This is a genomic window from Synechococcus sp. YX-04-1 (assembly GCF_030546365.1).
Classification (GTDB): domain Bacteria; phylum Cyanobacteriota; class Cyanobacteriia; order PCC-6307; family Cyanobiaceae; genus Parasynechococcus.
This window is the reverse complement of record NZ_JAUONZ010000004.1, coordinates 1-110642: the sequence shown is the minus strand read 5'-3', so window position 1 is coordinate 110642 and position 110642 is coordinate 1. Positions and strand designations below refer to the sequence as shown.

The 110642-nt window shown below is 61.5% G+C and carries 113 protein-coding genes, 2 tRNA genes and 2 pseudogenes; 58 read left to right on the top strand and 59 right to left on the bottom strand.

Features of this window, described 5'->3' with window-relative positions; all coding sequences use genetic code 11:
* Window positions 1-54: 54 nt before the first annotated feature.
* A complete protein-coding gene (locus Q3Y53_RS08420; RefSeq protein ID WP_226425197.1) occupies window positions 55-207 on the bottom strand; it encodes a hypothetical protein in 153 nt (50 codons plus the stop codon).
* 230 nt (window positions 208-437) lie between these two features.
* Between Q3Y53_RS08420 and Q3Y53_RS08415 the strand changes: the two genes are divergently transcribed.
* From Q3Y53_RS08415 to Q3Y53_RS08400, 4 genes are all read left to right on the top strand, one after another.
* Window positions 438-728, top strand: coding sequence for a DUF3104 domain-containing protein (locus Q3Y53_RS08415; protein WP_303535011.1), 291 nt, complete (start codon window positions 438-440; stop codon window positions 726-728).
* A 154-nt stretch (window positions 729-882) separates the two neighbouring features.
* The gene (locus Q3Y53_RS08410; protein ID WP_226425199.1) at window positions 883-1050 is read left to right on the top strand and encodes a DUF4278 domain-containing protein; all 168 of its coding nucleotides are present in this window, start codon (window positions 883-885) and stop codon (window positions 1048-1050) included.
* Between the two features lie 104 nt (window positions 1051-1154).
* Entirely contained in the window at window positions 1155-1331 is a 177-nt protein-coding gene (locus Q3Y53_RS08405) for a hypothetical protein (RefSeq protein ID WP_303535008.1), read from the top strand.
* 620 nt (window positions 1332-1951) lie between these two features.
* Entirely contained in the window at window positions 1952-2134 is a 183-nt protein-coding gene (locus Q3Y53_RS08400; RefSeq protein WP_115010059.1) for a hypothetical protein, read from the top strand.
* Between the two features lie 15 nt (window positions 2135-2149).
* Here Q3Y53_RS08400 and Q3Y53_RS08395 read toward each other — a convergent pair whose 3' ends face one another.
* Genes Q3Y53_RS08395 through Q3Y53_RS08370 form a run of 6 tightly spaced genes read right to left on the bottom strand, consistent with a single transcriptional unit; the run spans window position 2150 to window position 6157 of the window.
* Complete coding sequence (locus Q3Y53_RS08395) at window positions 2150-2386, bottom strand: hypothetical protein (RefSeq protein WP_226425201.1); 237 nt, start codon at window positions 2384-2386, stop codon at window positions 2150-2152.
* Window positions 2383-3852, bottom strand: coding sequence for a leucyl aminopeptidase (locus tag Q3Y53_RS08390; protein WP_303535335.1), 1470 nt, complete (start codon window positions 3850-3852; stop codon window positions 2383-2385). The genes Q3Y53_RS08395 and Q3Y53_RS08390 overlap by 4 nt, the downstream gene beginning before the upstream one ends.
* Before the next feature lie 55 nt (window positions 3853-3907).
* Window positions 3908-4480, bottom strand: coding sequence for a GIY-YIG nuclease family protein (locus Q3Y53_RS08385; RefSeq protein ID WP_303535004.1), 573 nt, complete (start codon window positions 4478-4480; stop codon window positions 3908-3910).
* Window positions 4480-5049: a hypothetical protein gene (locus tag Q3Y53_RS08380; protein ID WP_303535002.1), complete on the bottom strand. Its 570-nt coding sequence runs from the start codon at window positions 5047-5049 to the stop codon at window positions 4480-4482. Before Q3Y53_RS08380 ends, Q3Y53_RS08385 begins: the two co-directional genes overlap by 1 nt.
* Window positions 5050-5097: 48 nt before the next feature.
* Entirely contained in the window at window positions 5098-5412 is a 315-nt protein-coding gene (locus tag Q3Y53_RS08375) for a hypothetical protein (protein ID WP_303535000.1), read from the bottom strand.
* A gap of 37 nt (window positions 5413-5449) precedes the next feature.
* Window positions 5450-6157: a response regulator transcription factor gene (locus Q3Y53_RS08370; RefSeq protein ID WP_303535333.1), complete on the bottom strand. Its 708-nt coding sequence runs from the start codon at window positions 6155-6157 to the stop codon at window positions 5450-5452.
* Window positions 6158-6358: 201 nt separating this feature from the next.
* Here Q3Y53_RS08370 and Q3Y53_RS08365 point away from each other — a divergent pair, with 201 nt between their 5' ends.
* The 3 genes from Q3Y53_RS08365 to pyrF all read left to right on the top strand — a co-directional run bounded on the left by Q3Y53_RS08365 (window position 6359) and on the right by pyrF (window position 8719).
* Entirely contained in the window at window positions 6359-6688 is a 330-nt protein-coding gene (locus Q3Y53_RS08365) for a DUF1825 family protein (protein ID WP_303534999.1), read from the top strand.
* A gap of 61 nt (window positions 6689-6749) precedes the next feature.
* Window positions 6750-7997, top strand: coding sequence for a tyrosine--tRNA ligase (gene tyrS, locus Q3Y53_RS08360; protein WP_226425208.1), 1248 nt, complete (start codon window positions 6750-6752; stop codon window positions 7995-7997).
* Window positions 7997-8719, top strand: coding sequence for an orotidine-5'-phosphate decarboxylase (gene pyrF / locus Q3Y53_RS08355; protein ID WP_303534996.1), 723 nt, complete (start codon window positions 7997-7999; stop codon window positions 8717-8719). The genes tyrS and pyrF overlap by 1 nt, the downstream gene beginning before the upstream one ends.
* Here pyrF and Q3Y53_RS08350 read toward each other — a convergent pair.
* The 6 genes from Q3Y53_RS08350 to Q3Y53_RS08325 form a co-directional block, all read right to left on the bottom strand.
* On the bottom strand, window positions 8709-10133 hold the full coding sequence (locus Q3Y53_RS08350) for an autotransporter outer membrane beta-barrel domain-containing protein (RefSeq protein WP_303534994.1): 1425 nt from the start codon (window positions 10131-10133) through the stop codon (window positions 8709-8711). The two genes, pyrF and Q3Y53_RS08350, sit on opposite strands and share 11 nt — an antisense overlap.
* Window positions 10134-10315: 182 nt before the next feature.
* Window positions 10316-10918 carry a glycerol-3-phosphate 1-O-acyltransferase PlsY gene (plsY, locus tag Q3Y53_RS08345; RefSeq protein ID WP_303534992.1) on the bottom strand — a complete coding sequence of 201 codons (603 nt, stop codon included), beginning with the start codon at window positions 10916-10918 and terminating at the stop codon, window positions 10316-10318.
* Window positions 10915-11910 (bottom strand): DUF3086 domain-containing protein, encoded by a 996-nt coding sequence (locus Q3Y53_RS08340; protein WP_303534990.1) that lies wholly within the window; start codon window positions 11908-11910, stop codon window positions 10915-10917. The genes plsY and Q3Y53_RS08340 overlap by 4 nt, the downstream gene beginning before the upstream one ends.
* A gap of 107 nt (window positions 11911-12017) precedes the next feature.
* A complete protein-coding gene (locus tag Q3Y53_RS08335) occupies window positions 12018-12443 on the bottom strand; it encodes a DUF3119 family protein (protein ID WP_303534989.1) in 426 nt (141 codons plus the stop codon).
* The gene (locus tag Q3Y53_RS08330; RefSeq protein ID WP_303534988.1) at window positions 12440-13189 is read right to left on the bottom strand and encodes an ABC transporter permease; all 750 of its coding nucleotides are present in this window, start codon (window positions 13187-13189) and stop codon (window positions 12440-12442) included. Before Q3Y53_RS08330 ends, Q3Y53_RS08335 begins: the two co-directional genes overlap by 4 nt.
* Window positions 13186-14514 (bottom strand): MFS transporter, encoded by a 1329-nt coding sequence (locus Q3Y53_RS08325; protein ID WP_303535332.1) that lies wholly within the window; start codon window positions 14512-14514, stop codon window positions 13186-13188. Before Q3Y53_RS08325 ends, Q3Y53_RS08330 begins: the two co-directional genes overlap by 4 nt.
* Before the next feature lie 131 nt (window positions 14515-14645).
* Between Q3Y53_RS08325 and Q3Y53_RS08320 the strand changes: the two genes are divergently transcribed.
* Window positions 14646-14716, top strand: a tRNA-Gly gene (locus Q3Y53_RS08320).
* Window positions 14717-14720: 4 nt separating this feature from the next.
* Here Q3Y53_RS08320 and Q3Y53_RS08315 read toward each other — a convergent pair.
* Complete coding sequence (locus Q3Y53_RS08315) at window positions 14721-16826, bottom strand: glycogen-debranching protein (RefSeq protein ID WP_303534986.1); 2106 nt, start codon at window positions 16824-16826, stop codon at window positions 14721-14723.
* Window positions 16827-16867: 41 nt separating this feature from the next.
* Here Q3Y53_RS08315 and Q3Y53_RS08310 point away from each other — a divergent pair, with 41 nt between their 5' ends.
* The 5 genes from Q3Y53_RS08310 (at window position 16868) to Q3Y53_RS08290 (ending at window position 19630) form a co-directional block, all read left to right on the top strand.
* Window positions 16868-17527 carry an MBL fold metallo-hydrolase gene (locus Q3Y53_RS08310; protein ID WP_303534984.1) on the top strand — a complete coding sequence of 220 codons (660 nt, stop codon included), beginning with the start codon at window positions 16868-16870 and terminating at the stop codon, window positions 17525-17527.
* Between the two features lie 133 nt (window positions 17528-17660).
* Window positions 17661-17936 (top strand): HU family DNA-binding protein, encoded by a 276-nt coding sequence (locus Q3Y53_RS08305; protein ID WP_006850925.1) that lies wholly within the window; start codon window positions 17661-17663, stop codon window positions 17934-17936.
* A gap of 66 nt (window positions 17937-18002) precedes the next feature.
* On the top strand, window positions 18003-18884 hold the full coding sequence (gene gluQRS, locus Q3Y53_RS08300; RefSeq protein WP_303535330.1) for a tRNA glutamyl-Q(34) synthetase GluQRS: 882 nt from the start codon (window positions 18003-18005) through the stop codon (window positions 18882-18884).
* A gap of 66 nt (window positions 18885-18950) precedes the next feature.
* Window positions 18951-19139: a hypothetical protein gene (locus tag Q3Y53_RS08295; protein ID WP_303534962.1), complete on the top strand. Its 189-nt coding sequence runs from the start codon at window positions 18951-18953 to the stop codon at window positions 19137-19139.
* A 233-nt stretch (window positions 19140-19372) separates the two neighbouring features.
* Window positions 19373-19630 carry a hypothetical protein gene (locus Q3Y53_RS08290; RefSeq protein ID WP_303534960.1) on the top strand — a complete coding sequence of 86 codons (258 nt, stop codon included), beginning with the start codon at window positions 19373-19375 and terminating at the stop codon, window positions 19628-19630.
* A 9-nt stretch (window positions 19631-19639) separates the two neighbouring features.
* Here Q3Y53_RS08290 and Q3Y53_RS08285 read toward each other — a convergent pair whose 3' ends face one another.
* From Q3Y53_RS08285 to Q3Y53_RS08265, 5 genes are all read right to left on the bottom strand, one after another.
* Window positions 19640-20419, bottom strand: a complete 780-nt coding sequence (locus Q3Y53_RS08285; RefSeq protein WP_226425227.1) for a prohibitin family protein — start codon at window positions 20417-20419, stop codon at window positions 19640-19642.
* A 113-nt stretch (window positions 20420-20532) separates the two neighbouring features.
* Window positions 20533-21261, bottom strand: coding sequence for a succinate dehydrogenase/fumarate reductase iron-sulfur subunit (locus Q3Y53_RS08280; protein WP_303534957.1), 729 nt, complete (start codon window positions 21259-21261; stop codon window positions 20533-20535).
* Complete coding sequence (locus Q3Y53_RS08275) at window positions 21258-23177, bottom strand: fumarate reductase/succinate dehydrogenase flavoprotein subunit (RefSeq protein WP_303534956.1); 1920 nt, start codon at window positions 23175-23177, stop codon at window positions 21258-21260. The genes Q3Y53_RS08280 and Q3Y53_RS08275 overlap by 4 nt, the downstream gene beginning before the upstream one ends.
* A complete protein-coding gene (locus Q3Y53_RS08270; protein WP_303534954.1) occupies window positions 23174-23800 on the bottom strand; it encodes a succinate dehydrogenase cytochrome b subunit in 627 nt (208 codons plus the stop codon). Before Q3Y53_RS08270 ends, Q3Y53_RS08275 begins: the two co-directional genes overlap by 4 nt.
* Window positions 23800-24726: a bestrophin family ion channel gene (locus tag Q3Y53_RS08265; protein ID WP_303534952.1), complete on the bottom strand. Its 927-nt coding sequence runs from the start codon at window positions 24724-24726 to the stop codon at window positions 23800-23802. Before Q3Y53_RS08265 ends, Q3Y53_RS08270 begins: the two co-directional genes overlap by 1 nt.
* Window positions 24727-24837: 111 nt before the next feature.
* Here Q3Y53_RS08265 and Q3Y53_RS08260 point away from each other — a divergent pair, with 111 nt between their 5' ends.
* Window positions 24838-25890, top strand: a complete 1053-nt coding sequence (locus Q3Y53_RS08260; RefSeq protein WP_303534951.1) for a hypothetical protein — start codon at window positions 24838-24840, stop codon at window positions 25888-25890.
* Window positions 25890-26948, top strand: a complete 1059-nt coding sequence (locus Q3Y53_RS08255; RefSeq protein WP_303534949.1) for a hypothetical protein — start codon at window positions 25890-25892, stop codon at window positions 26946-26948. The genes Q3Y53_RS08260 and Q3Y53_RS08255 overlap by 1 nt, the downstream gene beginning before the upstream one ends.
* Window positions 26949-27058: 110 nt before the next feature.
* Here the strand turns inward: Q3Y53_RS08255 and Q3Y53_RS08250 are convergent.
* Window positions 27059-27131, bottom strand: a tRNA-Thr gene (locus Q3Y53_RS08250).
* A 43-nt stretch (window positions 27132-27174) separates the two neighbouring features.
* Here Q3Y53_RS08250 and Q3Y53_RS08245 point away from each other — a divergent pair.
* Window positions 27175-27447, top strand: coding sequence for a DUF3493 domain-containing protein (locus tag Q3Y53_RS08245; RefSeq protein WP_303534947.1), 273 nt, complete (start codon window positions 27175-27177; stop codon window positions 27445-27447).
* Window positions 27448-27807: 360 nt separating this feature from the next.
* On the opposite strand, the pseudogene Q3Y53_RS08240 reads toward Q3Y53_RS08245, so the two are convergent.
* The 10 genes and pseudogenes from Q3Y53_RS08240 to grrP form a co-directional block, all read right to left on the bottom strand.
* Window positions 27808-28368 (bottom strand): annotated as a pseudogene (locus tag Q3Y53_RS08240) (low-complexity tail membrane protein); the annotation flags it as partial.
* Window positions 28369-28382: 14 nt separating this feature from the next.
* Entirely contained in the window at window positions 28383-31721 is a 3339-nt protein-coding gene (gene infB / locus Q3Y53_RS08235; RefSeq protein WP_303534946.1) for a translation initiation factor IF-2, read from the bottom strand.
* Between the two features lie 69 nt (window positions 31722-31790).
* Window positions 31791-32069, bottom strand: a complete 279-nt coding sequence (locus Q3Y53_RS08230; RefSeq protein WP_303534944.1) for a YlxR family protein — start codon at window positions 32067-32069, stop codon at window positions 31791-31793.
* Complete coding sequence (nusA, locus tag Q3Y53_RS08225) at window positions 32066-33517, bottom strand: transcription termination factor NusA (protein ID WP_303534942.1); 1452 nt, start codon at window positions 33515-33517, stop codon at window positions 32066-32068. Before nusA ends, Q3Y53_RS08230 begins: the two co-directional genes overlap by 4 nt.
* Before the next feature lie 54 nt (window positions 33518-33571).
* Window positions 33572-34039: a ribosome maturation factor RimP gene (rimP, locus tag Q3Y53_RS08220; RefSeq protein WP_303534941.1), complete on the bottom strand. Its 468-nt coding sequence runs from the start codon at window positions 34037-34039 to the stop codon at window positions 33572-33574.
* A 110-nt stretch (window positions 34040-34149) separates the two neighbouring features.
* Window positions 34150-34407: a hypothetical protein gene (locus Q3Y53_RS08215; RefSeq protein WP_226425239.1), complete on the bottom strand. Its 258-nt coding sequence runs from the start codon at window positions 34405-34407 to the stop codon at window positions 34150-34152.
* Window positions 34408-34465: 58 nt separating this feature from the next.
* Window positions 34466-34927: a hypothetical protein gene (locus Q3Y53_RS08210; protein ID WP_226425240.1), complete on the bottom strand. Its 462-nt coding sequence runs from the start codon at window positions 34925-34927 to the stop codon at window positions 34466-34468.
* 11 nt (window positions 34928-34938) lie between these two features.
* Window positions 34939-36126 (bottom strand): cyclophane-forming radical SAM/SPASM peptide maturase GrrM/OscB, encoded by a 1188-nt coding sequence (gene grrM, locus Q3Y53_RS08205; protein ID WP_303534940.1) that lies wholly within the window; start codon window positions 36124-36126, stop codon window positions 34939-34941.
* Window positions 36123-36524, bottom strand: coding sequence for a GrrA/OscA1 family cyclophane-containing rSAM-modified RiPP (grrA, locus tag Q3Y53_RS08200; RefSeq protein ID WP_226425242.1), 402 nt, complete (start codon window positions 36522-36524; stop codon window positions 36123-36125). The genes grrM and grrA overlap by 4 nt, the downstream gene beginning before the upstream one ends.
* 40 nt (window positions 36525-36564) lie before the next feature.
* Window positions 36565-37425, bottom strand: coding sequence for an extracellular substrate binding-like orphan protein GrrP (grrP, locus tag Q3Y53_RS08195; RefSeq protein WP_303534936.1), 861 nt, complete (start codon window positions 37423-37425; stop codon window positions 36565-36567).
* Window positions 37426-37606: 181 nt separating this feature from the next.
* On the opposite strand from grrP, the gene Q3Y53_RS08190 reads away from it, so the two are divergent.
* Window positions 37607-38674, top strand: a complete 1068-nt coding sequence (locus Q3Y53_RS08190) for a trypsin-like peptidase domain-containing protein (RefSeq protein ID WP_303535328.1) — start codon at window positions 37607-37609, stop codon at window positions 38672-38674.
* 37 nt (window positions 38675-38711) lie between these two features.
* On the top strand, window positions 38712-39431 hold the full coding sequence (gene rpiA / locus Q3Y53_RS08185; protein ID WP_303534934.1) for a ribose-5-phosphate isomerase RpiA: 720 nt from the start codon (window positions 38712-38714) through the stop codon (window positions 39429-39431).
* Here the strand turns inward: rpiA and hisD are convergent.
* Window positions 39424-40731 carry a histidinol dehydrogenase gene (hisD, locus tag Q3Y53_RS08180; RefSeq protein ID WP_303534932.1) on the bottom strand — a complete coding sequence of 436 codons (1308 nt, stop codon included), beginning with the start codon at window positions 40729-40731 and terminating at the stop codon, window positions 39424-39426. The two genes, rpiA and hisD, sit on opposite strands and share 8 nt — an antisense overlap.
* 108 nt (window positions 40732-40839) lie before the next feature.
* On the opposite strand from hisD, the gene rpsT reads away from it, so the two are divergent.
* The 14 genes from rpsT (at window position 40840) to Q3Y53_RS08110 (ending at window position 57910) form a co-directional block, all read left to right on the top strand.
* Window positions 40840-41136 carry a 30S ribosomal protein S20 gene (gene rpsT / locus Q3Y53_RS08175; protein WP_226425246.1) on the top strand — a complete coding sequence of 99 codons (297 nt, stop codon included), beginning with the start codon at window positions 40840-40842 and terminating at the stop codon, window positions 41134-41136.
* Window positions 41137-41184: 48 nt separating this feature from the next.
* Window positions 41185-41973 carry a TatD family hydrolase gene (locus Q3Y53_RS08170; RefSeq protein WP_303534929.1) on the top strand — a complete coding sequence of 263 codons (789 nt, stop codon included), beginning with the start codon at window positions 41185-41187 and terminating at the stop codon, window positions 41971-41973.
* Between the two features lie 281 nt (window positions 41974-42254).
* Window positions 42255-45548, top strand: a complete 3294-nt coding sequence (gene rpoB, locus Q3Y53_RS08165; RefSeq protein WP_226425248.1) for a DNA-directed RNA polymerase subunit beta — start codon at window positions 42255-42257, stop codon at window positions 45546-45548.
* A 48-nt stretch (window positions 45549-45596) separates the two neighbouring features.
* Entirely contained in the window at window positions 45597-47501 is a 1905-nt protein-coding gene (locus Q3Y53_RS08160) for a DNA-directed RNA polymerase subunit gamma (RefSeq protein ID WP_226425249.1), read from the top strand.
* Between the two features lie 46 nt (window positions 47502-47547).
* Complete coding sequence (locus tag Q3Y53_RS08155; RefSeq protein ID WP_303534926.1) at window positions 47548-51636, top strand: DNA-directed RNA polymerase subunit beta'; 4089 nt, start codon at window positions 47548-47550, stop codon at window positions 51634-51636.
* 35 nt (window positions 51637-51671) lie between these two features.
* Entirely contained in the window at window positions 51672-51824 is a 153-nt protein-coding gene (locus tag Q3Y53_RS08150) for a hypothetical protein (protein WP_006850847.1), read from the top strand.
* A complete protein-coding gene (rlmN, locus tag Q3Y53_RS08145) occupies window positions 51821-52879 on the top strand; it encodes a 23S rRNA (adenine(2503)-C(2))-methyltransferase RlmN (protein WP_303534925.1) in 1059 nt (352 codons plus the stop codon). The genes Q3Y53_RS08150 and rlmN overlap by 4 nt, the downstream gene beginning before the upstream one ends.
* A gap of 54 nt (window positions 52880-52933) precedes the next feature.
* Entirely contained in the window at window positions 52934-54688 is a 1755-nt protein-coding gene (locus Q3Y53_RS08140; RefSeq protein ID WP_303534923.1) for a sodium:solute symporter family protein, read from the top strand.
* A gap of 30 nt (window positions 54689-54718) precedes the next feature.
* Window positions 54719-54844, top strand: coding sequence for a hypothetical protein (locus tag Q3Y53_RS08135; RefSeq protein ID WP_255444647.1), 126 nt, complete (start codon window positions 54719-54721; stop codon window positions 54842-54844).
* 30 nt (window positions 54845-54874) lie between these two features.
* Entirely contained in the window at window positions 54875-55687 is an 813-nt protein-coding gene (locus Q3Y53_RS08130) for a HEAT repeat domain-containing protein (RefSeq protein WP_226425253.1), read from the top strand.
* Window positions 55688-55761: 74 nt separating this feature from the next.
* Complete coding sequence (locus tag Q3Y53_RS08125; RefSeq protein WP_303534918.1) at window positions 55762-55965, top strand: DUF2997 domain-containing protein; 204 nt, start codon at window positions 55762-55764, stop codon at window positions 55963-55965.
* A complete protein-coding gene (locus Q3Y53_RS08120; RefSeq protein ID WP_303534917.1) occupies window positions 55965-56357 on the top strand; it encodes a DUF1257 domain-containing protein in 393 nt (130 codons plus the stop codon). The genes Q3Y53_RS08125 and Q3Y53_RS08120 overlap by 1 nt, the downstream gene beginning before the upstream one ends.
* A gap of 3 nt (window positions 56358-56360) precedes the next feature.
* Window positions 56361-56711: a ferredoxin gene (locus Q3Y53_RS08115; protein ID WP_303535326.1), complete on the top strand. Its 351-nt coding sequence runs from the start codon at window positions 56361-56363 to the stop codon at window positions 56709-56711.
* Window positions 56711-57910 carry an aldo/keto reductase gene (locus tag Q3Y53_RS08110; RefSeq protein WP_303534916.1) on the top strand — a complete coding sequence of 400 codons (1200 nt, stop codon included), beginning with the start codon at window positions 56711-56713 and terminating at the stop codon, window positions 57908-57910. Before Q3Y53_RS08115 ends, Q3Y53_RS08110 begins: the two co-directional genes overlap by 1 nt.
* 9 nt (window positions 57911-57919) lie before the next feature.
* On the opposite strand, the gene rsmG is transcribed toward Q3Y53_RS08110, so the two are convergent.
* Window positions 57920-58651 carry a 16S rRNA (guanine(527)-N(7))-methyltransferase RsmG gene (rsmG, locus tag Q3Y53_RS08105; protein WP_303534915.1) on the bottom strand — a complete coding sequence of 244 codons (732 nt, stop codon included), beginning with the start codon at window positions 58649-58651 and terminating at the stop codon, window positions 57920-57922.
* A 25-nt stretch (window positions 58652-58676) separates the two neighbouring features.
* Here rsmG and Q3Y53_RS08100 point away from each other — a divergent pair, with 25 nt between their 5' ends.
* Window positions 58677-59216 carry a J domain-containing protein gene (locus Q3Y53_RS08100; RefSeq protein WP_303534914.1) on the top strand — a complete coding sequence of 180 codons (540 nt, stop codon included), beginning with the start codon at window positions 58677-58679 and terminating at the stop codon, window positions 59214-59216.
* Window positions 59158-59430, top strand: a complete 273-nt coding sequence (locus Q3Y53_RS08095) for a DUF3143 domain-containing protein (RefSeq protein ID WP_303534912.1) — start codon at window positions 59158-59160, stop codon at window positions 59428-59430. Before Q3Y53_RS08100 ends, Q3Y53_RS08095 begins: the two co-directional genes overlap by 59 nt.
* 11 nt (window positions 59431-59441) lie before the next feature.
* Here Q3Y53_RS08095 and bioA read toward each other — a convergent pair whose 3' ends face one another.
* Window positions 59442-60740 (bottom strand): adenosylmethionine--8-amino-7-oxononanoate transaminase, encoded by a 1299-nt coding sequence (bioA, locus tag Q3Y53_RS08090; protein ID WP_303534910.1) that lies wholly within the window; start codon window positions 60738-60740, stop codon window positions 59442-59444.
* A gap of 31 nt (window positions 60741-60771) precedes the next feature.
* On the opposite strand from bioA, the gene Q3Y53_RS08085 reads away from it, so the two are divergent.
* Window positions 60772-61032: a hypothetical protein gene (locus tag Q3Y53_RS08085; protein ID WP_303534908.1), complete on the top strand. Its 261-nt coding sequence runs from the start codon at window positions 60772-60774 to the stop codon at window positions 61030-61032.
* 4 nt (window positions 61033-61036) lie between these two features.
* On the opposite strand, the gene Q3Y53_RS08080 is transcribed toward Q3Y53_RS08085, so the two are convergent.
* From Q3Y53_RS08080 to Q3Y53_RS08060, 5 genes are read right to left on the bottom strand one after another with little or no spacing between them, the layout of a single operon-like run.
* Window positions 61037-61192 carry a hypothetical protein gene (locus Q3Y53_RS08080; protein WP_226425262.1) on the bottom strand — a complete coding sequence of 52 codons (156 nt, stop codon included), beginning with the start codon at window positions 61190-61192 and terminating at the stop codon, window positions 61037-61039.
* The gene (gene bioD / locus Q3Y53_RS08075; protein WP_303535324.1) at window positions 61189-61848 is read right to left on the bottom strand and encodes a dethiobiotin synthase; all 660 of its coding nucleotides are present in this window, start codon (window positions 61846-61848) and stop codon (window positions 61189-61191) included. Before bioD ends, Q3Y53_RS08080 begins: the two co-directional genes overlap by 4 nt.
* Window positions 61845-62624 carry a methyltransferase gene (locus tag Q3Y53_RS08070; RefSeq protein ID WP_303534905.1) on the bottom strand — a complete coding sequence of 260 codons (780 nt, stop codon included), beginning with the start codon at window positions 62622-62624 and terminating at the stop codon, window positions 61845-61847. Before Q3Y53_RS08070 ends, bioD begins: the two co-directional genes overlap by 4 nt.
* Entirely contained in the window at window positions 62606-63295 is a 690-nt protein-coding gene (locus tag Q3Y53_RS08065) for a S9 family peptidase (protein WP_303534904.1), read from the bottom strand. The genes Q3Y53_RS08070 and Q3Y53_RS08065 overlap by 19 nt, the downstream gene beginning before the upstream one ends.
* Window positions 63292-64431, bottom strand: a complete 1140-nt coding sequence (locus Q3Y53_RS08060) for an 8-amino-7-oxononanoate synthase (protein ID WP_226425265.1) — start codon at window positions 64429-64431, stop codon at window positions 63292-63294. Before Q3Y53_RS08060 ends, Q3Y53_RS08065 begins: the two co-directional genes overlap by 4 nt.
* 54 nt (window positions 64432-64485) lie before the next feature.
* On the opposite strand from Q3Y53_RS08060, the gene Q3Y53_RS08055 reads away from it, so the two are divergent.
* Entirely contained in the window at window positions 64486-65406 is a 921-nt protein-coding gene (locus Q3Y53_RS08055) for a bile acid:sodium symporter family protein (protein ID WP_226425266.1), read from the top strand.
* A 9-nt stretch (window positions 65407-65415) separates the two neighbouring features.
* Here the strand turns inward: Q3Y53_RS08055 and Q3Y53_RS08050 are convergent, their stop codons facing one another.
* Window positions 65416-65646, bottom strand: a complete 231-nt coding sequence (locus tag Q3Y53_RS08050; RefSeq protein WP_226425267.1) for a hypothetical protein — start codon at window positions 65644-65646, stop codon at window positions 65416-65418.
* Window positions 65647-65897: 251 nt separating this feature from the next.
* On the opposite strand from Q3Y53_RS08050, the gene Q3Y53_RS08045 reads away from it, so the two are divergent.
* Window positions 65898-68672 carry an RNA helicase gene (locus Q3Y53_RS08045; RefSeq protein WP_226425268.1) on the top strand — a complete coding sequence of 925 codons (2775 nt, stop codon included), beginning with the start codon at window positions 65898-65900 and terminating at the stop codon, window positions 68670-68672.
* Window positions 68673-68674: 2 nt separating this feature from the next.
* On the opposite strand, the gene Q3Y53_RS08040 is transcribed toward Q3Y53_RS08045, so the two are convergent.
* Window positions 68675-70108 (bottom strand): class II fumarate hydratase, encoded by a 1434-nt coding sequence (locus Q3Y53_RS08040; RefSeq protein WP_226425269.1) that lies wholly within the window; start codon window positions 70106-70108, stop codon window positions 68675-68677.
* Between the two features lie 60 nt (window positions 70109-70168).
* Here Q3Y53_RS08040 and Q3Y53_RS08035 point away from each other — a divergent pair, with 60 nt between their 5' ends.
* The 4 genes from Q3Y53_RS08035 to Q3Y53_RS08020 all read left to right on the top strand — a co-directional run bounded on the left by Q3Y53_RS08035 (window position 70169) and on the right by Q3Y53_RS08020 (window position 73637).
* Window positions 70169-70684 (top strand): DUF1997 domain-containing protein, encoded by a 516-nt coding sequence (locus Q3Y53_RS08035; RefSeq protein WP_226425270.1) that lies wholly within the window; start codon window positions 70169-70171, stop codon window positions 70682-70684.
* A 91-nt stretch (window positions 70685-70775) separates the two neighbouring features.
* Window positions 70776-71534, top strand: a complete 759-nt coding sequence (locus Q3Y53_RS08030; protein WP_303534898.1) for a hypothetical protein — start codon at window positions 70776-70778, stop codon at window positions 71532-71534.
* Between the two features lie 14 nt (window positions 71535-71548).
* The gene (locus tag Q3Y53_RS08025) at window positions 71549-72382 is read left to right on the top strand and encodes an ABC transporter permease (protein ID WP_303534896.1); all 834 of its coding nucleotides are present in this window, start codon (window positions 71549-71551) and stop codon (window positions 72380-72382) included.
* Between the two features lie 46 nt (window positions 72383-72428).
* Window positions 72429-73637: a sugar ABC transporter gene (locus Q3Y53_RS08020; protein WP_303534894.1), complete on the top strand. Its 1209-nt coding sequence runs from the start codon at window positions 72429-72431 to the stop codon at window positions 73635-73637.
* Between the two features lie 31 nt (window positions 73638-73668).
* Here Q3Y53_RS08020 and Q3Y53_RS08015 read toward each other — a convergent pair whose 3' ends face one another.
* From Q3Y53_RS08015 to dusB, 7 genes are read right to left on the bottom strand one after another with little or no spacing between them, the layout of a single operon-like run.
* A complete protein-coding gene (locus tag Q3Y53_RS08015; protein ID WP_303534892.1) occupies window positions 73669-77157 on the bottom strand; it encodes a rhamnan synthesis F family protein in 3489 nt (1162 codons plus the stop codon).
* A gap of 33 nt (window positions 77158-77190) precedes the next feature.
* Window positions 77191-78327, bottom strand: coding sequence for a dTDP-glucose 4,6-dehydratase (gene rfbB, locus Q3Y53_RS08010; protein WP_303534890.1), 1137 nt, complete (start codon window positions 78325-78327; stop codon window positions 77191-77193).
* A gap of 58 nt (window positions 78328-78385) precedes the next feature.
* On the bottom strand, window positions 78386-79270 hold the full coding sequence (gene rfbD / locus Q3Y53_RS08005; RefSeq protein ID WP_303534888.1) for a dTDP-4-dehydrorhamnose reductase: 885 nt from the start codon (window positions 79268-79270) through the stop codon (window positions 78386-78388).
* Entirely contained in the window at window positions 79267-79857 is a 591-nt protein-coding gene (gene rfbC, locus Q3Y53_RS08000; RefSeq protein WP_303534887.1) for a dTDP-4-dehydrorhamnose 3,5-epimerase, read from the bottom strand. Before rfbC ends, rfbD begins: the two co-directional genes overlap by 4 nt.
* Window positions 79847-80785 (bottom strand): glucose-1-phosphate thymidylyltransferase RfbA, encoded by a 939-nt coding sequence (gene rfbA, locus Q3Y53_RS07995; RefSeq protein ID WP_303534886.1) that lies wholly within the window; start codon window positions 80783-80785, stop codon window positions 79847-79849. Before rfbA ends, rfbC begins: the two co-directional genes overlap by 11 nt.
* A gap of 8 nt (window positions 80786-80793) precedes the next feature.
* Complete coding sequence (locus tag Q3Y53_RS07990) at window positions 80794-83805, bottom strand: rhamnan synthesis F family protein (RefSeq protein ID WP_303534884.1); 3012 nt, start codon at window positions 83803-83805, stop codon at window positions 80794-80796.
* Entirely contained in the window at window positions 83802-84803 is a 1002-nt protein-coding gene (gene dusB / locus Q3Y53_RS07985) for a tRNA dihydrouridine synthase DusB (RefSeq protein WP_303534882.1), read from the bottom strand. The genes Q3Y53_RS07990 and dusB overlap by 4 nt, the downstream gene beginning before the upstream one ends.
* A 6-nt stretch (window positions 84804-84809) precedes the next feature.
* Between dusB and Q3Y53_RS07980 the strand changes: the two genes are divergently transcribed.
* Entirely contained in the window at window positions 84810-85277 is a 468-nt protein-coding gene (locus Q3Y53_RS07980; protein ID WP_303534880.1) for a DUF1823 family protein, read from the top strand.
* Between the two features lies 1 nt (window position 85278).
* Here Q3Y53_RS07980 and Q3Y53_RS07975 read toward each other — a convergent pair whose 3' ends face one another.
* The gene (locus Q3Y53_RS07975) at window positions 85279-85662 is read right to left on the bottom strand and encodes a L,D-transpeptidase (protein ID WP_303534878.1); all 384 of its coding nucleotides are present in this window, start codon (window positions 85660-85662) and stop codon (window positions 85279-85281) included.
* A 129-nt stretch (window positions 85663-85791) separates the two neighbouring features.
* Here Q3Y53_RS07975 and der point away from each other — a divergent pair, with 129 nt between their 5' ends.
* From der to proC, 6 genes are all read left to right on the top strand, one after another.
* Window positions 85792-87159: a ribosome biogenesis GTPase Der gene (der, locus tag Q3Y53_RS07970; protein ID WP_226425283.1), complete on the top strand. Its 1368-nt coding sequence runs from the start codon at window positions 85792-85794 to the stop codon at window positions 87157-87159.
* A 3-nt stretch (window positions 87160-87162) separates the two neighbouring features.
* The gene (locus Q3Y53_RS07965; RefSeq protein ID WP_303534875.1) at window positions 87163-88071 is read left to right on the top strand and encodes an energy-coupling factor transporter transmembrane protein EcfT; all 909 of its coding nucleotides are present in this window, start codon (window positions 87163-87165) and stop codon (window positions 88069-88071) included.
* A 14-nt stretch (window positions 88072-88085) separates the two neighbouring features.
* Entirely contained in the window at window positions 88086-88352 is a 267-nt protein-coding gene (locus Q3Y53_RS07960; RefSeq protein WP_186493710.1) for a PipX family protein, read from the top strand.
* Window positions 88353-88356: 4 nt separating this feature from the next.
* Window positions 88357-89019 (top strand): YggS family pyridoxal phosphate-dependent enzyme, encoded by a 663-nt coding sequence (locus Q3Y53_RS07955; protein ID WP_226425285.1) that lies wholly within the window; start codon window positions 88357-88359, stop codon window positions 89017-89019.
* A gap of 75 nt (window positions 89020-89094) precedes the next feature.
* Window positions 89095-89661 carry a cell division protein SepF gene (locus tag Q3Y53_RS07950; RefSeq protein WP_226425286.1) on the top strand — a complete coding sequence of 189 codons (567 nt, stop codon included), beginning with the start codon at window positions 89095-89097 and terminating at the stop codon, window positions 89659-89661.
* An 8-nt stretch (window positions 89662-89669) separates the two neighbouring features.
* Window positions 89670-90482, top strand: coding sequence for a pyrroline-5-carboxylate reductase (gene proC / locus Q3Y53_RS07945; RefSeq protein WP_303534870.1), 813 nt, complete (start codon window positions 89670-89672; stop codon window positions 90480-90482).
* Here the strand turns inward: proC and cobI are convergent.
* Window positions 90479-91189: a precorrin-2 C(20)-methyltransferase gene (cobI, locus tag Q3Y53_RS07940; RefSeq protein WP_303534868.1), complete on the bottom strand. Its 711-nt coding sequence runs from the start codon at window positions 91187-91189 to the stop codon at window positions 90479-90481. The two genes, proC and cobI, sit on opposite strands and share 4 nt — an antisense overlap.
* Window positions 91190-91257: 68 nt before the next feature.
* Between cobI and Q3Y53_RS07935 the strand changes: the two genes are divergently transcribed.
* The 5 genes from Q3Y53_RS07935 to Q3Y53_RS07915 all read left to right on the top strand — a co-directional run bounded on the left by Q3Y53_RS07935 (window position 91258) and on the right by Q3Y53_RS07915 (window position 94788).
* Window positions 91258-91818, top strand: coding sequence for an acireductone dioxygenase (locus Q3Y53_RS07935; RefSeq protein ID WP_303534867.1), 561 nt, complete (start codon window positions 91258-91260; stop codon window positions 91816-91818).
* Between the two features lie 21 nt (window positions 91819-91839).
* On the top strand, window positions 91840-92223 hold the full coding sequence (locus Q3Y53_RS07930; RefSeq protein WP_303534865.1) for a hypothetical protein: 384 nt from the start codon (window positions 91840-91842) through the stop codon (window positions 92221-92223).
* 105 nt (window positions 92224-92328) lie between these two features.
* Window positions 92329-92895, top strand: coding sequence for a L,D-transpeptidase (locus tag Q3Y53_RS07925; protein WP_303534862.1), 567 nt, complete (start codon window positions 92329-92331; stop codon window positions 92893-92895).
* Entirely contained in the window at window positions 92896-93414 is a 519-nt protein-coding gene (locus tag Q3Y53_RS07920) for an isoprenylcysteine carboxylmethyltransferase family protein (RefSeq protein WP_303534860.1), read from the top strand. It begins immediately after the preceding gene.
* Window positions 93415-93894: 480 nt separating this feature from the next.
* Window positions 93895-94788, top strand: a complete 894-nt coding sequence (locus Q3Y53_RS07915) for a hypothetical protein (RefSeq protein WP_303534858.1) — start codon at window positions 93895-93897, stop codon at window positions 94786-94788.
* Between the two features lie 176 nt (window positions 94789-94964).
* Here the strand turns inward: Q3Y53_RS07915 and Q3Y53_RS07910 are convergent, their stop codons facing one another.
* Genes Q3Y53_RS07910 through raiA form a run of 5 tightly spaced genes read right to left on the bottom strand, consistent with a single transcriptional unit; the run spans window position 94965 to window position 99631 of the window.
* A complete protein-coding gene (locus tag Q3Y53_RS07910; protein WP_303534856.1) occupies window positions 94965-96134 on the bottom strand; it encodes a glycosyltransferase family 4 protein in 1170 nt (389 codons plus the stop codon).
* Window positions 96135-96166: 32 nt separating this feature from the next.
* The gene (locus Q3Y53_RS07905; RefSeq protein WP_303534854.1) at window positions 96167-97546 is read right to left on the bottom strand and encodes an MFS transporter; all 1380 of its coding nucleotides are present in this window, start codon (window positions 97544-97546) and stop codon (window positions 96167-96169) included.
* A 28-nt stretch (window positions 97547-97574) separates the two neighbouring features.
* The gene (gene recO / locus Q3Y53_RS07900; RefSeq protein WP_303534852.1) at window positions 97575-98348 is read right to left on the bottom strand and encodes a DNA repair protein RecO; all 774 of its coding nucleotides are present in this window, start codon (window positions 98346-98348) and stop codon (window positions 97575-97577) included.
* Window positions 98349-99029 carry a 2-deoxyribose-5-phosphate aldolase gene (locus Q3Y53_RS07895; protein WP_303534850.1) on the bottom strand — a complete coding sequence of 227 codons (681 nt, stop codon included), beginning with the start codon at window positions 99027-99029 and terminating at the stop codon, window positions 98349-98351.
* Between the two features lie 14 nt (window positions 99030-99043).
* The gene (raiA, locus tag Q3Y53_RS07890) at window positions 99044-99631 is read right to left on the bottom strand and encodes a ribosome-associated translation inhibitor RaiA (RefSeq protein WP_226425297.1); all 588 of its coding nucleotides are present in this window, start codon (window positions 99629-99631) and stop codon (window positions 99044-99046) included.
* An 11-nt stretch (window positions 99632-99642) separates the two neighbouring features.
* On the opposite strand from raiA, the gene lipB reads away from it, so the two are divergent.
* The 5 genes from lipB (at window position 99643) to queA (ending at window position 105319) form a co-directional block, all read left to right on the top strand.
* Window positions 99643-100341 carry a lipoyl(octanoyl) transferase LipB gene (lipB, locus tag Q3Y53_RS07885; protein WP_303534847.1) on the top strand — a complete coding sequence of 233 codons (699 nt, stop codon included), beginning with the start codon at window positions 99643-99645 and terminating at the stop codon, window positions 100339-100341.
* 28 nt (window positions 100342-100369) lie between these two features.
* Window positions 100370-102283, top strand: coding sequence for an AMP-binding protein (locus Q3Y53_RS07880; protein WP_303534845.1), 1914 nt, complete (start codon window positions 100370-100372; stop codon window positions 102281-102283).
* 97 nt (window positions 102284-102380) lie between these two features.
* Entirely contained in the window at window positions 102381-102824 is a 444-nt protein-coding gene (locus tag Q3Y53_RS07875; RefSeq protein ID WP_114989554.1) for a YlqD family protein, read from the top strand.
* Between the two features lie 56 nt (window positions 102825-102880).
* The gene (locus Q3Y53_RS07870) at window positions 102881-104206 is read left to right on the top strand and encodes a dihydrolipoamide acetyltransferase family protein (RefSeq protein WP_303534841.1); all 1326 of its coding nucleotides are present in this window, start codon (window positions 102881-102883) and stop codon (window positions 104204-104206) included.
* Window positions 104207-104218: 12 nt separating this feature from the next.
* Entirely contained in the window at window positions 104219-105319 is a 1101-nt protein-coding gene (queA, locus tag Q3Y53_RS07865; RefSeq protein ID WP_303534840.1) for a tRNA preQ1(34) S-adenosylmethionine ribosyltransferase-isomerase QueA, read from the top strand.
* Window positions 105320-105388: 69 nt separating this feature from the next.
* Here the strand turns inward: queA and cysK are convergent, their stop codons facing one another.
* The 5 genes and pseudogenes from cysK to Q3Y53_RS13120 all read right to left on the bottom strand — a co-directional run.
* Entirely contained in the window at window positions 105389-106375 is a 987-nt protein-coding gene (cysK, locus tag Q3Y53_RS07860) for a cysteine synthase A (protein WP_226410996.1), read from the bottom strand.
* 96 nt (window positions 106376-106471) lie between these two features.
* Window positions 106472-107926: a PLP-dependent transferase gene (locus Q3Y53_RS07855; protein ID WP_303534838.1), complete on the bottom strand. Its 1455-nt coding sequence runs from the start codon at window positions 107924-107926 to the stop codon at window positions 106472-106474.
* The gene (locus Q3Y53_RS07850; RefSeq protein WP_303534836.1) at window positions 107923-109065 is read right to left on the bottom strand and encodes a PLP-dependent aspartate aminotransferase family protein; all 1143 of its coding nucleotides are present in this window, start codon (window positions 109063-109065) and stop codon (window positions 107923-107925) included. Before Q3Y53_RS07850 ends, Q3Y53_RS07855 begins: the two co-directional genes overlap by 4 nt.
* Before the next feature lie 112 nt (window positions 109066-109177).
* Window positions 109178-110566, bottom strand: coding sequence for a photosystem II reaction center protein CP43 (gene psbC, locus Q3Y53_RS07845; RefSeq protein WP_011364942.1), 1389 nt, complete (start codon window positions 110564-110566; stop codon window positions 109178-109180).
* Window positions 110550-110642, bottom strand: a pseudogene (locus Q3Y53_RS13120) (photosystem II protein D2); the annotation flags it as partial. The gene psbC and the pseudogene Q3Y53_RS13120, both read right to left, overlap by 17 nt.

The following is a 110642-nucleotide window of genomic DNA, read 5'->3' as shown; positions in this document are numbered from 1 at the left end:
CGGATGCCCCTCAATATGCCGATCTGATCAAGGAATGCGTGAGGACTGTTGCGATCAGTCGCTTGCTTTGGCGTCCTTGTCGTTGTCTTTGGCTGGCTGTGTTGTGGCCTGAGGCTTGGATGCCGTCTTGCAGGCCAAGGAGGCTTCCAGGCGCTGCAGCTGCGCTTCGCGCAGTGCATCGGAAATGCTGAGAGTGCGGTCAGTCATCGATTGGCGTTCTCGACAGCGGCAGGCTCAAGGCCTAGTGCGATCGAAAGTGGACCTACAGATCTGAAGACTGACGAAACCTAGACGCCCATGGGCCCACGTCCAGGGAGCAAAAGTGCTTACGTCAGTGTCTGGCAACACACCCGCACCAAGACGCCAGCGCGATCCACGGGTTGCCAAACCTGGGCCGCTATGGCTATGAGTACAGGAGTACTATTCATGGGCGGCGTATGTCTGTTGATCACAGCGATCTCGCGGTGAAGGCGGAAGCTCCATTCCTCCATGTCCGCCCAGGCCACTTTGTGATCGTTGGTGGAGACCAGCTCGATCAAGGGGATTGGTGGATGGGGCAGGTGATCTTCTGTGAGGGGAGTGCGCGTCACCCCAGGCTCCCGTCTCTGTTTCAGGTGGCTGATGTGGACACGGGCGTCATCACGTGGATCAATGCCGATGCGATTTCTGATGTGATCTGGTCGATGGATGGATGGCCGGCCAGTGCGCTCGTCCGTGAGGAGTGTTGATTAAGGGGCGGTGTGTGTCCGCGTCAATAACGCGGGGTTGACGGTTGTTCTATAAAGGCTGTGTAGCAGTTGCTACAGAACGTTCACCCCTTTAGAGGGGCGCAGTCGCTCCAAGCCACGGAACGGGGACTTGGATTTCTTCGAGGAACTTCCAATGACGGCACTTCTTTATCGAGGTCACGCCTACGCAGCAGCGGTATCAGCACCCAAAGCCTGTGTTGAGCTGACCTACCGACGCGAGCACTACAACACCTGCCGGGAGGAGGTCGCGCGCGACGTGCACCCCACCCTTACCTATCGAGGCGTCTCCTACACCAAGTAGGCCGAAGCTTCTTTCAGGTCTTGCCCCTGCCATTGGCGGGGGTTTTTTATTGAGCCGCTTGGTGGATGGCCGACCACGATCCAAGCGGGATTTCGTCATTGTGTGTGCGAGACAGTCAAAGCCCGCCAGTGGGAACGGACCTCACCGCCATCGTGATCTCCTCGGTGTTTCTTGGGGTGGGATTTGTGATTGCCAAGTTCTTCCCGGAAGCCGCGTTGTTGGCGGCGGTGTTCTTGGTGGGGCTGGCGATTCTCAACGTCGCCCTTGTGCTTGTGGCCTGATGCCCAAAAAAAGGGGGGGTGTTCCCTAGGCACCCCCGCGTTCGACGCGTTGCCCCTTCACCGAAAGAAGCCTCCGAAGGATGACCTGGACTCTCGTGGCTGGTCGTCGCCATCACGACAAAACGTTTTTGGTGTGAGGGACCCAAGAAAAAGGAGTCGTTCTCTGCGGACGCTCTCGTTGCGTTGACAAGGGTTGCACCATAAACATGTTCACCGTGAACTTTCTCCATGGCAAATGTCCGCGAGATGGTTAACACCCATCTGCCTGTAGCGCTCAAGTTGATCAACAGCGCCGCCCTGGTCGCGATCGCGCTCTCGACCCTCTGTGCTGCTGGTTCTCTGCGCGAGATGTCAGGCAGGTCTGCTGCTCCAGCGGCTGTGACTGACGTCAACTGAGCCCAATACCCCTGGAGTGATACGAGGTCTCGCTCCAGGGGGTCGAGCCGGCCGTTACCTGATCAAATCCGGTCGAATTCCTTAAGAAACCAACACTCAACCTGTTGAAAAGATTAAGCGCGGCAACCTGAATGATTCGGCAAGTTCTCAGTGAACAGACGGGTTTCCAGCCATCGACCAAGGTGGAAGCCATGCTTACGATCTGGCGGTGAGAGGAGGGTTGTATGTATTTGCTGACCATTAAGGATGGTCTTGGCACCCGTCATATCGGTCCCTACGCGTCGCCGAAGCATGCGTCGGATGATCTCGATCGGGTGTTGGAAACTTGCTCCGAGCGAGCAAGGTGGCAGATCCATGCGCTTGAAACACCCGACCGTTCCCTTGAACTGCAAGCGGTTGCATCCTGATTGGGCGCGTCCCGATCAGCCCTGACGTCGCCCTGGAAAACCACGGGTCAGCCCGCTATCGATCATCAGGCCGATTCCGGCGTTGATGCAGATCAGGCTGAGGGTGCCGTACCAGAACCAGGGGCCTCCATCCTTGCCCAGCATCTGAACCACCTTGCGGCTCACCGCTTCGCCGAACAGGCAAAGCCCTACCGGGAGCAGAAGTACCCCCAATTGGGCCTTGATGTACCAGCGCACCGGGGAGCGGCTCATGACTGGGCCAGCACCCAGTTCACCAGGGTGCGCACGCCGTAGCCGGTGGCTCCAGCGGGATTGACCCCTTTGCCCTTGTCACTCCAGACCGGTCCGGCGATGTCGATGTGGGCCCAGGCGGTGTCTTTGGCCACGAACTCCTTGAGGAATAGGGCGGCTGTGATCGAACCGCCTGGCCGCGGGCCGGTGTTCTTCATATCGGCCAGCAACGACTTCAATCCATCCCTGTAGGACTGCCGCAGTGGCATGCGCCAGAGGCCTTCACCACCCGTCTGAGCAGCGGCATCGAGGGCCTCCGCTAGGTCGTCATTGTTGGACCACAGCCCGGCCATCTCATCACCCAGGGCAATGACGCAGGCTCCGGTGAGGGTGGCCAGATCCACCACGGCATCGGGTTTCTGCTCGCAGGCGTAGAGCAGCGCATCGGCGAGGGTGAGGCGGCCTTCGGCGTCGGTGTTGTTGATCTCAATCGTCATGCCGTTGGCGGCCGTGACGATGTCGCCGGGGTGGACGGCGGAGCCGTTCACCATGTTTTCGCAGGAGGCAACCACCATGTGCACCTCAACGCCGGCAGGCTTCAGTTCAGCGATGCTGCGCATGGCACCGAGAACAGCGGCACTGCCGCCCATGTCGAACTTCATCATGTCGATCTGGGCTGCCCCCACCTTGAGGTTGTAACCGCCGGAATCGAAGGTGAGGCCTTTGCCCACCAGGGCAACGCGGCGTTTCACCTCGCCCTCGGGGCGATAGATCAGGTGGATGAATTTGGGGGGCAGATCGGAGCCCTGGCTGACGGCCAGGAAGGCGCCCATACCCTTGGCTTCACAGTCGCTGCGCTCGAGCACCTTGAGCTCAAGGCCATGGTCTCGAGCCACGCCAGCGGCCGTGTCTGCGAGGGCTGCTGGGGTGACCACGTTCGGGGGGGCAGCCACCAGCTCCCGGGCCAGTTCCACACCGGCGCATGTGGCATTGACTGCCGTAAAGCCGCTGGCGGCGGCGGGGTCGAGGTCGATCAGTTCCAGGGCATCGGGGATCCGGCGCGGGTCCGGTTCCTTGCGGAAGCGCTGGTCTTTGTAGAGGCAGAGCCGCACCGCTTCAGCGCAAATGCGGGCTGCTTCTGTTGCATCGGTTCCTGTCCAAGGCAAGTGCAGGCCGAGGTTGCCCTCACAGCCAATGGCGGCTTTGGCCGCCCGGGCGGCGGCGGCGCGCAGGCGGTCGGTATCGATTCCATCGCTCTCGCCCAGGCCCAGCACCACCAGGCGCTGCGGGCCCCCGCCCAGGGGCGTGATCACCAGCTGGTCCCCGGGCTTGCCTTTGAACTCCTGCTGCTTCAGGGCATCGGTGATGCCGGTAAAGCGTTGTTCCAGGGCTGTTGCCGTGGCATCGACATCGCCCTGGGGCAGCCCCACCGCCAGCACATCGCCGTTCCACTCCTGCAGGCCGTTGGAGGACAGGGAGAAGCGCATGGGTGGACGCATCAACAAAGGACGAGCGTAGCGATCCCGCGTGTTGGCTTCGGCCTTAGAGCTCTGCGGTGAAGGGGGTGGCCCAGCGTTGGCGGGTTTCCTTGTTGAACGGCGGCCACCAGCGTTGAATCAGCTGTTGTTCCAAGGCTCGCCGGGCCTTGGTGGCCCGGGGCACATCGCAGCTGAAGCGGATGCTCAGCTGAGCGCTGAGCTCACAGCGCTGCAGGGCTTCGCCGTAGGCGGCGAGGTAGGCCTTGCAGTCGTGATCGCCTTTCCAGCGGCGCTCGGCGGCCAGGGTTTCGCCCACATAAAGCAGAAGCGGGTGCTCCAGCTGTGTTGGCCTGTCCATCACCAGGTAGATCGCTGCTCCGCAGTGGGAGGGTTCCGGCCAGCGCCAGAAACTCATCGCCAGGGGTGTGAGGGCCAGCGGATCGATGGCCGCAGCAGCGTCATCGGGGTCGGAACCGAACAGATCCCCCTGGGTTGCTCCGGCGCTCTCCCCGCGGAACAGCGGCGCCTGATGGGCATGCAGACGCTCCTGCCAGGCGAGCAGCTGCTCCCGTTGCAGGGGCAGGTCAGGCCCGTTGCTGAAGGCCAGTGCACCGGTGGAGAACAGATCCCCCTGCATCAGGGCAGCGGCAGGCTGGGCCCGGCGCGTCGGCTGCCGAAACTCACCCGGCCGATCAGGGCTTCCACGCTGCTGGCGGGCAGGCAGAGCCGCTCCTGCAGATCAGCCAGGTTCTTGAAACCGGCGCGTCGGCGTTCCCGCATCAGGTTGTTTAGCCGTTGTTCCGTCCAGCCAAGCAGCGCCAGCTGATCGGCGCTGGCGTTGTTGATGTCGAGGGGAGCGGCCTGGGGCTGCAGTGGGGCATCGCCGTGCCACTGGAAGAGGAGATGGGGTGTCCAGAGCCTGGCCAGATCGCTCGGCAGCTCCAGCAGCCGGAACAGATCATCGGCACTGGCGAATTGCACCCCACCCAGCTGCAGCCGCACCAGCAGATCGGCTGTGTCCTCGCTGCACCCGGGTAGCTGCAGCCACTGATCGCGGCTGGCCCGGTTCACATCCATCACCCAAGCCGGCGGCTCAGCCACGGTTGGTAAAGGCTTCGCCGGGGTCGTTTGGGGTGGTGCTGGCAGCTGCCCGGTGGCCTGCAGCACCCGCCTGGCTAGGGGATCCAACCAGTGGCTGCGGGGCATGCGGCTCAGCAGAGTTGGGCCGACATTAACGAGGGTCCTGGGGCTGCGTCAGCGCAGCTTTCGGACGAGATCCTTGCAACCCCCCTGTTGGTCGATGTAGCTGCGCATTAGATCGTCGTAGCCAGGAGTGGTTTTCACCTCGTCCCGGTCGGTGTCGCTCACCCCCTTGCTGAGCAAGAAGCGGTTGGCGATGTCTTGGGCTTGGGCGGGTCTCATCTGCTTGGTTTCGATCAGGCAGCGGGCATTGGCTTCGGCGATGGTGACCAAAGCTGTGGTGCGCTCGCTGGCGGCGAAGCCTGCCTGTTGAACGAGGCTGCTGACGCTGAGAACCACCAGGGCTGCGGTGGCGGCGCGTTGGACCATGGCGTCAGGATCCTTTAACTCTCCTCAGGATGCTCATTCAGGCCGAGGGGGTCCAGCGGGGAATCGGCAGCGGTGGATCCACCAGGTTGCGCTGAAATGCGATCAGCACAGCCTGGGTGCGGCTTTTGGCATTGAGTTTGCGCAGCAGTGCTGTGACGCAGTGCTTGGTGGTTTCAATCGAGAGGTGCAGCTGATCGGCAATCTCCTGATTGCTGAGGCCCTTGCAAAGACCGCGCAGCACGTCTTCTTCCCGCAGGCTCAGCACGTCGCTGAGGGGATGGTCGATGTTTCCTGAACCGCGGCCGTGGTTGGCCACCCCGGCAATCACAGGATCCATGTGACTGCCATCGCTCTCCATGGCGCGTAGAACGCTGAGCAGGCCGCCGTTGCCGATCCGCTCATGGCTGCAGAGCCCCTCGCATTGCGCCTTGGCTGCGGCGTGAATTGTGCTCAGCAACGGGCGCTGAATCAACATCAGGCACCGCAGGGAGGGCTGGCGTGCCTTGGCGGCTGCTACCAGGGAGGGGCCATGACCGCGCTCGAGCTGGTCGCTGCAGATCAGTAGATCAGCGGCCGTGCTGCTGAGGCAGGCGAGGGCTTCAGCTTCGGTGCTAGCGGCCCCCACCAGGGAGCCGATGCCAGCGAGGCTATGAACCAGGCCGCTGATCAAAACGCGATCGTCGGAGGCGACCACGATGCGACGCCCCTCCAACAAGGGCCGGTGGCGTTGAGGAAGCTCACGCATCGCGGCCAGCTGAGGGGTGAAGTCCACATCCTGAAGGCAGCCCGAATCTCACCATGAAGTCGGATGCCGCAGGAGGGCGGTGCTGGTCAGCAAGACCGTACAAAAGTCTTCAGTGCAGGCCAACGCAAGGTGCGGCGATCACCCCCGTTGCCACTTGCGAATCCTTGGCAAACTTTGCCGAAGCAGCGATTAACGCCGACGATGGCTTTCTTCGATTCCGACATTGTTCAGGACGAAGCCAAGCGCCTGTTCAGCGACTACCAGCAGCTGATGCAGCTGGGCAGTGAGTACGGAAAGTTCGATCGAGAGGGCAAGAAGAAATTCATCGAGACGATGGAGGAGCTGATGGGCCGCTACCGCGTGTTCATGAAGCGCTTCGAGCTCTCGGAGGATTTCCAGGCCAAGTTGACTGTGGAGCAGCTGCGCACCCAGCTCAGCCAGTTCGGCATCACCCCCGAGCAGATGTTCGAGCAGATGAACTCCACCCTCGAGCGGATGAAAGCTCAGATCGAGGAGCCCCCCTCCAGCTGAAACAGCCCCAGCCGAACTAGCACTCGTACGATCGCCAGCGCCCGCTTGATGCGCCTCCCCCATGTCGGACTCCACCCCGTCGTTGCCGGATTGGCTGTCCCGGGGCATGGCCGACCTGTTCCCGGCCGGGGATCCCAGTGATGCGGATCAGGCCCTGGCGGCCCGGTTGGCCCAGGCCGAAAAGGAGGGTCGGCCGCTGCGGGTGAAGCTGGGCATCGACCCCACTGGCAGCAACATTCATCTGGGCCACAGCATCCTGTTCCGCAAGTTGCGGGCCTTCCAGGACGCGGGCCACACGGCGGTGCTGATCATCGGTGACTTCACGGCGCGGATCGGGGATCCCACCGGCAAGAGCGCCACGCGGGTGCAGCTCAGCAAAGAGCAGGTGGCCGCTAACGCCTCCACCTACCTGCGCCAGTTGGGGCAGGACCAGCCCAAGGAAACGGCGCTGCTCGATTTCGAGACCCCTGGCCGGTTGGAGGTGCGTTACAACTCCGAGTGGTTGGAGGGTATGGACCTGCCGGCAGTGATCGGCTTGCTCGGCACCGGCACTGTGGGCCAGATGCTGGCCAAGGACGACTTCTCCAAGCGCTACGGCAGCGGCACTCCGATTGCCCTGCATGAATTCCTCTATCCGCTGCTGCAGGGCTACGACTCGGTGGCGGTGAACGCTGATGTGGAGCTGGGCGGCACGGATCAGAAGTTCAACGTCGCCATGGGCCGTGATCTGCAGCGCCATTTCGATAAGGGCACCCAGTTCGGCCTACTGCTGCCGATCCTGGTGGGTCTCGACGGGGTGCAGAAGATGAGCAAGAGCCTCGGCAACGTGGTGGGCCTGGAGGAAGACCCGCTTTCGATGTACTCCAAGCTGGAGAAGGTTGGCGATGGGGCGATCGATGACTACGTCACGTTGCTGACCAACCTTGATCTGTCCTCATTACCGGAAAATCCGCGCGAAAAGCAGAAGGCCATGGCCCTGGCGGTGACCGCCAGCCGTCATGGTCCGGAGGCTGCCTCCAAGGCCCAGAGCGATGCCGCCACCCTGGTGGGAGGAAGCGGTGATGCCGGCGCGGATGTGCCCGAGGCCTCCCTGGCAGAGGTGAACTTTCCGGCCAAGGCGTTCTATCTGCTTAGTGCCGTGGGGATTTGCGCCAGCAGCAGTGAGGCCCGCCGCCAGATCAAAGGCGGTGCGGCTCGTTTGGAAGGTGAAAAGATCACCGACCCCAACCATGAGTTCGCCTCAGCGGCGGAACTGGAGGGCAAGGTGCTGCAGCTGGGTAAGAAAACTTTTCGGAGGCTTGTTGCTTGATGGAGAACCTGCATCCTGCCGATCGGATCATCATGGCGCTCGATGGCATGGCACCTGAGCAGGCACTGCGCTTTGCCGCTCAGGTGAAGGGGCTGCGCTGGGTGAAGGTGGGCCTAGAGCTGTTTGTGCAGGCTGGGCCGGTGGTGGTGGAGCAACTGCGCGCGCAGGGGCTGCGGGTGTTCCTTGATCTCAAATTTCACGACATCCCCGCCACCATGGCTGGAGCCTGCCGGCGGGCAGCGGCGCTGGGGGCGGAGTTGATCACGGTGCATGCCTGCGCTGGCAGCGAAGCACTCAAGGCAGCCGAGGCTGCGGCGGTGGAAGGGGCGCAGAGTGCCGGTCAACCCGCCCCCACCTTGCTGGCGGTGACGGTGCTCACCAGCTGGGAGGAGCAACGGCTGCAACGGGAACTCGCCATCACCCAGGCCATCACCGAACGGGTGCCGGCGTTGGCGCAGTTGTCGGCGACTGCCGGCATCGGTGGTTGCGTTTGCTCACCCCTGGAGGCCGCGGCGTTGCGGGCGCAGCACCCCGAGCCGTTTGCCTTGGTGACTCCTGGCATTCGCCCCAAAGGCACTGCCTTGGGTGATCAGGCCCGGGTGATGGGTCCCGCCGAGGCGATTGCAGCGGGCGCCAGCCAGCTGGTGATCGGCCGGCCGATCACCAAAGCCGACAACCCCAGCGAAGCTTTTGCCCAGTGCTGCGCTGAGCTCAGAACTTGAAGCTGAAGCCGCCCCGCACCTGCCAGCTGGTGCCGCGGTCACCACCCCAAACCAGCGAACCGCCGCGGGCATAAACGCCCACCGATGTGCCGTTGACGTTGTACGTGGTGTAGTCGAGGCCGAGTTCGATCAGGGCGGCATGGTCATCGCCGCCGTTCACGTCCCAGCGCTTGGACTTGCCGGAGTCGCGGTAGGTCACCTTCTGATCGCCGCCGCTGGTGCCCCAGTCAGCGGCCCAGCCCAGGCGCAAGGACGGTAGGAACAGTGAGCGTTCGCCATCCCGGATCGGACGACCGAATTTCAGTGAGATCTCACTGCCCATCTGATCCACCTCCATGGCGTGGTACTTGAGCCGATCCTCACGGTCGGCACCGTGCTCGCTGAACTTGTCGAGGCTGGTGTTGGTGTAGCTGATCTGGGCCTGCGGCTCGATCAACCAGTCGCCGCTCTCCAGAGGGGTCGCCACACTGACGACGCCGGTCCAGGAGTTGCCGCTGCGGTTGCCCTTGGCAGTTTCACCGTTGATGGAGCGGCGATGTTCACCGTCGTAGCCACCGGCGCTGATCATGCCTCGCAGCACCAAGGATTGGCTCAAGTACTCGGCATAGGCACCACCACCCCAGCCATCGGCATCCCATCTGCCGCGACCACCATCACGGCCGTTCATCACGGCATAGGTGCCGAACAGGCCGATTCGGGTTGTGTCGCTCAAGGGGATGTCGGCACCGAGTTGGGCACCGCCGTTGTCGAAGTCTGCGTAGCGATGGCCCGCAGCACCGTTGCTGTTCACGCCACCGAAACCGCGCACCCAGGCGTTCACGGCGGGTTTGTTCACTTCATTGGTGAACAACAGGCTGTGGGGATTGATGATTTCGCGATAGCGAACCCCTTCCACCTCGATGAAGACCGTGTCGGCGTCGGCATCGAGAACCACAGCATTGGCCTGTGCCTGAAGCGTTCGTTCCAGATAGACCTCACCAACACCGGGATCGAGTGCATCGCTCTTCATCCAGAGCGGACGGATCGGTTCTGCCGGTGCCGGTTCCACGGCGGGTTCCGGCATTGGCATGGGGGTGGATTCGGCTTCCGGTTCTTCCGCGAATTGGCGATAGGGCGGAGCTGGCGGGAACTGGGTGCAGGGACCGAAGCACAGGGGAAGAATCACTACAGGGCTTTGTTCCCTGGTGCCCTTGGATTTCTTGGAGACGTCACGTTCGTCGTCCTCATCCATCTCTTCTTCGTTCTCATTGTCGTCGGGATCTTCCTCGGGAAGACAAACCTCACCGCCTAGCGGGTCAAGGGTGCAGCTCTCGGCCTGGGCTTCAACTGGCCGCAGCAACTCAAAGACCAGAAGCCCAAGACTGCTTATCAGCAAGGCTTGAAAAGCGCGGCTGGCATGAATGCCGGTCGTCATATCGCTGATGGCATTAATTGACCCATTCTGAGGATATTTGCCTACGCCTCGATTAATCCCGCTCAGTTCGGTGAGCGCCCCTTTGACCCGAGCAAAGGCGGTTGGGATTACGACTACTTCACCAGCTATGCCCTGCCGGACTTCGTTGGCTGAGTGGGTGGGTTAGCAAGAGCCGAGGGCGATCAGCCCTTGGCTTTCTGTCCGATCTTGGGTTCGCTGCCCGCCAGCAGCCGCTCGATGTTGCTGCGATGGCGCCAGAGCACCATCAGGCTGGCCACCAACGCCACCACCACGTAGGCGTTGCTGCCGCCGGAGAGCAGCATCAACAGTGGTAGGCCGATGGCGGCCACCACGCTGGAGAGCGACACGATCCGGAAGATCGAGATCACGGCCATGAACAACCCGAAGCAGGCCAGCCCCACCGGCCAAGCCAGACCCAGAAACATGCCCAGGCCGGTGGCGACAGCCTTGCCGCCCTTCCAGCCCAGCCACACCGGCCAGATGTGACCAGCCAGCGCCGCCAAGCCTGCCAGCACCTGCAGCCAGTCATTGAGCCCGAAGGTTTTGGCCAGCAGCACCGCCAGGGCACCTTTGCCCACATCGATCAGAAACACCACCAGGGCCGGGCCCTTGCCCACGTTGCGCAACACGTTGGTGGCACCGGTGCTGCCGGAGCCGCAATCACGCAGGTCGATGCCCTTGAGCCAGCGGCCGGCGAGGTAGCCGCTGGGAATGGCTCCCAGTAGGTAGCCGATGGCCAGGAGCAGCAGGGCAGTGAGGATCACAGCAGATCGTCGTCGTCTAGGCGTTCACCCGGTCCGGCCGCGTAGGCCAGCCAGAGGGGGAACTGAAGCACAGGAATGGCGACGCTGCGCTCGGCCGCATCGATCAGGATCAACGGCACCTCGCCCCGCTCCTCCAGCCGGTCGGCGCGTTCCACCAGGGCTTCCGGGCGTTCGAACAGCACGATGCCGCTGCTGGGGCCGAAGTCTTCCCGGCCCAGGCCGAGAGCATCCTGGAGGCCGCGCCGCCATTCGCCAAGCCGTTCGGGGCCGCCGGCCAGCACCAGGCACTGGAATTGATCGCCGTAGAGCTCGCCGATCACCGCGATCAGGGCGGCACTCACCAGGATGTTGCGCGGCCTCGTGCCGCGGCTGGGCTGGGCGCCGCGTCCGCCTTGATTGAAGAACCAGTCCTCCAGTAGGGCCGTGTCGCGGGCGTCGATGCTGCGCCGCAGGTTCCAGGGGTCGGCGTAGACGTCGGGCTGTTTGAGGAAGCGCTCCAGGGTCTGGCGGATCAGCGTTTCATCGGGGCTGAAGGTGTCTGCCACCGCTGGCGGTGGGGTGCTCTCACCGCTCTTTTCCGGTGCCGCTGAATTGTCTGCCGCCTGATCGAGTGGGGAGGGCTGCACCACCATCGGCTGCACCACCAGTTCCAGGTTTTCCACGCTCTGGACCAAGTCCTGCAGGGCGCCACCCAGGTACTCCTGGAAGCCCTTCACGCGGCGGGCGATGGCGTCGGATTGGCCGGCGAAGTTGGCCTTGAGCTCGGTCTCGAGTTGCTCTTTGCGGGAGGCCAGGGCGGTGATTTCCACCTGCAGTGCATCACGGCGGTCTTGCAGATCCTTGAGGGCCAGCTCCAACACCGGGTTGGGTTCTGCTGCTGCGGGTTCCGTGCTGGTTTCGCCGTTGGATTCGGCCGGGGCCTGTTCCGGTTCAGGCGCCTGCGGGGTCAGGTCGGTGTCGTCGGGCATTGCGTCAGCTGCCGTGCTCTCCATTCCTCCATTCCAGCCGACCAGACCGCAGAAAAAAAGGTGGCATCACAACTGAGACGTTGGTGCACGAAATTGCGTTCAAATGTGCACGTATTCGTTGCGAAAACGTGCTACGGCTCGTTTGTTTTCGTGTTGCCTTTCGGGTCCTCTTTCGGTACTTCCAGTGCTCCAACCCGCAGTTCCAGCTGTTCTCGCAGCTCCTTCGGGCTGAACAGGATCGGCAGGAAGTGAATGCTCTGGGTCTCGCGGAAATAGAAAAGGCCTGGCAGCCCAGGGGCGAACAGCCGCCAGCTCAACCATTGGTCGTAGGGGAAACGCCTTAGCTCGCGGCCGTTCTGCCACACGATCAGAGCGTCTTCTTTGAATTCCAAGCGAAGGCTTGCGCTCTGGATCAGCAGGAACAGGCCGAACAGTGCCACCACCAGCGTGGGCCAGGGGGACAACGGCAGCGGCAACAGCGCCAGGCCAAGGGCCACCACCAGCAGTGGCAGCCGAACGTCCGGCTTAAGGGTGACGGGGGCGGGGGTTGAACTCATGCTCCGAACAGCACCTGGGTAAGAACGACATCCATCAGGGCCACCAGGATCAGGATCATCACCACCGCGCCGGTGGTGCTGGTGCCCACTTCCTTGGGGCCGCCGCGGGTGGTCAGTCCCCAGCCGCAGGCCACCGTCGCGATGATCAGTCCGAACACCAGGGCCTTCACCAGCATGAACGGAAGGTCCAGTGGGGCCATCCAGGTGCGCACCGAGGTCCAGAACACCGCTGGAGGGATGTTGTAGAGGGCCGTGCTGGTGAGTTGGCCCGACCACACCGCTACGAGGAAAAAGAAGAAGCACTGCACGGGTGCCATCACCACCATCGCGATCATCCGGGGCACCACCAGGTACTCCACCGGATCGGTGCGCAGCATCGTGATCGCGTCGATCTGTTCAGTCACCTTCATTGTGCCCAGCTGGGCGGCGTAGGCGGTGGCAACCTTGCCCGCTAGCAGGCAGGAGGTGAGCAGGGGGGCGATCTCCCGCGCTAGGCCGATCGCCAGGATGCCGCCCACCGTTGATCCCGCCCCCTGGCGTGTGAGTTCCGCGGCCACCTGAATGTTGAACACCGAGCCGGCTGCCACCGAGATGATCAGCACGATCAGCACGCTGCCCGGGCCAGCGTCGAGCATTTGCTCAAACAGCTCCCCCCGATCAATGCGGCCGCGCAGGGTGGCGGCCACGGCCTGGCCTCCGATCAGCAGGCTGGCGCCCAGGCGTTTGATCGAACGGGGCGTGTTCATCCGGCGGCCTTCTGCAGGTGGGCTCCACGGTCGGGCCAGCCTCGCATCACCACAAGACCAAGCAGCACAAGGATGGCGGGAATCAGGCCCATGCAGAGCCGGATTGCTAGCAGGGCTGAATCCGGCTGTTCGATGAAACTCAGCGCCCCGCTGCAGTTGCCTCCCTTGGCGGAGATATAGCCCGTGAGCGAGAGCAGGCTGCCGAACACCGACATGGTGAGGCCGATGATCAGCTTCTGGCCGAACACCATCCAGGCGGTGTAGAGCCCGGCGGGTTTGCTCGGGTCAGCGTCGATCGCATCGGGCAGCAGCGACCAAGGGATCAGATAGGCGGTGGCGGCCCCTACCCCCACCAGGGCAATCAGCCCCACCAGCGGCAACAGCTGCAGCAGGCTGGGATCTGTCGCCAGTGGCGGGAATAACATCGAGAGCAGGCAGGCGCTGATCCACAGCCCTGCGCCCCAGCGCAGGGTGGCCACCCGTCCGATGCGGTTGCAGAGGTTGCTCCAGAGCTGAAGGCCCAGCAGGGCAGCGATCTGAAAAGGCAACAAGATCCAGGTGGAAAGGTTGTTGGGCACATGCACCACCTGCACCAGCCAGATCAAGGCCACCACCTGCATCAGTTGCAGGCCGAACCAGAGCAGCAGGTACAGCCCCAGCACCTGGCGGAAGCGGGGGTTGGCCATCACTCGTTTGAGCTGCTGCATCGGCGGCTCGTTGTTGGGCACTGGCCTTTGGGCCCGCTTGGCGTACGGGGCCAGCCCCCAGCAGCAGAGCAGTGTTGTGGTGGCAGCGATGCTGCCGGTGATCCGGCCCATCGCCAGGTAGCCCCCGCCCCCATCGGTGAGCACCACCGAGGCCACAATCAGTCCGCTCAGGCCGGCCAGGATGGAGCCGGTGAACCGTGCCGCATTGAGGCGGGTGCGAATGGCGGTGTCGGGCGTGAGCTCGGTGCCCAGGGCGGCGTAGGGCAGGTTGACGCTGGTGTAGGCGGTCATCAGTAAGACCGCCATCACGGCGTAGTAGATCGTGCGCTGCACCGTGTTGCCCGGTGGCACCCACCACATCGCCGCCAGGCTGATGCCCAGCGGTAGGGCTGCTGTCAGAATCCAGGGCAGGCGCGGGCCCCAGCGGCTGCGGGTGTGATCGCTGAGCCAGCCGATCAACGGGTCATTCAGGGCATCCCAGACCTTGCTCACCGTGAGCAGGGAACCGGCGATGAAGGCCGGCAGGCCGGCGGCGCAGATGAAAAAGGGGAAGAGATAGAAGCCCAGCTGGGTGGCGGCAAGTCCGGTGCCGGCGTCGCCCAGGCCGTAAGCAAGCATCAGCCTGCGGCGGGATCCCTGCAGGGATGCGTCGGTCGGTGTCACGCGGAGGCTTCAGGCAGGCGGATTGCCATAATGAATGCGTGCATACGTCACCACCACCCCCTTGGGCAGTGGTGTGTTTGTACTACGCGGGTGTTGTGTAATGGTAAGACCTCAGCCTTCCAAGCTGATGACACGGGTTCGATTCCCGTCACCCGCTCTGATCACAACCGAAGGTCAGTCGTTACCTCTTCGGCAAGCAGCAGCACGAAACTGCGGCTCTGCAGCGGAATTTCCACCCCGCTGAAATTGGCCGGCTCTGCTGGGAAATCCTTGGGGCTGGGCAAGGAGGTGTCGATCACCCGTTTCCAAGGGGAGGCCGGAACTGGCAACTCAAAGCTCAGGCTTTCTTTGTAGGCGTTGAAGCCCATCCACAGCAGTGCACCGTGGCTGCCGCGGTGGAGGCTGGTGGCCGTGGTGCGGCTCCAGGCCGCCCAATCGGGCTTGGCCAGGCTCACCCCGTGCCATTGACGCCAGAGATCGCTGCGCTGCTCCGAAGGCTGCTCCGCTGATTTGCGGTTGCTTTCCCGTGGCGGCACCAGTGGATTGAACAGTTGCGGCAGGGCCTGGCGCAGCCGCAGCAGGCGTTGCAGAAACTGCTTGAGTTCCAGGTCGCAGTGGTCTTTATCCCAGACCATCCAGCCCAGGGGGCTGTTCTGGCACCAACTGTTGTTGTTGCCTCCTTGGCTGCGGCCCACTTCGTCTCCCATGAGCAGCATTGGCACGCCACGGGCCAGCAGCAGCGAGCTGAGCAGGTTGCGTTGCTGACGCCGCCGCAGGCTTTGCACCAGAGGATTGCTGCTGGGGCCTTCGATGCCGTGGTTCCAGCTGTTGTTGTGGTTTTCGCCGTCGCGGTTGTCTTCGCCGTTGGCCAGGTTGTGCTTGCGGTTGTAGCTCACCAGATCCGCCAGGGTGAAGCCGTCATGGGCGGTGATGAAGTTCACCGAACGCCCCAGGGCCACGGGCTTGCCGTCATAGAGATCGGGGCTGCCCTTGAACCGCTGGGCCAGGGTCCAGGTGCTGTGGTCGTCACCCTTCCAGAAGCGCCGCACTCCGTCGCGGAAATGGCCGTTCCAGGTGCCGATCCGCTTGGCGGGAAAATCCTCCAGCCGATACAGGCCGCCGCAGTCCCAAGGTTCACTCACCAGCTTGAGGTCGCTCAGCTGCGGGTCGGCCTCCATCGCTATGAATAGTGGCGGTTCGTCCAGGGGTTTGAGTTGATCGCCGCGGCTCAGGGCGATGCCCAGGTCGAAGCGGAAGCCATCCACCCCCAGCTCCAAGGCCCAGCAGCGCATCGACTCGAGGATCAGCTGGGTGCTGATCGGAGCATTGGCAGCGATTGAGTTGCCGCAGCCGCTCACGTCCTGATAATCGCCGACGTCGTTTTGGTGGTAATAGACGTTGTCAGCACAGCCGCGCCAGCTCAGCGTTGGGCCATGACGGTTGCCCTCGGTGGTGTGGTTGTAGACCACATCCAGCAGCACCTCGATGCCGGCGTCATGGCAGGCGGCCACCAGTTGGCGCACCTCATGGCGGGCCTGCAGCGGATCGCCGCTGCTGCAGTAGCCGTGGTGGGGTGCGAACCAGCTCAGGGGGCTGTACCCCCACACGTTGTCGCGCCCCGGGGGGGCATCGGCCGGGTCGAAGCAGAACACCGGTAACAGCTCCACAGCCGTGATGCCCAGCTCCTTGAGGTAGGGCAGCTTCTCGATCAAGCCGAGGTAGGTGCCGCGGTGCTCTACGGCGACTCCTGCATCCTCGCGGCGGGTGAAGCCTCCCACGTGCAGCTCGTAGATCACCGTGCGTTGCCAGCTGTGGCGTGGGCGGGGATGGGCCTGAAAATCGAACAGGTCCCGTTCGCACACCACCGCCTTTAGGCAGGCATGGGCGTTGGGTGAGGGCCCGGTGGCCAGCACCCGGTCGTAGACGTCCCAGCCACTGATGGCTCGGGCGGCGGGGTCCAGCAGCACCTTGGAGGGCTGGAAGCCATGGCCCCCCGGCGCCAGCGGCCCGAAGACCCGGTAGCCGTAGCAGCAGCCTTCGTTGAGCCCTTCGACCTCGACGTGCCAGTAGTCGCCTGAGCGGTGACGTCGACCATCCAGTTCGATCACCCGCTCTGGGCTGCGTTCGTTGCTGTTGCTGTAAAGCAACAGCTCAATGCGGTCGGCCCCGGGAGCCGCCAATACAAAGTTCACCCCTCTGTTGGTGAGGCTGCTGCCCAAAGGCCAGGGAGAACCGGGGTGAATGCCACTCAAGGCCTGTTGGGGCATCTCGACTTCAAACTAGTGGTTAGGTCCGTTGTTTTGAACCAATGGCGATGACCACCACACTTGAGGCTGGTCGGCCGCCGCAGCAGCTGCGCGACGACCTCTGGTTGTTTCCACCCAACCGCGACAGCCAAGGCGGCAGTTCCTGGTGGCTCGATCTCGATCCCGAGCCCGTGCTGGTGGACTGTCCGCCGTTGACGGAGGCCAGCCTCACTTCCCTGCGCCAGCTGGCGGGAACCCGCAGGCCAAGGATTCTGCTCACCAGTCGTGAAGGGCATGGGCGCCTGCGTCGCGTTCAGGAGCGCTTGGGATGGCCGGTGCTGGTGCAGGAACAGGAGGCCTATCTCTTGCCCAATGTTGAGCCGTTGGAGACCTTTGCCGAGGAACACACCACGGCGAGTGGATTGCGGCTGTTGTGGACGCCAGGACCGACGCCGGGGAGCTGTGTGGTGTTCGCTCCGGCACCAAATGAGCTGTTGTTCTGCGGGCGTTTGCTGACGCCATGGGCTCCAGGGCAGCTCGCACCGATGCGCCATGCCCGCACATTTCATTGGCCCAGACAGCTGAATAGTCTGGCCAAACTCAGGGATTGGATTCCCCCAGATGCGAGTCCCCAACTGCTGTCTGGGGCTGCGCTTGGTGCCTTGCGTGGGGAGCGGCTCGTGCCCTTCAGCGGTTGGAGCGATGTTGCGGAGAACTGCTAAAGCGTTGCGGCACAGCACGTTTCGCTTGCAGCAACCGGTTGCCCTCCATACGATTGGGCCGCTTGGGGAAGGCAGCGGCGAGCCCACGACGCCGTATCTGAGCCGTCTCCCGCCCCCCGACTCTCTCTAACCAATGAACAAAGCTGATCTGGTGAATCTGGTGGCTGCTCGCACCGAGCTCACCAAGACCGACGTCTCCATGGTTGTCGACGCCGCTATCGACACGATCATCGACTCCGTGGTGGAAGGCAAGAAGGTGTCCATCCTGGGTTTCGGTTCCTTTGAACCCCGTGAGCGCTCCGCCCGTCAGGGTCTGAACCCCAAGACCGGCGAGAAGATTGCGATTCCCGCTAAGCGTGTTCCCGCCTTCACCGCCGGCAAGATGTTCAAAGATCGCGTTCAGGGCTGATCAAGGCCTCAACCTCGTTCTCCAGGCGGCCCAGTGGGTCGCCTTTTTTGATGGCTGTTCGAGATGATGGTTGTTCCGGAGCATCTGCAGCAACATCTGGCGGCGGGGCGAGCCTTGGCTGCCGCAGGTGACTACCGCGGACGTTTCGCCCCATCTCCCACGGGAGTGCTCCATCTGGGCAACCTGCAGACCGCCCTGCTCTCGTGGTTGGCGGCGCGTCAGGCCGGTGGTGCCTGGTTGCTCCGCATCGATGACCTCGACACACCGCGCAATCGCCCTGGTGCCATCGAGGCGATCCAAAGCGATTTGCTCTGGCTGGGCCTGGAGTGGGATGGCCCGGTGGTGCTGCAGAGCGAACGGCGTGGCACTTACCACTCCTGGTTGTCGTGGTTGCGCCGCTCCGGAAAGTTGTTCGCTTGTCGCTGCTCCCGGCGGGAGCTTGCCGATCAGCCGATCTACCCCGGCTTCTGCCGGACGGCTGGGCACAGCTGGGGCTGGCAGCAACAGCGGCTTCCCAGTTGGCGCCTGCGGGTTGCCGATCACGATCCCCACGGCAGTGGCGATGTGGTGCTACGGCGAGCCGATGGCTTCATCGCTTACCAACTCGCCACCGTGATCGACGAACTCAGTTTCGGCATCACCGATGTGGTGCGCGGTGGTGATCTGCGCGAGGCCCTGCCAGCTCAGCGCAGCCTGTTCGCGGCCCTTGGTGAATCTCCTCCCCAGTTCCGCCATGGGCCGCTGTTGCGCGATGCCAAAGGTCAAAAATTATCCAAGCGTGAGGCCAGTTCAGGCCTGGAACCGCTCCGCATCGCTGGGTTGGATGCGGCCGCTGTGATCGGGCGCTTGGCTTCAGGTCTTCAGCTACTTGAACCCGGTGCACGCCTAACTGCAACAGAGTTGCTTGAACACTTGACGCAGCAGAAGATCAATGCAGTGATTTCTTAAGGAACACTTCGGGATCAGTGTCGGGTTTTCGCCCCACACTGAACCCATCGTCTGATCCTTGGGATCATGTGCACGTGCACCGTCTGTGGTGGCAGTGGAATGCAGAGGGTTTCGGGAGATCGCTTCCGAACCTGCATCGTCTGTCTTGGAACCGGTCAGCTCAGTTCCGCGGTGCAATCCGCACCGTTGAACCACCAACCCCTCAACACCCCAGGCCTGGCCAGACTCACCTGTCCGACCCGTCCCCTGGCTTGATTCTCAGCCCAGGGGAGTTTTCTGATCGTTCTGGATGACGAAGTAGGCGGCCGTCGCCACAACGATCAACAGCGGCACCGCAGTGAACAGCAGCAGGGCAATGGCGGTCCAGTCGGTGTACACGGCGGTGCGATAAGTCGAAGTTGAGGCATCATCTCAGCAAATCGCCCCCCTGAGACCTGCTCGCGCGCTCCGTCACAGTCCTGCTGGTTCTTGGCATAGCAGCCCCTGTGGTGCGGGCTTCGCCTTTGGCAGCCTTTCAGGCCCGAGCAAGGCTCTGCCTAGAGCAGGGCCATCCTCAGCTGTGCGAACAAGCCTTGATTGAAGCGGAGGCGCTGCAGCGACAGGCGTCGGCTCGCAGTGCCTATCCGTGCCAGACCCTTTTGCTTGGGGTCCAGGCGGATTTGGTGATGCAGCAGCTGCAGGCGGGCCGCGGCGCCCAGGCCGTTGCCGACCTGCAGGCTGCGACCCGCGGATGCGCTGGGCTCTGACGCATCCCGTTATTGCCCGACAATCACCGGCGGCGTGCTCCCCCCGCGAATGGGCGGCACCACCTTTGTTTTTCCGTCCCACTTGTCAAGGAACAACTTGTAGAGAACGCTGTCATTGAGCGAGCGGGTCAAGGTCTGAAACTTCAGGGCCTCTTGCTCGGCGATCTGAACCTCTGTTTTGGCGCGCAGAAGTTGCTGTTGAGCGATTTGCTTCTGCTCGATTGCTGCTCGGTATTCCTCAGCAATCTTGAGGCCAGTGATGTCCAAACCTTTAACCGCTACATAGTCGAATTTGCTTAGTTCATTGGAGACGCTTTCTTGTACAAGGGTGGAAATGTTGTTCCAGTCGGTGGCGATAGTGTCGAGTTCATACTTTGAGAACACTGACTTCAGGGATTTCAGCAGTGATGGCTGAATTACCCTTGCGTAAATCGCAGAGTCATCGGTGGCAATCGTGCTGTAGATCCTGGGGGCTTCCCCGGGCTTGACCGCATATTTCACCGTGGCTGTGGCTTCGATTACCTGTAGGTCTTTGGTGAGTGTTGAGAATTTTTCGGGGATGACCTGCGTTCTGACGCTGAAATTATGGGTCGACTGAATGAACGGAAGTTTGAGGTTCAAACCCGGCTCTCTTGGGGTGTCGGAGACTTTTCCAAGGGTGGTGACAACGCCAACCTCACCGGCGGGAACAACGAACACGCTGGAGAGCAGGGCAATGCCGCCAATGAAGATGGTGGTCATGCCAACCACCGTTTTGGTGATTTGCTCCGGCTGGGGGTTGGATTGCATGTTGCTGGTTTGGGTCGATATTTAAAACAGTAGTGATTTATTGTTGATCATCAGGAAAAAGTTTCTGATGATGACTGGGCTGTTGCACCAGCGATTGTGGTGTTCTTGCGCAGTCAGCTCCTGCGTTCGCGGTGCATCCAGCTGATCCAGTCTGCGGAAATCTCCTGGGGACAGACCGCCTCGCATTCGAGGTTGCTGCTGCAGCTGCCGAAGCCCTCTGCCTCCATCTGACGTTGCATGGCGTCGGCGCGGCCGGCCCGTTCCGGTTGTCCCTGCGGAAGCTGGCCCAGGTGCGCCAGCTTGGCGGCCACGAACAGGCTTGCTGAGGCATTACGGCAGCTGGCGACGCAGGCGCCACAACCGATGCAGGTTGCTGTGCTGAAGGCGCTGGCGGCTTGCTCCCGGCCCACGGGCATCGCATTGCCGTCCGGGGCCTGGCCGGTGCCGGTTGAGCAGTAGCCGCCGGCGGCGATCAGCCGGTCAAAGGCGGAGCGGTCCACCATCAGATCCTGGATCGGAGGAAAGGCCTTGGCTCGCCATGGATCCAGGGTCAGCACCTCGCCATCGCTGAACTCCCGCAGGTAGAGCTGACACACCGATGTGGCGGCCCGAGGGCCATGGGCCTGGCCATTCACCAGGAAGCCGCAGCTGCCGCAGATGCCTTCGCGGCAGTCGTGTTCGAAGCTCACCGGCCGTTCTCCGGAGCTGATCAGTTGTTCGTTGAGCTGATCGAGGGCCTCCAGCAGGGAGAGGTCGGGGGAGACGTTCTCCAGCCGATGGCTCTGGTAACCACCGGGTTGATCGGCGCTGCTCTGCCGCCAGATGCGCAGGGTGAGTTTCATTTGTAGCTCCGGGTGCTGGGTTGCAGCGCGGTGAACTGCAGCGGTTCGCTGTGGCGGATCGGTTCACCGTCTGCCCTGTGTTCCCAGGCCGCGATGTGGGCGAAGTTCACGTCATCGCGTCGGGCTTCGCCCTCGTCACTTTGGTGTTCCTCGCGGAAGTGGGCACCGCACGACTCCTCCCGGGCCAGGGCATCCCGCAGCATCAGCTGGGCTAGCCCGAAGAAGTCCTTCACCCGCAGGGCTTTCTCCAGCTCGGCATTGGGGCCGCTGGCCTCGCCAGGCACCCGAACCTCGGCCTCGAATCGCTGTTCCAGCGCCCTCACCTGCTCCAGTCCCTCCCGCAGATCATCGGCATGGCGGCTAATTCCGCAGCGGTCGATCATCACGCTGCCTAGCTGGCGATGGAAGCTGTCCACCGGGGTGTTGCCTTCGCTGTTGATCAATTGGCTGATGCGGCGGCGGGTGCTTTCCAATGCCTCGCGGCAAGCAGGGTGATCGCTGGGTACATCCTGCGCCGGGGTGCCAGCCAGCCAAGCCGTAACCGTGGACGGCGCGATGAAGTAGCCATCGGCGAGCCCTTGCATCAGAGCGCTGGCGCCGAGGCGGTTGGCACCATGTTCGGAGTAGTTCGCTTCCCCCAGCACAAACAGGCCGGGGATCGAACTCATCAAGTGGTAATCGACCCAGAGGCCTCCCATCGTGTAGTGGGGTGCGGGGTAGATCCGCATCGGCTTTTTGTACGGGTCGTCGCCGCTGATGCGCTCATACATCGTCATTAGGTTGCCGTAGCGGGCCGCAATGGCACCTTTGCCTTCGGCTTTGATCGCATCGGTGAGGTCGAGGTACACCGACCGGCCCCCTGGGCCAACGCCCCGCCCCGCGTTGCAGAGTTCTCTGGCCCGCCTCGAGGCAACATCCCGTGGTGTCATGTTGCCGTAGGTGGGATACAGCCTTTCAAGGAAGTAGTCGCGTTCCGCTTCGGGAATCGCATCGGGTTGGCGTGTCTCTCCAGGGTTCTTGGGCAGCCAGACCCGTCCGTCGTTGCGCAGGCTTTCGCTCATCAGCGTCAGCTTGCTCTGGAAGACATCACCACTGGGAATGCAGGTGGGATGGATCTGGGTGAAGCAGGGATTCGCGAACAGCGCCCCTTTGCGGTGGGCCCTCCAGATCGCACTGGTGTTCGACTTCAGGGCATTGGTGGAGAGGAAGTAGACGTTGCTGTACCCACCGCTGCAGAGCAGAACCGTGCGGGCGGTGTGCACCTCCAGTTCACCGCTCAGCAGATGGCGCGCCACCACACCGCGGGCAACCCCTTCCACGGTGATCACCTCGAGAACGTCCCGGCGGGTGAGCAGTTGAACGCGGCCCAGCTCCACCTGGCGCATCAAGGCCTGGTAGGCGCCATAGAGCAATTGCTGGCCCGTCTGCCCGCGGGCATAGAAGGTGCGGCTCACAAGGGCTCCGCCAAAACTGCGGGTGGCCAGGCTGCCGCCGTATTCGCGCGCGAACGGCACCCCCTGGGCCACGCATTGATCGATGATGCCGCTGCTGATTTCCGCCAGCCGCTGGCAGCCCGCTTCCCGGGCGCGGAAGTCGCCCCCTTTGAGGGTGTCGGCGAACAGGCGGCTGATGCTGTCGCCATCCACCGCCACAGAACGTGCGGCATTGATGCCCCCCTGGGCCGCCACCGAGTGAGCGCGGCGCGGGCTGTCGTGGAAGCTGAGCACCGTCACCCGGTAGCCCTGTTGGGCCAGAGTCGCAGCTGCGGAAGCGCCCGCCAGGCCGGTGCCCACCACGAGCACATCCATCTGCCCTTTGCGGAGGGGGCTGATCAGCGGCAGTCCTTCGCGGGTCCTTCGCCAGGCATCGGCGATCGGACCAGCGGGAATCCTGGGATCAGGCAGTCCGTTCGTCATGCCAACCCTCCGATGGCCAGTCCCAGACTGATCAGCAGGAAGCCTCCACCGATCCCTGACGCCAAGAGCCGCCCCCCCCAACGGATGCTTGAGCCGTTGGCCGGGGTCAGTAGACCCAGGTTGCGGTGTCCTGCTTCAGTGCCATGCAGCAGGTGCAGGCCGATGGCCAGGCTTCCTGCGGCATAGATCACCAGGCTGATCGGTTGCTGCAGCACCCGTTGCAGCACCTCTCGTTCCAATCCATCGGCCGGGCGTGGCCAGCGCAGTTGCTGCAGGTGCAGGGCCAGAAATCCCAATGTGACCACACCGGCAGCAACCTTGCTGCGGCTGGCAAGCGCCTGGAGCGGTTGACCGCGACGGCTGTTCAGAGCAGCTGTGTTTCCAGCACCCCGATTCCGTAGCGTTTTGGCGACGGTGAAACTCAGATGCACGGCTGTGGTGGCGGCCAAACTGACTTCCAGCACGGGCAGCCATGGTTGGTGATGCAGGGCCGTGGCGTAATGCTCGAACTGCACCGGTGCGATCAGGGCGGGCAACAAACCGGCCAGATGAACCACAAGAAAAAGCGCCAGCAGCAACCCGCTGATGGCCGATCCAATGCGCATCACGGTTGGCACCTGCATCAATCCCAGAAAACAGGATTCCTGCTGGGACGATATCTGCCGTAGTTGAGTTCTCTCGGCATCAGGTCTTCACTGATTCCCACGCAGATCGTATTCAGGGGCATTGAAAAGCTGCTGCCGTCTTGATCGAAAGGCCCTTCCACATAGGCCCCGATGCGCTCAGCAATCAGGAACCCGAAGAACAGCAGAATTCCCGTAAGCGCTGAACCCTGGCTTTCAAACGACAGAAGCAATTGAGTTCCGAACACCCAATTGATGACGCGAACGAAGAGGTCATAGGGCGGTGGAATCGGGGTGTTGCGGATCCGTTCGAGACCACCAACGGCATCTGTCATGGCATCACTGATCTCCAGCAAATGCTTGCGGCCCCACTCGTGGATCCATTGATCTTCGGCCAGTTTCTGAATGCCCATCATTCGTTGAACCGAAAGGCTCCGAACTGTGCTGTCGTCTGGCAGTGCGAGCTGATCCAGCAGTTGTTGTCGCATCAGCTGTAGGTCTGGATGCCAGAAGTTGCGCAACTGAAAGTTCAATTGCCAAACGATGGCCACCTGAAGCTGCACCAACTGCTGTGTTCGTTCACTGCGCCATTGCTGCTCGCTGAGCAACCCGCGCAGGCCGTCAGCCCAGACACGGCTTTTGTTCACAACTGTTCCCCACAGTGTTCGCGCTTCCCACCAACGGCTAATGGCTTGGGTGTTGCGGAAACCGATGAAGATCGACATGGCGATGCCCAGTACCGCCACCGCCCTCGTGCTGAGCAACCAATCTTTGAGGTGAATGTCGAGCGGGATCAGCACGGCACTCATCAGCACCAGCATCGCCAGGTCCACTTTCGCCCGTTTCACCAGTTGCAACGTCACACGCCAGTAGTCGCGTTGGTTCGTGGCCGCTGGGTTCCCATAGCTGCCTGTTTCGAACGCCACACCTCTTGATGGAAGGATCACAGAACGTGCACGGCGGTGGCCTTCAAGTATTGCCGTTGTCATCGTGCGGGAAGTTCTTTGAAGCCGGACTTGCGCGTTTCGTCCCGTCGCATGCGTTGGCTGATCACGCTTGTGGCGACAGTGCTTGTCATGAGCTTGTCGTTGCAACCGTTTCTGAAAAAGGCTCCACCCCTTCCTGCAACAACATCTTCTCCAGTTTTTGACTGGGACAGACTCTCTGAAACGCTGATTGATGTTCCTGAAGATCAGGTTGACTCCCCAGGGGTTTTGCAGGTTGGCTCATACATCACCAATCTGAGTGATCTTGACCTTCTTGAAAATCGCTTTTCAATACAGTTTTTTTTGTGGTCGATTTGGTCCGGTCCTGCTGATCAAAATCCCAGTGATTCTCTCACCGTCCTGAATGGTATTTATGACGGTGACATACAGCGTTTTGAGAAAGTTCGCCAAGAGTCCCGTGCCGATGGACGCATCTGGAGTCTTTACCGAGTCCGTACGCAGGTAGTGCAACGCTGGCAGTTGAGTCGCTATCCCTTTGATATGCAGCACTTGCAGATTGAGGTGGGTTTTCTGGACCCGCTGAATCAGATTGCTTTGCAGATGGTGCCATCCAATAGCTTCTCTCTGAGTCCAGGCTTATTCCTTCCCGGTTGGTTGCTGCATGATTCAGAGGCCTTCCCTTCCAAGATGGCTTTCATGAGTGATCTTGGCTCTGGGGCCACGCCAGGCTTGCCTTTGATTCGTCAGAAAACATTGGTATTCCAAATCCATCTGGAACGGGTGAGTTTGCTGTGGTTTACCCCTGATTTTCTTGGATATATTTTGGCTGTTGGTCTTTGCTGCATGGCTCTTCTGATAAGTCGTAGTCGTGACGATTTGATTCTAGCTGCGGTTGTTTCTGCAGGCGGTAATTATGTATTTATTGCGGGTAAGTTGCCTGTAACTGCCATGAGTGGATTCATTGGTAATCTTCAGATTATTATTTTTCTTGGAATACTTTATGTGGTTGGTGCGGATGAGTTGATTGATAACCATTTGGCTCAGTATTCCAAGCAGGTTTCTGGCATTCTGCGGCGCTGCCTGTTGCCCAGTTATTTGGCCTTTACGTTGTTTGGCGTTTACTTGATTATCCCCTCAGGTTGATGCCCTTGTCTCGCTTTGGCTCGCAAACCCTCGCTTCCGTTGGCCTGAGCCTCTTGGTGGTTGTTGGGGCGTTTCTGGCGATCCGACCAAGGTTTTCGGAAGGTCGACTCCGTCTGGACAACAAGCATCTGCTTACACCTGTGGAGGTGCAGGCCATTCCCGATGGCGTGGTCCCCGTTGTGCTGGGTCGTGATCTTGGTGATACGGAGCGGGAGTTCAAGACTCAACTACTGCGCTTGATCATGGAGCGCAGTGGTGTGGATTTTGCCTTTGGGCTCACCGCTGAAGATCTCTCGCAGGATGCCGCCGTTGATGCTTTGGCATCAGGTCAGCGGGTCGGAGAAAAGAACCCCCACGCCATCACCATCGGGGTCTATGGCGCAGGTCGAGCCTTGAATGATCGACTTCGGGTGATTCCGATTCCCATCACAGGAGGTGTTTTAGGGCTTCGGGTCGGTTGGACTCACGACAATCGCCTGTTGAGGCTGGAGGCCGTCGACAACTTGCAGGATCTGCGTGCTTTGACGTTGTTGCAGGGGCATGGTTGGAGTGAGTTGGATATTTTCGACGCGGCTGGGTTGAAAACGTTTGAAACGGCCGGGGATAATTTATTTCGGCTCGTTGATCAGCAGAGGGTGGATCTGCTGTTGCGTGGTGTTGCTGAAATTGAGGGTGAACAGGTGGTGGCTCGTCGTTTTTCTGATCAACTTGTTCTTGACCCCCATCTTCTTGTGGCTTATCCGTTCGCCGGTTTCTTTTATGTAAGCCCCGACAACAAAAGACTGGCTGATGCTGTGAAAGCCGGGTTTGAGGAAATTAGGCGGGATGGCTCTTATCAGCAGCTCCTTGAATCTCAGCTCTACACCTCTTGGCTACGTGATCGCCTGAAGTTGAAGCAAAGACGAGTGATTTTTATTCCCAACCCAGAAGCACGTGGCGTTCTCGACGACGTTGACCCACAGGATTGGATTGTTCCCTGGGGATTGCTTGCCGACGGAAAAATTCAGACGGGTGAACAGCTGTGTGCCGTTCCTCGACTTGCCGCACTTTGCAATTAGAACAAGGCTTTTTCCTCTGATGTGTCGTTGCCAGAGGGATCGTTCAAGCTCTTGACACTGACCAAGAAATGCGTTCAACGCGTGCTGAAACGACGGTAATCATGATGTGAAGCCGATGACCTGACTTGAACAGGCGACCCACGCTTTACGAAAGCGTTGCTCTACCGGCTGAGCTACATCGGCGGCAGTTTCAATTTAACATTTGCTCTGAATCCAACTTGGACGATTGTCCGATAAATCCCGCCCAAAATCTGGCCTGGATCCTGCCTTGAGGGAACGCTTGCTCAAGGAGTCACAGACCCCCTGGCGTGGGCTCAGACGGTTGGTCTGGTTCGCTCTCTTCGCCTCCGCTGGACTCGGCCTGTTCACGATGGTTTTTCGTGCTTCCGCCGGCGGCACTGTCGACCTGTCTGATTTCGGGATCCAGGGCGGTGCTCTCCTGCTCTTCTCCGGGCTGCTCTGGTTCGACCGGAATAGAGGCAGCAGCAGCGACGGTTGATTCCGAGGGGGCTGGGGGCATTGCGTTTTGTTCTTCATCTCTATCGGCATCATCCGCACCGATGTCTTCAGATGCGTCGTTTTGGGCCTCTGCATCGACGGGGGCCGGTGCTTCGGCCTCAGCCTCCTTAGATACGTCAGCTGGCACCTGATTGATGGTTGAGCGCTCTTCGTCTGTATCTTCGTTTTTAGAAATGTCGTCGTCGCTGACATTTTCAGTGCTGGTCTCTTCAGTGCTTGCTTGACCAGTGCTGTCGTCCGTTTCCGGCTCGGCGACTTCCACATTCATGGCCTCCTCGGCCCCTTGCTTGCTCGGCATTACTGCAGGCTCCGGCCATTCCAGGGCTGGGAGGTTGAGCAATTGCAGGCCAAGGCTGGTGCGTTGCGTTGCAACAGCGTCAGCATGAAAAGCCGAATCGGCAGGGGCAGCCGTTGCGCCCGAAGCCAACAACTGTGTTGCAGCTTGAACCAGCTGCTGCACTTGCCAGACCATCAAGGCCAGCAATGGACTTACCAGCAGCAGGGTGACCAGGCGGGATTGCCCCGAAACCGGGGAAAACTCACTCGCCAGCACGGCTGAATCATCCAACCACCAGAGCACGGGCAGCAGGATGACTGCGGTGATCACCACGGCGACGCGGCTGCTCAGGCCGCCGTGAGATGCACTGATGCGGAGTTGATCGCCCTTGCGGCTGGCCAGCGGCTGACGCACCAATAGCAGTGACCCCCAGTCGGCGGGGCGTCGCCACAACGCTACGGCTGGGGCCAATACCCCGACGCCCCAGATCAGAAATCGCTCCACACCAGGCACGGGGCCTGGGTCCGCACCGGCCAGGACCAGGCGGATCAGCAGCAGCTCCAGGGGGATGGCTCCAAGAGCCAGGCACTGAAGCCAGAGCAGGGGCTCGCTGCGGGGCTGCACGATCGCTTGCGGGGTCAGGTGGTGAGTTTGCGGCGTTGGGTGACCATCTTGAAGGCTTCAATGCGATCGCCTTCTTCCCAGTTGGCGAACCGATCGGTGCCGACACCGCATTCGAAGCCCGTGGCCACTTCTTTGACATCGTCCTTGTTGCGACGCAGGGAGTCGAGGTCGCCCTCGTAAACCACCTGTTTTCCGCGGTGAACCCGCACCCGGCAGTTGCGATGCAGCTTGCCGGTGGTGACGTAGCAGCCAGCCACAGCGCTCTTGCCGATGGTGAAGACGGCGCGCACCTCGGCTTCGCCCAGGGCTTCCTCCACCAATTCCGGTTCGAGCAGACCTTCCATCGCCATCTGGATGTCTTCCAGAAGCTTGTAGATCACGTCGTAGTCGCGAACATCCACCCCGGTGGCATCCGCCGCTTTCTTGGCGCCGGAGGCCATGGAAGTGTTGAAGCCCACGATCACTGCGCCGGAGGCGGCTGCCAGGTCGACGTCGGTTTCGGTGATCTCGCCAGGTGCCGACAGCAGCACCCGAACCTGCACCTCATCCTTCGGCAGCTGTTCGAGCGATCCCAGGATGGCTTCCACAAAGCCCTGAACGTCGGCTTTGAGAATCAGGTTGAGTTCCTTCAGCTCACCATCATTCGCCTGGCCGGACATGGCCGTGAGCGAGACGCGTCGTGACGCCATCTGCTGAGCGAGACGGGTGGCACGCGCATCGGAGGCGCGATCGCCGACGACCGCCCGGGCTGATTTCTCGTCGGGGTACACCTCGAACTCATCACCGGCGGTGGGCACCTCGCTGAAGCCCAAAGCCTCCACAGCGAAGGAGGGACCAGCTTCCTTGAGGCGTTGGCGGTTGTCGTCCACCATGGCGCGCACCTTGCCCAGCACAGGACCAGCGGCGACAACGTCGCCGGTCTTGAGGGTGCCGTTCTGCACCAGCAGCGTGGCCACGGGGCCTTTGGCCTTGTCGAGGTGAGCCTCGATCACTGTGCCGCGGGCCAGACGATCCGGGTTGGCCTGCAGGTCTTCCACTTCGGTGACCAGCAGCAGCATCTCCAGCAGCTTGTCGATGTTTTCGCCCTTGATGGCGCTCACCGGCACCATCACCACGTCGCCGCCCCAGTCTTCCGCCAGCAGGTTTTGTTCCGACAACTCCTGCTTCACCCGTTCGGGCGATGAACCTTCTTTGTCGATCTTGTTGATCGCCACCACGATCGGCACTTCCGCAGCCCGGGCGTGGCTGATGGCTTCCAGGGTCTGAGGCCGGACGCCGTCATCGGCGGCCACCACCAGCACAGCCACGTCGGTCACCTTGGTGCCGCGAGCTCGCATGGCGGTGAACGCTTCGTGGCCCGGAGTGTCTAGGAAGGTGAGCTTGCGCTGTTCGTTGTTGTGTTCGATCTCAACCTGATACGCACCAATGTGCTGGGTGATGCCTCCGGCCTCACCCGCAGCGACGCGGGCCTGACGGATGGCATCCAGCAGGCTGGTTTTGCCGTGGTCGACGTGGCCCATGACGGTCACCACGGGAGGACGCCGGATCAGGTGAGCCTTGTCGGTCTCTTCGATCATTTCGACGGTCTTCTTGGCCGCCTCTTCCACGTCGTCCTGCAGCACAGGCACGCCGAATTCGTCGGCGACGGCCTCGATCGTGGGCATGTCCAGGGTCTGGGTGACCGTGGCGATGATCCCTTTGAAGAACAGGGATTTGATGATTTCTGAGCTTTCGACGCTCAGCATGTCTGCCAGTTCCTGCACCGTGAGGTTGTCCTCCGGCACCACGATCATTTCGGGCCGTACCTGTTTGGCTTCCCGGGCTGCCCGCAGTTCCATGGCACGCCGGCGCTGACGCTGACGGGCAGTTTCCTTCTTGCGCTTGCGCATCGCCGCCACCGGTTTTGGTGCGGTGCGCTGCTTCGATTTGGGCTTGGCGGGACGAGCCAGGCTCGCCGAGAGAACCATGTTCTCCTGTTCGCCGGCGAAGCCGCCGGTCTGTGCCGCCAGGGAATCATCGTTCTCGCCAATGATGTGTACCTTCTGGCGCTGCTTCTGCGGCGAGCGGCTGCGCAGAGCATCGAGCCGGGCGCTGTCATCCCAGTCGGGCCGACCAGGGCGCCGCTGTCCTCCGGGACCGCCGGGACGGAAGCCGGGACGGCGGGGTGCTGAGGGGGCATTCGGACGTGCCACAGGTGGGGTGGCGGTTCCTGCCCCTGCAGCGGCTTTGGTGGGCGCATCGGGACGGCGGGGTGCCGGTGCCGCCGGCCTGCCGACAGGCTTCTGCAGCTGCATTAGCTCACCGGGAGCCACCGGTTTGCGCATTCCAGCGGGCATGCCGGGACGTCCAGGAGCTCCCGGACGGGTTGGCGCGCCAGGACGACCGCTGCCGGTGCTGCTGCCGTCGCGACGAATCGGCTTGCCGACCAGTTCAAGGGTGTTGCCGCTGCGGGGGGGCATCCCCGGGCGACCCTGTCGGGTGGGGGCTCCTGGACGGCTTGGACCACCCTGGCGTTGAGGCACGCCTGTGCCAGCAGGACGGCGGGGCACAGGTTTGCCCACCAGTTCAGGCCTGGGGGTTGGCCGTGAGGGTGCTCCGGGCTTTGCAGGAGCGCCGGCACGGGTTGGAGTGCCGGGCCGAGATGGGGCGCCAGCGCGGATGATCTGCGGCTTGGGCTGACCTTGGCCAGGGGTGGGCCGTGCTGGACTTCCAGCCCCTGCGGGACGCGGCGCCGGGCGAGCGGGTGTAGGCCGCGGCGTGGGTGCCGTGGGTTTGGCAGCAGTCTTGGGCTTGCTCACCAGTTCCGGTTTGCCCTCAGCCTGCTTGCTGACGACCTGCGGCTTGGCCGCGGCAGGCCGTGGCATGGGCTTTGCTGCCGTTGGTCGCGCTGGGACTGCAGGTGGTTTCTGAGGCGCGGCGGGCCGCGCAGGGGCTGCCGACGATTTCGCCGGGGCAGGGGCCGGCTTGCTGATCACCGGTTTGGGCGTGGCCGCTGCAGGAGGCTTCGGGGCCGCTTGTGGCTTGGCTGCCACTTGGGGCTTGGCGGCAACAGGCTTGGCGACCGGTTCTCTCACCGCTGGGGTGGGTTTGCTCGGGGCGGCAGGGGCTGCTTTCTGCACCGAGAGGATGGCCTTCCCCGGTGCGGGCTTGGCAGGGGCCGCGGCAGCGGGCGTCGCACCATTCCCGCCTTTCCCAAGCAGCGAACGGATCTTCCCGGCTTCAGCGTCACTGATCGAGCTGCTGTGGCTCTTCGCAGCGATCGAGAGCTTTTCAGCCGCATCCAGCACGTCCTTGTTCTCAAGGCCGAGGTCCTTGGACAGCTCGTAAATTCTGACTTTGCCGCTGCTGGTCATTCAGTTCGGGTCTCCGATCGGTCCGGGCATGGAATGCCGCGGTGGCCACTCACAACGTGGGGCCAATGTTCAGTCTGCCTCAGCGGATTCACCAACGCTTTGGTTAAGCCGCTGTTTCAACACCGCAAGCACTGTTTCGGGCACCTGACAACGCAGGGCTTTCTGCAGACGTTTGCGACGGGTCGCCTCCTCCAGGCAGTTTTCCTCGCGGCAGAGATAGGCCGAACGGCCCATCCCCTCATCGAGGAGAACTCCGTCCTGATGGTCGCGGATCACCCTCCAGAGTTGGCGGCGATCCAAGAGTTGGCGGCAGGCCACGCAGCGACGCAGGACGGGACGGTCACTCACCGGACCTGCTCCTGATCGGCATCGGCATCGGTATCGGTATCGGCTTCAACCGCTGCGTCCGTGGTTTCAGTTTCGGTTTCGGTGCCGGCTTCCAACTCAGCGGGCTCCTCCTCCGAGAATTCCTGCTCGGGCTGCTCCTCGCCGTACTCCTCCTCGTCTTCGGGCAGCGGATACAGCTCCCTCAGGCGTGCATCCTCTTCCGCCCGAGCGGCCTGTTCGACGGCCAGCCGTTCTTCGGCTTGCTGCTGGAGGGCTTCCTCTTCCTCACGCTGGGAGATCAGCTCCGCAACCACGGCATCCTCTGCCTCTTGGTCGTATTCGGTGGAGTTCTTGATGTCGATCTTCCAGCCGGTAAGTCGGGCGGCCAAGCGCACGTTCTGGCCTTCGCGGCCAATGGCCAGGCTCAGCTGATCGGGGGGCACCAGCACATGGGCGTGCTGGCCCACGGGATCCACCAGGCGCACCATTTCCACTCGAGCGGGGCTGAGGGAGTTAGCGATGTACTGACCCGGATCGTGGGACCAGCGAATCACGTCGATTTTTTCTCCACGCAGTTCGTTCACCACCTGCTGGATGCGAGAGCCGCGGGCGCCAATGCAGGCGCCGACAGGGTCCACCTCGCGTTCGATGCTGTCGACGGCCACTTTGGTGCGAGGGCCCACCGAACGTGAGGGGGGATTGGCTTCACGGGCAACGGCCACGATCCGAACGGATCCTTCCTGGATTTCGGGAACTTCGTTCTCGAACAGGTAAACCACCAAACCGGCGTTGGAGCGGCTGACGAACAGCTGCGGTCCCCGGCGGGGAACTTCGCTCACTTCTTTCAAGAAGACTTTGAAGGTGGCGTTGGCGCGGTAGTTGTCGTTGGGCAGCTGATCGCGCCGGGGGAGTTCTGCCTCCACTTCCGGACGGCCCAGGCCTGAGCTGACCGCCATGATCACCGACTGGCGCTCGAAGCGGATCACTCGGGCCGTCAGCACCGGATCCTCCAGATCAGCGAATTCCTCTTGGATCATGCGGCGCTGCTGATCCCGCAGCTTTTGGGCCAGCACCTGCTTGGTGGTGGCGGCGGCCATGCGGCCGAAATCTTCTTTCTCCGGCGTGACATCCAGCACCACCGTGTCGCCCACCTGGGCGTCATCGGCCACCTGCATCACCTCGGCGATCGCGATCTGGTGGTCTTCACTCTCGACCTCATCAACAATGATCTTACTGGCGAGAACCCTGTAGCCCTCTTCCTCAAGGTCGAGGCCAACGTCAAAGTTGCTGAAGTACTCCTCATCAAAGGGGTCTTCGCTGATCCCGAGATACAGGGTGCGCCTGTAGCGCTCGTAGCCCTTCAGCAGGGCCTCGCGCAGGGCCGCTTCCACCACCTGGGGAGGCAGCTTCTTCTCTTCACTGATGTCGTCGATCAGGTTGGTGAGACCGGGAAGCAGGACGAGAGCCATCGCGTTGGGTTAGGGGGAAAGAAGGGAGCGGTTACAGGGGTGTGAACGCTGGGTTCAGCTGCCTGGACTCGTGAGGCGGACACCGATCACGCAATCCCGAGGAATCCGTTTGATTCGCCCGCGAATGTTGATCTGCAGCGTGTCGACGTCGCGTTCGAGCAAGAGGCCCTCCAGACGTTGCTCGCTGTCGTCCTTGTCGCGGTGATGAACCTCCACGGGGAAACCGCGGAAGGTTTCAAAGTCGCGATCGCTGGACAGCTGGTCGCCGATGCCGGGACTGCTGATCTCCAGAACATACGCGTCAGTGAGCAGGGAAGAGGCCTCAAGGGCATCCCCCAACACGCCGCTGAAACCCGCGCAGTCATCGAGGCTCACATCCGCTCCATTGCTGTGGCGGATCTGTACTTCCAGGGTCATCGGGCTCATGTGAGTGAGCAGCTGAATACCGCAAAGGGAAAAGCCTTTGCTCGCGGCCACCTCGGTGGCCAGCGTTTCCAGATCTGGAAGCAGAGGGTGAGGCAACGCAAACTGAGGGAGGACGTCGGTCCGACGTGCATTTCAGTTGTGACCGATCTCCCGCAGGGAGATGCCCGTCGGACACACCTTCAATGTACGGGACTGTCTACCCGCCGTCAGGTGTTGCCCAGGTCGATGGCTGGTGCATCAGGGAAGGCATCGCCAGGCTGCTCGGAGCCGCGCCCGTCGGAATCCTGATTGATGCACAGGCGTCGACGCTCCGGATCGGTCACGTACTGACAGACGCGACTCCAGAGTTTGCTGCGGCTGCCTTGGGGGCCATTGCTGAATGTCACCACACCGGGAAGGCCAGGCCGGTCTTCGATCACGACCTGGCAGAGCTCACAGCGTTGTGAAGCGGCGGATTCGCTCAAGAGTGAAGCTCACAAGACGGATTGACCCTAAGCAGTGGACTGAAGACCCGCTGTGCGATCAGTGGCAGCCCTGAACGGAGATCCGGTAGCTGAATCCAGTGGCTGCCGGATCGTTGTTGGCGCCGATCCTGAAATTCACCTGGCTGATGCTCTTGCCTGGCACCTGCTGGAAGGGACCGAACATCCGGCCGGTCCCCACGGGCGGCTGCAGTTGTTCATCGGCCACCTTGCTGTTGCTGCCGTCGCTGAACTTGAGGAAGGCCTGGATGGGATAGCTGCTGGGATCGTTGGAATCGGCGGTGAAAAAGAGCTTGAAACTGCGGTAGGGCTGATCCACCACGAAATCGGTGTTCCAGTTGGTGCGGCCGACGGCTTTGCCAAGCAGCCCTTTGGGTCGCTCCACCTTCTTTTTCACGATGGGATCGCCACCTCCCACAGGAGGCAGGAAACTGCAGGCGGCCTGGGCCTGCAGTGGCATGAGCAGCAGGCCCAGCACGGGCAGAACAGTGAAGGATCGCATGGAGAATTGGATCAATTGGGCGTGAGTGCCGTCAGGGGAGGACCCTCTTCAAATCGCTCCAACAGCACCTGAACAGGAATCTGGGTGCCGAAGCGGCAGGCGTTGGTTTCACTGGAGGCGAGGGTGCCGTGCTCCCAGAACTTGTTGCTGCCGTTGCCACCGCCACAGAGGCCGAAGTATTCGCAGCTCTTGTGGCAGGTCTCCACACCACTGCTCATATCGGCCATGAGTCGCCGGAACTGATCGGTGTAGGTGGATTCCACCAGCGACAAATCCTTGAGATTGCCGAGGTTGAAGCTGCCGTAGCGGTCACTTGCCACCGACAAAAGCTCGGGGTCGAAAGTGGAGAAATTTCCCTCCCAGTCAACGCTGAGGATCGAGAACGGGCGATTGAGCTCGTTCTGGGTCATCCGCTCGTTGCCTTGGATCAGGCTGATGACCTGCTCGAATTCGCGCAGCACCACGGGATAACCGTCCTGCTCGCTCAGCCGCCAGAAGGCCCGCAGGAAGTCGCGATACTTCCCCTCCATCTCTGAGCCTTGCATCGAGGAACTGGTGTTGATCCCCTCCTGCTCCTCAACGTTGAAGCCCACTTCGCTGATGCCGTTGTCGCGGAAGAAGCGATACATCCGCTCCGGTTGCTCCATGGCATCGGCGGTCACCACCGAGATGCAGTGGAAGGGCACATCATTGCGGTGCAGGGCTTCAATCCCTTTCATCGCCATAGCATGGGAGCCGCGCCCGTTGCGGAAGCGCCGGTGGGCGTCGTGGATGTCTTCAGGGCCATCCACACTGATGCCCACCACGATGCGGTTGCGCCGGAAGCAGTCGCACCAGGCGTCGTTGATCAACGTGGCATTGGTCTGCACGTGCTGGGTGAAGTCCAGCCCCTGGGCATTGAACTGATCGAGGCTGCGATACAGGATCGCTGTCGCCTCGTCATACCAACTGGTGGGCAAGGTGAGCGGTTCACCGGCGTGCCAAACCAGGGAAAATTCAGGCCCGGCATAGGGGCTTTCCAGGATCCGCTGCATCAGCAAGGGCAGCAGATCGAGGTCAAAGACTCGTTTCTTCTGCCGATCCGGCAGATAGCAATACGAACAATCGAGGTTGCACAGCGAGGTGGACTGCACAACCACGAGACCGATGGGCCCGAACCGGTTGAGGTCGGGCCTGACGTTGGGAGAAGAAACGATCACCAGTTCACGAATCCGCCGCCACCGTTGCCCCAGGCCCCGCCACCGTTGCGCCAGCCGCCGTAGTAGTTGCCGTTGCCCCAGGTGTTGCGGCTATTGCCCCACTTGTTGCCGCTCTTGCCGTTGCCCCACTTGCCCTTGCCGCGGCTGTTGCCGAATTTCTTGCCCTTGCCGTTGCCCCACTTGCTCTTGGCAACCAGCTCGTCATCCATGTCGGAGACCTGGAGCAGGCTGCCCCAGTCGGTGTTCCGCACCGCTTCGATTCGGGCTTCGATGCTGTTGGTCTTGGCCTGGCCGGTCAGTTGCTCTGGAGCGGTGTAGGTGGAGCTGGCTTCGGCGGTCTGGCAGAGCACGGCGCTGGAGGCCAGCAGTGCTTGAAAGGCAATCAGAGAACGCTTCATGACTGTTGATGGATAGAGAACAAAAGCAAGCGAGGAGTCGTCAGATTCCCGGTGTCGCTGGGGTGTTGATTTCTGCGGTGATGCTGAGGATCAGGCCGTAAAGGGAGCGGATCACGTCCTGGCTCAGGCCCACGTCGCTACCCGGACCAATCCAACGGTTGATCATGCGGCGCGTTCCCGCATCGCCATCCATGTAGGCCTGCATCATCTGGCCCAAGGCGATGTTGGTGGAGGAGAGCAGCTTTCCGTTGTCCTGCTTGACGATGCAGCTAATGCCGGAGCGGCCGTAGGGGCGGAAGGGCAGCAGCGCCGTCTTGTCGATGCGGCTGTTTGCGGCCAGCCACAGGGTGCCGCCCCCAAGTATTGGAACGTCACCTTCGTAGAAAGCGTTCAACGCTTCGATCGGGGTGTCGTAGCTCTTCAGCGTGGCGCCGGGCACCACACTCTTCAGCACCTTGGCGGAGGCGGTGTCCTTCACCACCCCGATGGTTTGGCCCTCGAGTGAGTCAGGGGTTCCATCGATGGTGGTGTCGTTGGCGGTCAGCAGACGGGTGCCGCCAACGCCGAAGGGAAGGCTGTAGCTCACCTGGGTGGAGCGCCCCCAGGTGAAGGCCACGCCACAGGCGATGTCGGCTTTGCCGGTGATCACGGCGCCGATGCCGTCATTCACCGACTTCGCCACCCGGTAGTCCACCTTGCGGCGCTTGGCCTGAATCCGGATCTGTTCAAGAACATCAACCCCGAGGCCCTCGTAGCCGGCATCCGTTTTGTGATACATCGGCTTCATCTCCTCAAAGATCACCGCCTTGAGCGTTGTGCTTTCCGCTGAGGCTTGAGGGGTGAGGGCAACCGGGCCAGCCAGGGCAAGCAGGGCTGCCGCTGGAGCCAGAAGTGCACGCATTTGAAAACTGCGTTTCCTGATTTGTTAGCTGGAATCGCCGACCTTGTCCGCCCATCGCGAAAGGCGTTGTGAGATTGCGTTCGATTTGGACCAAGGCCCGCTTCCCTGGCTGGATCCGATAAAAAGAAGGCAATTCACAGGTCTTGTGTTGCGTTACGCCCTGCGTCAACTCTTGGCCGTGCTGGTGGCCGTAGCCGTCCTGGTCGGTGATGGACCGTCCGTCCAGGCTTTGGAACACAGCTTTGTGGCCGATGCCGTTCAGCGGGTGGCCCCGGCTGTGGTTCGGATCGACACCGAGCGCACCGTGGAACGCCAGCCGTTTGATCCCACGCTGCTCGATCCCCTGCTGCGGGACTTGCTGGGGGATCCTCCGGCAGGTCCGGAGCGGGAACGGGGCCAAGGCTCCGGTGTGGTGATTGATGCCAAGGGGCTTGTGCTCACCAACGCCCATGTGGTGGATCGGGTGGAGTCCGTCAGCGTCACCCTGGCCGACGGGGAGCAGCGGGATGGACGGGTGGTGGGTACCGATCCGGTGACAGACCTGGCCTTGGTGCGTCTCGAGGGCAATCAACTACCGCCGCGGGCTCCCTTGGGTGATTCGGAAGCCATGCAGGTGGGCGATTGGGCGATCGCCCTCGGTACTCCCTTCGGATTGGAACGCACGGTGACCCTTGGCATCGTCAGCAGCCTGCACCGCAATATCAACAGCCTTGGTTTTGCTGACAAACGGCTTGAGCTGATTCAGACCGACGCCGCTATCAATCCCGGTAATTCCGGCGGGCCGTTGGTCAACGGCGATGGTCAGGTGATTGGCATCAACACCCTGGTGCGGTCGGGCCCTGGGGCCGGCCTGGGTTTTGCCATCCCGATCAACCTGGCCCGCCGGGTGGCTGATCAGCTGCAGCAGCAGGGTGAGGTGGTGCATCCGTACATCGGTCTGCAACTGGTTGCTCTTACACCGCGCATCGCGCGCGATCACAACAAGGACCCCAATGCCCTTGTTCAGCTGCCGGAACGCAGCGGTGCCTTGGTGCAAGCCGTGCTTCCCGATGGCCCGGCCGAAAAAGCAGGACTGCGCCGCGGCGATCTGTTGATCACCGTGGATGAGCGCGACATTCCTGACCCTCAGGCGCTGCTCGAGGTGGTGGATGCCGCCGCCATCGATGTTCCCTTGCCCTTGAAGGTGCTAAGGGCGGGCCGCGAGCTGACCCTTTCCGTCAAACCGGAGCCCCTGCCTGGGATGGCTTGAAACCCTTGCTACGGTCGCGCTCTAAAGATGTGACCTGATGGCTGATCTTCAGACCCAGATGAAACAGGCGGTGGCTGATGCCGCTGTTGAACAGATCAAGGACGGCATGGTGCTGGGCCTGGGATCAGGTTCCACCGCAGCGTTGATGATTCAGGGCTTGGGGGCCAAGCTCGCCAGCGGCGAACTCAAAGACATCGTTGGTGTGACCACCTCCTTTCAAGGTGAGGTGCTGGCCGCGGAACTCAATATCCCCCTGCTCAGCCTCAATGCCGTCAGCCGGATTGATCTGGCCATCGATGGTGCCGACGAAGTCGACCCTGGCTTCCAATTGATCAAGGGCGGTGGCGCTTGCCACGTGCAGGAAAAACTCGTGGCGGCACGGGCGGATCGTTTTGTGGTGGTTGTGGACTCCACCAAACTGGTGGACCGTCTCAACCTCGGTTTTCTGCTTCCGGTGGAAGTGCTGCCCGGGGCTTGGCGCCAAGTGAAGCAGCAGCTGGAAGCCCTCGGGGGCAGCGCTGAGCTGCGAATGGCCCAGCGCAAGGCCGGCCCCGTGGTCACCGATCAGGGCAACCTGGTGTTGGACGCCAAAGTCGACGGCGGCATCTCCGATCCAGTGGCTCTGGAACAGACCATCAACAACATCCCTGGTGTGTTGGAGAACGGCCTGTTCGTCAACATCACCGATGAGGTGTTGGTCGGCGAGATCGCCGATGGCGTGGCGGGTGTCCGCAGCCTGGAGAAGCGCCTCAGCTGAGGCGCCGCCGCACTGATTCAGCGTGGCTGTGAAGGCCTTCACTGGTGGCTAGCTCCTGCACAGCTGAACCCGTTGCTTCCAGCGCAGCACGGTTGAAACCGATCAGCGAGGTGTGACGCATGAAGGTCTCAACGCTCAGGGCCCCGCTGAAGCGCGCAGCTCCACAGGTCGGCAATGTGTGGTTTGGGCCTGCCAGGTAATCCCCCACAGCTTCTGGGGACCAGGGGCCCAGGAAAATGGCTCCGGCGTTCTGAATGCGATCCGCCAGGGGTTCGGGCCGCTCCACCAGCAGCTCCAGGTGTTCGGGGGCGAAGCTGTCGCTGAGGCGGGCACAGCTCTCGAGGTCGTCGCAGACCACCACCAGCCCCCAGTCCCGCAGAGCGGCCTCGCAGATCTCCTGGCGGGGGTGATTGGCCAGCTGTTCGGCCACCGCAGCGTTGATCCCGTCGGCCAATGCAGGGTCGGTGGTGATCAGCACCGCCGCCGCTAGAGGGTCGTGCTCCGCCTGCGCCAACAGATCCGCCGCCACCTGGTCGGGCTTGGCGGAGTGGTCCGCGATCACCAGAACTTCGCTCGGTCCCGCTAGGGAATCGATGGCCACCTGGCCGTACACCGCCTGTTTCGCCAGGGTCACGTAAAGGTTGCCTGGGCCACTGATGACATCCACCTTGGGCACGCTATCGCTGCCGTAGGCCATGGCGGCGACAGCCTGGGCACCTCCGAGGCGGAACACCGTTTTCACGCCGGCAAGATGAGCTGCTGCTAGCACTACGGGGTTGACCGCACCACTCCGTCCGGCGGGGGAGCAGATCACCACGTCCTTCACGCCGGCGACCCGAGCTGGCACCGCATTCATCAGCACGGTGCTGGGGTAGGCCGCTCGTCCTCCGGGCACGTAAAGACCCGCCCGCTCGACCGGTCGCCAGCGCCGCCCGAGCTGTTCGCCGTGGGGGCCCGTCACCGCCAGATCGGCGGGACGTTGGCGTTGGTGGAAATCGGTGATGCGGCGATGGGCCAGCTCCAGGGCGTCCCGCAGGTTGGTCGGAAGCGAAGTCCAGGCCTGTTCGAGGGCCTCGGGGGAAACCGCCATCGGTTCTGGCCGGAAGCCATCGAACCGTTCGGTGAAATCGGCAATGGCCGCATCGCCGCGGTCGCGTACCGCCGCAAGAATGGTTTCAACCCGCTCACGGGCTTCACCTTGCTGGGTTTGTGTGGTGCGGCTTGATAACCGTTGCAGTTCCGTCTGGGCCTGTTCCAGATCCCGCACGATGCGAAGGGGAGCAACGGCCGGTTGGCTCACAGACAAAGGAACGGTGGGAGATTTCGGTCAAGTTAGGACTCCACAACGCAGGGAAGGGGGTCCTGTCAAGGAGTAAGGTGATGGATTGTTCGCAACGTTGAAGCCTCAGTGGCCAATAACAAGTCAGCCAAGAAGCGGATTGAAATTGCTGAGCGCAACCGTGTGCGCAACCGCACCTACAAGTCGTCGATGCGCACCCTGATGAAGCGCTGCTTCGCCGCCTGTGATGCCTACAGCGCGACCCCTGGTGATGAAGCCAAGGCCAGCGTGCAGACCTACATGCGTGCCGCCTTCAGCAAGATCGACAAGGCCGTGAAAGTTGGTGTGCTGCACCGCAACAACGGTGCCAATCAGAAGTCCCGCCTCAGCGCGGCCGTGCGCAAGGTGCTCGAGCCCGCCAGCTGATTCGGTTCCAACCGGCAGAATGGGCCGAAAGCGCGTTTCGGCCCAGCTGTGTCCCCTACCCCGACGTTGATTGACAGCCACTGTCACATCGTCTTTCGCAACTTTGACGACGACCTCGATGAGGTGGCCTCACGTTGGCGTGAGGCTGGGGTTGGTGCTCTGCTGCACGCCTGCGTTGAACCCTCTGAAATTCCGGCGATCCGCGCCTTGGCTGATCGGTTTCCGGAGATGCGCTATTCCGTCGGCGTCCATCCACTGGACACCGAGCATTGGCGGGATGACACGGTGGCTGTGCTGCGTCGGGCGGCCCTCGAGGACGATCGGGTGGTCGCCATCGGCGAACTCGGGCTCGATCTTTTCCGTGACAAGAATCTGGATGAGCAGCTCGCTGTGCTGCGTCCTCAATTGGATCTGGCGTTGGAGTTGAACCTGCCGGTGATCATTCACTGCCGGGATGCCGCCGAGCCGATGCTGGATGAACTGCGGGCCCGCAAGGCTCAGGGCCGTTGCCCTGGAGGGGTGATGCACTGCTGGGGCGGCACCCCTGATGAAATGCACCACTTTCTGGATCTCGGTTTTTACATCAGCTTCAGTGGCACCGTCACCTTCCCCAAGGCGGAGCCCACCCACGACTGCGCCCGTCAGGTGCCGGAGGATCGTTTCCTGGTGGAAACAGATTGCCCTTTCCTGGCCCCTGTGCCCCGCCGTGGCAAGCGCAACGAGCCGGCCTTCGTGGCCTCCGTTGCAACACGGGTGGCCGAGCTCCGCGGCGTGGATCTCGACAGCGTGGCCTGCAGTAGCACCGCCAACGCCCGGCGTTTGTTCGGACTCCCTTAACTGGGGTTTCAAGAGTGTCGAGTCCATATGTAAGATGTTGTATTGGCCTGGCCATGCGCAGGATTCCTTCTTGTGCGTGGTGCCTGAAGCGTCCATTTCCTTCCGGTGCATTTGTCGTCGTCAGCTGATCTGACCCGCGATTTCTGAACAGCAGCAGCGGCGCTGTCGGTTCCGTCCTGGAAACCGTCAGTGCCGCTGCTGTGTCGAATCGTCTTGTCGGGTGAGCTTTTGCCGCCAATCCAGTCCTCCCCAGTCCCTTCGTCCTCTCTGCCGGTCCCCGCATGAGCAGCAGCGCGATTCAGGTCGCCAAGACCGCCACCTACCTCCCTGATCTGGTGGAGGTGCAGCGGGCCAGCTTTAAGTGGTTTTTGGATCAAGGTCTGATCGAGGAGCTGGAAAGCTTCTCTCCGATCACGGATTACACCGGCAAGCTGGAGCTGCACTTCATCGGTAGCGAGTACCGGCTGAAGCGCCCCCGCCATGATGTGGAAGAGGCCAAGCGTCGCGATGCGACCTTCGCCTCGCAGATGTATGTGACCTGCCGTCTGGTCAATAAGGAGACCGGTGAGATCAAGGAGCAGGAGGTCTTCATCGGCGAATTGCCGCTGATGACCGAGCGCGGCACGTTCATCATCAACGGCGCTGAGCGCGTGATCGTGAACCAGATCGTGCGTAGCCCCGGTGTCTATTTCAAGGATGAAATGGACAAGAACGGCCGGCGCACCTACAACGCCAGCGTCATCCCCAACCGGGGTGCCTGGCTGAAGTTTGAGACAGATAAGAACGACTTGCTCCACGTTCGTGTGGACAAGACCCGCAAGATCAACGCGCACGTGCTCATGCGTGCCATGGGTCTGTCTGACAACGACGTGCTCGACAAGCTGCGTCACCCCGAGTTCTACAAGAAGTCGATTGATGCCGCGAACGACGAGGGCATCAGCTCGGAAGACCAGGCTCTGCTTGAGCTTTACAAGAAATTGCGTCCGGGTGAACCCCCCTCAGTGAGTGGTGGTCAGCAGCTGCTGCAGACACGTTTCTTCGATCCCAAGCGCTACGACCTCGGTCGGGTCGGCCGCTACAAGATCAACAAGAAGCTGCGTCTCACCATCCCCGACACGGTGCGCACCCTCACCCATGAGGACGTGCTCTCCACCCTCGATTACCTGATCAACCTGGAGTTGGATGTTGGCGGCGCCAGCCTCGATGACATCGACCACCTCGGCAACCGCCGCGTGCGTTCCGTGGGTGAACTCCTGCAGAACCAGGTTCGTGTGGGTCTGAACCGTCTCGAGAGGATCATCAAGGAACGGATGACCGTCGGAGAAACCGATTCGCTGACCCCAGCGCAGTTGGTTAATCCCAAGCCCCTGGTGGCGGCGATCAAGGAGTTCTTCGGCTCCAGCCAGCTGAGCCAGTTCATGGACCAGACGAACCCTCTGGCTGAGCTCACCCACAAGCGCCGCATCTCGGCTCTCGGACCCGGCGGTCTCACCCGTGAGCGTGCAGGCTTCGCTGTCCGCGACATTCACCCCTCCCACTACGGCCGTCTCTGCCCGATTGAGACGCCGGAAGGTCCTAACGCCGGTCTGATCAACTCCCTGGCCACCCACGCCCGGGTTAACGAGTACGGCTTCATCGAAACTCCGTTCTGGAAGGTGGAGAACGGTGTCGTCCTGAAGGAAGGCGATCCGATCTACCTGTCTGCAGACCGGGAAGACGAAGTGCGCGTTGCCCCTGGTGATGTGGCCACCGAGGATGACGGCAGGATTACGGCGGATCTGATCCCTGTGCGTTATCGCCAGGATTTCGAGAAGGTCCCCCCCGAGCAGGTCGACTACGTCGCCTTATCACCGGTGCAGGTGATCTCCGTGGCAACGTCCCTGATCCCCTTCCTGGAGCACGACGACGCCAACCGAGCACTGATGGGCTCCAACATGCAGCGTCAGGCTGTGCCGTTGCTGCGCCCCGAGCGTGCCCTGGTGGGCACCGGCCTGGAAACCCAGGTGGCCCGCGACTCCGGCATGGTGCCGATCTCCCGGGTGAACGGCACTGTCACCTATGTGGATGCCAACGCCATCGTTGTCCAGGACGAGGACGGCAACGACCACACCCACTTCCTACAGAAGTATCAGCGCTCCAACCAGGACACGTGCCTGAACCAGCGCCCGATCGTCCGCTGTGGCGATCCGGTCATCGTCGGTCAGGTGATGGCGGATGGCTCGGCCTGTGAGGGCGGTGAGATCGCCCTGGGTCAGAACGTTCTGATCGCTTACATGCCCTGGGAGGGTTACAACTACGAGGACGCGCTGCTAGTCAGCGAGCGTCTGGTCACCGACGACCTCTACACCTCGGTTCACATCGAGAAGTACGAGATCGAAGCGCGTCAGACCAAGCTCGGACCCGAGGAAATCACCCGCGAGATTCCCAACGTCGCTGAGGAAAGTCTCGGCAACCTCGATGAGATGGGCATCATTCGTGTTGGTGCGTTCGTCGAAAGCGGCGACATCCTCGTGGGCAAAGTGACGCCCAAGGGCGAATCTGATCAGCCGCCCGAAGAAAAGCTTCTTCGCGCGATCTTTGGTGAGAAGGCTCGCGATGTGCGCGACAACTCTTTGCGTGTGCCCGGCACCGAGCGTGGCCGCGTTGTGGATGTGCGCATCTATACCCGTGAACAGGGTGATGAGCTGCCCCCCGGCGCGAACATGGTGGTGCGGGTTTATGTGGCCCAGCGCCGCAAGATTCAGGTCGGCGACAAGATGGCCGGCCGCCACGGCAACAAAGGCATCATCAGCCGCATCCTTCCCCGGGAGGACATGCCCTATCTGCCCGACGGAACCCCGGTCGACATCGTGCTCAACCCCTTGGGTGTGCCGAGCCGGATGAATGTGGGACAGGTGTTCGAGCTGCTGATGGGTTGGGCGGCGTCCAACCTGGATTGCCGTGTGCGCATCGTTCCCTTCGATGAGATGTACGGGGCTGAGAAGTCCCAGCAGACCGTCGAGACCTTCCTTAAGGAAGCCGCCAAGCAGCCCGGCAAGGGTTGGGTGTACGACCCTGAGGATCCCGGCAAGCTGCAGTTGCGGGATGGCCGCACCGGTCTGCCTTTCGATCAGCCTGTGGCCGTGGGCTATTCCCACTTCCTCAAGCTGGTTCACCTGGTGGACGACAAGATCCACGCCCGTTCCACCGGCCCCTACTCCTTGGTCACCCAGCAGCCCCTGGGCGGTAAGGCACAGCAAGGCGGTCAGCGTCTGGGTGAGATGGAGGTGTGGGCACTCGAGGCCTATGGCGCCGCTTACACCCTGCAGGAACTGCTCACGGTCAAGTCCGACGACATGCAGGGCCGTAACGAGGCCCTCAACGCCATCGTCAAGGGCAAGCCAATCCCCCGCCCCGGTACGCCGGAATCCTTCAAGGTGCTCATGCGCGAGCTTCAGTCCCTGGGTCTGGACATCGCCGTCTACACCGATGAAGGCAAGGAAGTGGACCTGATGCAGGACGTGAACCCACGTCGCAGCACCCCCAGCAGGCCCACCTACGAATCCCTCGGCGTCGCGGATTACGACGAGGACTGACGGATCAACGAACGAACCGATTCCCCGCTCCTTCTTCCTTAACCGTCAATGACCAACAGCAACCTCCGCACCGAGAACCACTTCGATTACGTCAAGATCACCCTCGCCTCACCCGATCGGGTGATGGAGTGGGGACAGCGCACCCTGCCCAACGGCCAGGTTGTCGGTGAGGTCACCAAGCCGGAGACCATCAACTACCGCACCCTCAAGCCCGAGATGGACGGGCTGTTCTGCGAAAAGATCTTCGGCCCTTCCAAAGACTGGGAATGCCACTGCGGTAAGTACAAACGGGTGCGTCACCGGGGCATTGTTTGTGAACGCTGCGGTGTGGAGGTCACCGAGAGCCGCGTGCGTCGTCACCGCATGGGCTTCATCAAGCTGGCGGCACCGGTTTCCCATGTCTGGTACTTGAAGGGGATCCCCAGCTACGTGGCCATCCTGCTGGACATGCCCCTGCGGGATGTGGAGCAGATCGTTTACTTCAACTGTTATGTGGTGCTGGATCCCGGCGACCACAAGGACCTGAAGTACAAGCAGCTGCTCACGGAAGACGAGTGGCTGGAAATTGAAGACGAGATCTACGCCGAAGATTCCGAGATCGAGAATGAGCCCGTAGTGGGCATCGGTGCCGAGGCCCTCAAGCAACTGCTGGAAGATCTCACCCTCGATGAAGTGGCTGAGCAGCTGCGTGAGGAGATCAACGGCAGCAAGGGGCAGAAGCGCGCCAAGTTGATCAAACGTCTGCGCGTGATCGACAACTTCATCGCCACCAACGCCCGTCCCGAGTGGATGGTGCTGGATGTAATCCCGGTGATTCCGCCTGATCTGCGTCCGATGGTGCAGCTCGATGGCGGTCGCTTTGCCACCAGTGATCTCAACGATCTCTACCGGCGGGTGATCAACCGCAACAACCGTCTGGCGAGGCTCCAGGAAATTCTGGCCCCTGAAATCATCGTTCGCAACGAGAAGCGGATGCTTCAGGAGGCCGTCGATGCCCTGATCGACAACGGCCGTCGCGGTCGCACCGTGGTAGGTGCCAACAACCGTCCGCTCAAGTCACTGAGCGACATCATCGAAGGCAAGCAGGGCCGCTTCCGTCAGAACCTGTTGGGTAAACGGGTCGACTACTCCGGTCGTTCCGTGATCGTGGTGGGTCCGAAGCTGAAGATGCACCAGTGCGGTCTGCCCAAGGAGATGGCGATTGAGCTGTTCCAGCCCTTCGTGATCCACCGCCTGATCCGCCAGAACATCGTCAACAACATCAAGGCGGCCAAGAAGCTGATCCAGCGGGCCGACGATGAAGTGATGCAGGTGCTGCAGGAGGTGATCGACGGTCACCCGATCCTGCTGAACCGTGCTCCAACCCTGCACCGTCTCGGCATCCAGGCCTTCGAACCCAAGTTGGTGGATGGCCGCGCCATTCAGCTGCACCCACTGGTCTGCCCAGCCTTCAACGCTGACTTTGACGGTGACCAGATGGCCGTTCACGTGCCTCTAGCCATCGAGGCTCAGACCGAAGCACGCATGCTGATGTTGGCCAGCAACAACATCCTGTCGCCCGCCACAGGCGAGCCGATCATCACCCCGTCTCAGGACATGGTGCTCGGCTCCTACTACCTGACAGCGCTTCAACCCGGTGCCACCAAGCCCGATTTCGGCGATCGCAGCTGCACCTTCGCGGGTCTGGAGGATGTCATCCACGCCTTCGAAGACACCCGGATTGGTCTGCATGACTGGGTTTGGGTCCGCTTCAACGGTGAAGTTCAGGACGATGAAGAGCTGGATGCGCCCAGCAAGAGTGAATCCCTCAGCGATGGCACGCGCATCGAAGAGTGGAGCTTCCGCCGCGATCGCTTCGATGAAGACGGTGCCTTGATCAGCCGCTACATCCTCACCACCGTGGGCCGTGTGGTGATGAATCACACAATTATCGACGCGGTGGCCGCCGCCTGAATCGAGCCAGACGCCCTTTTCCTCCATTCCTGATCCGCGCGCAGCCATGACCTCGTCCTCGAAATCCCGAAAGTCCAAATCCAGCAAAGCTTCCAAGGCCGCCAAGGAAGCTCCTGTGAGCGCATCCCGCCCCCTCTCCAAGACCCCGCCACCGTTCCGCAATCAGATCATTGACAAGCGGGCCCTCAAACAGCTTGTTGCTTGGTCTTACAAAAACCACGGCACGGCGGTGACGTCGTCCATGGCCGACAACCTCAAGGATCTCGGCTTCAAGTACGCCACCCAGGCGGCTGTGTCGATCTCCGTCGACGACCTCAAGGTGCCCGAGGCGAAGAAGGATCTGCTGGGCCAGGCCGAGGAACAGATCACGGCGACCGAAGAGCGTTATCGCTTGGGTGAAATCACCGAGGTGGAGCGTCACACCAAGGTGATCGACACCTGGACCGAGACAAATGAGCGTCTGGTGGATGCCGTCAAAAAGAATTTTGACGAGAACGCACCGCTGAACTCGGTGTGGATGATGGCCAACTCCGGTGCCCGGGGAAACATGTCCCAGGTGCGTCAGCTGGTGGGCATGCGCGGCCTGATGGCCAACCCACAGGGCGAAATCATTGACCTTCCGATCCGCACCAACTTCCGTGAGGGTCTGACGGTCACTGAGTACGTCATCTCCTCCTACGGCGCCCGGAAGGGTCTGGTGGATACGGCGCTACGCACCGCTGACTCGGGCTACCTCACCCGTCGTTTGGTGGACGTTGCCCAGGATGTGATCGTCCGTGAGGACGACTGCGGCACAACCCGCCACATCGTGGTGGACGCCGAGGACGGCAAATTCGGCAGCCGGCTTGTGGGTCGCCTGACTGCCTCCCAGGTGGTGAATGCCGATGGTGAGGTGCTGGCCGAGCGCGACACCGAAATCGATCCGCCGCTGTCCAAGGCCTTTGAGGCCGCTGGCGTGAAGGCCGTGAGTGTGCGTTCGCCGCTCACCTGCGAAGCCAACCGTTCCGTTTGTCGTAAGTGCTACGGCTGGGCACTGGCCCACAACGAACTGGTCGATCTGGGTGAAGCCGTCGGCATCATCGCGGCCCAGTCGATCGGTGAGCCTGGAACCCAGCTCACGATGCGGACCTTCCACACCGGTGGTGTGTCCACCGCTGAAACTGGTGTGGTCCGCTCCAAAGTGGCGGGCACCGTCGAGTTCGGCAGCAAGGCGCGGGTGCGTCCCTACCGCACCCCCCATGGTGTGAATGCTCAACAGGCTGAGGTTGATTTCAACCTCACGATCAAGCCGTCCGGCAAGGGCAAGGCTCAGAAGATCGAGATCACCAACGGCTCTCTGCTGTTCGTCGACAACGGTGCTGAGATCGATGCCGACGTCACGGTGGCCCAGATCGCTGCTGGTTCGGTCAAGAAGAGTGTGGAGAAGGCCACTAAGGACGTGATCTGCGACCTTGCCGGTCAGGTGCGTTACGAGGAGGCGATCCAGCCCCGTGAGGTCACCGACCGCCAGGGCAACATCACCCTGAAGGCCCAGCGCCTCGGCCGGATGTGGGTGCTGTCGGGTGATGTGTACAACCTGCCGCCCAACGCCCAGCCTGTGGTCAGCGGTGAAACTCAGGTCACTGAGGGTCAGGTGCTGGCCGAAGCCAGCCAGCGCAGTGAGTACGGCGGTGAAGTCCGCCTGCGCGACTCCATCGGTGATTCCCGCGAGGTGCAGATCGTCACCACGGCGATGACCCTCAAGGACTTCAAACTGCTGGAGGAGTCCACCCACTCCGGTGAGATCTGGAATCTCGAGGCGAAGGACGGCACCCGTTACCGCCTCAACACCATCCCCGGCAGCAAGATCGGCTCTGGTGAGGTCATCGCTGAACTGGCGGATGACCGCTTCCGCACCGGTACAGGTGGTCTGGTGAAGTTCGCCCCTGGTTTGGCAATCAAGAAGGCCCGTTCCGCCAAGAACGGCTACGAGGTCAACAAGGGCGGCACCCTGCTGTGGATCCCCCAGGAGACCCACGAAATCAACAAGGACATCTCCCTGTTGATGATCACCGATGGTCAGTGGATCGAGGCTGGCACCGAGGTTGTTAAAGACATCTTCAGCCAGACCGCGGGCATCGTCACCGTCACCCAGAAGAACGACATCCTGCGCGAAATCATCGTCCGCAGTGGTGAGTTCCACCTCTGCACCGATGCCAAGGCGTTGGAGCGCTTCGAGGGTGATGGCCAGATGGTTAATCCCGGCGAGGACGTCGCTAAGGGATTGTCCGTCGACACGATGAAGTACGTGCAGACAGTGGAGACCCCCGAAGGCAAGGGTCTGCTGCTGCGTCCCGTTGAGGAGTACACCATTCCCAACGAGGCCCAGCTGCCTGAGCTGTCCCATGTGAAGCAGGCCAATGGCCCTCACCTCGGCATCAAGGCCACTCAGCGTCTGGCGTTCAAGGACAACGAACTGATCAAGTCCGTTGAAGGTGTGGAGCTGCTCAAGACCCAGCTGCTGCTCGAGACCTTCGACACCACTCCGCAGATGACGGTGGATGTGGAGAAGGCCCCCGACAAGCGGGCCAAGACCATTTCCCGTCTGCGCCTCGTGATCCTTGAGTCGATTCTGGTGCGTCGCGACACCATGTCCGACTCCAGCCATGGCTCAACCCACACCGAGCTGCAGATCGAAGACGGCGTGTCAGTGAAGGCTGGTGATGTCGTTGCCACCACGCAGATCCTCTGCAAGCAAGCAGGTCTGGCGCAGCTGCCGGAAGCCACCGAAGCCGACCCTGTGCGTCGGATGATCGTGGAGCGCCCCGAAGACACCACCACCCTGAGCACCTCCGGCAAGCCGGTGGTGAGCGTCGGTCAGCGGATTGTCGATGGCGATGTCCTTGCCGAAGGCGAGACTGCAAGCTGCTGTGGTGAGATCGAGGCTGTGGGCGGCAACAGCGTCACCCTGCGCCTGGGACGTCCCTACATGGTGTCTCCCGATTCCGTACTGCACGTGCGCGATGGAGATCTGGTGCAGCGGGGTGACGGTTTGGCCCTGCTGGTGTTCGAACGCCAAAAGACCGGTGACATCGTTCAGGGTCTGCCTCGAATTGAGGAATTGCTGGAGGCCCGTCGCCCCCGTGAATCAGCGATTCTCTGCAAGAAGCCCGGCACCGTCGAGATCAAGCAGGGTGAAGACGACGACTCCCTCGCCGTCAACGTGATCGAATCCGATGACGCCATCGGCGAATACCCGATTTTGCTCGGCCGCAACATCATGGTGAGCGATGGCCAGCAGGTCACTGCCGGTGAATTGCTGACCGATGGCCCGATCAACCCTCATGAGTTGCTCGAGTGCTATTTCGAGGATCTGCGCAGCCGCAAGCCTCTGATGGATGCCGCTCAGGAGGCGATCGCCAACCTGCAGCACCGTCTGGTGACTGAGGTTCAGAACGTCTACAAGTCCCAGGGCGTCTCGATTGACGACAAGCACATCGAAGTGATCGTCCGTCAGATGACCAGCAAGGTGCGGGTCGAGGATGCCGGTGACACCACCCTGTTGCCGGGTGAGCTGATCGAACTGCGTCAGGTGGAAGACACCAACCAGGCCATGGCGATCACCGGTGGCGCTCCCGCCGAGTTCACCCCGGTTCTGCTGGGTATCACCAAGGCGTCGCTCAACACCGACAGCTTCATCTCGGCCGCCTCCTTCCAGGAGACGACCCGTGTGCTCACCGAAGCTGCCATCGAGGGCAAGAGCGACTGGCTGCGCGGTCTCAAGGAGAACGTGATCATCGGTCGCCTAATTCCTGCAGGTACCGGCTTCAGTGGCTTCGAAGAGGAGCTGCAGAAGGAGGCTGGCCCTCACCCCGACATCCTTTCGGAGGATCCGGCCGGCTACCGCCGCATGCAGAACCTGCGTCCCGACTACACCGTCGACATGCCCCCTGCGGCCAGCGCCAGTGCGGTGCTGGACGACCCCAGTGACGCCGACCTTGAGGCCACCCGCACCCGCCACAACATCGATCCCTCGGCGAGTAATTTCGCCGCGTTCACCCGTCCGGACGCCGACAATGAGCTGAAGGAAGAGCAGGTGGTCGATGCTGAAGCCGTCGAGGGCCTTCAGGAAGAGGGCCTGCTCTCTGACGAATGAGCTCCGCTCAAACGTTCACCATTGCAGCCCCTTCCATGCTTGAGCCCACTGAGATTCCCAAGAGACGCCTGCCTAAATATGGGTTCCACACCCATACCGAGCGGCTGAATGGACGTTTGGCCATGCTTGGCTTCATCGCCCTGATGGCGGTGGAGATCAAGCTGGGCCATGGTCTGCTGATCTGGTGACCCAGGCTCTGCTGGGTCGCAGCGCGGCTGAGCTGCAGGACTGGGCCGTTGCTCAGGGGCAAAAGCCGTTCCGTGGCCGTCAGCTCCATGACTGGATCTATGCCAAAGGGGCTCGATCCCTGGCCGACATCACGGTCTTCCCCAAGACCTGGCGTGCCGCCTTGTTGGAGGGTGGCATCGATGTGGGCCGACTGAAGGAAGTGCATCGTTCGGTGGCCACGGATGCCACCACCAAATTGCTGCTCTCCACAGAGGACGGCGAAACCATTGAAACCGTCGGTATTCCCACCGACCAACGGCTCACCGTCTGTGTGTCCAGCCAGGTGGGTTGTCCCATGGCCTGCCGCTTCTGCGCCACCGGCAAAGGCGGCCTGCAACGCTCACTCCAGACCCACGAAATCGTGGATCAGGTGCTGAGTGTGCGTGAGGCGATGGACCGTCGTCCCTCCCACATCGTGTTCATGGGCATGGGCGAGCCCCTGCTCAACAGCAGCGCTGTTCTGGAGGCGATCCGCTGCCTCAATGATGACCTCGGTATCGGCCAACGGCGCATCACCGTCAGCACGGTGGGTGTTCCGAAAACCCTGCCGCAACTGGCAGAACTGGCCATGCAGCGGTTGGGACGCGCCCAGTTCACCCTGGCGGTGAGTCTCCATGCCCCCAACCAGCGGCTGCGCGAGGAGCTGATTCCCACAGCCCATGCCTACCCCTATGACGCTCTGCTTGAGGATTGCCGTCACTATCTGGACGTGACCGGTCGGCGGGTGAGTTTTGAGTACATCCTTCTTGGTGAACTCAACGATCAGCCAGAGCACGCCGCAGAGCTGGCGGATCGCGTTGGCGGTTTCCAGAGTCACGTGAACCTGATCGCCTACAACCCGATTGAGGAGGAGGAGTTCAAGCGACCGACGCCGCAGCGGATTGAGGCGTTTCGTCGTGTTCTGGAGCGACGCGGTGTCGCCGTGAGTCTGAGGGCCAGCCGGGGGCTGGATCAAAATGCGGCTTGTGGTCAGCTCCGGCGTCAGCAGATGGCTCCGAATTCGTCGGGGAGCTGAAGGGTGGGCTGATGTCCTGTACCTCAGCAGACTGCTGAGGTACAGGGTCTGCGAATGACAGCAATTGATTGGCTGCTTCTCGCTGCTTACCTCGTTCTCACCCTGGTGTTGGGGTTGTGGCTGGCCCGCCGCAACAGCGGCGAGGCGGATTATTTCGTGGCTGGCCGTCGTCTGAACGGTTGGTTGGCCGGCGCCTCGATGGCGGCGACCACCTTCTCCATCGACACGCCGCTCTACGTCGCCGGCCTGGTGGGTGCCCGCGGCCTGGCGGGCAACTGGGAGTGGTGGAGTTTTGGTTTGGCCCATGTGGCCATGGCCGTTGTCTTCGCACCCCTCTGGCGCCGCAGCGGTGTGCTCACCGACGCCGCCTTTACCGAGCTGCGCTACGGCGGAGCAGCGGCGGCTTGGTTGCGCGGTATCAAGGCTTTCCTGTTGGCCGTGCCGGTGAACTGCATTGGCATTGGGTATGCCTTCCTCGCCCTCCGCAAGGTGGTGGAAGCCCTCGGCCTGGTGTCGGGTCAACCCGCTGCACTGGGACTGACGGACACGGTCTGGTTGTTGATGGTCGTGGCCCTGCTCGTGATGAGTTACACCGTGGCCGGTGGGCTCTGGGCTGTCGTGGTCACCGATCTGGTCCAGCTCGTGCTGGCGTTGGCGGGTGCCGTGGCCGTGGCCGCGGCTGCCCTCCATGCCGCAGGAGGGATGACGGCGCTGTTGGAGCAACTGCAGGCGCTGCAGCGGCCAGAGCTGCTGTCTCTGGTGCCCTGGACATGGGATGACTCGGGCTTCCGCTGGTTGCAGGGCAGTGGCATCAGCATCCCGATGTTCACGGCCTACATCGCTGTGCAGTGGTGGAGTTTCCGTCGCAGCGATGGTGGCGGCGAGTTCATCCAGCGGATGCTGGCCACCCGTGATGAGCAGCAGGCCCGGCTGGCGGGTTGGGTCTTTCTGGTGGTGAATTACCTCCTGCGCAGCTGGCTCTGGATCGTGGTCGCGTTGGCGGCCCTGGTGCTGTTGCCAGCCGGCGCTGATCTGGAGCTGGGCTATCCCGCCCTGGCCGTGCAACTTCTGCCCCCCGTGGCGCTCGGCCTGGTGGTGATCTCCCTGGTGGCGGCGTTCATGAGCACCGTGAGCACCTCGGTGAACTGGGGAGCCAGCTACCTCACTCACGACCTCTATCAGCGCTTTGTTCGCCCCTCCGCCGGTTCCCGCGAGCTGTTACTGGTGGGACAACTCACCACGGTTCTGCTGCTTGTTCTTGGGGTGATCACTGCTTTGATCAGCGACAGCATCGGCACGGTGTTTCGGCTGGTGATCGCCATCGGGTCCGGCCCAGGTGTGGTTCTGGTGCTGCGCTGGTTCTGGTGGCGCGTTAACGCCGCGGCGGAGCTATCGGCGATGCTCTGCGGGTTTTTCGTTGGGGTGTTCACCTCGGTGGTGCCCCTGGTTCGGATCGAGGATTACGGGGTTCGTATTGCGGTGATCACCGGCCTCTCCGCTGTGGTCTGGTTGGCGGTGATGCTGAGCACACCTCCGGAATCCGATGCTGTCTTGGAGCGGTTTGTGCGGACGGTGCGTCCTCCGGGCCCCGGTTGGTCACGCCTGCGCAAGCGCTTCGGTGTCATGCCGATGGAGTCGTTGCCCGCCATGCTGCGGCGCTTTGTGCTGGCCTGCGGTGTGCTGTTCGGCGGTCTGCTCGGCACGGGAGGATTCCTTTTGCATCAGCAGTGGACTGGCTGGATCGGTCTGTCGGTGCTGATCCTCTCGATCTGGCAGCTGAGGCGGCGTGTCGATGCCGTGCCGTCTTGAGCAGAATGGCGACTTGATTGGAGTGTTCCGGTGTCGTTTTTTCGTTCCACCCTTCTGCCGGCTCTGATTGTTCTCCTGTTTGCCCTGGCGTTGGTGGCCGTGAGTGCCCGCATCTGGCTTCCCGGTGACATGCTGGCTCCAGCTCCCATGGGTTGAGCCCTGGAATGGCTCCCGTAGCATCCCCGCATGACTGACGATCGCAGCCAACAGAAGGACCAGGGGCTTTCCAACCTTTCCGTGGATCCTGATCTGCTGGCGCGTGAGCTGGCGGCTGAAGACGATATTGACCCGCTTGATGCGATCCAGCTCGACGACGCCGAGCAGGATTCCTCTCTGCAAATTGCCCGGTCCTGTGACCAGGGTCTGGTCTGGTTGCGTGGCAACCATGGAGAACGGCTCCAAGGCCTGCAGGTGTTCTGTGAACACCGTGATCCCCGCGCGATCGCCCTGCTGCTCCCCTTGCTCCAGAACTTCTGTCCGGTGGAGCGGATGAGTGCCGTCTACGCCTTGGGCCGCAACCCATCTCCTCCGGCTGTTGAGCCGCTGTTGCAGCTGCTGCAGCTCGATGCCAATGCCTACGTCCGTAAGGCTGCGGCCTGGAGCCTGGGCAATTTCCCCGATGCTCCGGTGCTGAATCCGCTGATCCGGGCACTGCAGACGGATGTCGCAGCGGTGCGCCTGTGGTGTCCAGGCTCATTGGCGGAGGCCGGCAGTCGTTCACCGGTGAAGGCCGACCCCGCGGCGGGGCAATTGCTGGTGAGCCTGCGCATCGACAGTGAAGCGGTGGTGCGCAGCAACTGCATCTGGGCTTTGGGCCGTTTGATGGATCAGCTGGTGCAGCCGCGACAAGCTGAGATCGTTGAGGCTCTGGTGAGCGCCCTCCTCCATGACGGTGAGATCTCTGTGCGCGATGAGGCCAGAACCGCCCTCGAACAGCTGGAGGATCCATTGGTGCTGGAACGCATCCAGGCTTTGATCAACGACGGTTTCATCCTGTAACTGGGCTGTGTAACGAGGAAGGCAACACTCTCGGGAGACCACCACTAGATTGCGACGCAAATCACGCTTCTTCAATGCCCCAAAAGACCCTTCGTTTCACCATTCGGCCTGATGGTCGTGTGGAAGAGCGGGTCGAGGGTGTTGCAGGCGAGGCGTGCCAGCAGCTCACTGAAGAAGTGGAAGCTGCTCTTGGAACGGTTGAACGTAAGGAGTCCACATCCGAAGCGTTTCTGCAGCCAGAGGTCCAGTCCCAGTCTCTTTCAGCTCATTTGAACTGATGTCGCATTTCAGCACCGTCAAAACCGAACTGCGTCAGCTGGAGCCTCTGGTGAAAGCTTTGGAAGACATGGGTTACGCCCCTGATCAGGCCGAACGCCCTGTGCGTGGCTACCGCGGCCAGACCGTTACGGCTGATCTGGCTATTGCAGTGCAGGACGGTGGTGATATCGGCTTCCGCTGGAACAGCGCATCGGAGTCCTACGAGCTGGTCACCGACCTCGATCTGTGGAAACAACAGATTCCTGTGGAACGTTTCCTCTCCAAGCTCACTCAGCGCTATGCCTTGAACACGGTTCTTGCTGCCACCGCCAAGGAAGGTTTTCAGGTTGCCGAGCAGACCCAAACCGAGGATGGTTCGATTGAACTCGTGGTGACCCGCTGGGACGCCTGAATCCTGGCTGATCCTTCGTCTCACGCTTTTTCTGCCCCAGCCCGGCCGCTGGAGCAAGCCACCGGTAGGGAGCCCCTCCTCGGGGGTGACATGCGAGATCAGGCTGTCTGGGTCGATGAAGGCGTCTGCATCGGCTGCCGTTATTGCGCTCATGTAGCTGCCAACACTTTTGTTGTTGAGCCCCATTTGGGACGTTCCAGGGCAATCCGACAGGACGGCGACTCCACCGAATGCATCCAGGAGGCCATCGATACCTGCCCAGTGGATTGCATCCACTGGGTTCCTTTTGAATCGTTGGAAACGCTGCGGCAAAACCTGATTCGCCAGAATCTGCAACCCCGTCCCCAGGGTTAATGGCGCTTCCCACCCGCCGATTCGGCCGCACGGAGCTTGAGATCCCTCTCTTGTCTCTTGGGGGAATGCGCTTTCAGCAGAGCTGGACCGACCTCCCTGCTGAAGAGATCACCTCTGCGTCGCAGACCCAGCTCGAGGCGACCCTGAGGCGAGCGGTGGATCTGGGTTTTCATCATGTGGAAACGGCGCGGCACTACGGCAGCTCCGAGCGTCAGCTGGGTTGGGCCCTGCCGCGCACACCCGACCCCTCCCGTCTGCTGCAGAGCAAGGTGCCTCCCCGGCCCGATCCCGATGCCTTCGAAGCGGAACTGGAGCTCAGCTTTGAGCGGCTGGGATGTGATCGCCTGGATTTATTGGCCATCCATGGCATCAACCTGCAGGAGCATCTCGAGCAGACCCTTCGGCCTGGGGGATGCATGGAGGTGGTGCGCCGCTGGCAGGCGGAGGGTCGCATCGGTCACGTGGGCTTCTCCACCCATGGCCCCACAGCCTTGATTGCAGAGGCCTGCGATTCCGGTGCCTTCGATTACGTGAATCTGCACTGGTATTACATCCGCCAAGACAACAATCCCGCCCTGGATGCGGCCCGCCGTCAGGACATGGGTGTGTTCATCATCAGTCCCACCGACAAAGGAGGCCATCTGCACACGCCATCCCAACGGCTGTTGGAGCTTTGTGCACCGTTGCATCCCATCGTTTTCAACGACCTGTTTTGTCTCCAGGATCCGCGGGTGCACACCATCAGCGTGGGAGCGGCCCGGCCGGAGGATCTCGAGCTTCATCTGGAGGCGTTGCACTTGCTGTCGGATGCAGCGTCCTTGATTGCTCCGGTGGATCAGCGGCTTCGGCAAGCGGCCGATGAAGCGCTGGGTCGTGACTGGATGGCCACCTGGTCCGTCGGGCTTCCGCCTTGGTATGCGACGCCTGGGGGGATCAACCTGCCGGTGTTGCTTTGGTTGTACAACCTTCTGGAGGCCTGGAATCTCGAGAGTTATGCCAAGGCCCGATATGGGTTGTTGGGCTCCGGCGGGCACTGGTTTGCCGGTGCCAATGCCGATGGCTTTGATGGGGAGGTCAGTGCCGAAGACCTGCGGAGCGTCCTGCAGGAGAGCCCATGGCGTCAGCGCATCCCCGAGATCCTGCGCAGCCTCAAGCACCGGCTCAAGGGCGAATCCCAGATGCGCTTGTCGAGCGTCTGAGTGTTCGTCTTAGCCCCCAAGGGGATCTCGGCTGGGCGTTCCCACGGCCCTTGGGTAGTTGCGGGGGCAGGGGGCGTTCGGCTGCACCCGCAGAAGATGACGCGTGCCGCGATCACCAGGCAGTTGCCGGTGCTGCACCTCCATCAGACGGGCCTGCAGTAGGCGCAGGGCTCTGTTGAACGGCACGGCATCGGCGTCATTCCACTGGCCCCGATACAGCAGGGCCTGGCCGTCGGTTTTCAGCAAGGGCACGAGGTATTCAGCCACCACAGGAGCTGCCGCCACAGCCCGGGCTACGGCTCGATCGAAGCTGCCGCGGAAGTTGCGATCGCGCCCGGTGGTTTCGATCCGCTCGGTGCGGACCCGCACCCGATCGGCAAGCCCCAGGCTGCTGGCCATGGCTTCCACGGCGGCGGTCTTGCGCCCGACGGAATCCAGCAGGGTCACCTGTGACTGGGGCAGGGCAATGGCGACGGCGAGACCGGGGAAGCCGCCCCCGGTCCCCACATCAATCCAGTGCTGCGGCTCGTCCGCTGACTGGAGTTCCCCCGCCAGCGGCCAGAGACTGTCGAAGACCTGACCAATCCAGAAATCATCGCCGTTCACCAGGCGCGTGAGGTTGACCCGTTCATTCCAGCTCTGCAGGAGGCCTTGAAGCTCCACCAGCTGGTCGCGTTGCCCTTGCGATGGCTGCCATCTCAGGGCGTCCCAGAACGCCGGTTCAGGCGCGGTGGCGGCCATGGCTGCACCAACAACTCTTCTTAGGATGAAGGACCGGCTGTCCCCTGTGTCCGAAGCCCACCCCAGCCATCACGAACGGCTTGGCGTGCGCCCCGGGGTTGACGCTGAAACCTTGCGCCAGGCCTTTCGACGTCAGTCCAAGGCTCTGCATCCCGACACCACGCAACTGCCGCCCGAGCAGGCCAGCATTGCTTTTCAGGAGCTCAAGGAGTCCTACGACGTTTTACTGCGTCAGAGCCAAGCAACCCTCGGTCTTGGCATACAGGCGCCGTCATCGCCCCCGCCCCTGCAGAGTCAGCCCCGCCCGGATGCCTGGCAGGGCATCGGTCAACGAAGGCCGCTTTCCGGCGGGGAATGGTTCTCGCTGGTGCTGTTGAGCATCGCGCTGTTGCTCAGCCTGGTGCTGGGGTTGGGGGTGGCTCTTGCCCAGGGCCGCGACTGGCAGGTGTCGCCGAGTTGGCTGGCGGATGAGCAGACTCCGAAGACATCCGTGCGTACGCAACCTGATGGCCACCCTGCCCCCGGAGAGCACCCCGCTGAATCAGCACTCTCTCCCGGCGCTTGAGGCCTGGCTTCAGCAGCTGGGTGCCGTCCGCATGGACGACAACCCCTGCCAGTGGATGCTCGAGCGTTCTGAGTGGAGGGCGCTGTTGCTGCTGGAACGGGAGGACCTCAAAGTGATCTGGCACCCCGGTTCCCTGGAAGCGATGTTGCAGTGTTCATTGCCCTATGGCCTCTCCAGGGCTGATGTCGAGGCGGCGATTCAGGCGGGTCCCTGAGGCCACAACGTTCAGAGCTGATCGAGGGCCATTTCCAGCACCGAATAGCACCGTTCCAGCTGGGCATCGCTGATGCAGAGCGGTGGCAGCAGATAGACCACCTGGCCCAGGGGGCGGAGGAAGACGCCGTTCTCCATCGCCAGTCGTTTCAATCTCGGCCCCGCCGGGTTGAGGTAGCCCGAGGTTCCCTCCACAACGAGGTCGAAGCCGGCAACAGTCCCCGTCAGCCGGGGGTGTTGCACCCTCGGATGGCGTGCCAACCGTTCGAGGTGCGGACGATGCCGTTGTTCGAACTGCTGAAAGGCAGCGGGGTTGCGCTCCATCAGATCGAGGCTGGCGTTAGCCGCGGCGCAGCCCAGCGGATTGGCCGTGAAGCTGTGGCCGTGCCAGAGGGTCAGACAAGGGTCGTCACCGACGAAGGCTTCGAACACCGCTTCGCTGGCCATGGTCACGCCCATCGGCAGACATCCACCCGTCAAGCCTTTGGACAGCGCCATCAGATCCGGCCGGATGCCCGCCCGCCGGCTGGCGAACCAGTCGCCGCAGCGTCCGAAGCCGGTCAGCACTTCATCGGCAATCAGCAGTGCTCCTGCCTGACGGGTGCGTGCCTCCACCTGTTGCAGAAACTCGGGCCGCACCATGGCCATCCCGCCGGCCCCCTGCAGCAGGGGCTCGAGGATCACCGCCGCAGTCGGTGTCTCCAGCACGCGCTCGAGCACCTCCAGTGCTGCCGATTCCTTGGCCTCCACGGCGTCGTCATCCCACCAGGTGGCCGGCCAGGGAACCCTGGCGACGGGAAAGAGCTTGTCTTCAAAGGGCGCGCTGAAAAGGTTGCGTTCGCCAACGGCCATCGCCCCGAAGGTGTCGCCGTGGTACGCGCCGTCGAAGGCGACGATCTGATGACGCGGTTGCCCCCGGTTGGCCCACCACTGGCAGGCGATCTTGAGCGCCACTTCCACCGCAGTGGAGCCGTTGTCGGAGAAGAACAGCCGTTGCAGACCGCAGAGTCCGCTCAGGCGTACGGCCAGCTGTTCCGCAGGCTCATGGGTGAAGTCGGCAAAAATCACCTGCTCGAGGCGGGCTGCCTGATCGGCGATGGCCTTGGCCAACACCGGATGGGCATGGCCGTGAAGGGTGACCCACCAGCTACTGATGGCATCGATCAGCGGTTCCCCCTTTTCACGAATCAGCAGAGCCCCGTCTCCGGACACCACCCGTTGGGAGTTGGCTGCGCTGGCCATCTGGGTGAAGGGGGGCCACAGATTCGGATGGCGGATCGACTCCATGGCAGCAGCGGCAGCTTTTGCCATATTGGATCTGAGGCTGTTGGAGATGCCCCGGATGGCTGCCCCGCGCACCCGTCGTCAATCCAAGCGTTTTGTTCCCGCCAGGCCGCCTGAGCGGTCGGCCAAGCGACGCCTCGTTCTCCCGGAGGGCGATTGGCATTCGATTCGCAGTGATCTCGAGCTACGGGGTTGGTCGTCGTCCCAGCTGGAGTTGATCCAGGCTGAACTCAGTCATGGATGGCCGCTGCGGATCGCCGTGCGCCATGCCGCGATGCGACTGGGCACCTGCCCCACCGGTTCAAAGGCCCTGGGTTGAGTCTTCAGCGGCAGACGTCACTGTTCTTTTCCGCCTCTGTGGCAATGGCGCTGCAGTTCACCCAGCGCACTAGCTGCACCTCGATATCGGTGAACAGCACCAGAATTCCAACGCAGAGTGCTGAAACAGCAAGGGTCGCCAGGGTTTGACGTGAATTCACGGGGACGATCGCTTCAACACTTTTCGGAATGTAGTGGTGAGATCCTTCTCGTGCCAAAGCCGCTCCAGAACCGTTGCCGATAGCGAGGCCTGGGGGGGGAGCTGCGCCAGAACGGGGACGTCACCGAACTGTTCGAGGGTCCCCGGGTTGTCGGCATGGAGGGGGCCGTTGAGGATCAGTCCCAACACCGTGAGATTTCGCCGTCTCATCGCTTCCAGGCTGAGCAGGGTGTGGTTGAGGGTGCCCAGCCCACTGCGGGCCACCAGAACGATTGGCAACTGCCACTCCACGAGTTGATCGATCTGGAGCCAGTTGCGGGTGAGGGGCACCATCAACCCTCCAGCTGTCTCCACCACCAGCGATCCCTGATGGTCGGGAAGAGCCAGTTGGGCTGGGTCGAGCGGCGTGTCGTCCAGTTCGGCGGCCCAGTGGGGGGAGACCGGCTCTCGGAAGGCATAGGCCTCGGGAAGCATCCGTTCCGGCGGGAGGTTCAACAGCTGCCGCACCCGTTCGCGGTCTCCGCCGCCCTCCAGTCCGCTCTGAACGGGTTTCCAGTAGCTGGCCTGAAGCCCCTGCACGAGCCACGCACTCACCACGGTTTTGCCGACGTCCGTGTCGGTTCCGCATACCACCAGGCGACTGACGCTGCCGTTCATCGCTTCACCATCAGGACCCACATCCTCCAGGTCAGGGCGAACCGTGTCAGAGCGAACCGTGGTGATGCTTTGGCTTGGGGCCAAGCTCGGAAGACGGCCTTCCACTGGCCTGGGGAGAGCCGGCCAGCATTGGTGACGGAGGCGCCAATGCTGCTCATCGGTCGCAGCAGCCGCAGTGGATTGGCGGCGTGTTGGGTGAAGCTCAGGCACTCGTCCCGTTGCACCACGCCATCGGGCAGGGCCGCGATCAGTTGCTCTCGCACCGGCATGGTCAAGGCCGTGCAGGCCTGATCTGCTGCGCGGGCGGCGTGCTGCCATTGCGGAAAACTTCCGTCCACCGGCACCGCCAGGGCCAGCCAGCCCCCCTTCGGCAGCGCATCCACCCAACGTCGAAGCTGTTGCGCTGGATCTGGCAACCAATGCAAAACAAAGCTGGAGGCCAGCAGTTGCGGTGGCTCACTCCAGTCCGGTAGCCCTCGGCTCAGGTCATGCCGCAGGGTGCGTGTTCCATGGGGGTGGCTGTTCAACATGGCGGTACTTCCGTCAAGGCGGATCACTTGCTGACCCGGGTGAGCGGCTTCCAGGGCTGCGGCCAGATGACCGGTGCCGCTGCCGAGGTCTGCCCACAGGCCACGCCGGATGGAGCAGTGTCGGCAGAGTTGGGCCAGGCGCCAGGCCATAGCCCGTTGCAGCTGCGCGTCGCCCGCGTAGGTCGGCGCTGCGCGACTGAAGCGCTCCAGCACCTGATCGGGGCGAATCACAGGGCCTCCAGCCATTGCTGAACCACCGAGAGCACCGGTGGTGTGATCAGTGCGTGGCCCCAATTCGGATCCCGATGGAGGGTCAGCGGCTGCTGTCTGAGGTCATCGATCAGCTGCTGCGCCGATGCGGCGTGCACCACAGCGTCCTGTTCGCCCTGCACCACCAGCACAGGCACGGCCTCAGGCCATCCCGTCGGCAGGGCCTGGCAGTGCGCCAGAAGCTCCAGATCCTGCTGCAGCCGCTGGCGCCCCAGGGTCGTCAAACCTTGCAGCTGGGGGGCTGGGGGCAGGGCGCTGCGGGCATGGGGTGAGGCGGCTTTGTCGAGGAAGCGTTCCAGCATCGTCAGTTCCTGGTCGGTGTCCAGAGCCGCCTGCATCCCCTGCAGAGCTGCCGCCACAGCGCGCCCTGCGCGCCCGTGGGGCACGAAGGCGCTGAAGCTGCCCAGCAGCACCACCGCATCGGCCTGCGCCAGAACAGCTGCCGGCAGTAGATGCAGCCCCAGGGAGTGGGCGATCAACAGGTTGCGTTCTGGGCCGGGGGGCCATGCCGGAGCAACAGCCTCACCGCCGCCGTAGCCCCGGTCTGCGCTGGACCATCTCGATCCCCAGTTTTCAAAGCGTTGACGCCAGTGGGACCAAGCGCTGGCCTGGCCAGCCCAACCATGCATCGCCAGGACCTGCGTCATCGAGAGCCGAGGGCTGCGAGCAGTTGCTCCAATGTGCCCTCCGGCAGGTCCCGCCGCAGCACCAAGCGCAAACGGGCGGTTCCCTCCGGCACGGTGGGCGGCCGGATCGCTACTGAAAGCAGACCCGCCTGCTCCAGCTTTTGCTGGAGGTCGAGCGCGTCCTGGTCGCCACCGATCAGTAAGGGCAGCACAGGACCGTGCCCTGCTGGTTTTACCCAGCCCTGCTGCGCCAGAGCTGTCCTCCAGCGTTCCGAGCGCTGGCTCAGCTCGCTTCCCCAATTGGGGTTGGTTTGGATCAAGTGCAGGGCAGCTTGTGCTCCAGCCACCAGCGGTGGTGCCAGGGCCGTGGTGTAGCGGAAAGCCCCACTGGTTTGAAGCAGCCGTTCCATCGTGGTGTGACCCCCAGCCAGAAATGCACCTCCGCTGCCGAAGGCCTTGCCGAAGGTGCCGCACACCAAGGCCACAGGCTGTCGGAGTCCATGGCAAAGCCCGCGGCCTCCGGGCCCCAGTACCCCCAGGCCATGGGCTTCGTCCACCAGCAGCTGTGCACCGTGGTGGGCGCAAAGGTCGGCGATGCCTTGCAGATCGGGGCTGGTGCCTTCCATGCTGAACAGGCTTTCGGTCACCACCAGTGGCGGTGTTGTTGCCGGCTTGAGCCGCTGCAGCCGCTGGCCGAGATCTTCAAGATCGTTGTGGGCAAAGCGTTGCAGCCGCGCTCCACTGGTGCGGACGCCGGCCAGCAGCGAGTGGTGGATCAGCCGGTCCACCAACACGGTGGTATGCCTGTCACTCAGGGCCGTTAGGGCAGCGATGTTGGCTTGAAATCCGCTGGGGAACAGCAGCACTCGGTCTCGGTTCAACCAGGTGGCGAGGGCTGCCTCCAGATCCAGATGGCATGGTCGGGTGCCGGTGACCAGGCGAGAGCCACCGGCACCAACGCCATCGGAGGCCATGGCCTCCGTTGCCGCTGCGAGCACATCGGGATGGCGGCTGAGCCCGAGGTAGTCGTTGCTTGCCAGATCAACGAGCTGGCCGGCTTCAGCGGGATCCTTCAGCTGCCAGGGCTCCTGGCCGGCATTCAAGCTCCGCAGGCGCCGGCGGCGGGCTGGAGGGATGGGAGAAGCGTGGTCCCGCATCACAACAGTCTGGAATCCGTCCTGATCAAGGATGGCCGCAGTCCTCTGATCGTCATGTCCTGGGAGCGTTTCACTCTGCTGTTTCCGCTTTGGACGTTGCTGGGGGCTCTGCTGGCGCTGCTGCATCCCCCGCTGTTCATCTGGTTCAAGGGCCCACTGATCGCCCTTGGACTCGGCGTGATCATGCTGGGCATGGGCGTTGGGCTGACACCCGCTGATTTCGTGCGGGTTGGTCGACGCCCCCGGGCCATGCTGCTCGGGGTGCTGGCGCAGTTCCTGGTGATGCCGGCTCTTGCTGCTGCGATTGCGGCGGCTCTGCACCTGCCTGCGCCGCTTGCGGTGGGTTTGATTCTTGTGGGCTGCTGCCCGGGGGGGACCGCCAGCAATGTGGTGGTTCTGATCGGCCGTGGCGATGTGGCGCTTTCGGTGGTCATGACAACGATCAGCACCCTGGCGGCGGTTGTGTTGACCCCGCGTCTCACCCAGGTGTTGGCCAGTCAGTACGTGCCGGTGGACGGTTGGGCCCTGTTCCTGGCCGTGCTTCAGGTGGTGTTGTTGCCCGTCACCGTTGGGGTGGTGCTCAAGCGTGGTTTGCCCGGCGTGGCCCAGCGGATTGAGCCTGTGATGCCTCCCTTGGCGGTGATGGCCATCGTGATGATCGTCTCCAGCATCGTGGGCAGCCAGACGGCTGTGCTGCGTCAGCAGGGGCCCGTGCTGATCCTGGCTTGCCTGCTACTTCACGGCGGCGGCTTTCTGCTCGGCTGGCTGATTCCCCGGCTGGCGGGGCAGACCGTGCAGGCTCAGCGGACCATCAGCATCGAGGTGGGCATGCAGAACTCAGGACTGGCCGTGGTCCTCGCCCGCAGTGGTGGGTTCGCCAGTCCCCTGACGGCGTTGCCGGGTGCCATCTCTGCGGTGATTCACTGCCTGATCGGCAGCGCCCTTGCTGCCGTCTGGAGGCGTCGCTCGCCTTAGTCGGTCGCCCTAGGTCGAGCCCCCGTCATGGAGTTCGAACAGCAGCCGGGCGGCGAGGCCACGGGAGATGCGTCGTTCTACGAGCAGATCACAGATCCAGTTGAACAGCGGCGGGGCATCGGTGCTGGAGGCCAGGCGCTGTTCGAGGGCCTTCAGCTCCTTGACGTCGCTGCAGCCCCGCAGGGCATCGATCAGGGTGTCTTCAGCCGGCCGCGGCTTGGTGAGCTGAGTGCTGGTCACAGTCACAGGTAGTGGCGCTAAATCCCCTCTGTCATGGCACCGGCGGAGTGCCTCTGTCACCCTTCGCCTCTGCGGAGGCAGTCACAAAAAAAGCCCCGGTGGGATCACCAAGGCTCGAAGCATTCTCTTCACTATTTTTCATGATTTGGCTCGGTTCCGTCAAAGGAGGTCGGCACATCTGATTGATGGCATTGGCGTGGCTTATCGCTTGTTTGAAAAGAGAGCTCAGCCAGGCTCCTTAAGATCAATCGATGAACCAATCGACACCGGCCACGCCCCGATCCGAGCCCGATGTCGATCGCAGTGCCCCACTGAATCCCTCAGAAATCTTCCCTTTCCCGCTGGATGATTTTCAGCTGGAAGCCATTGATGCCCTTAACCAGGGACATTCGGTCGTGGTCAGTGCCCCCACGGGATCCGGCAAAACCCTGATCGGCGAATACGCCATTTATCGCGCCCTGGCCCACGGCCAGAAGGTCTTCTACACCACACCGCTGAAGGCTCTCTCCAACCAGAAACTGCGCGATTTCCGCGATCAGTTTGGTGCGGAGAACGTGGGCTTGATGACCGGTGACCTCAGCGTGAATCGCGAGGCTTCCATCGTGGTGATGACCACGGAGATCTTCCGGAACATGCTCTACGCCGAGGCGGATGAGCACGACGATCCCCTGGCTGATGTGGAAGCGGTGGTGCTCGATGAATGCCACTACATGAACGACTCTCAGCGGGGCACGGTCTGGGAGGAGTCGATCATTCACTGTCCACCCACGGTGCAGCTGGTGGGGCTCTCCGCCACCGTGGCCAATGCCGGGCAGCTAACCGACTGGATCGAGAAGGTTCATGGTCCGACCACGTTGGTGATGAGTGATCACCGGCCGGTGCCGCTGCAGTTCAGCTTCTGCAGTGCCAAGGGTCTGCACCCGCTGTTGAACGACGCCGGCACGGGTTTGCATCCCAACTGCAAGGTTTGGCGCGCGCCCAAGGGGCACAAGCGCAAAGGGCGTTCCCAGAGGCCCCCGCAACCGGAGCCACCGCCGATCAGCTTCGTTGTGGCCCAGATGGCCGAGCGGCAGATGCTTCCGGCCATCTACTTCATCTTCAGCCGCCGCGGTTGTGACAAGGCGGTGAGGGATCTGGGGGTGCAGTGCTTGGTGACCCAAGAGGAGCAGGCGCGGATCAAGGAGCGCTTAACCGCTTACAGCCATGACAACCCCGAGGCCGTTCGGGATGGAATTCACGCTGATGCGCTGCTGCGGGGCATCGCTGCCCACCATGCCGGTGTTCTGCCCGCCTGGAAGGAGTTGATCGAGGAGCTCTTCCAGCAGGGGTTGGTGAAGGTGGTCTTTGCCACGGAGACCCTGGCGGCGGGCATCAACATGCCGGCCCGCAGCACGGTGATTGCGGCCCTCTCCAAGCGCACTGAACGGGGGCATCGCTCACTGATGGGCAGTGAGTTCCTCCAGATGGCCGGTCGGGCCGGGCGGCGTGGCCTCGACTCCCAGGGCTATGTCGTGACGGTGCAAAGCAGGTTCGAAGGTGTGCGTGAAGCAGGTCAGCTGGCGACGAGTCCCGCCGACCCCCTGGTGAGCCAGTTCACCCCCAGCTACGGCATGGTTCTGAACCTGCTGCAGCGCCACGATTTGGCCAAGGCAAGGGAGCTGGTGGAGCGCAGTTTTGGTCGCTATCTGGCGGGACTTGACCTCGTGGAGGATGAGGAGAACCTCTCCCAGCTGCGGTTGCAACTCAGCCAGCTGGAGGGCGTCGCCGGCGACATCCCCTGGGAAGACTTTGAGGACTACGAAAAAATGCGTGGGCGGCTCCGCGAAGAGCGGCGCTTGCTCCGCATCCTTCAGCAGCAGGCCGAGGAGACGCTGGCCAACGAGCTGACGATGGCCCTGCAGTTCGCCAGCACCGGCACCCTGGTCAGCCTTAAATCGCCTCAGCTGCGGGGGCGCGTCGCGCCCGCGGTGATCGTCGAGAAGGTGAAGGGGCCCGGTCAGTTCCCGCTGTTGCTCTGCCTGACCGATGAAAATGTCTGGATCCTGCTGCCCTGTCAGGCCGTGGTGAGCATCCACGCGGAGCTCAGTTGTCTGCAGGTGGACGGGCTGGAGGTCCCGGAGCTGTCCCGTTCCGGCGAGTTGCGCCATGGCGATCAGGCCAGTGGGGGTTTGGCGTTAGCCGTGGCCCACATGGCCCGGCGCCATGACATGACCACCCCGCAATACGACCTGGCTGGGGAGGTGTTGACCCAGGCCCGGCTGGTGCGGGATCTCGAGCAGGAGCAGGAGCAGCATCCGGCCCATCGCTGGGGAGATCGAAAACAGCTGAAGAAGCACCGCCGGCGCATGGAAGATCTGGAACTGGAGATCGCCGAACGGCAGCAGCAGCTGCATCAGCGGGCCAACCGTCACTGGGAGACCTTCCTGGCCTTGATGGAGATCCTGCAGCACTTCGGATGTCTTGATGAATTGGAACCCACAGAGATTGGCCGCACCGTGGCTGCTTTGCGGGGCGACAACGAACTCTGGCTGGGGCTGGCTCTGATGAGTGGGCATCTCGATGACCTCTCCGCCCCAGACCTGGCGGCGGTGTTCGAGGCGATCAGCACAGAGGTCAACCGTCCCGACCTATGGAGTGGCTTCCCGCCGCCTGCGGCGGCTGAGGAAGCTCTCCAGGATCTGTCGGGTCTTCGTCGCGAGCTGCTACGGGCCCAGGAACGCGCTGGTGTGGTGGTGCCGGCCTGGTGGGAACCTGAGCTCATGGGTCTTGTGGATGCCTGGGCGCGGGGAACGTCCTGGAGCGATCTGATCGCCAACACGTCCTTGGACGAGGGTGATGTGGTGCGGATCATGCGCCGCACCGTGGATCTTCTGGCCCAGGTGCCCTACTGCGAAGCGATTAGCGAGCAATTGCGCAGCCATGCCCGTCAGGCATTGAAAGCGATCAACCGCTTCCCCGTGGCCGAGGCCCAGGATTTGGTGCCGCCTTCCTCTGCGCTCAACCCGGCAACGGAGAGGGCGGCCTGAGCTCAGGCTTCCGGAGCGGCCATTGCGCCTGGATTCACCTGCTGATCAAAGTCTGCTGCGGTGATGTGGCCCAGCTCCAAGGCCGCTTGCTTCAGCGTCAGCCCCTGGTGGTGGGCATGCTGAGCGATGGCACTGGCCTTCTCGTAACCGATGCTCGGGGTCAAGGCGGTGACCAGCATCAAGGAGCGATCAACAAACCTCTGAATCTGCTCCCGATCCGGCTCCAAGCCCTCTACCAAGTTCTGGCGGAAGCTGGTCATGGCGTCCTTGAGCATGCGAATCGACTGCAGCAGGTTGAAGCCGATCAAGGGCTTGTACACATTCATCTGCAGATGGCCGCCGGCGCCGGCGGCTGCCACGGCGCCATCGAGTCCGATCACCTGGGTGCAGACCATGGCCATGGCTTCGCACTGGGTGGGATTGATTTTCCCCGGCATGATCGAGCTGCCGGGTTCGTTGGCGGGAAGCCGCAACTCCCCCAGACCAGCCCGGGGCCCACACCCGAGCAGACGCACGTCGTTGGTGATTCGGAGCAGGGCCACCGCCAGCAGACGAAGTTGGCCCATCGCATGGACGAGGGCGTCATGGCCGGCCATCACCGCGAAGAGGTTGTCAGCAGGACGGACCTCGACGCCAGCGACCCGGCTCAGCGCCTCCGCCACGGCATGACGGAAGCCCGGTGGCGTGTTCAATCCTGTGCCCACCGCGGTGCCCCCAAGAGGGAGATCGCCGAGGCTGACCAGACAGTCCTCCAGCCAAGCCTGGGCTTGTTTGAGTTGATCACGCCAAGCGGCGACTTCATCGCCAAGACGCAGGGGCACCGCATCCTGCAGATGGGTACGGCCAATCTTGACGATTGGCATCCAGGCCTGGGCTTTTGCATCCAAGGCCTGAACCAGGGCATTGAGCGCCGGCAGCAGCCCATCCTTCAGTTGCTTGGCCGCGGCGACATGGATGGCGGCGGGAAATACATCATTGGTGGATTGCGACCGATTGACGTGGTCATTCGGGTGCACTGGGCTGTGACTGCCGAGGGCGGTGCCTGAGGCCTGAGACGCCAGATTGCTGATCACCTCGTTGATGTTCATGTTGGTCTGGGTTCCGCTTCCGGTCTGCCAGACCCGAAGCGGGAACTGATCGTTGTGCTGGCCAGCGGCAATGGCATCGGCCGCCGTGCAGATCAGCTCAACCTGTTGAGGGCTCAGAAGCGCATGCTGGCCGTTCACCGTGGCGCAGGAGCGCTTGATCCAGGCCAGGGCCTGGATGATCTCGAGTGGGATTCGTTCGTCGCTGATGGCGAAGTTCTGAAGCGACCGCTGGGTCTGGGCTCCCCAGAGCGCTTCGGACGCCACCTCAATGCCACCCAGGCTGTCGGTTTCAATCCTGAACGGCAGCGTCATCGGATCCTCGGCGCGATCAAGCGGTGCTTCGATCATCCGTGATCACTGTCCGTTGATCGTGCCATCGTTCCGCATCAATCGTCTCGGTGGTCTCCGGTGCAGGTTCACCGCTCCCATGGCATCAATTTGCAGGTGCCTGATGCATCCCTGCCTCAGTTGCAGGGCTACCTGGCGCAGCCTGGGCGCCCATTGAAGGCTCTGTTGAACCGCAAAAAGGTGGAGCGGCTTGCGGATGGCCGCTTCCTTTATGCATCTCGGCCGTATCAGTTGCTGAAGTTTCAGCTCCAGCCTGAGGTGGTGTTCCGCTCCAGCTGGGATGGCGATCAACTCACCATTGTTTTCGAACACTGCACGATCCATGGCCTCGGGCCGTTGCAGGATTTGGTGCAGTTCCAGTGCCAGGCCTGGATCCGACCCGAGCAGGAACGGTTGATGGCCAAGGCAGATCTCAGTCTTGAACTCTCCCCGAATGGAGCAGGGGTTCTGTTGCCGAAGCTGCTGATGCAACGCACCGGAGATCTCGCACTGCGTTTGGTGACGGATCGCTTGGAAAAGCGTTGTCGCACCGGATTGATCAAAGGTGCTCTTCATTGGGTTGCACGGCACCCCTGAAGCTGCTTGATTTCCTGGTGTTATGGTCACCGAATTGGGCCCTTTTACACCTGGTGTTGTGGTGAGTGCGACTGCTTCAGCCAGGCCGCTGTTGACCTTCCAGAACTTCTCTCTCCGCTGCGATAAATCAGACCCGCGCATTTCTTTTAAGGCTCCTTGGAATTGGGAACTTGATCAAGCAAAGAGAATCGCTGTAATTACAAATAGCTCGTTTTTGCGGTATCAATTAAGCGCAGCGCTAGCTGGTCTTGTCCCTCCTGTTTCTGGGGAAATGCTCACCGAAGGAGTGGTTGGTTGGCCCGTGGGTGGAGAAGGGGGGTTGGATGGAAAACTGCGGATTACTCACGCCCTAAACTTTCTCACGACCGTTTACAGCGATTGCCTTGAAAAGTCCCTGGTAAGTGTGGATGAATTCTGGAGCTTTATATCGGCAGCGGAGATCGATCCAAGGTCAATTATTAAAGAGCTTTCTCGAGAGCAAAAAGACTGCTTCTTTTTAGCCTTGTCTGTTCTTTTCTCTTTCGACTTGTATTTAATATCCAAGACGAGGTATTTGATGTCGAGGCCTGCTAAGCCGCTACGAGCGCTTTTGTTGAAGCAGCTTGAGGGTAAAACTCTCTTCGCTACCTCAACAAACAGCCGTTTTCAGCGCGAATTCTGCACCGATGGTCTTGTGCTGGACTCGATGGGGCAGATTCTGTTTGCAGGCGGAGTTTCAGAGGCCATTGAGTGGGCAGATCAAAATCTTGATGCCTCTGATGTGTCAGACTCTGATGAAGATCAACTCGAAATGGGATTAAATCTTCTTAATTCTGAGACATCTGACGAGCAAATGGATGATTTTGTTTAGGAGGTCTTGATCTTATGAATTTTCTTCGAAAGTTTCTTGCTGCGATTCAGAGGCAGATTGCTGTGGTTCTCGCAATCGCCACTTATGAGAACAATCGAAAATCAACAGGAACGTCGCTCGGCGCTTGGGAAGCCATCGTGACGCCGCTGCAGATCATGTTGTTCTTCATCGTGATGCGCGTGGGATTTAGCTTCTTAAGGGGTAGTAATCGATATGCGGCAGGTGGTTCGACAGATATGTACTTCAATATTGTAGTTTTTATTGCATCTGGATTTGCTATCGCTTTTTTATTCAGACAAGGTGCAATCAAGGCGCTTTCAGGCTTGAAGTTAAGGGCTCCTCTTTACTACAAAAGAGTTCAGCCTTTGGACATTCTTTTGGCACTGCTAGTCAATGATTTCAGGGCGATTTCAACGATTTCTCTTGGGATTTTTGGATTGGTTTGGTATTTCACCTGGAGTTTCCAGCTTGACAGTCCTGGCTTAGCTATCAGCGTTTATCTGTTAACCATTCTGATGGCGCTTGGTTTTGGGGTGTGTCTTGTCTTCCTGGGCCAATTCAACAAATGGGTTACTAGGATTTTAAAAAGAATCCTCAACCGGGTGATTATTTTTACTTCAGGTATATTTTTTGCAACCTTTGAGCTGCCTGAGTACACAAGGCCTTTCGTGACCTGGAACCCGATCCTTCATGCAGTCGAGCTCTTTAGGTACTCAATGAACAACCAATATCCGATACCTGGTATTTCTCTTTCGTATTTAGTTTGGTGCTCTATAATTCTTTTTGGATTTTCTTTGATTCTTTATCGAACCAACGAGTCGTTACTCGTCGAGGCCAATGATGACTAACGCCTGATCGTTGTCCGGTCGCCTGCTTTGAGTTAATTTTTTGGTTATGCCTGAATCCATCCCGACTTCCAGCTCTTCAACTTCTCTGCAAAAGGAGCTGTCATCACCATTCCAGGTTTCTAGCTTCTTGGCTCAAGCTCAGCTAACACCAGTCTGGCGTGAGCGGTTGGACAGATTTACCAAGCCCAAGGTTCTGATTTCAGCTTTTCTGGCAACCTCGGCTTTCTACTGTTTCGTCATCGGCAGAGATCGTTATACGGCTGTCTCTGAATTTGTGATTCAACAGGCAATGCCCCTGGAGGGATCATCGTCTTCAGTGCTGGCTGGATCGGCAGCTGCTCCCCAAGTGCTCACCTCTCTTGTGGATGGTCAGTACCTTCAGGTTTATCTCGAATCCTCTGAAGTCAAGTCTCGATTGTTCCCTGATGGGAAGAAGCTTGAGCAGGACTACCGCATCAAGTTTCCGGATCTTCGGACGGGATTGCCCGCCAACAGTTCTGCGCCCGATCAACTCGAATTTTATCGAAAACAACTGTCTGCAGCGCCTCAGCCCTTGAGCGGTTCAGTCGTTCTGACTACGTCAGGATTCACGCCAGAACAAGCTTTCAATCTCAACAATGCGTTGCTTAAGCAGTCTCGGCGTTTTGTGAATGAGGTGAATCAATCCATCAATGCTGATCAGAATCAATTTGCCAGAAAGGAGGTTCAAATAGCCGAATTAAATCTCAAAGCATCAACACGAAAGCTTGAGCTTTTCCGTGAAAAACATGGAAATCTGAGTGTTGAGACTGAACAAGCAACGACCAGTTCATTCATTTCTGGCCTTGAATCTCAACTGGTTGAATTGAAGGTTGAAGAGGCTGCATTACGTCGCCAGTACCGCGATCCCAATGCACCTGAGGTGGCATTTGTTGCAGACCAAGTGAAGGAGCTTGAGTTCCAGATTCGTCAAGAGAGAGAGCGTTCTGTAAGTAAAGACGGTCGAGATTTAAACACCCTCGTTCTCGAAGAAGCTGAGCTGATTTCGGATGTTGAGTTTGCGACCGCAAACCTCCAATCAGCTCGCTTGGCTGCCGATAACAGTCGCCGCGAGAGCCAGCGACAGCTCAAATTTGTGGTTGTACTGAGTCAGCCCCAGCTGCCTGTTGCGCCTGATCAGAACTGGCGCTGGCAAGCCTTCCTTGCTTCGATCGGGATCATTGTTGTGGCCTGGGGTGTGGGTGGCTTCCTTCTCAATGCGATGCGGAAGAGCTGATCTCTGGCAACACCAACGAAAACTGAAATGGTTAGGGACGTATTCCACCATGCCCCTTTCCCGCTAGGTAGTAGCCGCAGGCTCGTGCAAAATGAAGCTTTCTGCGCCTTATTAAGTCTTGATCGCTAATGTCTGGGTATAACTTCTGGGCTTGAACGTCATTGTTGCAAGAGCGCTCTACCATTTGCAGAACCTGTTGTTTGCTCGAAGGCAGTCTTTCTCCAAGCATTCGATTGTAGAAATGCCATTCTGTGTTGGCGCGCAGTACGGTTTCACGGAAACCATATTCATGGGAATGGCGGACAACAGCTGTTGATGCATAGGCTTTTTTATATCCCTTCCTAAGAATCTCCCGAGCCCATAATTGATCCTCGCCATACACAACATCCGGAAGTGGCAGAGTCTCCCAGGCGGATTTCCTTAGGCAGGAATTGTTATCGGAGTAGAAGCGTTCATGGGAGGAGACAACGCCATTCGTCGTTTGTCGATCAGCATTCAGTTCGATTGGTTGTCGATGACTCCTGAAAATCCAACGGTTGAAATGTTGGTCAAGGTCATGGGCAGTGAGTTGCCCATGATTGGTATGGGCGATGTGGCAGCCAAAGACCCCTGCCACCCGTGGATCGTTCTGCAGCGGGGCGATCAGATTCATCAGCCACATGCGATTTGCTGGGATCGCATCCTGCGTGATGAAAGCGACGTACTCCCCTCGGGCTAGTTCCACCCCCAGGTTGCGGGTACGCCCATGGCCGAAATCCTCCTTACGAATCCTATGGAGGCGGAGTCGTTCGTCTTCTGGTAAGCCCTCCAGGCATCCATCGCTCGAAGCACTGTCGATCAACAACACTTCAAAGGCCTGATCGAGATCCTGAGTAAGACAGGACTCAACCACCGCCTTCAGCATCGTGCCCCCGTTGTAAACCGGGATGACCACCGTCACCAAAGGCGTCGTTGTTTGAACGGGGTGTGGTGTGGATGGCGCCGATGGAAGTGACGCCTGAATGAAGGTCTCAATGACCTTGTTGGAGCCATCCCAGGTGAGCTGTTCAGTGGCGGCGAGACCAGCTCGGGCGGTGATTTCTCTGAACGATGCGTCATTCAGCAAGCGGCTTAATGCAGAGGCCAGCCCCACTGGTGTCGCTTCGGCCAACACAGCTGTATTGGGTTGATAAGAGACCCGCGTGTGTTCGGCATCAATATCAACGACAGGCAGCCCACAGGCCATCATTTCGTTCGGAACCAGGGAGTAGTTGGTTCCTGAAAGCACGAATCCAACCGCGCATTGGCGGTACAGATTGGCCAAAGCGTCGGCGTCCAGAATTCCTGCATGCCTTACTTTCACTGGAATTCCAAGATCGGGCAGATCTTTTTCACCGAAGGTGATGATCTCAAAGTGTTCTCCTAGATCAAACAAAGCTCTTAAAGCAAGCAGCCCAAGTTCATAGAGCCGTCTTGGCGTGCTGCGTCTCACATAAAAGGCAATGGCATGCTTGTTGCGTTTCTGATCGTTGTTGGGTTGGTAAACACTGTGGTCGACGGCCAGTGGGAAAGAGATGGCTGAGTTGCCAAAGCTTTCCATTTTCTGTTTCAGCCAAGGGCTGGCACAAATGCATGAAAAATTGTTTTTAGATGCATACGAATGTTCGGTGAGGATGCTGGAGCTGCCGCGCGCGAAAAAATAGGGCTCATAATCTTGAACAAAATAGAATCTTTTCTGAAACTTTTTCATTCCAAGCACCGGATAGCTGCTCATGCGGTCTGTGGCAATGACAATGTCGCCGCTTACAAGATCAAGGTCGTCTTGGTTATTGCCCAGCATGTAGACCTGGTCTGTTTGCAGTGGAATGAAGGACTGATCGATGACACGTTTGTGCAATGAGCTGATGCGGCTTGGCTTGTCGTTCCCCTTGAGCTCGGAATGAACCCAGATTGTGCATTGGTGACCACAGCGTTCCAGATAATCAATCGCTCTGAAAATGGTCATATGGCCACCGAGGCCAGGCGTAAAATTGGGTATGACCCAATGGATGTGCAGAGATTTGGGGTTGATGTTTCTCTTCAGCGACCAGTCTGGATCCAATTGCTGGGGTTTGAAATGAATAACCTTTTCAAAGCCCTGGATTTTCAGTTTATTTTTGCCTTCAATGATTGATTTATCGGTTTGATGTTGTTTTGAAAGGGCGTATCCGCAGTACGTTGTTTGCAATTTTTGATTGAATATTTCGGTTGTCGATAGGCCGATGAGGCGTTCAATGCTATGGGCGATGGTTCCATCGATCTGCCCGCCTTCCTCATCGAAGTCGTTCCAGCTGAGATTCCAGTCAAGAATGGGTTTGAGCAGCTCTGGCTTGCACCAGAACATCGTCCCGGTTGGGAAGCGAAACTGGCTGTCTCTTTTAATGTGGTCGAGATTGAAGCGTTTTAGGAAGGGACTGGCTTTGGTGTAGTTGCCATCTTCATGGCCCCAGCAGGAATCGTGTTTAATTCCGAGGCTGAGAGCGTAATTCTCAATCGGATACACAATTCCTATCTCTTGTGATTGGAGTTCTTTGAGGTTGGTAGCTGTAATGGTTTCGCTGCCAATCAGGTTGTCGAGGCAGTGAAGGAACCATCCGCTTAGCGCATTGCTGTGGGGGCTTTTTTTGGAGTGGAGCTTAAGGATGAGATCGTAGTTGAGGATTTGATCCTTGAAACCAACGATGAATGGAGCGACGTCGCGTCCAATATTGCTGAAATGCCTGACATCAACCCTATCGGCATTTTCAACTCGTGCAAAAATATTCTTCAATGCTTGAACTGAATCTTCCTTTGTGGAAATGAAGATGTCGATGTTGCAGGGGATGTTCTTCAGATAAGCGGCGATTGTTTCGCCCAGTTCCGGGTAGAAGATGTGCAGGAATACCCCAATCTTTTTTGTCTTCAGATCGTCTTTGATCGAATTTAGAAGATTTGGCTCAGGCCTTCTAATGTCGGCCATTTTCCGCATGAAATGGATGTTGTCCATCGAATAGCGGTGTTCGTTCATGCCGAACTTGAAGCAGTGGATCATCGGGTTGAGTCCACTTTCTTTGACGTCGGGATATTTGCTGAAATAATTTTCTGTGTCGAATAAGTTGCTCGGGTCGATCCCTTCCTGGCTGCCTGAGCTGCAGTAATGGAGAATCACGTCGCCAATGTTTTGAAGTGTCTCCGCTTCTCTCGCATCTAATTGAGATTTGTAGTACTCAATATCAAACACATAGGCGTAATGAGCTAATTCGCGGAAGTCGCGAATTATTTTTTTGCTTGTTTCTTTATTTTGTAGGCCTTTGATGTACTCCTGCAGTTCAGGAGTTATCTTTTTGCGCCTGTTGTTGGGAGGGCTTGGGCGCCTGGCTTGCCCCAGTCGGTTGAGCTGTTTTCGTAGTGCTTTGGGCAGAAATTTCTGTTTTCCCATGGCAGTGGCTGAGCGTTTCAGTGCCTGCCGTGTCGTGTTGGAGAGAGTGGAGAGCGGATGGCGTCGTTTAGGCATGCCGCTCATCTGGCAGGTCTAAGAAAAGCAAATTGGAACTTATCACTGTCCTGCTTTGGTTTTCGTTGTTTTTATGCCCAATCTGCTGCCGTCATATCCCGCACGCTCGCGCACTTTGCTGCACCACTTCTGATGAGAGAGGTACCAACGCACGGTTGCTGCAAAGCCCTCTTCCACATTGTGGCGAGGGCTCCAGCCAAGCTCAGAACTGATGCGGGCCGGGTCAATTGCATAGCGGCGGTCATGGCCCGGGCGGTCGGTCACCGGTGTAATCAAATCGGCGTGGGGAGCTGATGCAGGGCAGCTCTGATCCAACTGCCGGCAGATGGCATGAACGACCTCTTTGTTGGTGCGTTCACCATGGCCACCCACGCAGTAGCTGCGGCCCGACGCTCCGTTGCAGGCGGCTAAGAGCAGAGCATCAACGTGGTCTTCCACGTACAGCCAATCGCGCACATTCAGTCCATCGCCGTAAAGCGGGATCGACTCGCCTGCGGCTGCTTTCAAGGTGACTACGGGAATGAGTTTTTCCGGGAACTGCCAGGGCCCGTAATTGTTCGAGCAATTGGTGAGCACCACGGGAAGCCCAAAGGTGTGGTGCCAGGCCTGGACCAGGTGATCGCTGGCTGCCTTGCTTGCTGAATAAGGGCTACGGGGGTCGTAGGGCGTTGTTTCGGAGAAGCGTCCTTCGGCACCAAGTGAACCAAAGACTTCGTCGGTGCTGATGTGGTGCATCCGGAAGGCGTCCTGGCGTTCCCCGTTCAAGCCCTCGTAATGGATTCGTACCGCCTGCAGCAGGTTGTATGTGCCGTTGACGTTGCTCTCAATGAACGCACCAGGGCCGGAGATGGATCGATCCACGTGGCTTTCTGCAGCCAGGTGCATCACCAGATCGGGGTCGGCCTCCTGCACCGCCGCCTCAACGGCCGCTGCATCGGTCAGATCCACCTGCTGAAGTCTGTGCCGATCGTTCGCCGCTTCGCCCAGCTCGCTCAGCACCTCCTCGATCGAGGCCAGGTCGCTGGCGTAGCCCATCTTGTCGAGATTGAAGACGGTGACTGTGGTCTCCCGCAGCAGCCTGCGCACGACGGCGCCGCCAATGAAGCCTGCACCTCCGGTGACCAGCACTCTGCGGCGAGCTCCCAGCAGGTCGGAGGCGGAAGGCATGGACGAAACCATTGGTGAGTACTTGGGGTGGGGCGTTGTTTGGGGTTGGCGCGTTGAACTCAGTGGCCCTTCATGGCGTTTTGGCTTGCCGCAACACAGCCTGCAGAGCTTGCTGCCAGTGCTCGCCGTTGAGGTCCAGAGCTGCTCGGGTGGCAGTGCAGTCGAGAAGGGAATAGGCCGGACGTTCCGCAGGGGTTGGGTAGTCCGCTGTGGTGATCGGTTTTACCTCAGCGGGGGTGTCGACGAGCCCCAAGTCAGCACCGATTTGACCAACGGCCACCGCCACGTCATACCAACTGGCGGCGCCGGCATCACTCCAGTGCATCACAGCTGGCAACTCGCGCTTACCAGCGATCTGAAGGGTTTGCCAACAGGCTTGTGCCAGGTTCAGGGTGCTGGTGGGACAGCCCACTTGATCGGCGACAACACCCAGTTGATCCCGTTCGCGGTGGAGGCGAAGCATGGTGAGGGCGAAGTTCTTCCCGACGGGCCCGATCACCCAGCTGGTGCGCAGGATCAGGCCCCGTCCTTCTGCTCCAAACACGTTTTGGACCGCCGCTTCTCCAGCAGCTTTGCTGGCCCCGTAAACGCCGAGAGGGTCGCGGGCCTGCATGGGTTGATAGGGCTTCCCTTGGGTTCCATTGAAGACAAAGTCTGTGCTGATCTGAAGCAGGCGGCCCCCCTGTTGATCCAGGGCGCGGGCGAAGGCTTCCGGCGCCCCGGCATTTACGGCATGGGCCAGCTCCGGTTCCGACTCGGCCTTGTCCACTGCTGTGTAGGCACCAGCATTGAGCACCCAGTCAGGCCGATGCTGCTCAACGGCCGTACGGCAGGCTTCAGGGTCAGCCAGGTCGAGATCTTGCCGGCTGGTGGCCACCAGATCAAGTCCCTCAGGGGCGGAAGCGATCAGAGCCTGGCCCAGCTGACCGCCAGCTCCAGTGAGCAGAACCTTCATGGGAAAACGTCTCCCGCGGCTTCAGCGGCTTTGAACCCCGGCGCTTCGGCATCTTTGCCAGAGAGGCTCACCTCTCCGCCTTCTAGCCGATCGATCGGCCAGGCAATGGGCAGATCCGGGTCATTCCAGACGATGGCCCGTTCACAAGCTTTGTTCCAGAACCCCCGTGCCTTGTACTGCACTTCAGCAACGCTGCTGAGGGTGAGAAAGCCATGGGCGAAGCCTTCGGGAATCCAAAGTTGGCTTTTGTTTTCGGCACTCAGTTCGGCGCCGACCCAAGCGCCGTAGGTGGGCGAGTCGCGCCGGATGTCGACGGCGACGTCGTAAATCGATCCGACCGTGGCACGCACCAGCTTGGCCTGGGGTTCCGGTGCGAGCTGATAGTGCAGTCCCCGAAGCACACCCCGGACCGAGCGGGAGTGGTTGTCTTGCGAGAAGAGCACCGATTCGCCGACGGCTTCATCGAACTTGCGCTGGTTCCAGCTTTCGTAGAACCAGCCACGGTCATCGCCGAAGGCCTGGGGCGTGATCAGCAGGGGGCCCTGCATCAACGCGCCAGAAGGAGTTGTGAGTTGTTCAAACTGCATGGCTTACTTCCAGGCTGGTTTGCAGGGCCGCGTGATCGCTCACGCTCTCCTCAAGCATCTGGAGGAGATAAGAGCCGTAGCCACTCTTCTTTAAGGGCTGCGCCAGCTGATTCAGCTGTTCGGCTGTGATCCAGCCCTGGCGCCAAGCCACCTCCTCCGGGCACCCCACCTTGAGCCCCTGACGGTGTTCCAGGGTGCGGATGTAGCTGCCGGCATCGTTGAGGGAGTCGCAGGTGCCGGTATCGAGCCAGGCCATGCCACGGCCCATCAGCTCCACCCGTAGCCGCCCTTCGTCCAGATACATCTGATTGAGATCGGTGATCTCCAGCTCGCCGCGCGCCGAAGGCTTCACCTGGCGGGCACGTTCCACGACGCTGTCGTCGTAGAAGTACAAACCCGTGACGGCGTAGCGGCTCTTGGGCTGTTGAGGTTTTTCCTCCAGGCTCAGCACGCGGCCATCGGCATCGAACTCGGCCACGCCATAACGCTCGGGATCACTGACGGGGTAAGCAAAGACCGTCGCCCCTTGGGCTTGAGCGTTGCTGTTCACAAGCTGGGGCACCAGATCGTGTCCATGGAAGAGGTTGTCCCCCAACACCAGAGCAGCGGGGTGGCCCGCCAGGAAGTCGGCACCAATCAGAAACGCCTGGGCCAATCCGTCCGGGCTTGGTTGCACGGCGTACTCGACCGTCATGCCCCAGCGGCTGCCATCGCCGAGCAAGCGCTGGAAAGACTCCCTGTCGTGGGGGGTGGTGATGATCAGCACCTCGCGAATCCCCGCCAGCATCAAGGTGCTGAGCGGGTAATAAATCATCGGCTTGTCGTAAACCGGCAACAGCTGTTTGCTGACGGCCTGGGTGATCGGGTGCAGCCGCGTGCCACTTCCGCCAGCCAGGATGATTCCCCGTCGCTTGGATGCGGTGCTCATCAGCTGGCTCACCGGCGTGAAGTCGGCGCTATTACAGCACGAGACCCCCTGCGATCACTTGCGTTCCCTCGACGGCGAAGCCGTTCAAACATCCGCTGCAATCCTGGTTTGGGCCGCAGTTGTCGTTGGATGCTGGCCGCTAGCTGAGGGTTGCGTTGGCCGATCACCTCGGGCCAGGTGTCGACGGGTTGCCTGGTGGGGTTGTCCCGCAGAAGGCTCACCTTGAGGAAGGGGAAGCCGCGTTGCTCAATCAAGTGCTTCCAGTCGTAGTGCAGAACATTGCCGTTGGCGTTGTGGGTGTAGAGGCTCTCGAGCCTTAGCCCCGCTGCCTGCAGCTGCACCGGCAGGCCGACTTCGCACTGTTTGACCAGGTCCCGTTTGCGGGGCCAGATCTGCAATGTCTCCCAGAAACGGCCAAAGGCTGGGCACTGCAGTGCCTTGTGTTTGTAAGCCGTGAAGGCCGACGACAGATGGGGCTCGTACATCAGATCGTCCGTCAGTCCAATCACGTCCGCTGAACTTGCATGCAGGCGTTGGAACAGATCGTCGAGGGGAGTGATCGGTCCCCAGAAGCTGTCGTTGGTGAGCACCAGGAACGCCGCCTGCTCAATCTCCTGCCTGTGCAGGTTGAGTGCTGCTTTCCAGCTGCCGAAGTCGTACCCCTGATTGCGCCGGATCACGATCGCGGCACAGCGTTGGCGCAGCTGATGCAGGGTTCGCGGGTGCCAGCGCAGCCCGCTGGCCGAGGACACAACGATCACATCGGCGAAGCGCCGGTACTCGTCAATCAGGTGGAAGAGGTCGTCTCGAAAACGGTTGTTGGCTGAAAAATGCGCCAGCACAACAATCGGTCGTTGGCGGCTGGGCTGGAAGTTCGGATCCCTCCAGTGCATCAGCACGGCATCGGCCACCGGACCTTTGGAGCGCGGCACAGGATCCCTGGGTTGGTAGCGATTGCTGTGGGGGTGAATGCATTGGCTGGTGAGGGGATCTCCAGCGGCAAACAACCTGGCGTGCTTGGCCCTTAGATGACCGGACTCCCGTTGATGCCGTGCCAGTGCCGCGCCTTCGCGGTCTTTGCCGCGACTGATCGATTCGTGATGAACGATCTCAACAAAGGGGGTCACCACCACCGAAGCACCGCTCTGCCTCAAACGCAGGCAGAGATCCACATCGTTGAACACCACGGCGAGATCTTCATCGAAGCCTTGGATGCGATCGAAATCGCTGCTGCGGAGCATCAGGCAGGCTCCGGTTGCTGCGGTGAATTCCTCCTGCACCAGTAGGGGTGTGAGGGTGGCCAGCACAGGAGCGCTGTGCAGGTGTTTGCCAGGCTCCACCACACAGCGCCGTTCCCCCTTTACAAGGGCGACCCCTTGATGCTGGATGCTCCCGTCGGGGTAGCGCAGCTTGGCCCCCACGGCAGTGGTGCCGCGGTAGGCGAATGGGTCCAGCAGGGCCTGGAGCACCTCGGCGGATCGGAATTCGATGTCGTTGTTCAGCAGCAACAAATGGCAGCCACGAGCGTGGCGTCGGCCGATGTTGTTGAGCCGCGAATAGTTGAACGGTTCATCCACCCGCACCACGCACACGTCATCGAGCTGCGCTTGTTCGTCCAGCCAGGCCTTGGTGGCGGCTTCCTCACTGCCGTTGTCGATCAGGATCAGCTCATAGCTCACAGCTCCGGCGCAGCAGCGCAGGGACGCGACGCAGCTTTGGGTGAGATCCACCCGGTCGCGAAACGGGATCAGAACCGACACCAGAACGGTGGGTTCGGTGCGGAGTTGCAGCTGATGGCAGGCGCTCAGCGAATCAACGGGAGTGAGCTGCCCACCGGGCACCAGAAAGCTTGGGCTGTGTCGCTGGGTGATCGCCAGGATTTCAGCGCTGAGCTCCGGTGACCAACACTGGCGGTCGGCGGGGGAGGCAACGTCGGGCACGGTCGGGTTCGCCCGTATGGATCGCTGCAGCAACACTTCCGGGCAGTGGGCGACGGCGTCGCCGCGGCGGCAAATCTGCAGCGCCAGATCCAGCAGCAGGGCGTGCAGCGAACTGGTGGATGCCGGCAGCGTCAGCTGTTGCAGCGTTGAACAGCGGATCGTCACCAGGCCGCCGAGGCATCCCCGGCAGAGCAGGCGAAATGGTGTGATCGCTGTTCTGCTCTGGCGGTTCCCCGCCGGAATGCCTGGTTCGTCACTCCAGCACAGGGTTTCATCGCTGGTGAGCAAGACCGCTGCAGGGTTTTTCGCTGCGCACTGGGCCATGCGCAGGGCCGCCTGGGGATCCAGCTGATCACTGTCATGACAGAAGCTGACGAGGGTCTCGTCGTCTGGGGCCGGCGCTCCGCTCCATCCAGAGGGATCCTCCAGGGAGGCGTGCCGGATCTGGCCCCACCCTTCTGGATGTGAGGTGCGAGCTGATTTGGCCTCAGCTTCTTTTTGGGTTGGGTGGAAAACCACCAGCATCGAGGCCGCTGAAGGAATGAACTCGCTTGGGCCTGGGTCTGGAGCGGGGGGCTGGTACCGATCGAGATCCTTGCCAAGGGGCAGTCCTCGCTGGAAGCGTTGACGGCCGATGCCGCCTAGGTGCTCCAGAGCGCTGAGGCCGTCCTGACATGCCACTGGTCTCAGCCCATCCCGGTAGGCCTGGAGGTGAACTGGCGGCAGATCAGTGAACAGGCTGCGGTGGCCGAGGGCGATTTCGCGCAGGCGGCCGCTGGAAAGCAGTTGGTTGGCGTGCGTGAGATCCCTGTGGGATGTCAACAGATCGACCGGAGCCAGCCCGCTGTCTTCAGGGGACCACTGGCTTGGGTCGCGCAACAGGGCGATGGGCAGCAGTGAAGGATCCAGCAGCTCTGGCGGGATCTGCGGAAGCTGCTGGTGGAGTTGTTGCTGCCAATGCTCGATCTCTTCGGCGCTGGCGTGGCCAGACTGCCAGCGCTGCCAGGCCTGGGCATCAAGCGTGGTGTTGTCCTTACCGCTTGCAGGCTCCACGCCCTGATTGTCGCGGTGTCCAGTCAAGCGGACGCGGCAAGGGCGTCGATCTGCTGCGTCAGCAGGTCCCTGGCCTGGGCGGGTGTGGGGGCCCGCATCAGGTCATGACGCAGTCGCGAAGCGCCTGGAAAACCTGTGCAGGTCCAGCTCATGTGTTTCCGGGCGATCAGCAGCCCATGGTCGCCGCGATCCTGCACCAGGCCGTCCAGTTGGTCGCGGGCCAGTGCAAGCCGTGCCGACGGGTTGGGCGTGGAAGGGATCGCACGCCCGGCCAGTGCGGCATCGATCTGTCCCACCAGCCAAGGGGCTCCCATGGTGCCTCGGCCCACCATCACCCCCGCTGCGCCAGTTTGATTCAGGCAGCGCAGGGCATCGTCTGGACTGTCGATGTCGCCATTCGCGATCAGCGGGATCGTGAGGGCTTCTCGGACTTTGGTAATTGCGGTCCAGTCAGCAGCTCCCTTGAAGCCCTGCTCGCGGGTGCGTCCATGCAGCGTCAGCAGTTGTGCGCCGGCTTGTTCCAGTTGCTGGCACCAGTGCACGGGATCGGCATCACTTCCGCACCAACCCAGCCGCGTCTTCACAGTCACGGGAACGGCCACGGCACCCGCCACTGCTTCCACGATCTGAATGGCCAGTTCTGGATCACGGATCAACCCGGAACCGCCCCCTTTGCGGGCAATTTTTCGCACAGGGCAGCCCATGTTGATGTCGATCAGGAAGGCTCCACTGGCTTCGGCCCGCCGTGCCGCATCGGCCATGGCCTGGGGGCGATGGTCGAACAGTTGCACGCCGATGGGGCCGGATTCCTCGGTCAGTGACTCCACCTTGCAGCGCCCATGCCCCATTTCGAGGCTGGTGGCATTCACCATTTCGGTGAACAGCAGGGCGTCAGGAGCCCATCGTCGAACCAGGCCACGAAACACCCGATCGCTCACCCCCGCAAGCGGAGATTGCAGAACACGGCAGCGCAGCTGACGCGCGATGCCATTGCCGGGAAGCTGCAGAGGGGATGAAGCAATCATGGGTCCATGCTGCACAACGCAATCGACATGACCTGGCCGCTCAGTCGTTCGTTGCTGTTGCAGATCCTCGAAGACCGCTGCAGCGATCGCTTTGTCTGCGAAAGGGTTTGGGAACGTTTGGGTTATCGGCCTGCCGAACCGCAGTGGTGCGCCGGCCCCGATACACCCTCCGAGTGGGCCGACGCCTTCCCCCAGGCTCCCGAGTTGATCGCCGAGCGTCCGGCGTCGGTCCGTTTGACCCGCTCGGTTCCCAAGGAACACAAGCAGCTGCTGAAGCAACAGCTCAACTTTGCGGGGTACCGGATCGGTGAGTTGTACCCCCGTCGCACCCGGCGAGCCACAGCGGTGAACTGGCTGCTGGCCTGGCTGGCGCTGCAGGACGAACCCCTGCCTGAGCAGGGACCCTTAGGGCCAGAGCTTCCGCCTCCAGTTGATCCGGTGCAGGGGCACCCCGGTGATCTGCCGGTGGGCTGACTCAGGCCTGAATCGTGATGGGTGTGCCTTTCGGTGTGTTGTGGAACAACCAACGGGCGTGGTTCATCGGCATGCGTACACAGCCATGGCTGCGGGGCACGCCGAAGGGTTGCCCTGCGTTCTCCTGCCAGGGGGCGGCGTGCAGGCAGATGGCCTCGTTCGCACTGACGCACATCGTGAACGGCACCCCTGGAACGGTGTAGGTGCGCCCATACATCGTTGTGGAGCGGTATTTCGTATAAACCTTGCTATCGAAGATCGGTGTTGGCGTTGAGGCCTTACCAGTGCTGACTGGAATCACACGGACCACTTCCTGGTCGCTGTTGTAGACGGTCAGGCGTTGGTCGGAAAGGTCGACCACAAGACTGGCGACGAGCTCGAGCATGGCGAGGGAACACTCTGAACCCGCCCTAGCTGTCTCAGGTGAGACTCATTTGTCTCGCCCCGAAAGAATTTCGGTTCCGGAGGGGTTTAAGGCATCTCTGTAGGGTGAAAGATTGGCCTGAGCAGACCCTTGGCGCGTCCCGTCGTCGCAATCATCGGACGCCCCAATGTCGGTAAGTCGACCTTGGTGAACCGGTTGTGCCGCAGCCGCGAAGCCATCGTTCACGATCAGCCTGGGGTGACGCGTGATCGCACTTACCAGGATGGTTATTGGGGCGATCGCGAATTCAAGGTCGTTGACACCGGTGGGCTGGTGTTCGACGACGACAGTGAGTTCCTGCCGGAGATCCGGGAGCAGGCGGCTCTTGCGCTCGAGGAAGCCAGTGTGGCTCTGGTGATCGTGGACGGTCAGCAGGGGCTCACGGCCGCTGACGAATCCATCGCTGAATTTCTGCGCAGTCACCGCTGTCCCACGCTTCTGGCGGTGAACAAGTGCGAGTCGCCGGAACAGGGCCTGGCGATGGCTGGCGAATTCTGGAGTCTTGGCCTGGGTGAACCCCATCCGATCTCGGCCATTCACGGAGCCGGCACCGGAGAATTGCTGGATCAGGTGCTCACCTTTTTGCCTCCCAAGGATCAGGAGGGTGATGAGGAGGAGCCGATTCAGATGGCCATCATCGGACGGCCGAATGTCGGGAAATCCAGCCTTCTGAATGCCATCTGCGGTGAGCAGCGGGCGATTGTCAGCCCGATCCGAGGCACCACTCGCGACACGATTGACACCAGCATCATTCGTGAGAATCGTCCTTGGCGCCTGGTGGACACGGCGGGCATCCGCAGGCGTCGCAGCGTCAACTACGGCCCGGAATTCTTCGGGATCAACCGCAGTTTCAAGGCCATTGAGCGCAGTGATGTCTGTGTTCTGGTCATCGATGCCCTCGATGGGGTAACCGAGCAGGATCAGCGCCTAGCGGGCCGCATTGAAGAGGACGGCCGTGCCTGCGTGGTGGTCGTCAACAAATGGGACGCCGTGGAAAAAGACAGCCACACCATGACGGCGATGGAAAAGGAGCTGCGCTCCAAGCTCTATTTCCTTGATTGGGCCCCGATGCTGTTCACCTCGGCGCTCACGGGCCAGCGGGTGGAGAGCATCTTTGCTTTGGCCGCCTTGGCTGTTGAGCAGCACCGCCGCCGCGTTACGACGTCCGTTGTGAACGAGGTGCTGAAGGAAGCGCTGAGTTGGCGCAGTCCCCCCACCACCCGTGGTGGCCGCCAAGGAAAGCTGTACTACGGCACCCAGGTGGCCAGTCGGCCCCCCAGCTTCACTCTGTTTGTCAACGACCCCAAATTGTTCGGAGAGACCTACCGGCGCTATGTCGAGCGCCAGATCCGCGAGGGTCTCGGTTTCGATGGCAGCCCGCTGCGCCTGTTCTGGAGAGGCAAGCAGCAGCGTGATGCCGAGCGCGACCTGGCCCGTCAGCAGAGTCGCAAAGGCTGAGCCATGGACTGGTTGCGCCAGGTCCCCATGGGCCAATACGTCGATGGCTCCACCGGTTGGCTTCGGCGCTTGGACCCTCGGCTGAAGCTGGCCTGGTCCCTTGTATTTCTGCTCACGCCTGTCCTGGCAGGACCTCTCTGGCGTGTTGGCCTGGTGGTGGCTCTGGTGCTGATCACCCTCGGCAGTGGTCTGGCCCGCTCGCTGTGGTGGCGTTCTGTTGTTTTGTTGACGGCCTTGGCACTTGTGGTGGGCCTGTTGTCGATGTTGTTACCTGCTGTGGATCCCCCTGCGGCCTTCCCTCTGCGCAATCCGGCCGAGCTCCCGGGGCTCGAGACGGAAGGCCCCGCCTGGGACCTTCTGCGTCTCGGCCCCCTGCAGATTGGTGGTCTCCAGCTGGGCCCTTTGGTGGTGGATCGGGCCTCGGCGGTGCTGGGGCTGCGAACGTCGACCTTGATTTTCACCGTGATTCACAGCGTCAATCTGATGCTGATCACGACCCCTCCAGAGGATCTGGTCTGGGCCCTCAGTTGGTGCCTGGCTCCGTTGAAGTGGTTGGGGTGTCCTGTGGAGCGGCTGGGGTTTCAACTGCTGCTGGCGCTTCGTTTTCTGCCTCTGGTTCAGGAGGAGCTCCAGAATCTGCTGCGCTCCCTCGCCAGCCGTGCCGTCAACCTGCGCCAGTTGGGGTTCAAGGCCGGTTTCGGTTTGGTGCTGGCCGTCGGAGAGCGGCTGCTCGCCAACATCCTTCTCAGAGCTGAGCAGGGAGCCGATGCTCTAGTCGCCCGTGGTGGTCGAATTCTCGGTCCTTCGTACTTCCGTATGCCTCCCGATCGTCCTGCTTCCCTGCTGAATGGCCTGGCGATGATCGCTCTGGTGTTGGTGATCGGGCTTCGGGGTCAGTACGGTGCTTCATGACTATCGATTAGGGCATGGCGTCCGAGCGATATCTGAATCACCCCACCTTCGGGATGCTCTATCGGGTGGCTCCGGCTGGTGAGGGCCGCGACGTCTACGCCACGTTGTATGCCCAGCGCATGTTCTTCCTGGTCACGCTGCAGCCCCGTGGCGCCCAGTTTGAAGTGATTCCCTACGGAGACGCGCGTCACCACGCTGAGGTGCACCTGGGCCGCTGCCGGCGGAATGGGTCAGAGGATCTGGACTCCTGGACTCAGTTGTTCGATCAGACGTTCATCTGAGCCCTTGACCGATTCACTCGCTGCGAGGTGGCAGGCACTCAATCTCGACCGTCCTTCCTCCGCCAGGCTCCTGGCCGTCAGCAAAGGGCACCCAGCAGCCGCTGTCCGTTGCGTGGCAGAGCTTGGTCAATTTGATTTCGGGGAAAGCCGCGTTCAGGAGGCTCTGCCGAAGCAAGAGGAGCTGGTCGATCTGAACTTGCGCTGGCATTTCATCGGTCGCCTGCAAAGCAACAAAGTGCGGCCGGTGGTGAAGGCCTTCGATGTCATTCACTCGGTGGATTCCCTGTCGCTGGCCGAACGGGTGTCGCGCATCGCTGTGGAGGAGGCCCGTCAGCCTGACGTTCTGCTGCAGGTGAAACTGCGCCCTGATCCCAGCAAGGGGGGGCTGTCGGCCGATGAACTCGCCGCCATTTGGTCAGACCTCCAGGCTCTGCCGGGGTTGCGGATCTCGGGCCTGATGACCATGGCGCCGCTCGACATGGCCGCAGAGCAGCGCAAGGACTTGTTTTCCGACTGCCGTGCCTTGGCGGATCGGCTTGCCTTGGCGGAGTGCTCGATGGGGATGAGCACGGACTGGAAAGAGGCTGCTGAAGCAGGCAGCACCTGGCTCAGGATCGGTTCGGCACTGTTCGGCCCGAGATTGGTGTCAACAGACGCTGCGAATTGACTTGCCCCGCCGCAGCGAAAACGGTATCCAGGTACATGGTTTTCGAACCACATTCAGACCGAGAGGAATCCCAAGGTGTCGCTGATCTCCCGTCTCCGTGCCGTCGTCGCTGGCGATGACTATCTCGATGGCGAATTGGATGACTTCGCCTATGACGACGAGCAAGACGACCAGGATCAGCGCGCCCTGCAGGCTGACGGTGGTGCGTTGGCAACCATTGGTGACTCCAACCCGTTTGATCTCGGTGGTGATCTGCCTGGATCCAACGTGATCGGCATGCCCGGCATCAGCAATGCCGCGTCCGAGGTGAATGTGATGGAACCTCGCAGCTTCGATGAAATGCCTCGGGCCATCCAGGCTCTGCGGGAGCGTAAAACCGTCATCCTCAACCTCACGATGATGGAGCCCGACCAGGCACAACGTGCTGTTGATTTCGTTGCTGGTGGCACCTTCGCGATCGATGGACATCAGGAGCGCGTCGGCGAGAGCATCTTCCTGTTCGCCCCCAGCTGCGTCACCGTGACCAACACTGGTCAAGACGAAACCTCGGCTCCAACGGTGGTCAGCCGTGAGGCCGATGTGGCGGATGTCGACGAATCCGCCAGCGCACCCTCGCCCGCATGGGGAGCAGCTGCTCTCTGAAGCCCCCCGTGCAGCCCGCTTTCGGTGTGATCGGCCTGGGTCGAATGGCTCAGGCCCTTGTTGTTCCTCTTTTGGAGCGTGGACAGATTCCTGCCGACCAGCTGTTGGCGGTCGTCGGAGGATCTGGCTCGCTTGAGCAAAGGCGTGGGGCCTTGCCGGCGGGTATCGGTCTGGTTGCTGCTGACGATCCTTCTGCTCAACAGGTCTGGAAGGCCCCGGTGCAGCTGCTTGCGGTGAAGCCGCAACAACTGGATGCAGTTGCAGCAGCTGCGGGACCTGTTGCGGGTCAACCGCTGCTGATCTCTGTGTTGGCGGGGGTGTCTCTGGCGCGGCTCCAGCATTTGTTTCCCGGTCATCGCTGTGTGCGGGCGGTGCCCAACACCCCTGCGCTGGTGGGAGCTGGTTTGACAGCTCTGGCCTGGGGGGAAGGGATCGACCAAGGGCAACGGGACGAGGTGCGGCATCTGTTCGCCGAAGTGGGTGAAGTGCTGGAGCTGGCGGAAGCCAAGCTCGATGCCTTCCTGGCCCTCACCTCTTCGGGCCCTGCCTTTGTGGCCCTGGTAGCGGAAGCCATGGCCGATGGAGCTGTTGCAGCCGGTCTTCCCAGGGACCTGGCCTTGAGGCTGAGCCACCGCACCCTGGCCGGAACAGCTGAGCTGCTGGACCGTCGTGATTTGCACCCTGCCCAGCTCAAGGACATGGTCACCTCGCCAGGGGGTACCACGATCGCCGGCGTCCGCGCGTTGGAACGCATTGGTTTGCGCTCCGCCTTGATCGAAGCGGTTGTCGCTGCTGCGGAACGCAGCCGAGAGCTGGCCTAGGGCAAAACCTCCGGCCATCCCTGACGGATCAGCAGCAGCGAGAAGTAGGGGCGGGGTTCGGCCGCGACTGAATCCGCGCAACAGATCTGCTGGTCGGGCCAGCCGACCTGTTCGGCAAACAGCGCTTGCTGCAGCAGACCACGCCGCTTCAGCAGGGGTTGTACCCAACTCCAGCGCCGGCCCAGCTTCAGCAGGGCCAGAACTTGCCCCGTCGCCGCGGCGGTGTCCAGCACCTGCTCCAGCTCCTCAGGCGTGTCGGGGCAGGGGCGCAACAGCAGTCGGTCCTGCTGCAGCGCGAGGGGCCAGAGGCCGGCAGCCGCGGCTGCTGAGCAGGAGGTGATGCCAGGAATCACGCTGATGGGACAGTCGGGCCATGCCTGACGAAGGGCCAGCAGCACGTAGCTGCAGCTCGCAAACAGAGACGCGTCTCCTTCGCAGAGCAGTGCCACCTGTTGGCCGGAACGGACAGCCTGCTTCAGCTCCTGTGCTGCTGCCCCCCAGGCGGAGCGACGCGGTTGGGCGGCTTCCACCATCGGGAACAACAACGGCAGGCGCTGATGATCGCTGCGGATCCAGGCGGCGGCGATTTTGGCGGCCATGCTGTCGCCCCCCCGACGTCCCACCGGGTAAGCCACCACCTCCGCTTTGCGGATGGCTTCAACGGCGGCCAGGGTAAGCAGGGAAGGATCACCGGGGCCGACTCCCACCAGCGTGAGACCCCCAGTCGTGGTGGGATCGATGATGGTCAGCAGTCGATGCGCCCGGGGTCCAGACGATGAGTCGTCTCAGCATCTTTCCAGACGAAACCGCAGCCCATGCTCCAGATGAGCAAGTGCCCGAGCTGGAGAGCCATGATCCAGTGGTGATTCAGGCGGAGCTCAGCCGCCGAGGCATCGGCTTTGACCAATGGCCAGCGCAGCAGGGCCTGCCGGAACTGGCCGATCAGACCGCCATCCTCCAGGCCTATGCCGATGCGATTGCCCGGGTTCAAGGCGATGGCGGTTATGCCACGGTCGATGCGATTCGGATGACGCCGGATCATCCTGATCGTGAGCTCCTGCGCCGCAAGTTCCTTGAGGAGCACACCCACGCCGAAGACGAAGTGCGCTTTTTTGTGGAGGGGTGCGGTTTGTTTGTGCTGCACATCGGTGCCGAGGTGCTCAGTGTGCTGTGCGAACGGGGCGACCTGATGCGGGTCCCTGCCGGGACCCGTCATTGGTTTGACATGGGCTCTCAGCCCCAGTTTTGTGCCGTGCGTTGGTTCAACAACCCCGAGGGATGGGTGGCGCAGTACACCGGCAGCAGCATCGCCCAGCGTTTCCCCAGGCTTGACTAAGGGGGCTTCCAGGAGATCTTGATGCGCCTCCATCGCTCCTTTGCTGTGCTGCTGCTGGGTCTGTCCATGGCAGCACCCATCGCTGTTGTTGCCGAGGATGCTCCCTTGGCACCGGAGGTTCAGCGGCGGGTTGCCGTGGTGGTGCTGGCCCGCCGAATTCGCGGCTATGCCGCCATGGCCAAGGCCAGCAGCGACTGCCAGATCGAGAAGGGGCGTCTTCCGCGCCGCCAGGCCAGGCAAGCCCTGGCGATCTCGCTCGAGGAGTTGGGCATCAGTCGGCGGGTGCTGGTGAATCCCCTGGTGGTTGCTGTCAGCCCGCGCCTGCAGCGCCTGCTGGATGACAGCTGTGCCCTGGATCCAACCAAGCAGGCTGAAGCATTGCAGCTGGCCGAAAACGAACTCTGAGCCTTTCTCGAGGTGTGTCTCAGGGGGGACGGTGAGAGTGCTGGCTTTTATTTCCTCGGCGAATAAAAACCGCCCATAGGGTTCCGGCCTGTTTGCCTGGCTGCTGTGGTCGTTCGGTCTTGTCTCGCGTTGAAGCTGCTGGCGCTGTTGGCAGCGCCCTGTTCTGCGGCCGAGATGGATCTGGCCTCCGCATCCACGGTGCCAACCACGTCGCTATCCACCTCCATCCCAGCCAATGAGTCGGTGTTGGTGCTGAACCGCACCACGCGATCGTTAGCACGTACGGGCGATCCCATCTGGAGCCTGCGTCTGGAAACCCCAGGTCAGCCCGTGCAGCACTTCGATGCTGTTAGCGGTCGGGCCCACCGTCAGAACGCCGATCGCCATCGTTCTGGCACCCGCGCGCCGCTCCCCGCCGGTCGCTACAGCCTCGGGCCGGTGGAGCCCTTGGGTCCCGCTGATCCGCGGGAGCTCGGACCGATCTGGATCGGAATTGAACCGCAGTTCCCCACGGGGCGAGGCCATCTGGGCATTCATCTCGACCCCAGTGCCAACCGCAATGCCAACAGCGGCACACTCGGCTGTGTCGGCTTGATTCGTTGGGATGACATGCAGACTCTGGCGGGTCTGGTGCAGCGCCGTAACGTCCGAACATTGGTGGTGAGCGAGTGAATGTTCTCCGATTGGGGCTTCAGTTGGGGCGGCTGGTTGGACAACCGCCGGGGTGAGTGGTGGCTGCTTGCCCAACTCCTGCTGATCACGGCCCATCTTCTGCCGGTCTGGCCTGCTCCGGCCAGCTTCGGTGTGGCGATCTGGCCCAAGCCCTTGTTTGGGCTGGGTTTGCTGCTGTTGGCTTTTGGCCTGTTTCGAGCCATTGAGGCGTTTCGCTGCCTTGGGGCAAGCCTTTCGCCGCTGCCGGCGCCCAAGCCGTCGAACCAGTTGATCGCCACAGGCACATATGCCATCTGCCGGCATCCGTTGTATCGGGCCGTTTTGCTGTGTTCCGCAGGAGTGGTTCTGGCCACAGGCAGCCTGCTGCATCTGTTGCTGTTGGTCAGCCTCGCGGTGGTGCTGCGGGGCAAAGCCCGCTTCGAGGAGCAGGGGTTACGGGCGCTGCATCCGGATTACAGCCAATATGCCGCGGTCACTCCGGCGATTTTGGGCTGGGTTCCTGGATTGGATTGGCGCTGATTGTTAGGTCTGTTGAGCTTGCTTGGAATTGTTGGCTCGCACCGAGTCAAGTTTTGAATCGAGCCTGAGGAATGGGGCTGTCGCCATGGCTTGCAAGTGTTGTGTGGGTATGGGATGCCTCTGGTTGAACATGTTGTGAAAGAAAGGGCGAACAGTGTCGTATCTATCGCATATGTGATGGCTTCTGTGCAGGCCAAGATGAGTCATCTTGGCCTGCATTTTTGATGAGATGGTTCCTGAAATTGTCTTTATTTAGGTCGAAGATTTTAAGAAGTTCTGTGGCTATTCTATGGAGAGATTGAAGATCCGCTCCTTTCGATGAGTCAGTCGCTATCCCGGTTTGCAGCTCCGATCCTATGGGGAACATCTCAGGCTGGAAGCACCCTCCTGCTCGCTTCGAGTGCATGGATGGTAAGCGGGTTGACGAGTTCACCCTTCCTGAATGGGTTGCTTCCGGCTGTTGGTGCTCTGCCAGCTCTGATGAATCTTGGCTTCCGGAGGAGTGGTTATTGGCTTCAGCTTCTTGGGGTCTCCTTGCTGCTGATTTGTTCGTTTTTTTATGGTCAAAGTCAAATTGCAAAAATTGCATTAATAATTGCAAGTTTCTTGACCATTTTTGTGCATGGGATTGGTCAAGAAGTTTCAAATATTCCTCTCCAGAAAAGCATTATGGCTAGTAGTGGAGTGAGTATGAGACGGTTGCAGATCGGTCAAGAGATAGGTGTTCTGCTTGGGAATTTGATGACTGCCATTCTCTTTCCGGCGGTTCGTCAGTTCATACCTGCTTTGGCTTTGATGTTCCCTATGGCTCATTTTTTGCATCGCTCTAGTCAGGCTTCAGGCGTCCAGGAAGCATCCACTCCGGTGAAAAAGAAGTCTGAATCAAATTCTTTGTGTTTGATGCAGGGCGTTGTTCTTGGCTCTCTGTTTGGCATGTTGGCGTTGTGGGTGAGAGAGATTGACGGTGGAAAGTGTTTTGATTTTGCAATGGTTTTGGTTGCTTATGCTGTTGGTCGATCGCTGGTCGCATTTGTTCCAAAAATGCAGGCTTCACTGCGTTACATCCTCATAGTTTTTCTGTTGGTGTCGATTGAGCTGATCCCGATCCCCGTTATTTCAATCTTGATGTTTTCAGTGATTGGAGCTTTGGTTGGTGCATCTGACTTTTCACTTGTTGAAAGACTTGAATCTTTTGGTGATCTGCCCTCCCGATGGCAGGTTCTGCAGAATTCAAGCGCTTTAGGTGGCTTGGTTGGCAGTTTTGTGTTGGGAATTATTTGTGAAGTCTTAGGCCTGAATGTTGCGCTCTTTGCCGTTTGTTTTGGCTTTGTTGTGTTGGCGTTTGCAGTCTCTCGAAAGAGCTTGATGGCATGAAGCTGTGATTCTTCATCAGTTTTTTTAAATATATCGATAGTTTTGTGTCTTCGGGGCGATCTTCTTTTGGGTTTTTCTCTGACTTGTCTCTGGCGGGAGCTTGACCTAATAATCTGTCGTTTTGGTGATCAGTCGGGTGATCTTTTCACTCTGATGAAGTGTTACCAATGACGTCTTTAGGCGGCAACTGTGCCTGTCAGCATCAGGTCGGCATAGAGCTGTTCGAGGGCGTCGATGTTGCTTGAAATCGTGTAGCGCGCCAAGGCGCGGAGTCGGGCTTTGCGGCCCAGTTCCGCCGTCAGCACCGGCTGGTCCCTGAGCACCGGCAGCAGCGTGCGCAACTGGGTGGTGACGCCCTGGGTGCTCAACACGATTCCCGCGCCATGCTCAAGCACTTCGCCATCGGCACCGGCATCGGTGGCCACGCAGGCTGTTCCGGTGGCCATCGCCTCCAGCAAGGCCAGCGACAGGCCCTCCACAAGGCTCGGCAGGATGAACACCTCAGCGCACTGGAGCAGGGCCACCCGGGTGTCCAAGTTCGGCTCGTGGCCCCACCAGTGGATTCGATCGTCGTTGAACTGGTTCATCAGGCTGTTGCGCAGCGGGCCGTCGCCGACGATGACCAACCGACAGCCCTCCGGTGAGACCAGACGCCAGGCCCGCAGCAGGGCTTCAACGTTCTTCTCCGTCGCCAGGCGCCCCATGTAGAGGACGATCCGTTCTCGCCCCAGCCGCTGCCGCACCTGTTGATGCATCGGCGAAATGGTGCCGGGGCTGGAGGGGCACCAGCGGTCGGTGTCCACACCATTGGGGATCACCGTTAGACGATCGGCGGGAACGCCGAGGCGCTCGAGAAAATCTGCCTGAAGCTGTGAAAACACGATCACCCGGTCGTAGCGGGCTAGGGCCGGTGCATAGAGCTGGTAACTGAGCTGTTGGGTGCCCGCCGTCAGGTTGCGCAGGCCAGCATCGAAGGGTGGATGAAAGGTTGCGACCAGGGGAACGCCCAATTGCTGGCAGAGCTCCGGCAGGCGGAAATCCAGGGGCGAAAGGGTGAGGCTGGCGTGCACCAGGTCGGGCTGCAGCCGCTCCAGGGATTCCCTCAGCTCCCGCTGAGCCCCTGGGGAAGGGATCGTATAAACCTGCGACTTGACCAGATAGGGCAGGCTGACGTCCGGGTCGTTGGCCAGCAGTGAAGTGTTGTCGCGCTCTGGGCTGCGTGGGTTATCGAAATGGATGAAGTGCACCTGATGCCCGCGTTTTCGCAGGGCTTCTGTGGTGCTGATCCCGTAGGACACATTCCCGCAGAAGGGAGACTTCTTGCCGAGCCACGCAATCTGCGCCAAGCGGGTTGGGCCTCCTCAGGCGAAATGGCAAGTTAGCAGCGTTGCCACGGCCGTTCGATCAACGCCGCTACCAGCGCCAATCCCGCCAGCAGCCACAGCACCGGTTGAAGACCAATGCTGCTCACCAAGGTGCCCGCCAGCACCAGCGGCAGACTCAGGGCGATGTTGATCAGGTTGTTCTGCAGTCCGAACACCCTGCCGCGCTCGGTTTCGGGGGTTTCTTCTTGAATCGTGGTCTGCGCTGGTATCGCCACCAGAGCTGCTCCAATGCCGAGGATGCCGCAGAGGCTCAGGGTGAAGGGCAGAGATCCCCGCAGTTGGCTGAGCAGTACCAAGGTCCAGGTGATGGTTCCAAGGCCTGCTGCCGTGAGTCGGCGGCGGCTGAACCGATGGCCCAGCTGGGCCATCACTACGGCTCCGATCGCCATGCCCAGACCACTCATCGCGAGCAGAGCACCAAAGCCTGAAGCCCCCAGGTTGTCGATCAGGGCCGCCAGCTGGAGCGCCAACACGTAGAGCGCCGCCAACAGGCTGTAAAGCAGCACCAGGTGAATCATGGCGCCGCGCACCGACGGCACCCGGCGCAGAACCTGCAATCCTTCGCCGATCTCCGCCCACACCGATGTATTGGAGGCGGGCTTTGGAGTTTCCTGCAGCTTCAGGCGCGAAAGGCTGAGGGCCGCGAGGCCATAGCAGAGCGGTAGCAGCAGAAACTCGCCGCCATCGATGCCGAGGATCGCCAGGCTGCTGTGCAGGGCACGAAGAATCGGTTCTCCCAGGGCGAAGCCCAGGATCGTGGCCCCCATGCTGGTGGCTTGGTAAAGGGAGTTGGCTGCTAACAGGTGTTCTCCCGGCACCACCACAGGAATTGTGGCCTGTTCCGAGGGGGCGAAAAACTGGGTCAGGATCGACTCCAGGAAGGTCATGCCCACTAGCCCCCAGTAGCCCCAGGGGAGACCAAGCCAGACGGGCCCTGGCAGAAGACAGAGCGGTGCGAACACCACCAACAGGGCTCGTACGGCATTGCTGGCCACCATCACTCGACGCTTGGGCCAGCGGTCAGCCCAGACCCCAGCCACCGTTCCCAGCAGCATGGCCGGGATGGTGTTCGCCACAAAGATGCCTGTGGCCAGCAGGGTGATCACCTGGGTGCGTGTGCTGATGTCAAGGCCGTAACCCGACGCCATCTCTGCCAGTACGCCACTTCCCTGCCCCTTCAGCAGCAGGTGCTGATCGATCAGGAAGACCATCAGCACGATGTAAAACTTGTCCGCCAGCTGGGAAAAGATCTGGCCCAGCCAGAGTTTTCGGAAGTCGTTGAGGCGAAGCACGGCTTCCAATCCGCGCTTCCCCTCCGGATTGCTGCCGGTGGGCAGAGCGGGTTCAGGGGTGGTGAGGGTAGGTCCGCTCAAGGGGCAATTGCATCGCGGCCATGATGGCTCACGCGCCTGCTAGCAGCGTCTCTCGCAGCATGGCCAGGGCTTTGTTGGGTCGGTTCAGATGCGTCCGGCTCCAGATCTCGACCACCCGCAGTAGCCGGCGCCATACAGCTGGGGGTCCCATCAGCTCCCCATCCCGGCGACGGGGTAGTTCGGCCCGGGTCAGTCGCTGGAGCAGGGCCAGTTCGGAGGGATTCAGCTGGATCGCCGTCCCAGGCTGCACATCGATTGCAAAGCCGTCCTGCGGCAGCAGGCTGCAGCGCCAGTCCCACTGACCCAGCGGTGGGTCCAGGGGATCGCCCGTCAGGCAGCAGGTCTGCAACGGCAGTCCATAACCGCCCAGGGTGAGCAGATGGATGCAGGCCTGGACCGTGCAGGCCAGCACCAGCTCCGGATCGGCTCGGTGCTCCTCCAGACGTTCCAGGTGCAGCTGCATCGTGGCCAGCAACCCTTCCACGGGGTCCTGCGTCGCCAGTTGAAGGCAGAGATCACACAGCGCCTGTGCCGCAGCAAGGGTCTCCAGCTGTTGCCCGAGGCCTGAAAAACTGCGCAGCACCCGCAGTTGTCGTATCCGGGCCAGACCACTGCGTCCTCCTACCTGCAGTTCCAATAGGGTGAGGGGGGCCGCGGCGGCCAGACTGCTCTTGGGCTTGCGTGCTCCGGGAACGGCGAAGCGACTGATGCCCTCCGCATCACTGAGCAGGCTCAGCAGCCGGTCGTGCTCGCCGAGGGGGCCCACCTTGAGGGCGAGTCCGATGAGGCGTCGTTCTGCCATTCAGGCGGCGGGGCGGCGCTGGGCCTGCAGCAGAGCCGGCGCGCTGCTGGTGCCCAGCAGATCGGCCCCCGCCAACAAAAGCTCCCCCGCATGGCTGAGGCTATGGATGCCCCCGGCCGCCTTGATGGCGCAGCGTTTGCGGATCAGCTGTTTCAACTGGCGGATCTGATCGGCTTGACAGGCCGGACCGAAGCCGTTTCCGGTCTGCAGTCCCGCAGCGCCAGCATCAATGGCGGCTTCCACGGCCAGCTCCAGCTGTTCGCTTTCCAGTCGTGCCATGTCCAGGACGGCCCGAACGGGAACCCCCAGCTCGCAAAGGGCGCCTAGTTCCTCGGCAAACGCGCCGGAATCGCCATTGGCCAAGGCGCTGAAATCAGGCACGACATCAAGCTCCTGGGCGCCATGGGCGGCACACCACTCCGCTTCGGCCAGCTTGAGTTCAGCGGGAATTGCCCCGAAGGGAAAGCCGATGGCTGCAACCAGGCGGGGGCCTGCCTTGGTGGTCCCGATGCGTTCCCGCAGCAGCGGCAACTGACGCGGTGTGGTGCAGATCGCCCGCACGCCCTCCTGCATTCCGGAGTCACAGAGGGCCTGAAGCTGGTCTTGGGTCAGCAGGGGGTCGAGGATCGCCTGATCAAGCCGCGGCGGTAGGTCGGGGAGCTCTTGGGCTGGATCAGCCATGGCGGGCCAGAGGGTCAGTCACGAGCCTGAATCACGCCGTATCCCCCGTGGTTGCGTCGGTAGATCACCTGCAGTTGATCGCTGTCCTTCTCCCGGAACAGGTAGAAGTCGTGGTCGATCAGATCCAGTTGACGGCGCGCCTCCTCCAGGCCCATGGGAGGCATGGCGAAATATTTGTGTCGTACACCCGGGTTTGGCAGTTCCGCCTCACGCCCATGCAGCAGGGACTCCTCAACGGGGGACTCGTCGTTGACCACATCCGTGCTGGGGGTGTGGCTGGCGCTGTGGCCATGGCTGTGGTGGTGATCACTGTGGCGTTCCTTCCAGCGGCGCAGCTGGCGGGCCAGTTTTCCAGCGGCGAGATCGATGCTGGCGTAAAGGTTTTCGCTGCGTTCCTGGGCGCGGATCACCGTGCCGTTGGCAAAGACCGTCACTTCAGCGGTCTGCTGAGGCACACGGGGATTGCGGGCCACGGAGAGATGGACGTCTGCCTCGCGAACGGCATCACCGAAGTGCGCTGTGGCCCGCTCCAATTTGGTTTGGGTGTAGTCCCGCAACGCCGGCGTGATCTCGAGGTTGCGACCATGGATCAGCAACTTCATGCCTCGCTCCTGTGCCGGTTGTTATCGGCAAGCTAGATACGGCGCACGATTCGGCCCACCCCCAGCGTGCATTTCTTTTCGAGCCCGGTCATCCGGTTCGATTCGATGCGGCCTGGTCGGCGCAACAGCGCTGGCAGAGCAGCCTTCTGGCTGATCCATCGGCGCCGGAGGCGGTTTGGATCCTGCAGCACCAGACCTGCTACACCCTCGGCCGCGGTGCCAGCGACGAGCACCTGCATTTCGATCCTCTCGACCCACCAGCACCCCTATACCGGATTGATCGCGGCGGGGAGGTGACCCATCACCTGCCCGGCCAACTGGTCGCCTACCCGGTGTTGGACCTTCGGCGCCGTAATCCCGACTTGCACTGGTATCTGCGCCAGCTGGAACAAGTCGTGTTGGATGTTCTGGCGGAGTTGGGCTTGGAGGGTCAGCGTCTGCCGGGGTTGACCGGTCTCTGGTTGGACAACCGCAAGGTCGCCGCCATCGGTGTGGGCTGTCGCCGCTGGATCACCCAGCACGGCCTGGCCCTGAACGTTGATTGTTCGATGCATGGGTTTGAGCAAGTCACCCCCTGTGGTCTCACCGGTCGTGCGGTCGGGCGGCTTGCCGACTGGTTGCCAGGGCTGACGTCGGCTGAGGTGCAGCCGCTGCTGCGGCAAGCCCTGGCCCATCGTTTTGGTCTGGTCTGGGAGGAGGAAGCGAGATAGACCTGAGCTGTTTCAACCCCTGCCTCGGATGACGGCCAGCTGGAGCCCGACAACCCGCGAAACGGACGCTTTGCAGCGTCATGCCCATGTTCAGAGGTTGTCGAGGGTCGATGCGGTGTGGCCCTGGCTCGCCGACCGCCACGGGCTGATTGCCGCCGTCGATGCGCCCCATGTGGCGCATCCCGAAAGCTTTAATTTCGGCGAATTGGCTGAGCGCATCGCCACCGCTGCTGCCGCCTTTCGGCGCCATGGCGTGAACGATGGCGATGTGGTGGCTCTGTTTGCCGAGAACAGCCCCCGCTGGCTCGTGGCGGATCAGGGGCTGATGCGTGCTGGTGCCGCTGATGCCGTGCGCGGAGCCTCTGCCCCTGTGGAGGAGCTGCGCTACATCCTCATGGACTGCCAGGCGTCGGCCCTGGTGGTGCAGAACGCTGAGGCATGGCATCGTCTGGCCCTTCCCCCAGACCAACGGGCTCAGCTGCGCTTTGTGCTTCTGCTGGAAGGGGAGCCTGTCGAGGGCAGCATCGGCTGGGAGGCGTTTCTGGCATCAGCTGCCGGGCTTGATCCCGTTCGCCCGGCGGGGGGGCGAGACGCCGTGGCAACTGTTCTGTACACCTCGGGCACAACCGGGCAACCCAAAGGGGTCCCGTTGACCCACGCCAACCTGCTGCATCAGATGAGCTCGCTGGCCTGTGTCGCCTATCCAGAGCCCGGTGCTCCGGTGCTGAGTGTGCTGCCGATCTGGCATGCCTACGAGCGCAGTGCTAGCTACTACTTCCTCTCTTGCGGCTGCACGCAGACCTACACAACCATCAAGCAACTGAAGAAGGATCTGCCGCGGGTCCGGCCGATCGCGATGGCCACCGTGCCGCGGCTGTGGGAGGCGGTTCAGGCCGGATTTGAGGATGTGCTCAAGACCTTCCCCCCGTCCCGGCAGCGCCTGCTGCGGGCGGCCTTGGCCAACAGTGCTGCCCAGCGCAAAGCCGTGCGAACGGCGCGCAACCTCCTGCTGGAACCGGTGTCAGCCTCCGGCAGGCTGCGGGCCTGCGGCTCCGCTGCTCTGCGCTGGCCCTTGCATGCCCTGGCGTCGACCTTGATCTGGCCGAAGCTGCGTCGCCAGCTCAGTGGTGGTCAGCTCGCCTATCCCATCAGCGGTGGCGGTGCCATCGCGCCCCACATCGATGCCTTCTTTGAAGCCGTGGGGATTGAACTGCTGGTGGGCTATGGCCTCACGGAAACCAGCCCTGTGGTGAGCTGCCGCCGGCCCTGGCGCAACATCCGCGGCAGCTCCGGCCTGCCGATGCCCCAGACCGAATTCCGAATCGTCGACCCCGATAACGGTCAGCCCCTGGGCTTCCGGCAACGGGGGCGGGTGATGGTGCGGGGGCCTCAGGTGATGGCGGGCTACCTCGGCAAACCCGAGGCCAGCGCCAAGGTTCTCGATGCCGCGGGATGGTTCGACACTGGTGATCTCGGCATGCTCCTGCCGGATGGTTCCGTGGCCCTCACTGGCCGGGCCAAAGACACGATTGTGTTGAGCAGTGGCGAGAACATCGAGCCCGGACCCCTGGAAGAGGCTCTGGTGGCCAGCCCCCTGATCGAGCAGGTGATGCTGGTGGGTCAGGACGAACGCCAGCTCGGTGGTCTGATCGTTCCCCGGGCGGAGGCGATCGTTGCCTGGGCGACTGAATCCGGCGTGCATGTGGCGCAGGATCTGGGCGGCCAACCCGGTGATCCGGCCCTGCTCCGCTTGTTGATGCGCGAATGCAACCGCTTGCTCAAGCAGCGGTCTGGTTCCCGTGGGGATGAACGGCTGGCTGGAGTGGTGCTCGTGGATCCCTTCAGCATTGAGAACGGACTCCTGACCCAGACCCTGAAGCAGCGCCGTGATCGCATCACCAGCCGCGATCAGCACTTGATCGATGCCCTTTACGGACGTTGAACGCGGCGCGGCTGAAGAGGCTTGGGGATCGGTCGGTTTACCGGTGATTGACCCCACGTGAAAGGGCTGACACGCTTTGGCCGTCTCCCAAGAATCCATGTCCGACGGCACTTCCCTGACGATCAAGCGTCCGATCACCGTCCGCGCCGTGGTGACACCCACCTGGAAAGAGGAAGCAGAGCGCGAACTCAGCAATGGCATTGCCACCGCTGACCAACAGCTGGCTCAGCTGGAACAGGAAGGCCAGGACGTGGTGGACCAGGTGCGTCGTCAGAGCGCCAATCCCCTTGATCCCAGGGTTCAGGATCAGGTGGCGCAGATCCAACAGCAGGTCGCGGCCAAGCGTGCCGAGCTGGAGGAGCAGAAGCGCAACCTGCTTCAGCAGCAGGCCCAGGTTCGTGAGCTGGAGATGGACCAGATCGTTGAGCAGGGTCAGCTGGAGAGCAGCTGTGAGCTGAAGGTCGGCGACAACCTGGTGCAGAAGATGCAGGTGGCCATCGTTGTGAAGGATGGTGTTGTTCAGTCGATCGAGGAGGCCTGATCGGCTTCCTTCTGCTGACTCGTAAACTCCCCTGATCTGCCCTCTCGGAGACGGTTTTGGCGACCACAGACATCTTCATGCCTGCCCTCAGCTCCACCATGACGGAGGGGAAGATCGTGGAGTGGCTGAAACAGCCCGGCGACAAGGTGGCTCGGGGGGAGTCCGTTCTTGTCGTTGAGTCCGACAAGGCGGACATGGACGTTGAGTCGTTCCAGGACGGCTACCTCGCTGCGGTCTTGATGCCTGCTGGCAGCACGGCACCGGTGGGTGAAACCATCGGTCTGATTGTCGAAACCGAAGCTGAGATCGCTGACGCACAGGCCAAGGCCCCCAGCGCTCCTGCTGCGGCGTCAGCCCCAGCACCTGCTCCTGCCCCCACTCCTGCTGCAGTCCAGGCCCCAGCACCGACTCCTGCGCCGGCTCCGGCTCCTGTCGCCGCCCCAGCACCGTCGGCACCGGTGGTGAACAACGGCCGCATCGTGGCAAGCCCCCGGGCCAAAAAGCTGGCCTCCCAGATGGGAGTGGACCTGGCCACGGTGCGCGGCAGCGGCCCCCATGGCCGGATTCAGGCGGAGGACGTTGAGCAAGCCTCCGGGCAGCCCATCTCCGTGCCCCGGGTGGCGGAAGGAACAGCCTCCGCAGCTTCCGCGGCAGGCGCACCAGCAGCAGCGGCCCCGGCTGCTCCGGCTGGCAACAGCTTCGGGCGGCCCGGCGAGACCGTGGCCTTCAACACCCTGCAGGGTGCGGTGAACAAAAATATGGAGGCGAGCCTGGCGGTTCCCTGCTTCCGCGTCGGCTACACCATCACCACCGACAAGCTGGATGCCTTCTACAAACAGGTGAAGCCCAAAGGCGTCACGATGACGGCGCTGCTTGCCAAGGCTGTGGCCGTCACCCTGGCGCGTCACCCCCAGGTGAATGCCGCCACCACACCCGCTGGCATGGCCTATCCGGCCGATGTGAATGTGGCTGTCGCGGTGGCTATGGAAGACGGTGGCTTGATCACGCCGGTGCTGCGCAATGCCGATCGCACCGATCTCTATGAGATGTCGCGTCAATGGGGTGATCTGGTCAAGCGCTCCCGCAGCAAGCAGCTGCAGCCGGAGGAATATTCCACGGGTACCTTCACCCTCTCCAACCTCGGCATGTTTGGTGTTGATCGCTTCGACGCGATCCTTCCCCCGGGTACTGGCGCCATCCTCGCCGTCGCCGCATCACGCCCCATGGTCGTGGCGGGCAAGGACGGCTCCATCGCCGTCAAGCGTCAGATGCAGGTCAACCTGACGGCGGATCACCGGGTGATTTACGGCGCCGACGGCGCAGCATTCTTGAAAGATCTCGCCGCGCTGATCGAGAGCCGTCCCGAAAGCCTGGCGCTCTGATCGGTCGCCCGAGTGCCTGACCCCAGGGACCTTCAACTGAGCAGCTACGACTACCCGCTGCCGCCCGAGTGCATCGCCCAGGCACCGGTCGAGCCCCGGCACAGCGCTCGATTGTTGATGGTTCCGCCCCAGCGGGAGCCATCAGCGGAAGCAGCTCACGGCCAGGTGTGGGATCTGCTGGAGCAGCTGCAGCCCGGTGATCTGCTCGTGGTGAATGACACCCGGGTGCTGAAGGCCCGTCTGGTGGTGCGTCGTTCCGGGGGAGGGCTGTCCGAGTTGCTTGTGCTTGAGCCACGGGGGGAGGGCCGCTGGCTCTGTCTGGCCCGCCCCGCCAAGCGCATGCGGCCCGGCGACAACCTCACGATTGATGGCACCTCGATCAGCCTGAAGGTGCTCGCGGAAGATCCCGCCAGTGGTGGACGGGTGGTGCAGTTCCCCAGTGATTGCAGGGATGCCGAAACCATTGAGGGCCTGCTCAATGACGTGGGCGAAGTGCCTTTACCGCCCTATATCGAACGGCATGATCCCAGCGACAGCCAGCGTTATCAGACCCGCTACGCCGATCGCCCCGGTGCGGTGGCTGCCCCGACGGCGGGGTTGCACTTCAGCGATCAACTACTGGCGGGCTTGCAGCAGAAAGGGGTGGAGCTGGCCCGGATCACCCTGCATGTGGGCCTCGGTACCTTTCGCCCCGTTGAGACGGAAGACCTCACCGCCTTGGAGTTGCACAGTGAATGGGTTGATGTCAGCCCCGCTGTGGTCAAGGCGGTGCAGGCTTGCCGAGGCCGTGTGATTGCGGTGGGCACCACCAGTGTTCGGGCTCTGGAGGGAGCCGCTCAAGCCCATGGTGGTGTTCTGAAGCCCTACACGGGGCCGGTGGATCTGGTGATTCAGCCGGGTTATCAGTTCAAGGTGATTCAAGCCCTGCTGACCAACTTTCATCTGCCCAAAAGCTCCCTGCTGCTGTTGGTGAGTGCCCTTATTGGCCGGGAAACTCTGCTGAAGCTCTATGCCGAAGCGATCGAGAGGAGTTACCGCTTTTTCTCCTATGGCGATGCCATGTGGATTGATGCGGCGGCGGTTCAGCCCCAGGCCCGCCCACCGGCACGTTGAGGCCTGAACGGTGATGCCATAAAAAAGCCCCGTCAAGGACGGGGCTCCAGATCTGACTGCTGGAAACGATCAGGCTGTGACGGGTTGCTCGATGATTCCGGTCGGCACCTCGGCGAACATCACTGAGGAGAGATAACGCTCAGCCAGGTCGGGCAGCACCACCACGATGGTTTTACCGGCGTACTCATCTTTTTCCGCCAGACGAATGGCGGCAGCGGCAGCGGCACCGCAAGAGATGCCCACCAACAGGCCTTCCTCCTGGGCCAGACGCAGAGCCATGGCGACGGACTCCTCGTTGGTCACCTGCTCCACCTTGTCGACCACGGAGAGGTCGAGGTTTTTGGGGATGAAGCCGGCACCGATGCCCTGAATCTTGTGGGGACCGGGCTTGACGGCCTCACCGTTCATGGTCTGGGTGATCACCGGGCTGTTGGTCGGTTCAACGGCCACGGCTTCGATCGCCTTGCCCGCTTCATTTTTGATGTAGCGGGAGACGCCGGTGATGGTGCCACCGGTGCCGACGCCGGCCACCAGCACATCAATGGCGCCATCGCAGTCGTTCCAGATTTCAGGACCGGTGGTCTTGAAGTGGATTTCGGGGTTGGCGGGATTGTCGAACTGACCGGGCATGAAGTATTTGGCCGGATCGCTTTCCGCGATTTCCTTGGCCTTGGCAATCGCACCGGGCATGCCCTTGGCGGCTTCGGTGAGGATCAGTTCAGCCCCGAGCACGGCCATCACCCGACGCCGCTCGATCGACATCGACTCGGGCATCGTCAGGATCAGCTTGTAACCCCGGGCAGCGGCGGTGAATGCCAGAGCGATGCCGGTGTTGCCGGAGGTGGGCTCAACAATCACCTTGCCCTTGGTGAGCTTTCCGCTTTTTTCAGCGTCCCAGATCATGTTGGCGCCGATCCGGCACTTGACGCTGTACGCGGGGTTGCGCCCCTCAACCTTGGCCAGCACGGTGGCCTTGCAGTTTTTGGTGACGTTGTTCAGCTTGACCAGCGGGGTGTTGCCGATGGCCTGACTGTTGTCGTCGTAAATGCGGGACATGGAGCTGATGTAGAGGGGCCCGAAGTAAACAAACTAATGATCAAAAGCCTCTCCTCATCCTGTTGTTAAGGGCTTTTTCAGAGTCTCACCGGTCTCTCAGTCAGCAAACGCTTGCGTAAACCGCATCCACAGCGCGTCGGGGTCTTCCAGACCCACCGAAACTCGCAGCAGATGAGCCGGCACGCCGCACTGTTCTGCCCAGCTCAGTTCGTCGTAGTGGGCCAGCTGGGTGTAAGGGCAAACCAGGCTGAAATCGGTGCCAAGGCTGGGGCCTTTGCTGATCCGAAGCGCGTCGTAAACCCGCTTGGTCTGCTCTTGGCCTCCCTTCAGTTCAAAGGAGAGCAGGCAGCCATGGCCAGCTCCTTTTCGCATCAGAGCACGGAAGTTGGGGCAGCTTTTCGGATGCAGCACCCGTCGCACGGCTGGGTGGGCCTCGAGCCGTTCCGCCAGTACCAGCGCGTTGGCATCGAGTTGTGGAACCCGCTGGAGCACATCCCGGCTGGCAATCTCCAGGGCGATGGCATCGGCATCGCTAAGCGGGGCGATGGCTGAAACCGCCGCCCGCAGGGAGGCCGCCCACGGCGATTGCGGACTCACCAGCACACTGCCGGCCATCACATCACCGCGCCCCGCGAAGCTCTTGGTGAGCGAGGTGAAGATCAGATCGGCATAGGGCAGGGCATTGAGGTTGATGCCGGTGCCGATCGTGTCATCGGCGATCACCGGAATGCCGCGGTTCCGGGCCAATGCCGACACGCCGGGCAGGTCCATGCAGCGCAGCAGCGGATTGCTCGGCAGCTCCACGATCACGGCCGCTGGCTGGAGTTGATCCAGCGCTGCTTCCACTTCGGTGAGGGTCTGCGGCTGCAACAGCTCGCCACCGTGAAACACCACGCGCGGCTGCTTCAGCACATCCACGTAGGGAAAGCCCAGCTGCAGCGTGGGCCGACTCGGCCGGAGCATTTGGATGGCGCTGAGGGCTGCATGCAGGCCGGCCATCCCCGCTGGATGCAGGCTGATCTGCCGGGGGTCGACGCCATGGATGCCGGCCAGGCGCTTTCGAATCACCTCGCGGGCCGCATCGCCGGATGTGCTGCTGGGGGCCGTCTCTTTCCCTAAGGCGATGGCGGCCTGGCGGGAGGAGAGGCCCAGGCCGGTGTGCTGCCAGAACGCTTTGGCATGGGGGCTCGCCGCTGCATCACTGCGCAGGCAGGTCACCCCAGCAATGGCGATCAGCTCCGAGCGGCTCTCCGGTGCTTTGCGTTGGCAGTGGGCCAGGGCCGCTTGGGCTGCCGCTTCGGTGGGATAGGGCCAGACCGTGGTGCCTGCAAGCTCCGAAGGCTGAACCAGTTGTCGGATCAGCGGATGCAGGCCGAAGCGTGGATAGATCGTCTGCAGGGCATCGCGGCAGGCCGGATCCTTCTCCTCGTAGGCGACCACATCGCGCCAGCGCGGCAGCGCCACAGACACTGCATGGGGGGAGTCGGGCAGGGGATGGCCGAGATCAGAGCCCTGCCAGGCCGGATCGCTGAGCAGATTGCGGGGACTCACGCCAGCAGCTCCAGGGCCTGGTCCAGATCGGCCTGCAGATCGGCGAGGTCTTCGCAGCCCACCGAGAAGCGCACCAGGCCGTCGTCAATGCCCAGCTTTGCCTTCACCTCTGCTGACACCGCTGCATGGGTCATGGTGGCGGGGTGGCAGATCAGGCTTTCGATGCCACCCAGGCTTTCGGCCATGGTGAACCAGCGCAGTTGCTTGCAGAAGGCGTAGGTCTGCTCCTGGCTGGCGTTGAAGCTCACCGTCAAGATGGCGCCACCGGCGCGCATCTGTCGGGTCGCCACCTGATGCTGGGGGTGATCGCTGCGGTGGGGGTAACGCACCCAGTTCACCTTGGCGTGCCCCGCCAGTTGATCGGCCAGGGCCGCGGCATTGGCCATCTGCTGCTTGAGCCGCAGCGGCAGGGTCTTGATGCCCCGCGTGATCAGCCAGCAATCAAAGGGGGAGGGCTGCAGGCCCAGGGCCTTCTGGGAGAACACCATCTTCTGGTGCCACTCGGGATCGTTGGTGCAAACGGCTCCTCCGAGGGCATCGGAGTGGCCGTTGATGTACTTGGTGGTGCTGGTGAGTGAGAGGGTGGCGCCAAGATCCAGGGGGCGCTGCACCAGGGCGGTGGCAAAGGTGTTGTCCACCACCACGGGGATGCTCAAGGGTTGGGTGACGGCACATACTGCCTCCAGGTCGATCACCTTGAGCAGAGGGTTGGTGGGGCTCTCCAACCACACCATCGCCGGCTTCTGGGCTTGGATCTGCTCCAGTGCTGCTGGCTGGGTGAAATCAACCCAGGCGGTTTTCAGCCCGAACTTGGCGAACACCTGCTCGAACAGCCGCACGGTGCAGCCGTAGAGGTTCTCCTCGCAGAGCACCAGATCACCCTGTTTCAGCTGGGAGACCACAGCGGTGATGGCACTGACGCCGGAGGCGAAGACGGTGGCGTGGGCACAGCCTTCAACAGACGCGAGCACCCCATCAAGGATGCGGAAGTTGGGGTTGCCGGAACGGGTGTAGTCGAACCCGCCGGCGTTGCCATGGGCAAAGGTGCTGGTGGGGAAGATCGGCGGCATCACCGTGCCGGTGTCTCCCGCAAAGCTGTCGCCGTGGTGGATCACGCGGGTGTTCAGGCCTGTGTTCACGAACGATCCATCGATTCAGACAGGCTAAGAAATCGCCTTTTCCAACCCAATAAAAAACCCCCGCCGTATGGCGGGGGTTGATGACGACGATCGTTTGGGTTGGACCGGTGGATCAGTCGAGGTCGGGCATGCCGAGCACAGGCTCAGCCTTGCGGTCGATGCCTTTCTCGAAGCCAGCAGCAGCAGCGCGAGCGCGGCCGGCGTGCCAGAGGTGACCAACCAGGAAGAAGAAGGCGAGCACGAACTGCGTTGCACCCAGCCACTGGCGGAGGTTCACGTAGTTCACCGAGTTGGGCTCGGTGATGATGCCGCCCACGGAGTTGATCGAGGCGTTGGGAGCGTGGGTCATGTACTCAGCCGCACGGCGCACTTGCCAGGGCTGAATGTCGTTCTGCAGCTTGTCGAGGCTGAGACCGTTGGGGCCACGCAGGGGCTCCAGCCAGGGACCACGGAAGTCCCAGAAGCGCATGGTTTCACCGCCGAAGATGATTTCACCGGTGGGTGAGCGCATCAGGTACTTACCAAGGCCGGTGGGGCCCATGGCGGAACCGATGTTGGCGCCGAGGCGCTGGTCACGCACCAGGAAGGTGAAGCTCTGAGCCTGGGATGCCTCAGCGTTGGTGGGGCCCCAGAACTCGGAGGGATAAGCGGTGTTGTTGAACCAGATGTAGGCCGAAGCGATGAAGCTCATGAAGCTCAGAGCGCCAAGGCTGTAGCTCAGGTAGGCCTCACCGTTCCAGATGAAGGCGCGACGCACCCAGCCGAAAGGCTTGGTGATGGCGTGCCAGATGCCACCGAAGATCAGGGTCAGACCCAGCCAAATGTGGCCACCGATGATGTCCTCCATGGAATTCACACCGATGATCCAGCCCTCGCCGCCAAAGGGAGCGCGGAACAGGTAGCCGAAGATCACGCCAGGATCGAGGGTCGGGTTGGTGATCATGCGGACGTCACCGCCGCCGGGGGCCCAGGTGTCGTAGACGCCGCCGAAGAACATGGCCTTGAAGACCAGCAGCAGGCAGCCGACGCCCAGAAGGATGAGGTGATAACCGATGATGTTGGTCATCTGGTTCTTGTCACGCCAGTCCTGGGAGAAGAAGGAGGAGTAGTTCTCCAGGATCTCCGGACCACGCAGAGCGTGATAAAGGCCACCGAGACCGAGCACGGCAGAACTGATCAGGTGCAGAACACCGACCACGAAGAAGGGGAAGAGATCAGTGACCTCACCGCCGGGGCCCACGCCGTAGCCAAGGGTGGCGACGTGGGGCATGCAGATGAAGCCCTGCTCATACATGGGCTTATCGAAGGTGAAGTGGCTCACCTCGAACAGCATCATTGCGCCGGCCCAGAACACCATCAGACCAGCGTGGGCCACGTGGGCACCAAGCAGACGGCCGGACAGGTTGATCAGACGGGCGTTGCCAGACCACCAGGCATACCCGGTGGATGGAAGGTCTTTGCCGCCAGTGGCGCCAAGACCGGGATTAGAGAGCGTTACCACGGGGCAGAACCTCTTCAGGGAAGACGAAGTTTTCGTGCGGCTGGTCAGCCGGTGCCATCCAGGCACGCAGACCTTC

Coding starts and splice junctions, on each gene's coding strand:
- Q3Y53_RS07920 (WP_303534860.1), top strand. CDS start 92,896: ATGTTCTCCGATTGGGGCTTCAGTTGGGGCGGCTGGTTGGACAACCGC.
- Q3Y53_RS08210 (WP_226425240.1), bottom strand. CDS start 34,927: ATGCGATCCTTCACTGTTCTGCCCGTGCTGGGCCTGCTGCTCATGCCA.
- Q3Y53_RS08295 (WP_303534962.1), top strand. CDS start 18,951: ATGTGCACGTGCACCGTCTGTGGTGGCAGTGGAATGCAGAGGGTTTCG.
- Q3Y53_RS08270 (WP_303534954.1), bottom strand. CDS start 23,800: ATGCAGGTGCCAACCGTGATGCGCATTGGATCGGCCATCAGCGGGTTG.
- Q3Y53_RS08400 (WP_115010059.1), top strand. CDS start 1,952: ATGTATTTGCTGACCATTAAGGATGGTCTTGGCACCCGTCATATCGGT.
- Q3Y53_RS08370 (WP_303535333.1), bottom strand. CDS start 6,157: ATGCGTGAGCTTCCTCAACGCCACCGGCCCTTGTTGGAGGGGCGTCGC.
- Q3Y53_RS08160 (WP_226425249.1), top strand. CDS start 45,597: ATGACCAACAGCAACCTCCGCACCGAGAACCACTTCGATTACGTCAAG.
- Q3Y53_RS08395 (WP_226425201.1), bottom strand. CDS start 2,386: ATGAGCCGCTCCCCGGTGCGCTGGTACATCAAGGCCCAATTGGGGGTA.
- grrP (WP_303534936.1), bottom strand. CDS start 37,425: ATGCGTGCACTTCTGGCTCCAGCGGCAGCCCTGCTTGCCCTGGCTGGC.
- Q3Y53_RS08335 (WP_303534989.1), bottom strand. CDS start 12,443: ATGAGTTCAACCCCCGCCCCCGTCACCCTTAAGCCGGACGTTCGGCTG.
- Q3Y53_RS08100 (WP_303534914.1), top strand. CDS start 58,677: ATGAAGGACCGGCTGTCCCCTGTGTCCGAAGCCCACCCCAGCCATCAC.
- Q3Y53_RS08155 (WP_303534926.1), top strand. CDS start 47,548: ATGACCTCGTCCTCGAAATCCCGAAAGTCCAAATCCAGCAAAGCTTCC.
- infB (WP_303534946.1), bottom strand. CDS start 31,721: ATGACCAGCAGCGGCAAAGTCAGAATTTACGAGCTGTCCAAGGACCTC.
- bioA (WP_303534910.1), bottom strand. CDS start 60,740: ATGGCAAAAGCTGCCGCTGCTGCCATGGAGTCGATCCGCCATCCGAAT.
- grrA (WP_226425242.1), bottom strand. CDS start 36,524: ATGAAGCGTTCTCTGATTGCCTTTCAAGCACTGCTGGCCTCCAGCGCC.
- Q3Y53_RS07915 (WP_303534858.1), top strand. CDS start 93,895: ATGAATCTTGGCTTCCGGAGGAGTGGTTATTGGCTTCAGCTTCTTGGG.
- Q3Y53_RS08150 (WP_006850847.1), top strand. CDS start 51,672: ATGCTTGAGCCCACTGAGATTCCCAAGAGACGCCTGCCTAAATATGGG.
- Q3Y53_RS08380 (WP_303535002.1), bottom strand. CDS start 5,049: ATGCCCCGCAGCCACTGGTTGGATCCCCTAGCCAGGCGGGTGCTGCAG.
- Q3Y53_RS08420 (WP_226425197.1), bottom strand. CDS start 207: ATGACTGACCGCACTCTCAGCATTTCCGATGCACTGCGCGAAGCGCAG.
- Q3Y53_RS08110 (WP_303534916.1), top strand. CDS start 56,711: ATGGCGCTTCCCACCCGCCGATTCGGCCGCACGGAGCTTGAGATCCCT.
- pyrF (WP_303534996.1), top strand. CDS start 7,997: ATGGAGAACCTGCATCCTGCCGATCGGATCATCATGGCGCTCGATGGC.
- Q3Y53_RS08365 (WP_303534999.1), top strand. CDS start 6,359: ATGGCTTTCTTCGATTCCGACATTGTTCAGGACGAAGCCAAGCGCCTG.
- Q3Y53_RS08055 (WP_226425266.1), top strand. CDS start 64,486: ATGTCCTGGGAGCGTTTCACTCTGCTGTTTCCGCTTTGGACGTTGCTG.
- rpiA (WP_303534934.1), top strand. CDS start 38,712: ATGGCTGATCTTCAGACCCAGATGAAACAGGCGGTGGCTGATGCCGCT.
- rfbB (WP_303534890.1), bottom strand. CDS start 78,327: ATGGTTTCGTCCATGCCTTCCGCCTCCGACCTGCTGGGAGCTCGCCGC.
- nusA (WP_303534942.1), bottom strand. CDS start 33,517: ATGGCTCTCGTCCTGCTTCCCGGTCTCACCAACCTGATCGACGACATC.
- Q3Y53_RS08120 (WP_303534917.1), top strand. CDS start 55,965: ATGTCGCATTTCAGCACCGTCAAAACCGAACTGCGTCAGCTGGAGCCT.
- Q3Y53_RS08280 (WP_303534957.1), bottom strand. CDS start 21,261: ATGAAACTCACCCTGCGCATCTGGCGGCAGAGCAGCGCCGATCAACCC.
- Q3Y53_RS07960 (WP_186493710.1), top strand. CDS start 88,086: ATGGCGTCCGAGCGATATCTGAATCACCCCACCTTCGGGATGCTCTAT.
- Q3Y53_RS08410 (WP_226425199.1), top strand. CDS start 883: ATGACGGCACTTCTTTATCGAGGTCACGCCTACGCAGCAGCGGTATCA.
- Q3Y53_RS07935 (WP_303534867.1), top strand. CDS start 91,258: ATGAGTCGTCTCAGCATCTTTCCAGACGAAACCGCAGCCCATGCTCCA.
- Q3Y53_RS08015 (WP_303534892.1), bottom strand. CDS start 77,157: ATGAGCGGCATGCCTAAACGACGCCATCCGCTCTCCACTCTCTCCAAC.
- Q3Y53_RS08260 (WP_303534951.1), top strand. CDS start 24,838: ATGCGTTGGCTGATCACGCTTGTGGCGACAGTGCTTGTCATGAGCTTG.
- gluQRS (WP_303535330.1), top strand. CDS start 18,003: ATGGTTGTTCCGGAGCATCTGCAGCAACATCTGGCGGCGGGGCGAGCC.
- Q3Y53_RS08125 (WP_303534918.1), top strand. CDS start 55,762: ATGCCCCAAAAGACCCTTCGTTTCACCATTCGGCCTGATGGTCGTGTG.
- Q3Y53_RS08060 (WP_226425265.1), bottom strand. CDS start 64,431: ATGCGGGACCACGCTTCTCCCATCCCTCCAGCCCGCCGCCGGCGCCTG.
- Q3Y53_RS08330 (WP_303534988.1), bottom strand. CDS start 13,189: ATGAACACGCCCCGTTCGATCAAACGCCTGGGCGCCAGCCTGCTGATC.
- Q3Y53_RS08065 (WP_303534904.1), bottom strand. CDS start 63,295: ATGACGCAGGTCCTGGCGATGCATGGTTGGGCTGGCCAGGCCAGCGCT.
- Q3Y53_RS08020 (WP_303534894.1), top strand. CDS start 72,429: ATGCCTGAATCCATCCCGACTTCCAGCTCTTCAACTTCTCTGCAAAAG.
- Q3Y53_RS08340 (WP_303534990.1), bottom strand. CDS start 11,910: ATGGAGAGCACGGCAGCTGACGCAATGCCCGACGACACCGACCTGACC.
- Q3Y53_RS08310 (WP_303534984.1), top strand. CDS start 16,868: ATGGCGATGACCACCACACTTGAGGCTGGTCGGCCGCCGCAGCAGCTG.
- Q3Y53_RS07980 (WP_303534880.1), top strand. CDS start 84,810: ATGCTGCACAACGCAATCGACATGACCTGGCCGCTCAGTCGTTCGTTG.
- Q3Y53_RS08255 (WP_303534949.1), top strand. CDS start 25,890: ATGCCCTTGTCTCGCTTTGGCTCGCAAACCCTCGCTTCCGTTGGCCTG.
- Q3Y53_RS08305 (WP_006850925.1), top strand. CDS start 17,661: ATGAACAAAGCTGATCTGGTGAATCTGGTGGCTGCTCGCACCGAGCTC.
- Q3Y53_RS08315 (WP_303534986.1), bottom strand. CDS start 16,826: ATGCCCCAACAGGCCTTGAGTGGCATTCACCCCGGTTCTCCCTGGCCT.
- rfbA (WP_303534886.1), bottom strand. CDS start 80,785: ATGAGCACCGCATCCAAGCGACGGGGAATCATCCTGGCTGGCGGAAGT.
- rfbD (WP_303534888.1), bottom strand. CDS start 79,270: ATGAAGGTTCTGCTCACTGGAGCTGGCGGTCAGCTGGGCCAGGCTCTG.
- Q3Y53_RS08350 (WP_303534994.1), bottom strand. CDS start 10,133: ATGACGACCGGCATTCATGCCAGCCGCGCTTTTCAAGCCTTGCTGATA.
- bioD (WP_303535324.1), bottom strand. CDS start 61,848: ATGAACGGCAGCGTCAGTCGCCTGGTGGTATGCGGAACCGACACGGAC.
- Q3Y53_RS08140 (WP_303534923.1), top strand. CDS start 52,934: ATGACAGCAATTGATTGGCTGCTTCTCGCTGCTTACCTCGTTCTCACC.
- recO (WP_303534852.1), bottom strand. CDS start 98,348: ATGGCAGAACGACGCCTCATCGGACTCGCCCTCAAGGTGGGCCCCCTC.
- Q3Y53_RS07930 (WP_303534865.1), top strand. CDS start 91,840: ATGCGCCTCCATCGCTCCTTTGCTGTGCTGCTGCTGGGTCTGTCCATG.
- Q3Y53_RS08095 (WP_303534912.1), top strand. CDS start 59,158: ATGGCCACCCTGCCCCCGGAGAGCACCCCGCTGAATCAGCACTCTCTC.
- tyrS (WP_226425208.1), top strand. CDS start 6,750: ATGTCGGACTCCACCCCGTCGTTGCCGGATTGGCTGTCCCGGGGCATG.
- Q3Y53_RS07975 (WP_303534878.1), bottom strand. CDS start 85,662: ATGCTCGAGCTCGTCGCCAGTCTTGTGGTCGACCTTTCCGACCAACGC.
- Q3Y53_RS08130 (WP_226425253.1), top strand. CDS start 54,875: ATGACTGACGATCGCAGCCAACAGAAGGACCAGGGGCTTTCCAACCTT.
- Q3Y53_RS08325 (WP_303535332.1), bottom strand. CDS start 14,514: ATGCTTGCTTACGGCCTGGGCGACGCCGGCACCGGACTTGCCGCCACC.
- Q3Y53_RS08375 (WP_303535000.1), bottom strand. CDS start 5,412: ATGGTCCAACGCGCCGCCACCGCAGCCCTGGTGGTTCTCAGCGTCAGC.
- Q3Y53_RS08285 (WP_226425227.1), bottom strand. CDS start 20,419: ATGCAATCCAACCCCCAGCCGGAGCAAATCACCAAAACGGTGGTTGGC.
- Q3Y53_RS07880 (WP_303534845.1), top strand. CDS start 100,370: ATGACGGCCAGCTGGAGCCCGACAACCCGCGAAACGGACGCTTTGCAG.
- Q3Y53_RS08385 (WP_303535004.1), bottom strand. CDS start 4,480: ATGCAGGGGGATCTGTTCTCCACCGGTGCACTGGCCTTCAGCAACGGG.
- Q3Y53_RS08275 (WP_303534956.1), bottom strand. CDS start 23,177: ATGACGAACGGACTGCCTGATCCCAGGATTCCCGCTGGTCCGATCGCC.
- raiA (WP_226425297.1), bottom strand. CDS start 99,631: ATGAAGTTGCTGATCCATGGTCGCAACCTCGAGATCACGCCGGCGTTG.
- Q3Y53_RS08390 (WP_303535335.1), bottom strand. CDS start 3,852: ATGCGCTTCTCCCTGTCCTCCAACGGCCTGCAGGAGTGGAACGGCGAT.
- Q3Y53_RS08085 (WP_303534908.1), top strand. CDS start 60,772: ATGGCTGCCCCGCGCACCCGTCGTCAATCCAAGCGTTTTGTTCCCGCC.
- Q3Y53_RS08025 (WP_303534896.1), top strand. CDS start 71,549: ATGAATTTTCTTCGAAAGTTTCTTGCTGCGATTCAGAGGCAGATTGCT.
- Q3Y53_RS08415 (WP_303535011.1), top strand. CDS start 438: ATGTCTGTTGATCACAGCGATCTCGCGGTGAAGGCGGAAGCTCCATTC.
- Q3Y53_RS08070 (WP_303534905.1), bottom strand. CDS start 62,624: ATGGCTGGAGGCCCTGTGATTCGCCCCGATCAGGTGCTGGAGCGCTTC.
- Q3Y53_RS07895 (WP_303534850.1), bottom strand. CDS start 99,029: ATGGCTGATCCAGCCCAAGAGCTCCCCGACCTACCGCCGCGGCTTGAT.
- Q3Y53_RS08045 (WP_226425268.1), top strand. CDS start 65,898: ATGAACCAATCGACACCGGCCACGCCCCGATCCGAGCCCGATGTCGAT.
- Q3Y53_RS07875 (WP_114989554.1), top strand. CDS start 102,381: ATGTCCGACGGCACTTCCCTGACGATCAAGCGTCCGATCACCGTCCGC.
- rfbC (WP_303534887.1), bottom strand. CDS start 79,857: ATGCAGTTTGAACAACTCACAACTCCTTCTGGCGCGTTGATGCAGGGC.
- Q3Y53_RS08040 (WP_226425269.1), bottom strand. CDS start 70,108: ATGATCGAAGCACCGCTTGATCGCGCCGAGGATCCGATGACGCTGCCG.
- rsmG (WP_303534915.1), bottom strand. CDS start 58,651: ATGGCCGCCACCGCGCCTGAACCGGCGTTCTGGGACGCCCTGAGATGG.
- Q3Y53_RS07965 (WP_303534875.1), top strand. CDS start 87,163: ATGGACTGGTTGCGCCAGGTCCCCATGGGCCAATACGTCGATGGCTCC.
- dusB (WP_303534882.1), bottom strand. CDS start 84,803: ATGATTGCTTCATCCCCTCTGCAGCTTCCCGGCAATGGCATCGCGCGT.
- rpoB (WP_226425248.1), top strand. CDS start 42,255: ATGAGCAGCAGCGCGATTCAGGTCGCCAAGACCGCCACCTACCTCCCT.
- cysK (WP_226410996.1), bottom strand. CDS start 106,375: ATGTCCCGCATTTACGACGACAACAGTCAGGCCATCGGCAACACCCCG.